105 protein-coding genes and 5 pseudogenes (2 of these 110 running past the window's edge) are annotated in these 111,796 nt (G+C 71.6%); 56 read left to right on the top strand and 54 right to left on the bottom strand.

From position 1 onward, the window contains the following. A protein-coding gene (locus ACLJQF_RS27045; RefSeq protein WP_410612664.1) for an acetyl-CoA hydrolase/transferase family protein crosses the window boundary here: on the top strand, window positions 1-366 show its 3' end. 873 nt of this gene lie to the left of the window's left edge; the window shows 366 of its 1,239 coding nt (coding positions 874-1,239); its start codon lies beyond the left edge, outside the window; it ends in the stop codon at window positions 364-366. A 170-nt stretch (window positions 367-536) separates the two neighbouring features. Here ACLJQF_RS27045 and ACLJQF_RS27040 read toward each other — a convergent pair whose 3' ends face one another. After that, the gene (locus ACLJQF_RS27040) at window positions 537-1,394 is read right to left on the bottom strand and encodes an SAM-dependent methyltransferase (protein ID WP_410612662.1); all 858 of its coding nucleotides are present in this window, start codon (window positions 1,392-1,394) and stop codon (window positions 537-539) included. A 157-nt stretch (window positions 1,395-1,551) separates the two neighbouring features. On the opposite strand from ACLJQF_RS27040, the gene ACLJQF_RS27035 reads away from it, so the two are divergent. The 3 genes from ACLJQF_RS27035 to ACLJQF_RS27025 all read left to right on the top strand — a co-directional run bounded on the left by ACLJQF_RS27035 (window position 1,552) and on the right by ACLJQF_RS27025 (window position 5,748). After that, window positions 1,552-2,883 (top strand): cytochrome P450, encoded by a 1,332-nt coding sequence (locus ACLJQF_RS27035; RefSeq protein WP_410612660.1) that lies wholly within the window; start codon window positions 1,552-1,554, stop codon window positions 2,881-2,883. A gap of 84 nt (window positions 2,884-2,967) precedes the next feature. Beyond that, window positions 2,968-3,999 carry an alpha/beta hydrolase gene (locus ACLJQF_RS27030; RefSeq protein ID WP_410612658.1) on the top strand — a complete coding sequence of 344 codons (1,032 nt, stop codon included), beginning with the start codon at window positions 2,968-2,970 and terminating at the stop codon, window positions 3,997-3,999. A gap of 297 nt (window positions 4,000-4,296) precedes the next feature. Next, on the top strand, window positions 4,297-5,748 hold the full coding sequence (locus ACLJQF_RS27025) for a non-reducing end alpha-L-arabinofuranosidase family hydrolase (RefSeq protein WP_410612656.1): 1,452 nt from the start codon (window positions 4,297-4,299) through the stop codon (window positions 5,746-5,748). Window positions 5,749-5,971: 223 nt separating this feature from the next. On the opposite strand, the gene ACLJQF_RS27020 is transcribed toward ACLJQF_RS27025, so the two are convergent. After that, window positions 5,972-6,655 carry a hypothetical protein gene (locus tag ACLJQF_RS27020; RefSeq protein WP_410612654.1) on the bottom strand — a complete coding sequence of 228 codons (684 nt, stop codon included), beginning with the start codon at window positions 6,653-6,655 and terminating at the stop codon, window positions 5,972-5,974. Further along, window positions 6,652-7,923 (bottom strand): hypothetical protein, encoded by a 1,272-nt coding sequence (locus ACLJQF_RS27015; RefSeq protein ID WP_410612652.1) that lies wholly within the window; start codon window positions 7,921-7,923, stop codon window positions 6,652-6,654. The genes ACLJQF_RS27020 and ACLJQF_RS27015 overlap by 4 nt, the downstream gene beginning before the upstream one ends. Before the next feature lie 127 nt (window positions 7,924-8,050). Between ACLJQF_RS27015 and ACLJQF_RS27010 the strand changes: the two genes are divergently transcribed. Continuing rightward, a complete protein-coding gene (locus ACLJQF_RS27010) occupies window positions 8,051-8,884 on the top strand; it encodes a leishmanolysin-related zinc metalloendopeptidase (RefSeq protein ID WP_410612650.1) in 834 nt (277 codons plus the stop codon). A 51-nt stretch (window positions 8,885-8,935) separates the two neighbouring features. Here ACLJQF_RS27010 and ACLJQF_RS27005 read toward each other — a convergent pair whose 3' ends face one another. The 4 genes from ACLJQF_RS27005 to ACLJQF_RS26990 all read right to left on the bottom strand — a co-directional run bounded on the left by ACLJQF_RS27005 (window position 8,936) and on the right by ACLJQF_RS26990 (window position 14,356). Then, window positions 8,936-9,337 carry a DUF6294 family protein gene (locus ACLJQF_RS27005; RefSeq protein WP_410612648.1) on the bottom strand — a complete coding sequence of 134 codons (402 nt, stop codon included), beginning with the start codon at window positions 9,335-9,337 and terminating at the stop codon, window positions 8,936-8,938. 69 nt (window positions 9,338-9,406) lie between these two features. Then, window positions 9,407-11,239 carry a RiPP maturation radical SAM C-methyltransferase gene (locus ACLJQF_RS27000; RefSeq protein WP_410612647.1) on the bottom strand — a complete coding sequence of 611 codons (1,833 nt, stop codon included), beginning with the start codon at window positions 11,237-11,239 and terminating at the stop codon, window positions 9,407-9,409. 37 nt (window positions 11,240-11,276) lie between these two features. Further along, the gene (locus tag ACLJQF_RS26995; RefSeq protein ID WP_410612646.1) at window positions 11,277-11,564 is read right to left on the bottom strand and encodes a hypothetical protein; all 288 of its coding nucleotides are present in this window, start codon (window positions 11,562-11,564) and stop codon (window positions 11,277-11,279) included. A gap of 20 nt (window positions 11,565-11,584) precedes the next feature. Beyond that, window positions 11,585-14,356: a BTAD domain-containing putative transcriptional regulator gene (locus tag ACLJQF_RS26990; RefSeq protein ID WP_410612645.1), complete on the bottom strand. Its 2,772-nt coding sequence runs from the start codon at window positions 14,354-14,356 to the stop codon at window positions 11,585-11,587. 135 nt (window positions 14,357-14,491) lie between these two features. Between ACLJQF_RS26990 and ACLJQF_RS26985 the strand changes: the two genes are divergently transcribed. Then, window positions 14,492-15,046, top strand: a complete 555-nt coding sequence (locus tag ACLJQF_RS26985) for an RNA polymerase sigma factor (RefSeq protein WP_410612643.1) — start codon at window positions 14,492-14,494, stop codon at window positions 15,044-15,046. A 75-nt stretch (window positions 15,047-15,121) separates the two neighbouring features. On the opposite strand, the gene ACLJQF_RS26980 is transcribed toward ACLJQF_RS26985, so the two are convergent. Together ACLJQF_RS26980 and ACLJQF_RS26975 are read right to left on the bottom strand one after the other, a co-directional pair. Further along, the gene (locus ACLJQF_RS26980) at window positions 15,122-16,003 is read right to left on the bottom strand and encodes a hypothetical protein (RefSeq protein ID WP_410612642.1); all 882 of its coding nucleotides are present in this window, start codon (window positions 16,001-16,003) and stop codon (window positions 15,122-15,124) included. Between the two features lie 4 nt (window positions 16,004-16,007). Continuing rightward, window positions 16,008-16,625 (bottom strand): hypothetical protein, encoded by a 618-nt coding sequence (locus ACLJQF_RS26975; protein WP_410612641.1) that lies wholly within the window; start codon window positions 16,623-16,625, stop codon window positions 16,008-16,010. Between the two features lie 225 nt (window positions 16,626-16,850). On the opposite strand from ACLJQF_RS26975, the gene ACLJQF_RS26970 reads away from it, so the two are divergent. Both ACLJQF_RS26970 and ACLJQF_RS26965 read left to right on the top strand, forming a co-directional pair. After that, window positions 16,851-17,729 carry a bile acid:sodium symporter family protein gene (locus ACLJQF_RS26970; protein ID WP_410612639.1) on the top strand — a complete coding sequence of 293 codons (879 nt, stop codon included), beginning with the start codon at window positions 16,851-16,853 and terminating at the stop codon, window positions 17,727-17,729. A 259-nt stretch (window positions 17,730-17,988) separates the two neighbouring features. Next, window positions 17,989-18,945, top strand: a complete 957-nt coding sequence (locus ACLJQF_RS26965) for a LuxR C-terminal-related transcriptional regulator (RefSeq protein WP_410612638.1) — start codon at window positions 17,989-17,991, stop codon at window positions 18,943-18,945. Here ACLJQF_RS26965 and ACLJQF_RS26960 read toward each other — a convergent pair. The 6 genes from ACLJQF_RS26960 to ACLJQF_RS26935 form a co-directional block, all read right to left on the bottom strand. After that, window positions 18,942-19,100 (bottom strand): hypothetical protein, encoded by a 159-nt coding sequence (locus ACLJQF_RS26960; RefSeq protein ID WP_410612636.1) that lies wholly within the window; start codon window positions 19,098-19,100, stop codon window positions 18,942-18,944. The two genes, ACLJQF_RS26965 and ACLJQF_RS26960, sit on opposite strands and share 4 nt — an antisense overlap. 95 nt (window positions 19,101-19,195) lie before the next feature. After that, window positions 19,196-19,354, bottom strand: a complete 159-nt coding sequence (locus ACLJQF_RS26955) for a hypothetical protein (RefSeq protein WP_410612634.1) — start codon at window positions 19,352-19,354, stop codon at window positions 19,196-19,198. Between the two features lie 24 nt (window positions 19,355-19,378). Continuing rightward, window positions 19,379-20,701, bottom strand: coding sequence for a tachylectin-related carbohydrate-binding protein (locus ACLJQF_RS26950; RefSeq protein WP_410612632.1), 1,323 nt, complete (start codon window positions 20,699-20,701; stop codon window positions 19,379-19,381). 69 nt (window positions 20,702-20,770) lie between these two features. Next, on the bottom strand, window positions 20,771-22,084 hold the full coding sequence (locus tag ACLJQF_RS26945; protein ID WP_410612630.1) for a tachylectin-related carbohydrate-binding protein: 1,314 nt from the start codon (window positions 22,082-22,084) through the stop codon (window positions 20,771-20,773). A gap of 139 nt (window positions 22,085-22,223) precedes the next feature. Continuing rightward, window positions 22,224-22,943 (bottom strand): hypothetical protein, encoded by a 720-nt coding sequence (locus tag ACLJQF_RS26940; protein ID WP_410612628.1) that lies wholly within the window; start codon window positions 22,941-22,943, stop codon window positions 22,224-22,226. Then, window positions 22,936-23,469, bottom strand: a complete 534-nt coding sequence (locus ACLJQF_RS26935; RefSeq protein WP_410612626.1) for an RNA polymerase sigma factor — start codon at window positions 23,467-23,469, stop codon at window positions 22,936-22,938. Before ACLJQF_RS26935 ends, ACLJQF_RS26940 begins: the two co-directional genes overlap by 8 nt. Before the next feature lie 115 nt (window positions 23,470-23,584). On the opposite strand from ACLJQF_RS26935, the gene ACLJQF_RS26930 reads away from it, so the two are divergent. Then, a complete protein-coding gene (locus ACLJQF_RS26930) occupies window positions 23,585-24,229 on the top strand; it encodes a hypothetical protein (RefSeq protein ID WP_410612624.1) in 645 nt (214 codons plus the stop codon). Window positions 24,230-24,286: 57 nt separating this feature from the next. On the opposite strand, the gene ACLJQF_RS26925 is transcribed toward ACLJQF_RS26930, so the two are convergent. After that, window positions 24,287-25,345, bottom strand: a complete 1,059-nt coding sequence (locus ACLJQF_RS26925; RefSeq protein WP_410612622.1) for a LacI family DNA-binding transcriptional regulator — start codon at window positions 25,343-25,345, stop codon at window positions 24,287-24,289. 174 nt (window positions 25,346-25,519) lie between these two features. Between ACLJQF_RS26925 and ACLJQF_RS26920 the strand changes: the two genes are divergently transcribed. The 10 genes from ACLJQF_RS26920 to ACLJQF_RS26875 all read left to right on the top strand — a co-directional run bounded on the left by ACLJQF_RS26920 (window position 25,520) and on the right by ACLJQF_RS26875 (window position 36,233). Next, a complete protein-coding gene (locus ACLJQF_RS26920; protein WP_410612621.1) occupies window positions 25,520-26,551 on the top strand; it encodes a substrate-binding domain-containing protein in 1,032 nt (343 codons plus the stop codon). Then, a complete protein-coding gene (locus ACLJQF_RS26915) occupies window positions 26,548-27,498 on the top strand; it encodes an ABC transporter permease (protein ID WP_410612619.1) in 951 nt (316 codons plus the stop codon). Before ACLJQF_RS26920 ends, ACLJQF_RS26915 begins: the two co-directional genes overlap by 4 nt. Before the next feature lie 20 nt (window positions 27,499-27,518). Further along, window positions 27,519-28,280 (top strand): ATP-binding cassette domain-containing protein, encoded by a 762-nt coding sequence (locus tag ACLJQF_RS26910; RefSeq protein ID WP_410612618.1) that lies wholly within the window; start codon window positions 27,519-27,521, stop codon window positions 28,278-28,280. Further along, entirely contained in the window at window positions 28,277-28,663 is a 387-nt protein-coding gene (gene rbsD, locus ACLJQF_RS26905; protein ID WP_410612616.1) for a D-ribose pyranase, read from the top strand. Before ACLJQF_RS26910 ends, rbsD begins: the two co-directional genes overlap by 4 nt. Beyond that, complete coding sequence (locus ACLJQF_RS26900; RefSeq protein ID WP_410612614.1) at window positions 28,660-29,556, top strand: PfkB family carbohydrate kinase; 897 nt, start codon at window positions 28,660-28,662, stop codon at window positions 29,554-29,556. The genes rbsD and ACLJQF_RS26900 overlap by 4 nt, the downstream gene beginning before the upstream one ends. 132 nt (window positions 29,557-29,688) lie before the next feature. Next, on the top strand, window positions 29,689-30,972 hold the full coding sequence (locus tag ACLJQF_RS26895) for a helix-turn-helix domain-containing protein (protein WP_410612612.1): 1,284 nt from the start codon (window positions 29,689-29,691) through the stop codon (window positions 30,970-30,972). 171 nt (window positions 30,973-31,143) lie between these two features. Next, window positions 31,144-32,403 carry an MFS transporter gene (locus tag ACLJQF_RS26890; RefSeq protein ID WP_410612610.1) on the top strand — a complete coding sequence of 420 codons (1,260 nt, stop codon included), beginning with the start codon at window positions 31,144-31,146 and terminating at the stop codon, window positions 32,401-32,403. Beyond that, the gene (locus tag ACLJQF_RS26885; protein ID WP_410612608.1) at window positions 32,400-33,725 is read left to right on the top strand and encodes an ATP-grasp domain-containing protein; all 1,326 of its coding nucleotides are present in this window, start codon (window positions 32,400-32,402) and stop codon (window positions 33,723-33,725) included. Before ACLJQF_RS26890 ends, ACLJQF_RS26885 begins: the two co-directional genes overlap by 4 nt. Further along, the gene (locus ACLJQF_RS26880) at window positions 33,722-34,987 is read left to right on the top strand and encodes an acyl-CoA dehydrogenase family protein (RefSeq protein WP_410612606.1); all 1,266 of its coding nucleotides are present in this window, start codon (window positions 33,722-33,724) and stop codon (window positions 34,985-34,987) included. The genes ACLJQF_RS26885 and ACLJQF_RS26880 overlap by 4 nt, the downstream gene beginning before the upstream one ends. Beyond that, window positions 34,980-36,233, top strand: a complete 1,254-nt coding sequence (locus tag ACLJQF_RS26875; RefSeq protein WP_410612604.1) for an ATP-grasp domain-containing protein — start codon at window positions 34,980-34,982, stop codon at window positions 36,231-36,233. The genes ACLJQF_RS26880 and ACLJQF_RS26875 overlap by 8 nt, the downstream gene beginning before the upstream one ends. Before the next feature lie 67 nt (window positions 36,234-36,300). Here ACLJQF_RS26875 and ACLJQF_RS26870 read toward each other — a convergent pair whose 3' ends face one another. From ACLJQF_RS26870 to ACLJQF_RS26855, 4 genes are read right to left on the bottom strand one after another with little or no spacing between them, the layout of a single operon-like run. Further along, on the bottom strand, window positions 36,301-37,605 hold the full coding sequence (locus ACLJQF_RS26870) for an FAD-dependent oxidoreductase (protein WP_410612602.1): 1,305 nt from the start codon (window positions 37,603-37,605) through the stop codon (window positions 36,301-36,303). Further along, the gene (locus ACLJQF_RS26865; RefSeq protein ID WP_410612600.1) at window positions 37,605-38,651 is read right to left on the bottom strand and encodes an NAD(P)/FAD-dependent oxidoreductase; all 1,047 of its coding nucleotides are present in this window, start codon (window positions 38,649-38,651) and stop codon (window positions 37,605-37,607) included. Before ACLJQF_RS26865 ends, ACLJQF_RS26870 begins: the two co-directional genes overlap by 1 nt. Further along, window positions 38,651-40,432 (bottom strand): class I tRNA ligase family protein, encoded by a 1,782-nt coding sequence (locus ACLJQF_RS26860; RefSeq protein ID WP_410612598.1) that lies wholly within the window; start codon window positions 40,430-40,432, stop codon window positions 38,651-38,653. Before ACLJQF_RS26860 ends, ACLJQF_RS26865 begins: the two co-directional genes overlap by 1 nt. Beyond that, a complete protein-coding gene (locus ACLJQF_RS26855; RefSeq protein ID WP_410612597.1) occupies window positions 40,432-41,709 on the bottom strand; it encodes a SidA/IucD/PvdA family monooxygenase in 1,278 nt (425 codons plus the stop codon). The genes ACLJQF_RS26860 and ACLJQF_RS26855 overlap by 1 nt, the downstream gene beginning before the upstream one ends. Before the next feature lie 256 nt (window positions 41,710-41,965). Here ACLJQF_RS26855 and ACLJQF_RS26850 point away from each other — a divergent pair, with 256 nt between their 5' ends. From ACLJQF_RS26850 to ACLJQF_RS26820, 7 genes are read left to right on the top strand one after another with little or no spacing between them, the layout of a single operon-like run. Continuing rightward, on the top strand, window positions 41,966-42,724 hold the full coding sequence (locus ACLJQF_RS26850) for a LuxR C-terminal-related transcriptional regulator (protein WP_410612596.1): 759 nt from the start codon (window positions 41,966-41,968) through the stop codon (window positions 42,722-42,724). 52 nt (window positions 42,725-42,776) lie between these two features. After that, window positions 42,777-43,181, top strand: coding sequence for a cupin domain-containing protein (locus tag ACLJQF_RS26845; RefSeq protein WP_410612595.1), 405 nt, complete (start codon window positions 42,777-42,779; stop codon window positions 43,179-43,181). Further along, the gene (locus ACLJQF_RS26840) at window positions 43,178-43,495 is read left to right on the top strand and encodes a hypothetical protein (RefSeq protein ID WP_410612594.1); all 318 of its coding nucleotides are present in this window, start codon (window positions 43,178-43,180) and stop codon (window positions 43,493-43,495) included. The genes ACLJQF_RS26845 and ACLJQF_RS26840 overlap by 4 nt, the downstream gene beginning before the upstream one ends. After that, complete coding sequence (locus ACLJQF_RS26835) at window positions 43,495-44,871, top strand: FAD-binding oxidoreductase (RefSeq protein WP_410612592.1); 1,377 nt, start codon at window positions 43,495-43,497, stop codon at window positions 44,869-44,871. The genes ACLJQF_RS26840 and ACLJQF_RS26835 overlap by 1 nt, the downstream gene beginning before the upstream one ends. Beyond that, a complete protein-coding gene (locus ACLJQF_RS26830) occupies window positions 44,868-45,521 on the top strand; it encodes a DUF6875 domain-containing protein (RefSeq protein ID WP_410612590.1) in 654 nt (217 codons plus the stop codon). The genes ACLJQF_RS26835 and ACLJQF_RS26830 overlap by 4 nt, the downstream gene beginning before the upstream one ends. Before the next feature lie 17 nt (window positions 45,522-45,538). After that, window positions 45,539-46,345 carry a dimethylargininase gene (ddaH, locus tag ACLJQF_RS26825; RefSeq protein ID WP_410612588.1) on the top strand — a complete coding sequence of 269 codons (807 nt, stop codon included), beginning with the start codon at window positions 45,539-45,541 and terminating at the stop codon, window positions 46,343-46,345. After that, window positions 46,342-48,048: a S8 family serine peptidase gene (locus tag ACLJQF_RS26820; RefSeq protein WP_410612586.1), complete on the top strand. Its 1,707-nt coding sequence runs from the start codon at window positions 46,342-46,344 to the stop codon at window positions 48,046-48,048. The genes ddaH and ACLJQF_RS26820 overlap by 4 nt, the downstream gene beginning before the upstream one ends. Before the next feature lie 257 nt (window positions 48,049-48,305). Here ACLJQF_RS26820 and lexA read toward each other — a convergent pair whose 3' ends face one another. After that, window positions 48,306-48,959 (bottom strand): transcriptional repressor LexA, encoded by a 654-nt coding sequence (gene lexA, locus ACLJQF_RS26815; RefSeq protein ID WP_410612584.1) that lies wholly within the window; start codon window positions 48,957-48,959, stop codon window positions 48,306-48,308. Window positions 48,960-49,233: 274 nt separating this feature from the next. On the opposite strand from lexA, the gene ACLJQF_RS26810 reads away from it, so the two are divergent. After that, entirely contained in the window at window positions 49,234-49,746 is a 513-nt protein-coding gene (locus tag ACLJQF_RS26810) for a lytic polysaccharide monooxygenase auxiliary activity family 9 protein (protein WP_410612582.1), read from the top strand. A gap of 39 nt (window positions 49,747-49,785) precedes the next feature. Here ACLJQF_RS26810 and ACLJQF_RS26805 read toward each other — a convergent pair whose 3' ends face one another. The 3 genes and pseudogenes from ACLJQF_RS26805 to ACLJQF_RS26795 all read right to left on the bottom strand — a co-directional run. Beyond that, on the bottom strand, window positions 49,786-50,073 hold the full coding sequence (locus tag ACLJQF_RS26805) for a hypothetical protein (protein WP_410612580.1): 288 nt from the start codon (window positions 50,071-50,073) through the stop codon (window positions 49,786-49,788). After that, window positions 50,073-50,387, bottom strand: a complete 315-nt coding sequence (locus tag ACLJQF_RS26800; RefSeq protein ID WP_410612578.1) for a hypothetical protein — start codon at window positions 50,385-50,387, stop codon at window positions 50,073-50,075. Before ACLJQF_RS26800 ends, ACLJQF_RS26805 begins: the two co-directional genes overlap by 1 nt. Window positions 50,388-51,120: 733 nt before the next feature. Then, a pseudogene (locus ACLJQF_RS26795) lies at window positions 51,121-51,183 on the bottom strand (hypothetical protein); the annotation flags it as partial. 219 nt (window positions 51,184-51,402) lie between these two features. Here ACLJQF_RS26795 and ACLJQF_RS26790 point away from each other — a divergent pair. Next, window positions 51,403-52,257: a helix-turn-helix domain-containing protein gene (locus ACLJQF_RS26790; protein WP_410612576.1), complete on the top strand. Its 855-nt coding sequence runs from the start codon at window positions 51,403-51,405 to the stop codon at window positions 52,255-52,257. Between the two features lie 61 nt (window positions 52,258-52,318). Then, window positions 52,319-53,254: an NADP-dependent oxidoreductase gene (locus ACLJQF_RS26785; RefSeq protein WP_410612574.1), complete on the top strand. Its 936-nt coding sequence runs from the start codon at window positions 52,319-52,321 to the stop codon at window positions 53,252-53,254. 266 nt (window positions 53,255-53,520) lie between these two features. On the opposite strand, the gene ACLJQF_RS26780 is transcribed toward ACLJQF_RS26785, so the two are convergent. The 6 genes from ACLJQF_RS26780 to ACLJQF_RS26755 form a co-directional block, all read right to left on the bottom strand. Beyond that, window positions 53,521-55,152 (bottom strand): beta-1,3-glucanase family protein, encoded by a 1,632-nt coding sequence (locus tag ACLJQF_RS26780; protein WP_410612572.1) that lies wholly within the window; start codon window positions 55,150-55,152, stop codon window positions 53,521-53,523. A 203-nt stretch (window positions 55,153-55,355) separates the two neighbouring features. Further along, a complete protein-coding gene (locus tag ACLJQF_RS26775; protein ID WP_410612570.1) occupies window positions 55,356-55,808 on the bottom strand; it encodes a hypothetical protein in 453 nt (150 codons plus the stop codon). A gap of 83 nt (window positions 55,809-55,891) precedes the next feature. Then, window positions 55,892-56,371 carry an SRPBCC family protein gene (locus ACLJQF_RS26770; RefSeq protein ID WP_410612568.1) on the bottom strand — a complete coding sequence of 160 codons (480 nt, stop codon included), beginning with the start codon at window positions 56,369-56,371 and terminating at the stop codon, window positions 55,892-55,894. An 11-nt stretch (window positions 56,372-56,382) separates the two neighbouring features. Then, window positions 56,383-57,747 (bottom strand): flavin monoamine oxidase family protein, encoded by a 1,365-nt coding sequence (locus tag ACLJQF_RS26765; RefSeq protein ID WP_410612566.1) that lies wholly within the window; start codon window positions 57,745-57,747, stop codon window positions 56,383-56,385. Then, window positions 57,734-58,687, bottom strand: a complete 954-nt coding sequence (locus tag ACLJQF_RS26760; protein WP_410612564.1) for a carbohydrate kinase family protein — start codon at window positions 58,685-58,687, stop codon at window positions 57,734-57,736. The genes ACLJQF_RS26765 and ACLJQF_RS26760 overlap by 14 nt, the downstream gene beginning before the upstream one ends. Next, entirely contained in the window at window positions 58,684-59,358 is a 675-nt protein-coding gene (locus tag ACLJQF_RS26755) for a class II aldolase/adducin family protein (RefSeq protein WP_410612562.1), read from the bottom strand. Before ACLJQF_RS26755 ends, ACLJQF_RS26760 begins: the two co-directional genes overlap by 4 nt. Before the next feature lie 130 nt (window positions 59,359-59,488). On the opposite strand from ACLJQF_RS26755, the gene ACLJQF_RS26750 reads away from it, so the two are divergent. Genes ACLJQF_RS26750 through ACLJQF_RS26740 form a run of 3 tightly spaced genes read left to right on the top strand, consistent with a single transcriptional unit; the run spans window position 59,489 to window position 60,913 of the window. Beyond that, entirely contained in the window at window positions 59,489-59,818 is a 330-nt protein-coding gene (locus ACLJQF_RS26750) for a DMT family transporter (protein ID WP_410612561.1), read from the top strand. Further along, a complete protein-coding gene (locus tag ACLJQF_RS26745) occupies window positions 59,815-60,141 on the top strand; it encodes a DMT family transporter (RefSeq protein ID WP_410612560.1) in 327 nt (108 codons plus the stop codon). Before ACLJQF_RS26750 ends, ACLJQF_RS26745 begins: the two co-directional genes overlap by 4 nt. 1 nt (window position 60,142) lies before the next feature. Continuing rightward, entirely contained in the window at window positions 60,143-60,913 is a 771-nt protein-coding gene (locus ACLJQF_RS26740) for an SDR family NAD(P)-dependent oxidoreductase (RefSeq protein WP_410612559.1), read from the top strand. A gap of 65 nt (window positions 60,914-60,978) precedes the next feature. Here ACLJQF_RS26740 and ACLJQF_RS26735 read toward each other — a convergent pair whose 3' ends face one another. Further along, complete coding sequence (locus tag ACLJQF_RS26735) at window positions 60,979-62,901, bottom strand: putative Ig domain-containing protein (RefSeq protein WP_410612557.1); 1,923 nt, start codon at window positions 62,899-62,901, stop codon at window positions 60,979-60,981. Between the two features lie 331 nt (window positions 62,902-63,232). On the opposite strand from ACLJQF_RS26735, the gene ACLJQF_RS26730 reads away from it, so the two are divergent. Continuing rightward, window positions 63,233-64,234: a permease gene (locus ACLJQF_RS26730; protein WP_410612555.1), complete on the top strand. Its 1,002-nt coding sequence runs from the start codon at window positions 63,233-63,235 to the stop codon at window positions 64,232-64,234. Next, on the top strand, window positions 64,231-64,920 hold the full coding sequence (locus tag ACLJQF_RS26725) for a TIGR03943 family putative permease subunit (protein ID WP_410612554.1): 690 nt from the start codon (window positions 64,231-64,233) through the stop codon (window positions 64,918-64,920). Before ACLJQF_RS26730 ends, ACLJQF_RS26725 begins: the two co-directional genes overlap by 4 nt. 103 nt (window positions 64,921-65,023) lie before the next feature. On the opposite strand, the gene ACLJQF_RS26720 is transcribed toward ACLJQF_RS26725, so the two are convergent. Further along, on the bottom strand, window positions 65,024-66,025 hold the full coding sequence (locus ACLJQF_RS26720) for an ABC transporter substrate-binding protein (protein WP_410612783.1): 1,002 nt from the start codon (window positions 66,023-66,025) through the stop codon (window positions 65,024-65,026). 740 nt (window positions 66,026-66,765) lie between these two features. Here ACLJQF_RS26720 and ACLJQF_RS26715 point away from each other — a divergent pair. Continuing rightward, a complete protein-coding gene (locus ACLJQF_RS26715; RefSeq protein WP_410612552.1) occupies window positions 66,766-69,597 on the top strand; it encodes a helix-turn-helix transcriptional regulator in 2,832 nt (943 codons plus the stop codon). A 391-nt stretch (window positions 69,598-69,988) separates the two neighbouring features. On the opposite strand, the gene ACLJQF_RS26710 is transcribed toward ACLJQF_RS26715, so the two are convergent. From ACLJQF_RS26710 to ACLJQF_RS26700, 3 genes are all read right to left on the bottom strand, one after another. After that, window positions 69,989-71,185: an MFS transporter gene (locus ACLJQF_RS26710; RefSeq protein WP_410612551.1), complete on the bottom strand. Its 1,197-nt coding sequence runs from the start codon at window positions 71,183-71,185 to the stop codon at window positions 69,989-69,991. 173 nt (window positions 71,186-71,358) lie between these two features. Beyond that, window positions 71,359-72,042 carry an SDR family NAD(P)-dependent oxidoreductase gene (locus ACLJQF_RS26705; RefSeq protein WP_410612550.1) on the bottom strand — a complete coding sequence of 228 codons (684 nt, stop codon included), beginning with the start codon at window positions 72,040-72,042 and terminating at the stop codon, window positions 71,359-71,361. 25 nt (window positions 72,043-72,067) lie between these two features. After that, window positions 72,068-72,985, bottom strand: a complete 918-nt coding sequence (locus ACLJQF_RS26700; protein WP_410612549.1) for an NADP-dependent oxidoreductase — start codon at window positions 72,983-72,985, stop codon at window positions 72,068-72,070. A 98-nt stretch (window positions 72,986-73,083) separates the two neighbouring features. Here ACLJQF_RS26700 and ACLJQF_RS26695 point away from each other — a divergent pair, with 98 nt between their 5' ends. The 5 genes and pseudogenes from ACLJQF_RS26695 to ACLJQF_RS26675 all read left to right on the top strand — a co-directional run. Beyond that, window positions 73,084-73,761, top strand: a complete 678-nt coding sequence (locus ACLJQF_RS26695; RefSeq protein ID WP_410612548.1) for a TetR/AcrR family transcriptional regulator — start codon at window positions 73,084-73,086, stop codon at window positions 73,759-73,761. 144 nt (window positions 73,762-73,905) lie between these two features. Further along, entirely contained in the window at window positions 73,906-74,631 is a 726-nt protein-coding gene (locus tag ACLJQF_RS26690) for a (Fe-S)-binding protein (RefSeq protein ID WP_410612546.1), read from the top strand. A gap of 17 nt (window positions 74,632-74,648) precedes the next feature. Next, entirely contained in the window at window positions 74,649-76,091 is a 1,443-nt protein-coding gene (locus ACLJQF_RS26685) for a lactate utilization protein B (RefSeq protein WP_410612781.1), read from the top strand. Then, on the top strand, window positions 76,088-76,678 hold the full coding sequence (locus tag ACLJQF_RS26680; protein ID WP_410612544.1) for a LutC/YkgG family protein: 591 nt from the start codon (window positions 76,088-76,090) through the stop codon (window positions 76,676-76,678). The genes ACLJQF_RS26685 and ACLJQF_RS26680 overlap by 4 nt, the downstream gene beginning before the upstream one ends. A 78-nt stretch (window positions 76,679-76,756) precedes the next feature. Further along, window positions 76,757-76,843: pseudogene (locus tag ACLJQF_RS26675) on the top strand (short-chain dehydrogenase); the annotation flags it as partial. 75 nt (window positions 76,844-76,918) lie between these two features. Here the strand turns inward: ACLJQF_RS26675 and ACLJQF_RS26670 are convergent. From ACLJQF_RS26670 to ACLJQF_RS26635, 8 genes are all read right to left on the bottom strand, one after another. Further along, on the bottom strand, window positions 76,919-79,498 hold the full coding sequence (locus ACLJQF_RS26670; protein WP_410612542.1) for a carbohydrate-binding protein: 2,580 nt from the start codon (window positions 79,496-79,498) through the stop codon (window positions 76,919-76,921). Window positions 79,499-79,526: 28 nt separating this feature from the next. After that, a complete protein-coding gene (locus tag ACLJQF_RS26665) occupies window positions 79,527-80,366 on the bottom strand; it encodes a carbohydrate ABC transporter permease (RefSeq protein ID WP_410612540.1) in 840 nt (279 codons plus the stop codon). After that, window positions 80,363-81,313 carry a carbohydrate ABC transporter permease gene (locus tag ACLJQF_RS26660; protein WP_410612538.1) on the bottom strand — a complete coding sequence of 317 codons (951 nt, stop codon included), beginning with the start codon at window positions 81,311-81,313 and terminating at the stop codon, window positions 80,363-80,365. Before ACLJQF_RS26660 ends, ACLJQF_RS26665 begins: the two co-directional genes overlap by 4 nt. A gap of 4 nt (window positions 81,314-81,317) precedes the next feature. After that, window positions 81,318-82,628: an ABC transporter substrate-binding protein gene (locus ACLJQF_RS26655; RefSeq protein ID WP_410612536.1), complete on the bottom strand. Its 1,311-nt coding sequence runs from the start codon at window positions 82,626-82,628 to the stop codon at window positions 81,318-81,320. Window positions 82,629-82,657: 29 nt separating this feature from the next. Then, a complete protein-coding gene (locus ACLJQF_RS26650; RefSeq protein ID WP_410612534.1) occupies window positions 82,658-84,769 on the bottom strand; it encodes a glycoside hydrolase family 36 protein in 2,112 nt (703 codons plus the stop codon). A 238-nt stretch (window positions 84,770-85,007) separates the two neighbouring features. Further along, on the bottom strand, window positions 85,008-86,033 hold the full coding sequence (locus tag ACLJQF_RS26645; protein ID WP_410612533.1) for a LacI family DNA-binding transcriptional regulator: 1,026 nt from the start codon (window positions 86,031-86,033) through the stop codon (window positions 85,008-85,010). A gap of 45 nt (window positions 86,034-86,078) precedes the next feature. Next, on the bottom strand, window positions 86,079-86,837 hold the full coding sequence (locus ACLJQF_RS26640) for a carbonic anhydrase (RefSeq protein ID WP_410612531.1): 759 nt from the start codon (window positions 86,835-86,837) through the stop codon (window positions 86,079-86,081). A gap of 122 nt (window positions 86,838-86,959) precedes the next feature. Continuing rightward, window positions 86,960-87,811 carry a 3,4-dihydroxy-2-butanone-4-phosphate synthase gene (locus ACLJQF_RS26635; protein WP_410612529.1) on the bottom strand — a complete coding sequence of 284 codons (852 nt, stop codon included), beginning with the start codon at window positions 87,809-87,811 and terminating at the stop codon, window positions 86,960-86,962. A 20-nt stretch (window positions 87,812-87,831) separates the two neighbouring features. On the opposite strand from ACLJQF_RS26635, the pseudogene ACLJQF_RS26630 reads away from it, so the two are divergent. Continuing rightward, window positions 87,832-87,972 (top strand): annotated as a pseudogene (locus ACLJQF_RS26630) (methionine adenosyltransferase domain-containing protein); the annotation flags it as partial. 2 nt (window positions 87,973-87,974) lie between these two features. Beyond that, a complete protein-coding gene (locus ACLJQF_RS26625) occupies window positions 87,975-88,967 on the top strand; it encodes a carbohydrate kinase family protein (protein WP_410612527.1) in 993 nt (330 codons plus the stop codon). 63 nt (window positions 88,968-89,030) lie between these two features. On the opposite strand, the gene ACLJQF_RS26620 is transcribed toward ACLJQF_RS26625, so the two are convergent. Further along, window positions 89,031-89,225 (bottom strand): hypothetical protein, encoded by a 195-nt coding sequence (locus tag ACLJQF_RS26620; protein WP_410612525.1) that lies wholly within the window; start codon window positions 89,223-89,225, stop codon window positions 89,031-89,033. A gap of 274 nt (window positions 89,226-89,499) precedes the next feature. Then, on the bottom strand, window positions 89,500-92,178 hold the full coding sequence (locus ACLJQF_RS26615; RefSeq protein WP_410612523.1) for a glycoside hydrolase family 9 protein: 2,679 nt from the start codon (window positions 92,176-92,178) through the stop codon (window positions 89,500-89,502). A 140-nt stretch (window positions 92,179-92,318) separates the two neighbouring features. Here ACLJQF_RS26615 and ACLJQF_RS26610 point away from each other — a divergent pair, with 140 nt between their 5' ends. The 5 genes from ACLJQF_RS26610 (at window position 92,319) to ACLJQF_RS26590 (ending at window position 98,667) form a co-directional block, all read left to right on the top strand. Beyond that, complete coding sequence (locus ACLJQF_RS26610) at window positions 92,319-92,834, top strand: VOC family protein (RefSeq protein ID WP_410612521.1); 516 nt, start codon at window positions 92,319-92,321, stop codon at window positions 92,832-92,834. A 139-nt stretch (window positions 92,835-92,973) separates the two neighbouring features. Beyond that, complete coding sequence (locus ACLJQF_RS26605) at window positions 92,974-96,000, top strand: DEAD/DEAH box helicase (RefSeq protein WP_410612519.1); 3,027 nt, start codon at window positions 92,974-92,976, stop codon at window positions 95,998-96,000. After that, window positions 95,993-96,718 (top strand): hypothetical protein, encoded by a 726-nt coding sequence (locus ACLJQF_RS26600; protein WP_410612517.1) that lies wholly within the window; start codon window positions 95,993-95,995, stop codon window positions 96,716-96,718. Before ACLJQF_RS26605 ends, ACLJQF_RS26600 begins: the two co-directional genes overlap by 8 nt. Before the next feature lie 45 nt (window positions 96,719-96,763). Continuing rightward, a complete protein-coding gene (locus ACLJQF_RS26595) occupies window positions 96,764-98,035 on the top strand; it encodes a cytochrome P450 (RefSeq protein WP_410612515.1) in 1,272 nt (423 codons plus the stop codon). After that, the gene (locus ACLJQF_RS26590; RefSeq protein ID WP_410612513.1) at window positions 98,032-98,667 is read left to right on the top strand and encodes a TetR/AcrR family transcriptional regulator; all 636 of its coding nucleotides are present in this window, start codon (window positions 98,032-98,034) and stop codon (window positions 98,665-98,667) included. Before ACLJQF_RS26595 ends, ACLJQF_RS26590 begins: the two co-directional genes overlap by 4 nt. A 2-nt stretch (window positions 98,668-98,669) precedes the next feature. Here ACLJQF_RS26590 and ACLJQF_RS26585 read toward each other — a convergent pair. Continuing rightward, window positions 98,670-98,741 (bottom strand): annotated as a pseudogene (locus tag ACLJQF_RS26585) (glyoxalase); the annotation flags it as partial. Window positions 98,742-98,915: 174 nt separating this feature from the next. Between ACLJQF_RS26585 and ACLJQF_RS26580 the strand changes: the two are divergent. The 4 genes from ACLJQF_RS26580 to ACLJQF_RS26565 all read left to right on the top strand — a co-directional run bounded on the left by ACLJQF_RS26580 (window position 98,916) and on the right by ACLJQF_RS26565 (window position 101,550). Beyond that, a complete protein-coding gene (locus ACLJQF_RS26580) occupies window positions 98,916-99,659 on the top strand; it encodes an ATP-binding protein (RefSeq protein ID WP_410612511.1) in 744 nt (247 codons plus the stop codon). A gap of 68 nt (window positions 99,660-99,727) precedes the next feature. Further along, window positions 99,728-100,096 (top strand): STAS domain-containing protein, encoded by a 369-nt coding sequence (locus tag ACLJQF_RS26575; RefSeq protein ID WP_410612509.1) that lies wholly within the window; start codon window positions 99,728-99,730, stop codon window positions 100,094-100,096. 35 nt (window positions 100,097-100,131) lie between these two features. Further along, window positions 100,132-100,521, top strand: coding sequence for a MerR family transcriptional regulator (locus tag ACLJQF_RS26570; RefSeq protein WP_410612507.1), 390 nt, complete (start codon window positions 100,132-100,134; stop codon window positions 100,519-100,521). A 105-nt stretch (window positions 100,522-100,626) separates the two neighbouring features. Next, window positions 100,627-101,550 carry a quinone oxidoreductase family protein gene (locus tag ACLJQF_RS26565; protein WP_410612505.1) on the top strand — a complete coding sequence of 308 codons (924 nt, stop codon included), beginning with the start codon at window positions 100,627-100,629 and terminating at the stop codon, window positions 101,548-101,550. 28 nt (window positions 101,551-101,578) lie between these two features. Here the strand turns inward: ACLJQF_RS26565 and ACLJQF_RS26560 are convergent, their stop codons facing one another. Continuing rightward, window positions 101,579-103,255 (bottom strand): MOSC domain-containing protein, encoded by a 1,677-nt coding sequence (locus tag ACLJQF_RS26560; RefSeq protein WP_410612503.1) that lies wholly within the window; start codon window positions 103,253-103,255, stop codon window positions 101,579-101,581. Between the two features lie 41 nt (window positions 103,256-103,296). Further along, window positions 103,297-103,902: a TMEM175 family protein gene (locus ACLJQF_RS26555; protein ID WP_410612502.1), complete on the bottom strand. Its 606-nt coding sequence runs from the start codon at window positions 103,900-103,902 to the stop codon at window positions 103,297-103,299. Window positions 103,903-104,324: 422 nt separating this feature from the next. Between ACLJQF_RS26555 and ACLJQF_RS26550 the strand changes: the two genes are divergently transcribed. Beyond that, entirely contained in the window at window positions 104,325-105,017 is a 693-nt protein-coding gene (locus tag ACLJQF_RS26550; protein WP_410612500.1) for a M15 family metallopeptidase, read from the top strand. A gap of 136 nt (window positions 105,018-105,153) precedes the next feature. Then, window positions 105,154-105,522 carry a hypothetical protein gene (locus ACLJQF_RS26545; protein WP_410612498.1) on the top strand — a complete coding sequence of 123 codons (369 nt, stop codon included), beginning with the start codon at window positions 105,154-105,156 and terminating at the stop codon, window positions 105,520-105,522. A gap of 265 nt (window positions 105,523-105,787) precedes the next feature. On the opposite strand, the gene ACLJQF_RS26540 is transcribed toward ACLJQF_RS26545, so the two are convergent. Next, window positions 105,788-105,928, bottom strand: coding sequence for a hypothetical protein (locus ACLJQF_RS26540; RefSeq protein ID WP_410612497.1), 141 nt, complete (start codon window positions 105,926-105,928; stop codon window positions 105,788-105,790). A gap of 279 nt (window positions 105,929-106,207) precedes the next feature. Further along, window positions 106,208-106,684, bottom strand: coding sequence for a hypothetical protein (locus tag ACLJQF_RS26535; protein WP_410612496.1), 477 nt, complete (start codon window positions 106,682-106,684; stop codon window positions 106,208-106,210). Window positions 106,685-107,035: 351 nt separating this feature from the next. Between ACLJQF_RS26535 and ACLJQF_RS26530 the strand changes: the two genes are divergently transcribed. Both ACLJQF_RS26530 and ACLJQF_RS26525 read left to right on the top strand, forming a co-directional pair. Further along, window positions 107,036-107,827: a class I SAM-dependent methyltransferase gene (locus ACLJQF_RS26530; RefSeq protein ID WP_410612494.1), complete on the top strand. Its 792-nt coding sequence runs from the start codon at window positions 107,036-107,038 to the stop codon at window positions 107,825-107,827. 145 nt (window positions 107,828-107,972) lie between these two features. Next, entirely contained in the window at window positions 107,973-109,070 is a 1,098-nt protein-coding gene (locus tag ACLJQF_RS26525; protein ID WP_410612493.1) for a hypothetical protein, read from the top strand. A 64-nt stretch (window positions 109,071-109,134) separates the two neighbouring features. On the opposite strand, the gene ACLJQF_RS26520 is transcribed toward ACLJQF_RS26525, so the two are convergent. The 4 genes and pseudogenes from ACLJQF_RS26520 to ACLJQF_RS26505 all read right to left on the bottom strand — a co-directional run bounded on the left by ACLJQF_RS26520 (window position 109,135) and on the right by ACLJQF_RS26505 (window position 111,582). Then, entirely contained in the window at window positions 109,135-109,977 is an 843-nt protein-coding gene (locus ACLJQF_RS26520) for an alpha/beta fold hydrolase (RefSeq protein ID WP_410612492.1), read from the bottom strand. Between the two features lie 22 nt (window positions 109,978-109,999). Continuing rightward, on the bottom strand, window positions 110,000-110,095 hold the full coding sequence (locus ACLJQF_RS26515) for a zinc-binding dehydrogenase (RefSeq protein ID WP_410612491.1): 96 nt from the start codon (window positions 110,093-110,095) through the stop codon (window positions 110,000-110,002). 497 nt (window positions 110,096-110,592) lie between these two features. Then, window positions 110,593-110,763, bottom strand: a pseudogene (locus ACLJQF_RS26510) (NADP-dependent oxidoreductase); the annotation flags it as partial. Then, window positions 110,764-111,582 carry an oxidoreductase gene (locus tag ACLJQF_RS26505; RefSeq protein WP_410612490.1) on the bottom strand — a complete coding sequence of 273 codons (819 nt, stop codon included), beginning with the start codon at window positions 111,580-111,582 and terminating at the stop codon, window positions 110,764-110,766. A 126-nt stretch (window positions 111,583-111,708) separates the two neighbouring features. Between ACLJQF_RS26505 and ACLJQF_RS26500 the strand changes: the two genes are divergently transcribed. After that, window positions 111,709-111,796: the 5' portion of a TetR/AcrR family transcriptional regulator gene (locus ACLJQF_RS26500; RefSeq protein WP_410612489.1), read on the top strand. Its footprint extends 497 nt past the window's final position; 88 of the gene's 585 nt are visible here — the first part of the coding sequence; the start codon lies at window positions 111,709-111,711; its stop codon lies off the right edge, out of view.

Here is a 111,796-nt window from a genome sequence, read left to right as displayed (position 1 = left end):
AGCGCCCTCGAGGTCGACCTGTTCGCCCAGGCCAACGCCAGCCGCGTGCGCGGGGCGATCCACTCCGGGTTCGGCGGGCAGACCGACTTCGTGGTCGGCGCGCTGCACTCGCCGGGTGGCCGGGCGATCATCGCGCTGCCGTCCTGGCACCCGAAGGCCGACGTGTCGACGGTCGTACCGCGGCTGATCGGCCCGGTCACCTCGTTCCAGCACAGCTTCCTGGTCAGCGAGCAGGGCGTCGCGACGATCTGGGGCCACGACGCGGGCGAACAGGCCCGGCAGATCGTGGACCGGGTGGCGCACCCGGACGCCCGGGAGGAACTGCGGGCACGGGGACGCGACCTCGGATTCGACCTCCGCTCCTGAGCCGCTGCCGCCTCAGCGTCGGCGCACAGTCACCCGATACCAAGGGAAATCGTATAACGCCATATACGTCGTGAATGATATCGGAGCAATTTACCGCCAGAGCGCAATGACCGAAGCCGCTTCGACGTGGGCTCGGCTGCTCGACTTCTGCCGGGCGGCCAAGGAGGTGTTCAGCGACCTTGGTGCCGAGCGACGCGGCGGCCGGCGACCTTGCCCGCCACCCCGCCGTAGAGTTGCGTGTTGGTGTGCGGGTCGTCCGAGATGTCGCCCGGCCCGCTCGGCCGCCACAGGGCGCAGCCGACCAGGCCCGGTTCGATCAGCTCGAAGTCGCCGAACATCGTCTCGACTTCCTTGTGGGTGCGGGTGGTCGCCTGGTCGTGGCCCCTGGCCAGGTTGAAGGTGCCGACCGCGCTGTTGATCCGGTCGCTGTCGCGGTCGCTGACCAGGTGGGAGATCGCCAGGTGGCTGCCGATCGGGACGCGGCGGCGGTACTCGGCGAGCAAGGTGTGCGGGTCGCTGGCGTCGGGGATCCAGTGCAGCATGGCGACCATCAGCAGGCCGATCGGTTCGCCGAAGTCCAGCCGGCGCACGTCGGGGTCGGCGAAGATGCCGTCGGGGTCGGTGAAGTCCGCGTGCGCGATCGTGGCGTGTTCGCTGGCGCGCAGGAGCATCTTGCTGTGGGCGACGGCGATCGGGTCGCGGTCGACGTAGACCACCCGGCAGCGCGGGTCGATCTCGCCGGCGATCTGGTGGACGTTGCCGACGGTGGGGATCCCCGAGCCGATGTCCAGGAACTGCCGGATGCCCAGGCCCATCAGGGTGCGCACCACCCGGCCGAGGAACGCCCGGTTGAGCCGGGCGACGTCGCGGATGCCGGGCATGATCTTTTCGGCTTGTTCCGCGGCGTCGCGATCGGCCTGGAAATTGTGCGCGCCGCCCAGCAGATAGTCGTAGGTCCGGGAACTGCTGGGTTTCGTCGTGTCGATACCCGGAGGAACCCATTCCTCTTGGTGGTGTTGTGTCGTCATCGTGCACCTCGCTCACCGTCGACGAAGAACATACTCACTCGCGTGGCGCCCTCGATTACGCCATCGGTGTGACACCGATTCAGCCGATGGGTGCTGTCGCGTGCCGCCGATCGGGCCTAAGGTGGCAGACCTCCTTCCGGACAGCCAAGGAGAGGAAATGAACGTCCCGGTCGCACCAGGCCGTCGGATCCTGCTGGGACACACGCCTTCGTTGTTGCGGCGGCGCGTCGGGTTCACGTCTTCCCTGCGTGCGCACGGCGATATCGTGCGCCTCTTCCTCGGTCCGCTGGAGACGTATTTCGTGACGAGCCCGGAGTTGGTCAATCACGTCCTCGTCACGCAGGCGACGAGCTTTTCGAAAGGGATCATCTTCGACCGTTTCCGGCCGTTCATGGGAAACGGGCTCGTCATGTCGGAAGGTGCCTTCCACCTGCGGCAGCGCCGGCTGGTGCAACCCGCGTTCCACGGTGCCCGGCTCGCCGCCTACGCGGACACGATGGTGCGGGTCACCGAGGAACTGACCGGCAGCTGGCGGGCGGGCGAGGTCCGCCGGCTGGACGCCGACATGCAGCGGCTGGCCATCACCGTCGTCGGGGAGACCCTGTTCGCCACCGAGCTCGGGCGGCGGGCCGTCGCGGAGGCACGCCGGTCGATCCCGGTGGTGCTGAAGGCGGGGATGGTCCGGGCGTTGTCCCCGAGGTTCTTGGAGCACGTCCCGGTCGTCCCCGCCAACCGGCGGTTCGACCGGGCCGTCGCGCGGCTCCGGGGCATCGTGCACGAGGTCATCGCCGGGTGGCGGGCCACCGGGGAGGACCACGGCGATCTGCTGTCCATGCTGATGCTGGCCCGGGATCCCGGGACCGGCGAGGGGATGACCGACGACCAGGTCTACGACGAGGTGATCACGCTGCTGACCGCAGGCAGCGAGACCAGCGCCGTCGCGTTGACCTGGCTCTTCCACGAGCTGGCCCGGCACCCGGAGGTCGAGCGGCGGGCGCGGGCGGAGGTGGACGAGGTGCTGGCCGGCCGCGCGGCCACCTTCGCCGATGTCGCGAAGCTGACGTACCTGCGCCGGATCGTCAGCGAGGTCCTGCGGATGTATCCGATCTGGATCCTGATGCGGCGTGCCCTGCGGGACGTCGAGCTCGGCGGGGTGCGGCTGCCCGCCGGTACGGAGGTCATGTTCAGTCCCTTTTCGCTGCACTTCGATCCGCGGTTCCACGAAGACCCGGAGCGGTTCGATCCCGATCGCTGGTTGCCCGAGCGGGCGGCGCGCATCCCGAGAGGCGCGTATGTCCCGTTCGGTGCGGGTGGCCGGCAATGCATCGGGCAGGCGTTCGCGCACACCGAGATCACGGTGGTCGCGGCCACCGTGCTGGCCGGGTGGGAACTGTTCCCGGTGCCGGGGGTGCCGGTGCGCTTGACGGTCACTTCGGCGGCTTATCCCGACCGGATGCCGATGACCGTGATCCCCCGGCGGGTGGGCTGACCGGACCGGTAAACCGATTTCTTGATCGCATCACCAAATTGATCTTTTCGGAGGTAATTTCTCGTGTCCGAATTCCGTGGTGGGATGACGCGCGCCGCCGGTCGTCGCCGGCGGGCCGTCGTGCTCGTGCTGGTGGCACTCGGCTTCCTGGTCCTGCCCGTTTCCGCCAGTGCTGACGGCGCGAGCTGCCGGGAGCTGTATTTCCCGGTGACGCTCGTGGCGCTGCCGCAGACGATGCACGGCACCCTGTGCGAGCCGGCCGGCGGGTCGCACACGGTGCAGGTGCTGATTCCCGGCGGCACGTACAACAGTTCGTACTGGGATATCGGGTACCAGCCGGAGATCCGGTCCTACCGGCTGGCGATGACCAACGCCGGGTACGCCACGCTCGCGCTCGACCGGCTCGGCACCGGGGGCAGCACCACGCCGCCGAGCGCGGTGCTGACGACGATCACCGAAGCCGCGGTGGTGCACCAGGTGATCCAGGCCGTCCGGTCCGGTACGCAGGGGCCGGGGTTCGGCAAGGTGATCCTGGCCGGGCATTCGTTCGGGTCCGGTACCGCCAGCATCGAAGCGGCCACGTTCCACGACGTCGACGCGGTGCTCGTCACCGGGCTGGCCCACCGGTTGAACCTCGCCGGGACGACGGCGGTCTTCGCCGCCACTTACCCGGCCCTGCTCGATCCCCGGTTCGCGGCCGGCGGCTACGACCCCGGTTACCTGACCACGCTGCCGGGCAGCCGGTACTCGATCTTCCACGCGCCGGGTCCGCAGGTGGGCGGGGCGATCGCGTTCGACGAGGCGACGAAGGACACCTCGGCGTACGAGCAGGCGGCCGACCTGTTCCCGCTCGGCATCATCGCGCCCTACTCGCTGCTGATCGACCGGCCGGTGATGGTCGTGCTGGGGCAGGACACGGTGTTCTGCGGGCTGCTGGCGACCAACTGCTCGTCGGCCGGCGGGATCAAGACGTCCGAGACGCCGTACTACCGCGCCGGGCTGGACCTGACGACGTATGCGCTGCAGGGCTACGGGCACGCGATCAACTACGCGCCCAACGCGCCCGACTACTTCCGGGCCGTCGTCGACTGGGCCGATCGCAAGGTCGGCCGCTGAGGAGCGCCTCGAAGCCCGCGCATTGCCGGGACCGGGAATCCCGAAAGTTTCGCATTCCGGTGCCCGTGTAAATTTCACCATTCCACTGTCCTATGTGGACTATCGACAGGCCGTTGAGGTGGGAAAGCGCCCCGGTCCGGCTTCCGGGGCGCTGCTCCCGGTGCATGCGCATTGACAATTCCGCTTCGGGAAGTCCAGTCTTGCCCGACGCATGTTAGCGATAACAGTCGTCGTCTTGCTCATGCGGATACCGATCTGGCCGTCCAACGGCGGGTAGCTGACCGGGAGAAGGTCGTCATGAACAGAAGAAGTATCAGCCGCGGGAGCCGGCACCTGATCGCCGTGCTCGCCGCCGCGGCGACGGTCGCGGTGACGGCGTTGTTCGGGGCCGGCGCGGCCCAGGCCGACGTCACCGGCGCCCTGCGCGGCGTCGGTTCGGGTCGCTGCCTGGACGTCCAGAACGCCGGCCAGACCGATGGCACCGGCGTGCAGATCTACGACTGCTCGGGCGGTGCGAGCCAGCAGTGGACCTCGACCGGCAGCGGTCAGCTGACGGTGTTCGGCGGCAAGTGCCTGGACGTCGCCGGCAGCGGCACCACGGCCGGCACCAAGGTGCAGATCTGGACCTGTCACGGCGGGGCCAACCAGCAGTGGCGGGTGAACGGCGACGGCACGGTCGTCGGCGTGCAGTCCGGGCTCTGCCTGGACGTCAACGGCGCCGGCACGGCCAACGGCACCGCGGTGGCCGTCTGGACGTGCCACGGCGGCACCAACCAGAAGTGGACGGGCCTGTCCGGCACGCCGACCACGACCACGCCGACCACGACGACGACCGGCACCGGCTGCTCCTTGCCGTCGACCTACCGCTGGTCGTCCTCCGGTGCGCTGACGCAGCCGAAGAACGGGTGGCTGTCGCTCAAGGACTTCACCAACGTCGTCTACAACGGCAAGCACCTCGTCTACGGGTCGACGGTCAACTCGTCCGGGTCGTACGGCTCGATGGCCTTCAGTCCCTTCACGAACTGGTCCGACATGGCCTCGGCCGGCCAGAACGGGATGAACTCCGGCACCGTCGCCCCGACGCTGTTCTATTTCGCGCCCAAGAACATCTGGGTGCTGGCCTACCAGTGGGGTCAGTGGCCGTTCATCTACCGCACCTCGAGCGACCCCACCAACCCCAACGGGTGGTCCGCGCCGCAGCCGCTGTTCACCGGCAGCATCTCCGGCTCCGGCACCGGCCCGATCGACCAGACCCTGATCGCCGACGGCACGAACATGTACCTGTTCTTCGCCGGCGACAACGGCAACATCTACCGGGCCAGCATGCCGATCGGGAACTTCCCGGGCAGCTTCGGGTCGAACTACACGACGATCATGAGCGACACGCAGGCCAACCTGTTCGAGGCGGTCGAGGTCTACAAGGTCCAGGGCCAGAACCAGTACCTGATGATCGTCGAGGCGATGGGTTCGGGCGGGCGCTACTTCCGGTCGTTCACGTCGAACAGCCTCAGCGGTTCGTGGACCCCGCAGGCGGCCAGCGAAAGCCGGCCCTTCGCGGGCAAGGCCAACAGCGGTGCCACCTGGACCAACGACATCAGCCACGGCGACCTCGTCCGCACCAACCCGGACCAGACCAAGACCATCGACCCCTGCAACCTCCAGCTGCTCTATCAGGGCAAGGACCCGGGGGCCGGCGGCGACTACAACCGGCTTCCCTGGCGGCCGGGCGTACTGACCCTGCAGCGCTAGCCGGGGCGGGGGCGTCTGCGCCGGCCGGGAACGCACCCAGGACCACATCGGGTGCATCCGGACCCCGCACGCCGGCCTCCCCACCCGGCCCCCGGCGGCCAACTCACCAACCGGAACGGCCAACTCACCCGCGGGAACGGCCAACTCACCCACACCACCGGTGAGTTGGCCGTTCCGGTGCGTGAATTGGCCGTTCCGGGCGGTGAGTTGGCCGACTTACCACTCACGGTCGAGGCGAGTAGGTCACGGTCGTCCCCTCGCGCACGCAGGTCGCCGCCGAAACCGGCGGTGCGACCGTCAGGGGGACGACGCCGGGACCGCACACCGGCAGCGGTGGCGGCGGGGCGTTGCCGCCCGAGGCGAATCCCACCACCGCGGCCACCGCGCCCGCCACGACGAGCACACCGGCGCCGGCCCACGCGAGGCCGCGCACCGGCCGCACCGGCCGCACCGGCCGCACCGGCGCTTCCGGCGGTGAGACCCGCGGGCGGAGCACGTGCGCGCCATCGCGGACCTCGATCGCGAACGACTCCGAACGCTCCGCCCGGAAGCCCTCCTCGTCGGCGAGGAACCGGTCGTAAACCGCAAGCGCCGTGGTCCTCGCCCGGGCCAGCGCCGCCGCGACCGTCCCGGGTTCGCCGTCCGGGCACAGGAACCCGTACAGCAGCACGAGCGGGCGGCCGTACTCGTCCCGCGGTTCGCCGTGGGCCTCCGCCTCGGTCACGGGGTGCTCGGCCCAGACGAGCACCCCGTACGGCGTCGGCGCGGCGCGCGAAGGCACGTCGTCCAGGGGCGTCGCCGTGGCTTCGAGGAAGCCGTGCTCCCGCAGGAAGCCCGGGACCACCAGCGCCGAATAGCCGCGCCGCCGGCCGCGGGCGACCAGGAACGGCCACGCCCGGCCCGTCACCAGTCACCCCAGCGGTCGCCGCCGAGGCGGGAGACGGGCAGTTTCGCCTCGAGCACCGCGACCTGCCGCTGCAGCTCCGCGACCACCCGGCGGCGGGCCTGGACGTAGTGCTCCGCCAGCCGGTCGGCCTCGCCGAGCCGGGCCTGCCGGGCGCTGCGCCCGGCTGGGTTGTCGTGCGGCAGCGTGTCGAGCAGCAACATCAGGCCGGATTCGGCGACCAGGCCCGCGCCGAGCGCCGAGGCCAGCACCCGCGCGGCGTGCGCGGTGAGGTAGGTGCCGAGGGTCCGCAGCGCCTCGGCGGGGCCCATCCGCATCCGCTGTTGCGCGGCCGCGAGCAGCTCCGCGCGGGTGGCCCGGTCGAGGGCGAGTTCGGTCTGGCGCAGGATGTCCGGCACCACCACCGACAACGCGGCTTCGACGTTCCCGGGCCGGAACCGGCCGTCGGGCTTCTTCCGGACGGTGCCGCCGGAGAAGACGGCGAAGTCGTGCCCGACCGCGGTCGCCGGGATCAGCCGCACGATCCGCCGGGCGCTGTGCACCTTGACGAGGTCGGCGAACCCCGACGTCGCCATCAGCCGGTCGCGCACGATCCGCAGCCGTTCGTTCTCGTCCGGGTGCAGGTGGTCGAGCAGGTCCCACTTGGTGATGACGAAGGCGATCGGGCTGCGCACCGGCAGCATCGCGTTGATCATCGCGTCCAGGGACGCCTCGAGCATCAGCGCGCCCCGCCGGTCGCCCTGTTCGGCCTGCAGCAGGCGGAAGCCGTCGATGATGCCGACGAGCGCGTCGGCACCGGCGATCGCCCGCAGCAGCGTCGCCTGCGCGGTCGAACCCGGCGCGTCCGGGTCGGTCAGCAGCTCGCCCGGGTATTCGAGGTAGCCGAGCTTGACGACCGGCTCGGCCGCTCCGCCGACGTCGGCCATCACGCTGAACTCGAACTCGCGCAGTTCACCGCGGGTCGTGCCGCGCGGCCACTCTTCGTGGACGTCGGCCGCCTTGCGGTACCACCGGTTCAGCTCGATCAGCTGCTCGTGCGGCACGCGCAGGTAGAAGCCGCGGTCGCCCGGGGTCTGCAGCCGCCGGTAGATCCCGGTCAGCAGCAGGGTCTTGCCTGAGCCCTGCAGCCCGAGCGTGACGATCCGGAACGCCGGGATCCCGCCGGGCGGTCCGGGCAAGGCCGCGGCAGGGTGGTGCGTGCGCTGCTGCCGGCGCACCAGCAGCAGCACGACCACCAGCACCAGCGCGAGAACGATCAGCCCGAGAATCACGGTTTCTCCCCTTCCCTCACCGAGACGGAGCCGCGAGCCGGCCCGGAAATACTCCGGATTCCGCGGTGTATCTGCCGGGCACTTCCGGACTCTGACCGGCACAGCTCCCACCGCGGAAGGAATGACCATGCCGGATCCGAAGACCTACCACGCCCGCGCCGACGCCGGACGCGCCCGGCTGCTGACGGGCACCACCTCGCCGTTCACCATCACCGTCAGGTTCGTCGGCGGGCTCACCCAGGCCCAGCAGGACGCCTTCGCCGCGGCCGCCGACCGGTGGGCCACGGTGATCGTCGGCGACCTGCCGGACGTCGTCCTCGACGGGGAACCGATCGACGACGTGCTGATCGTCGCGAAGGGCGCCGACATCGACGGCGTCGGCGGCATCCTCGGCCAGGCGCGCATCACCCACGTGCGTCCGGCGGGCCCCGAACCGTGGGCCTTGCTGCCGGCCCGCGGCGAGATGACGTTCGACAAGGCCGACCTGGCCAAGATGGAAGCCACCGGCATCCTCGGGGACGTCATCACCCACGAGATGGGCCACGTCCTCGGCGTCGGCTCGCTCTGGGGCCCCAAGGGGCTGCTGGTCGGCAAGGGCACCAGCGACCCGGCGTTCACCGGGCCGGCGGCCATGGCCGAGTACCAGAAGCTGCGCGGTGCCGGCGAGCCCCTGCGGGTGCCGGTGGAGGACACCGGCGGCCCGGGCACCCGGGACGTGCACTGGCGGGAACGCACCTTCGGCAACGAGCTGATGACCGGCTTCGTCGGCCACGCCCCGAATCCGCTCAGCCGGATCACCGCCGCCTCCCTCGGCGACCTCGGCTACCAGGTCGACGTCGATGCGGCGGACGCCTACGAGCTGCCCGCGGACCTGGCGCGGCCGGCCGCGGGCGTGGCGGTGCACGCCCTGGTGGTCACGCCGGCTCCGGTCGAGCTGTCGCGGGAGGGCCTGCGCGGCTGATCGCCCGGACTCGTGGCCGGTTCCGCGGTGGCGGAACCGGCCACGGGTGTTTCAGCAGCTCGAATGCATCTTCAGGTGGGCGAGGTCGGCCCACAGCCCGGTGTCGAAGCTCGCCCAGGCCCGGAACCGGTAGCGTTCGGCGCTGCTCGGCATGTTCTGCACGAACTTGCGCCAGTCCCCGCCGACGGGGTGCTCGGTGGCGAGCGAGCCCAGGATCGCCCGGTTGGCGTCGAGCAGGTCGACGTGCCAGATGACCCAGGCATCGTCGTCGTCCCCACTGGTCACGGTGGCGTCGAAGGTGGCCGTCCCGTCGGGGAACAGGGTCCACTTGGCGCCCTCGAACATCGTGCAGTCGCCCTTCCTGATCAGCCCCCAGGTGAATTCCCACGGCGTCCAGCCGGTGAGCCGTTTCGCTGAGGCGTTCGCCGCCTCCATGATGACCGACGGGTCCATGTCCGCCGCCTTTCCGCTCGTCTCGGTCCTACCGCCGGACAGAGGATCGGGGGAGGCGCTTGATACCGGTCACCGGCCGGGTGTCGCGGGCAGCGCGAGGGAGAGGGCGAGGTTCCCGTCGAGGAACATCAGCCCCCGTTCGCCGAACCGCCGGAAGGCGGCCTCGACCGCGGGAACCCCCACGGAGAGGCCGAGTTCGCGGTGCACGGCCGCGGCGGTGCGGGGCCGCTCCACACAGGCGAGGTAGAGCTCGGCGAGGGTGTCGCGGAAGGTGTGGGTGCCGTGGCTGCCGGGCTGCCGGCCGTCGTAGATCTGCAGGAACCCCGGAGCGCAGCGGTACACCAGCACCGGCGCCGGGTCCGCCCGCCAGGCCGCCGACCACGCCGAAACCGCGTCCCGCAGCGGCGCGTAGACCTCCGGTGGCAGCTCTTCCTCGGGTTCGTACCCGAAGAAGTAGGCGACCCGCCGGACGTCCACTGTGGACGGGTAGACCTGCCGGTAGCTGGGCTCGGGCTCGCGGGCCCGCAACGGAAACCGGCCGGGCTGGGTGAACAACGGGCTGAACCGCTCCAGCCACAGCCGGGCCGCCCCGGCCGGCGGCTGGAGGTGCGTCAGGTACGGGACGACCGCGGCCTGCGCGGCGTACGCCCCGGCCGGCTCGCCCGGGAACCCCCACAGGATGTTCCAGGCGACGGCGATGCCGTAGTACCGGGCCCAGCGCAGGAAGTTGACGTTCTGCGCGGCCCGGACGCCCTTGTCCATCAGCTCCAGCACCTCGGAGCTCAGCGACTCCAGGCCCGGCTGCAACTGGGTGACGCCGGCTTGGGCGAGCAGCTTCAGCTGAGCGCGGGTCAGGTTGGCCTTGACCTCGTAGAAGATCTGGTACTCCCGGCCCGCCTCGGCCAACGCCGGCACCAGCGTCTTGAGGTAACCCGGCTCCATGATGTTGTCGACCGCGTCGAACCGGAAGGTCCGGTAGCGTCGCGCCTGCCGGTCCAGTTCGCCGAGCACCCGGTCCGGCGACTTGGCCCGGAACCGCATGGTGGTGCCGTTGAGCCCGCAGAACGTGCAGTGGTGCTTGGCGCCCCACCAGCACCCGCGAGCCGACTCGAACGGAAGGGCGACGTGCCCGGTCGGCAGCCCGGCTCGCGCCGCCCGCTCGAAGTACTCGTCGTAGTCCGGCACCGGCAGGTCGTCGAGCCGGTCGTGCGGCGCCTCGGCGGGGGTCGCGACGACCTCGTCGCCGTCCCGCCGGGCGACGCCGGGGATCCCACCCGGGTCCGTGCCGTTCGCCAGCGCGGCCAGCAGGCGCGGGAACGCGACGTCACCTTCGCCGAGCACGGCGAAGTCGACGCAGCCGACGGACCGGACCAGCTCCAGGCCCATCTCGCCGTCGAAGTTGGCTCCGCCGAACACGGTGACCACCCCGGGATCGCGGTCCTTGAGCCGGCGGGCCAGCGCGAAGGACGCCACGTTCTGCTGGAACGTGCAGCTGAAGCAGACCACCCGCGCCCCGGCGAGCTCCTCGGCGACGGCATCGAGGAAGGCGGGCACGTCGTGCTCCCGGACGGCCGCCAGCCAGTCCTGCGCCGGGCCGCCCGCGTCGTCCAGATAGGACAGTTCGGCGCCGAGTTCGGTGAGCAGCTTGCCGTCCGGGTCGGGTGCGGCGTCGCCGAACGCTTCGACGGAGAAGAGCCAGTCGCCGAGCTGCCGGCCGCGGTGGTCGGCCAGCCGGGCGTAGCGGTCGAGCCCGATCCGCACGGCGAAGTCGAGGTTCAGGTGCAGGGTGCGCACTCCGAATCCGTGCTGTTCCCCGATCGCTTTGAGCAGCCCGAGCTGGATGGACGGGCGATCGGCGTCGAGGAACGGCATCGAGACGAGAACAGCGGGCGGCATGGTCATGGCCGGGCTCCAACCCTGCGCACGGCGGCTTCGGGCGCTACCTGATGAATGTCGCCTTGATGAACCGGGGCGCCATGTGCACATCCAGGGCGCCGGAATAGTATTTCACGAGCAACTCCGCCTGCTCCGGCTTGAACGACTCGTCGAACTCGGAGCTGAGAGACTGTTCGAACTTGTCCTTGATCGCCTCCTCTTCCGCGGTCGCGAACCAGGCGAGCCAGAGCATGGCGGACAGGAAGTCCTGCTGCTCCTTCGGGAGTGTTTTGGTGAATTCCTTGATCGTCGAACCGAAATCGGCAGATTCCGCTGATTTGTCTTCGGACATTTTTTCCTCCGGTTATGCGGCTATCCATGGTGTACTTCGGCCAGTCTCACCAGTACCTCGTCGGCTTCCGGGTGCGCGAGGTGCACGAGGATGTCGTGGGCCCGCTGCCACCCGGACCGGGCGGCCTCGACCTCGCCCAGGTCCCGGCGGAGGTTCGCGAGTTCGATGAGCACCCGTGCCTCCGTCACGAGGTTTCCGTTGCGGTGCACGATTTCCAGCGCCCGTTCGTAACAGGCGATCGCCCGGGAGTGGTCTCCGAGCTGCTTGTGGGCGTAGCCGATGCTGTGCCAGCTCTGGGTTGCGCCCATCTGGTCGCCGAGCAGCGTTTGCAGGTCGAGCGCCCGCTGACAGTGTTCGATGGCTGTGGCGTGCGCGCCGAGCAGGGTGTGGAACCAGCCGACGGCGTTGAGCGCCGTCGCCTGGCCTGCCTGGTGCCCGGCCGCGCGGAACAGCTCCAGGGCCTGTTCGGCGTGCGCGAGCGCGTTCGCGACGGCTCCTTGCTTGTCGAGCAGCCAGGCGAACTGGCGATGGGCGTAGGCCTGCCCGACGACGTCGGCGCTCGCGCCGTACAACGTCAGGGCGGCTTGGAAATCGTCGCCGGCTTCGGTATGCCTCCCGAACCGGGCGTGCGTGACGCCCAGCTGCAAATGCGCGAACGCCTGCTTCCGCTTGTCGCCGAGGCGACGCGCGGCGGCCAGCGCGGCGACCAGCACGCCGTTCTCATCGTGCCAATACCCGCGCATGTCCAGGAACCGCTGCATCGACCAGGCCAGCTCCCAGACCCGGGCATCGAACGCCACCTCCGCGCGAACGGCCTGCAGCAGCACCCGGTGCTCACCCTCGAACCACGCCAACGCCCGCCGATGGTCGGTGATCCGCTCCGGCTCGGCTCCCGCCGGCAGCGGAGTCAGCTCGGGCGGCACTTCCAGCCGCGGGTCGAGGAACCCGTCGGCCAGGTACGCGGTGTGGGCGTAGTGGCCGAGCATCCGGTGCACCGCGGCCTCCCGCCCCGCCGGAGACTCCTCCTCATGCGCCAGTTCGCCGGCGTAGGCACGCAACAGGTCGTGCAGCGTGTACCGGCCGGGGACCGGCTCGGCGATCAGGTGCGCGTGTGCCAGTTCGGTCAGCAGCGCCCGGGCGCGTCCCGCGGGCAAGCCGGCCAGGCTCGCCGCCGCGGGGGCGGCGATGTCGGGGCCGGGGTGCAGGCCGAAGAGGCGGAACAGCCGGGCCGCCGCGGGGTCCAGGCGCAGGTACGACCAGGAGAACACGGCACGGGGGTCGGTCGCCGGGTCGGCGGCGGCGAACTCGTCCAGGCCGCGTGCGTCCCGCAGCTGGCCGGCCAGTACCGCCAGCCCGAATCCGGGGTGGATCGCCGCGCGGGCCGCCACCACGGCGAGGGCCAGGGGCAGGTGGGCGCACAGGCCGATGATCTCGTCGGCCGCGGCGGGTTCGGCCGCGATCCGGTCCGTGCCGATCCGGCGGCGCAGCACCGCCCGTGCCTCCGCGGTGTCCAGGAGGTCGACGGCGAGGGGGTGCGCGCCGGCCGTCACCAGGCCGGTGAGCTGGTCGCGGCTGGTCACCAGCACCACGCTGCCCGGCGCGCCGGGCAGCAGCGGACGGACCTGGCCGGCGTCGCGGGCGTTGTCCAGCACGACCAGGGCACGCCGGTTCGCCAGCAGTGTCCGGTACAGCCCGGCCTGCGCGTCCAGGGTGCGGGGGATCCGGTCGTCCGGGACGTCCAGCGCTTCGAGGAAGCCGCGCACCGCGTCGGCCGGGGCCACCGGTGACCCGGTCGGGTCGAAGCCGCGCAGGTTCACGTACAGCTGGCCATCGGGGAAGTCGCCGGCCGCCGCGTGTGCCCAGTGCAGCGCCAGCGCGGTCTTGCCGACCCCGGCGGTGCCCGACAGGACGACGATGCGCGGTGCGGGGGACCGCTCGCTCTTGATCTCGTCGAGGCGGCGCAACGCCCGTTCCCGGCCCGCGAAACCGGGCGTGTCCGGTGGCAGCTGCGCCGGGGTGGCGGCGGGCGCGGCGCGCGGCCCGGGCGGCAGCTCGCCCCGCAGGATGTCGCCGTGCAGTGCCCGCAGTTCGGCGCCGGGGTCGGTGCCGAGTGCGTCGGCGAGCCGGGTCCGGACGGCGGCATAGCGTTCGACGGCCTCCGCGGCACGCCCCGCGGCGTGCAGCGCGCGCATGAGCAACGCTTCGAGCGGTTCGGCGAGCGGGTACTCCGCCGCCAGCTCGGGCAGCGCGGCGATGACCGCGCCGGGCCGGCCGAGCCGCAGTTCCAGCTCGCCCCAGGACACCGCCGCGTCGAGCCGGCGGTGGTGCCAGGTCGTGCGGACCCGCTCGGCCCAGTCGCCGTGGAGACCGGCCAGCGGCGCACCCCGCCAGCCGCGCAGAGCTTCCGACAGTGCCGCGGCGCGGTCGGCGTCGGTGGCGTGGTGGTCGTTCCCCTGGTCGACCAGGTGAGCGAATCGGTGCAGGTCGACGACGGCCGGGTCGATTTCCAGCACGTAACCCGCGGTTTTCCGGGTGACCCCGACCGGGGTGCCGGCCAGTTCCGTCACCCGATCGAGGAGCCGGCGTATTCGGCTCAGGTGGGAATAGACCACATTGCGGGCTTCTTCCGGCGGGTTCTCTCCCCAAACCCGGTCGATGAGCGTTTCCATCGGAACCGGGCGGGGGACATCGACCGCCAATGCCGCGAGAACGGCCTCCTGACGTGGTGTCCCGACGTCGAGCCGCTGTCCCGCGACGCGTAGCTGCACCTCCCCGAACAGCAGAAATTCCATGCGGCGGACTCCCCGTGCTCGACACGTCCGAACCGGCCACGTCGATGCTGCCCGCACCGCAAGGTCTCTGCAAGGTCGCCGAACAGGGCGTGGCGAAATCGTGAACCCGGGAACAGCCGAGTACGAGGAGGGACCATGCAGGACGAGTCGCCGGCCCGATTGCTGGAAAATGCGGCCCGGGGTGCGGAATGGGCTTGGCGTGACCTGGTCGCCCGCTATTCTTCGCTGATCCTCGCGGTGTGCCGGCACCACCGGATCGGCGACGCGGACGCTCAGGACATCACCGGCGCGGTGTGGCTGCAGCTGGTGGCGAACCTGGCGCAGATCCGCGAACCGGACGCGCTGCCCGGCTGGCTGCGCACCACCACCCGGCACGAGTGCCTGCGGCTGCTGCGCCACCGGAGCCGGCAGATTCCCACCGAGAGCACGATGTTCGCCGATGCGGCGGACCCCGCACCCGACGCCACGGTGATCGGAGCCGAACGCCTGGTCGCCGCCCGCCGCGCCTGCGCCCAGCTGTCCCGGCAGGACCGGCAGCTGCTCTCGCTGTTGTTCGACGACCCGCCGAAGTCCTACCGGGAAATCAGCGCGACGCTGGGAATCCCGGTCGGCTCGATCGGCCCGTCGAGGGCGAGGTGCCTGGCCAGGGTGCGCCGCACGCCGGCGATCGCGGCGTTGCTGGCCGGGTAGCGGCAGGATTTCCATGGGCACACTTCCCGGAGCGGGCGGGCCACCGCTTGATACCCGCGGAATGCGCGGCCGGTGTCACGGTGGCTGGTTCTGGAACTGGAACTGGACGCGCACCGAGCCGTCGAGGGGGACGATGATCGTCGAATTGCTCGCCGACCAGTTGTCGGCGACGAGGAACATCCGGTCCTTGCCGTGGATCAGCAGACGCAGGTGCCGGTACCGGTAGTGGAACGTCTGCCCTTCGGAGGGCGGCAGTTTCGTTTCCTGGATGCCGGGACTGCGCAGGAACAGGCTTTCTTTGGTGTCGAGGATGACGCTGGGCAGTTTGCCGAGGCGATTCGCCTGGTCCATCGCGAGTCCCCGGCCGGACCACTGGGCCACGGTGGCGGTCATCCAGAACGCGCTGACGGCCACGACGAGGTAGACGAGCGCGGTCGAGGTCCGGCGGAACGGCGTCGCGGGCACCGGAGGCCGCAGGAGCCGGCCGAGGGCCGACCCGGCGCCGGACAAGGTGCAGCCCGCCGCGATCAGCAGCGGCGTCACGAGCCCGTACAGCCGCCAGTCACGCAGGATCAGGTACCCGAGGAGCAGCAGGAGGCCGCCGGCCAGGCAGGCCAGCCCGGCCACCTGCCCGCCGCGGCCCAGCCGGCGCATCCGCCGGACCGTCCGGGCGGAGGCGGCGGGGTGGATCCGCCGCCGGACAGCGGAGTGCACCGCGACCGAGCCGGCCCCGGCCGCGGCGAACACCAGCAACGGCGTCAGCAGGGGCTGCGGGCTGCGCATGATGTAGTCCTGCGTGCCCAGCCCGATCGTGTCGACGTCGACGCCGAAGTACTCGTACTGCGAACGCGCCGAGACGTAGCCGAAGTAGAACAGCAGCGCGCTGAGCAGTGTCAGCGGCGGGATGACGGCCTTGCCCGCCTCGACGAGGCGTTCGAGCCGGCTGTTCTCCTCCACGGCGTCACCCGCTCGAGCTCGGCGAGGCCTCGGTCGTCGACGATTCCGGCTCGGTGGTCCCCTCCGGCCGGGACAGGCCGATCGCTCCGGGGTTCACCCGGGCCGTCAGGTCCCGGCACGAGCCTTCTCGTCCGGCCCCGCAGGTGAACCCGCCGGCGAACTTGAGCTGCGCGCCCTCGTCGGTCCCGGGTCCGGTGATCGTGACGGAGCAGCGGTCCTCGCCCGAGCGGAAGGTGAACGACGCGCAGCCGCGACGCCCGCCGCACCTTCCGCCCACCCGAAAGCCCTCCGGCGGATCGGCCCAGATCCGGGTGACCGTGACGCCGCCGTCCGGCAGGGTCTCCGGCTGCAGCCAGCTCGCGGTCGCGCACAGCGTCCCGGACCCGGCGGGGACGGCGTTCCCGCCGACCGGCAGCTCGGGGATCGAGATCGCGACCCCGTGGTCACCGGTCCGGGGGCTCTCCGGACCGGTCGGCTCGGTGCCGGGGTTCGGCGGTACGGATTCGGTGGTGGCGGTGCTCTGGCCGGTGCTGCTCGGCGCCTCGGGCACGGCCGGGGCCGAGCAGCCGGCCACGCCGAGGGCCAGCACCACGATCGCCCGGCGCGAACGGAACAGGTTCATCGTGATTCCTCCTCGGCGTGCAGAGCCGCGGGGGAGCGTCCTGATACACCGGCGTCGGTCCACCGTCACGCTGGGCTGAGCGGCCCTTCGTGCCCGGGCTCCGGGACCCCTGAACGGACGGGCGAAGGTTACAAATCGGGTATTCGAGGCGCGAACGGAGAAAGATCGCGCCCGGACGGGGGCAGGATGGCAGCCGGTTCTCGCATGGAACTCGCGGAGGTTCGGATGGGTGCGCAGATCGTCTCGATTTTTCTGCCGGCGGCGCTCGCGCTGGTGATGTTCGGCCTCGGCTTGTCGCTGACCCTGGCCGACTTCGCCAGGGTGGTGACGTATCCGAAGGCCGCCGTCGTGGCGCTGACGTGCCAGATCTTCGTGCTCCCCGCCATTTGCTACGGGCTGATCGTGCTGTTCGGGCTCAACGGCGTGCTGGCCGTCGGGATGATGCTGCTCGTCGCCTCGCCCGGCGGGACGTCGGCAAACCTGTTCAGCCATCTCGCGGGTGGTGATGTCGCGCTCAACATCACCCTGACGGCGATCAACTCCGTGCTCGCGGTGTTCACGCTCCCGCTGGTGGTCGCCTGGTCGCTGGCGCGGTTCATGGCCGACGACGCGTCGATCGGGCTGCAGCCCGCGAAACTGGTGCAGATGTTCGCGGTCGTGCTCATCCCGGTGGCGATCGGCATGGGGGTCCGGCACCGCTACCTCGGCTGGACCGAGAAGATGCAGAAGCCGGTCAAGATCGCGTCGGTCGTCGTGCTGGTGCTGGCGGTCACGTTCTCCATCGCCGGGAACTTCAAGCTGCTGCTGGACAACAGCGACACGCTCGGGCCCGTGGCGTTGCTGCTTTCCGTGCTGAGCCTGGCGGTCGGTTACGGCGTGCCGCGGCTGCTGCGGGTGGAGCGGCGGCAGGCGATCGCGTCGGCCATGGAGATCGGCATCCACAACGCCGCGCTGGCCATCACGCTCGCCATGTCGGTGCTGGGCAGCGAACCGATGGCGGTCCCGGCCGGGATCTACGGCACGGTGATGTTCGTGCCCGCGGCGATCGCCGCCTACGCGTTGTCCCGCAAGCGTTCCCGGGTCGTGAGCGTCTCGGGCGCCTAGTACTACAGGGCTAGATCGTTGCCTCGGTGCGGCCGAAGACGGCCTGCCCGGGACAGCCCCGACGCCGGCCTGCCGTGGCTGGTCGTGAGTGTTTTTTAGGGTTAGAACCCTAATTACCACTCACGACCACCCAGCCACCGCAGACGGTGACTCTACTCACCCAGGTCACTCGAAGCACGCCCCGAGGGCTGAGCCGGCGTTCGCCGGCCGTGGGCCGGATGGACTAATCTGAGCCGGGACGAGCGCCGAGGGGGCGGGGATGCTGGAAGGGCTGCTGTCGGCCGACGCGGGAGCGCTGTACGAGGCCATGGTGCGGTCCGGGCCGGTGCCGCTGGACGACCCCCGCGCCACCAGCCCCGGGATGCAGGAGCTGGTGGATCGCGGTTTCGTCCGCCGTGACTACCGCGACGACCCGGTGCTGGCACCGATGGAACCGATCCGGGCCGTCGACCACGCGATCCTCGGCGCGCAGCAGCGGCTGGTCGAGCAACAGCGTCAGATCGTCGCGGCGCGCCAGCAGCTGGACCTGCTCCAGACGGTCTACCGGGCCACCCATGGCGGCGGCAGCGACGTGGCCGTCGAGGTGCTGTCCGAGCCGCAGCGGATCGGTGCGCTGTCGCTCGAGCTGTGCCTGTCCGCGAAGGAGGAGTTCCTCACCTTCACCACGCGGCACTTCAAGCGCAAACCCGACGCGAACACCGCGATGGCGCTGCCCGACGCGGTCACCGAGCGCGGGGTGCGGCTGCGCAACGTCTACGAGCGCGCCGCGCTGGAGTTCGAGGGCGCGAAGGGCGTCGTCGAGGCCAGCATCGCCGCCGGCTGGAACATGCGGGTGGCGCCGGAGCTGCCGATGAAGATGGTGATCGCCGACCGCCACTCGGCGCTGATGCCCCTCGACCCCAGCGGGATGGAAGGCGCGGTCTTCGTGCGCAGCCCGACCATCGTGGCCGCGCTGCGGATGCTGTTCGAGCTGGTGTGGAGCCAGGCCGTGCCGATCGGCGACGCCGGCGGACAGCAGCGCCACGGGCTGACCCCGACCCAGGCCAAGGTGCTCGACCTGCTGGCCACCGGGATGACCGACGGAGCCATCGCACGGCACCTCGACGTCAGCGAGCGGACCGTGCGACGCCACGTCCAGGGCCTGCTCGACGCCCTGCAAGCGGACAACCGGGTGGCCGCGGTCCACGCGGCCACCCGGCTCGGCTGGCTGGGCTAGTCCAGCTTCTTGCAGGCGCCCCCGCCCGCCGTCCAGATCCAGACGCACTTGGTGGTGGGGTCCTGGACGGCCGCCGCCTCCGGCGCGGCCAGCGCCCCGAACGCGATCGTCGCCGCGATCCCCGCGACCAGCCCGGCCAGCATTCGCTTGATCATGTCGTCCTCCCCGCGAAAGCGATCTTTGACATGTGACAAGTTAGGCGGCGATGTCTTACGCGGGGAGAGCAACTCCGGCCACTGTCCGGATCCGGTCACGCGGCACCGTCCGGGCGGTCGTGGCCCGCTGGTTCCCCCGCCGGCTCCGGGCTCCGCACCCAGTGCAGGCTGTCCGGCTCCGGCCACCACCCCGGCGGGTCCGGACGGGGACCGCCGCCCGGTTCGCCCCACCAGCGGGCGGCCTCGTCTCCCATGGCGCGACGTCCCCAGGGCCGGGGCTAGGCGCCGAACGGCTGGGCCGACAGCAGCGTCTGCGTCCAGCCCGTGGTGTCGACCGGGTCGGTGCCGAAGCCCTGGATGTCGGAGCCGTCGAAGTCGAACGGGTTGTGGTCGTGGTAGCGGTACAGCGCGCCATCGCGGGTCTGGCCGTAGTACAGGCCGTAGCCGGGTGACACGATCTGGTCGAAGGTGCTCCAGCGGTCGGCCAGCGTCTTGCCGGTCCAGGTGTAGTCGGCGGCGATGTGGTACGAGCGCAGGACACCGGTGGTGCTGATGCCGACCAGCCAGTCGTCGCCGGTGGCGGCGATGGTGCGCATGGTGAACCCGGTACCGATCACGGCTCGCTGGCCGATCTGGTTGCTCGCCGGCTTGGGCCGCGAGACCACGTAGGACATCAGGGTGCTGCCGGCGATGCCGTAGAGGTGGCCGTGGCCGTCGTAGGTCAGCATGTCGTGGGTCCAGCCGCCGCCGAGCGAGACGGGCGTGCCGAGCTGCAGCGAGTTGTTGTTGGTGATGACGTCGACGCGGTAGAGCACGCCGGCGGGCGACGTCGCGAGCACGGTGTTGAAGTTCAGCGTGGCCAGCGCCTTGGGCGTGAACCCGAGGTTGTCGGAGGAGACGAGGGTCTTGGTGCGGTCACCGGTCTGGGAGTTGATGGTGCTGTAGGTCAGCCGTCCGTCGGACAGCGCGCCGTAGACCGACACGGTCGCCGAGGACGGGCCGCTCAGCTCGTCGACGATGCGCTGCGCGTCCGCGGCCTGCGGCTGGTAGCGCTCGGGGAAGGCAGAGCGCTGGACCCGCTGGCAGACATCGCCGATCGCAGCGGTGCGCCAGCTGCCGTTCGGGTAGAAGTCCTGCATCACGTCCAGGAACGCGTTGGTGGCCCAGGCCGGGTTGAGCCGCTGCGACTCGGTGCCCCAGGAGTCGAGCTGCTGGAACAGGCCGAGGCTGGTGTGGTCGACCTTCTCGCTGATGTTCTCGATCAGGGATTCGACGATCGTGGTGGTGACGGCGATGACGGCCGCGCGCTCGTCCAGCCCGCGCGCCTGCACGGCGTCGATGACGGCACGGGCGCAGGACACCCGGTAGGGGGTCATGTGCCCCTTCAGCGTGCCGGTCAGGACGGTGTTGAGCCGGGTGGCCGCGGCCGTGTCGGCCGCCGTCGGGCCGCCGTTGACGCAGGCCACGGTCGGGTAGGCGGCCAGCTGCTCCATCCGGGCAGCCATGGCGTCGGACTCGGTGGTGGCGCTCGCGGCCGTGGCGCCGGCGGTCAGGACGGCCAGCGCGGCGAGGCCCGCGGCGATCAATCTGGTGGTGTGCAAGGGAAACTCCAGGGTTTGTGGGACGGTGCCGCGGCCCGTGCCGCGGCACCGTGCGGGAAAGGGGGACGATCAGGCGCCGGGCGGGGAGACGTAGCCGGAGATCAGCACGTTGTCCCGGCCGGAGCGGGCCGCGTCGGGGTCGATCACCCGCCGCGTCACCTTGCTGTCGACGTTGCCGCCGACGACGGTCAGCGTGCCGTCGGGGTGCACCGCGGTGATCACGTCGACGTGACCGCCGGTGGTGCCGTCCGGCGGGCCGTAGATGACCCAGTCACCGATCTTCGGGCTGCCGTGCGAGCTGCCGGTCCGCGACTTGAACAGGTCGTGGTCGACGCCCCACTTGCCGAGGGCGCGGGCGATGAAGGTGCCGCGCGGTACGCCGGAGACGCCGGCCGCGGACCAGGTCCAGGTCGCGAACATCGCGCACCAGTCGAGCGCGCCCCGGTCGCAGGCGTCGTTGTACTTGTCGCAGCTCGCCTCGGTGGTGCCGACCTCGCCGGTGGCGAGGGTGGCGATCTTCGAGCGCAGCGGCTTGACCGGCGTGGTGCTGGTGCAGCCGGCGGGGTCGGCCGAGAGCAGGTACTGCGTCCAGCCGCGCGAGGCGACCGGGTCGTTCAGGTGGTAGGCGATGTCGGTCCCGGACCCGTCGGCCGGGTCGTCGTCCTCGTACCAGTACATGGCGCCGTCGGGGTTCTTGCCGTAGTAGAGGCCGCCGCCGGGGGAGACGAGGTTTTCGAAGCTCTGCCAGCCGGCGTCGTCGAGCTGCGCGCGGGTGTAGGTGGTGCCGGTCTGCGAAACGGTGTAGCTGATCAGCTGGCCGTCGGCCGCGGTCGCGATGAGCCGGTCGTCCCCGGACGCGGAGAGCGTCTTGAGCGCGAACCCGCCGCTGCCGATCTCCCGGCGCTGCCCGATCTGGTTCGCGCCCGGCTTGGGCGCGGAAACGAGGTACTGCAGCAGCGAACCGCCGGAAGTCGTGCCGTAGAGGTGGCCGTGGCCGTCGTAGGCCAGCAGGTTGTGGGTCCAGCCGTGCTGGACGTCGACGGGGTCGTTGAAGGTGAGGCTGCCGCTGTTGGTGAGGATGTCGACGCGGTAGAGGACACCGGCCGGGGAAGTCACCAGCAGCGTGTTGAAGTTGAGCGTGGCCAACGCCTTCGGGGTGAACCCGAGCGACTTGGAGGAGACGACGACGTGCGTGATGTTGCCGGTGTCCGGGTCGATCGTGGTGTAGCTGAGCCGGCCGTCGGGCAGCACGCCGTAGACCGAGACCCCGCCGGCACACGACGCGGCGGCGGAGGCGGGAGCGGCGGTCAGCGCGGTCGTGGTGAGGCCGCTCAGCAGCACGGAGCACGCCAGCAAAACGGCGCGCATTCTGGTTCCGAACATGGGAAATCCCCTCGTCGAATGGAAGATTGTGTCGGCCGCGGCCCCGGGAAGGCGGCTCGACGCGGCAGAGCATATGAGGGGATTTCGTGGTGGCGCATGAGCTGATCCGGCCACTGGCCGCTTGCGGACACGGCGACGTTCAGGAAACCGTCGCCGCGATCCTCATGGCTTCCTCGAAGGTGAACACGCCTTCCAGCCGGCAGGTGACCGCGCCGCGCTGCCAGACCAGCGACTGCGCGGCGAGCCGGGCCGTTTCGGTGCGCCACTCCCCGGCCCGGTCGACGTACATCAGCGCGTGCGGCCGGTCGATCCAGATCGCCGGTTCGCCGCCGACGCTCACCCGCCGTCCGCCGGACATGCCGAGGAACTTCTCGAAAACCGGCCCGAGCTGCCCGTCGAACTCGTCGACCCGGACCGCTCCGCCCTGGTACAGCAACGAAACGACCCGCGTCGGGTCGCCGGTGATCCGGACGTCGTCCGGCGGCCCGAGTGCGGCCGGGACCCCGATCGGGAACGCGGTCAAGCGGCGCGCTTCGGCGAGGTCCACCGAACGCTCGCCGGGGAGCAGGCCCTGCCCACGCACGGTGGGGCCGGGTTCGCTGCGCAGCTCGATACCGGCGAACCGCAGCAGGTCGGTCACCGTCGCGCGAACCGCGGGGGAGAGCGTGACCGCCGCGGCGAACGCCAGCAGGAGCGCCGCGGCGACGGTGGCCCAGCGCGGAATCGCCGGACGCCGGCGCGGCCGGACGGGCAGCCGGGCCAGGACGGCCGCCCGCACGTCGGGGGCCGGCGGCACGTCGAGGCGATCGCCGAGCTCACGCAGTGCGGCGGCGAGACGCTCGTCCTGAGGATCAGTCACCGACCGCCTCCCGGTCCGGTTCGGCCAGCAGCTCCCGCAGCCGGGCGAACGCGCGATGGGCCCGCGACTTCACCGAGCCTCGCGGGCACCCGAGCACCTCCGCCGTTTCTCCTTCCGTGAGATCGAGGAAGTACCGGCAGACGACGACGGCCCGGTTCTTCTCGGGCAGGGCCCGCACCGCCTCCAGCAACGCGGCACCGGCGGCGTCCGACATCGCCTGCGCCGCCGGATCGGTGTCGCGAACCGGTTCCAGGCGCGTCGCGCGCAGCTCGGTCGCGGCGCGCCGGCGGCGGGAGCGGACGAGGTTGTGCGTTTCGTTCGCGACGATCCGCAGCAGCCACGCGCGGAACGAGGCGCCACCGCGAAACGACGGCAGCGCCCGGAAAGCCTTCACGAACGCCTCCTGCACGACGTCTTCGGCCTCGAACCCGGCGCCCAGCAGGTAGGCCGTCCGGTGGGCGAGCGCGGTGTACCGGTCGACCAGCGTCCCGTAGGACGCCGGGTCGCCGCCGCGAATCCGGGCCACCACTTCGTCGTCGTCCGTCGCCCGCCCCTTCCCACCGGTGTGCCACCCTCCTCTACACCGGCCACGGCCGGAAGGTTCCCCGGAACCGGATCGCGGCCCGCGGTGTAGTGCGGGCATGAAGCTACGACTCGTTTCCCTGCTGGGTGCCATCCTGGTGGCCCTGCTGGTGTCGACGCCCGGTGCCACGGCGGGCAACTGGGCGACGACCTACCTCGACCCGCTGCCGGACACCTTCGGGACCGGACAGACCTACACCGTCGGCTATTGGGTGCTGCAGCACGGTTCCCACCCCAGCTACGGAGAACTGGGGGCGACCGCGCTCGTCTTCACGCCCGGGAAGGGCGATCCCGTGGTGTTCCCCGGTGTCGCCCTGCGCGAACCCGCGCACTACGCGGCCGCGATCGCCCTGCCCCACGACGGGATCTGGCGGGTGTCGGCGCGCCAGGGCATCTTCTCCGACTACGAAATCGGCTCGCTGACGGTGCCCGGCCGGCTGGCGGTCACCCCGCCACCGGCCCCGGTGGCCGGTGAAAAGCAGCCGTGGGGTGCGATCCGGCCGCCGGTGATCGCCCTGGACGGCGGGGGAGCGGTGCAGGCTCAGCCGGTCGCTCCGAGCGCGGTGGCGGCCGCACCGGAGTCACCGGCGCCACTGGGGGTGGTGCTGGCGGTGGCCGGCTTGGTCGTCGTCGTGGGGGCTGCGTTCCTCGTCGGCGGGCGGCGCATTCAGCGCCGGCTGCGCAGGCGTGCCCGGGAGCGGTGATCAGCGGCGTCGGAGGTCTTGAATGACTCATTCAGGACCTCCGACGCCCTGAATGAGTCATTCAAGGCATGGGGGCCGGAGGGGTTGCTCCAGCTGCGTGTTCGAGGACCGGACGAACGAGTCGGCGCAGCCGCACGAACCGCGGATGGTGAGCCGGGTGGGGAGGGTCCGCAGTCCGGTCGGCCGCGGCTCGTCGCCGAGGGCGGCCACGAGCAGTTCGGCCGCCAGCCGGCCCATCTCGAAGATCGGCTGCTCGGCGGTGGTGAGGCCGGGGCTGGTGTAGGCCGCGTACTCGATGCCGTCGAAGGAGGCGACCGCGAGATCGTCGGGGACCCGCAGGCCGCGGTCGGTGGCGGCCCGCAGGAGGCCGAGCGCGGCGAGGTCGCTGGTGACGAACAGCGCGGTCGGGGCGTGCGGGCCGGCGAGCAGTGCTTCGAGCGCCTCGTAGCCGGCCCGGCCGCCGAACGGGCGGCGCAGCACCGGCAGGGCGGTGAGCCCGGCTTCGCTCAGGGCGCGCTCGTACCCGGCCACGCGGTCGCGGGAGGTCGAGACGTCCGGCCCGCTCAGGCAGGCGATCCGCGTGTGGCCGTGGCCGATGAGGTGCGCCACGGCCTCCCGTGCCCCGTCGACCGCGTCGGCCACGACGGTGGGCAGGTCCCCGTCGCCGAACGACCGGTCGACGAACACCACCGGCGTCGGGATCTTCGCGTACTCCGCGCGCAGCAACGGGCTCGTCGTCGACGGGATCGCCAGCATGCCCTCGACCTGCCGGTCCAGGAACGCGCGCAGGTAGCCGAGCTCGCGGGTTTCGTCGTCGGCGGCGTTGCCGACCAGCAGCGGGTACCCGAACCGGTGCGCCGTCTCCTCGACCGCGCGGGCGAGCAGCGCGAAGTAGGGGTTCGCGCTGTCGGGGATGACCAGTCCGAGGGCGTGGCCGCGGGCCATCCGCAACGACCGGGCCACCGTGTTGGGCCGGTAGCCGAGCTCCTCGATCGCGGCGAGGATCCGCTCGCGGGTCTCCGGGGCGACGCGCCGGGGCCCGTCGTTGAGCACGTAGCTGACCAGCGCCGGAGACGTCCCCGCCCGCCGGGCGACGTCCGCCCGCGTCACCGCCATCCGTGCACTCCATTCCTCGGCCCGAGTCTTGACCCCGAGTCTTGACCCCCGAACCTTGACAACCAGTGTGCCAGAGCACAGGATGCCTCATCAACACGAGTTGACGGCGCCTCACTCGTGAAGTCAACCCCAGAATCAACACGAGTTGAATCGCTCCGACCAGGGAGAACGCACATGGGAAGCTGGAACCTTCGCCGCATCGTCGCGGTGACGGTCGCGGCCGTCGCGGTCACCGGACTGACCGCGGCCTGTGGCCGCGGTGGCGACGACGCCAAGCAGGCGAGCGGTCCGCGGATCGCCATCGTCACCCGCAACTTCACCAACCCGTACTGGGCCGCGCTGCGCGACGGCGCGCTGGCCGAGGGCAAGCAGCGCGGCGTCGAGGTCAACGTGCAGGCCGGCACGTCCGAGACCGACGCCGACGGCGAGAACGCGAAGATCTCCACCCTCGCCGGCCAGGGCTACGACTGCTTCGGCGTCGTCCCGGTCAACGCGAGCAACGTGATCACCCCGCTCGTGCCGGTCGCGCGGGCCAAGACCCCGATCCTCAACCTCGACTCGCAGATCGACCCCGCCGCCTCGAGCGCGGCGGGCGTCTCCTACGCGTCGTTCATCGGCTCCGACAACATCGCGGCCGGCACCCTGGCCGGGCAGAAGATGCTGACCGCACTCGGGGGCAGCGGCAAGGTCGTCATCCTGCAGGGCATCGCGGGGGAGCAGAACGGCATCAACCGCGAAAAGGGCTTCACCGAGGCGACCGGCGGCAAGCTCGACATCGTCCAGCGCGCACCCGCCGACTACGAGCAGGACAAGGCGCTGCAGGTCACCGAGGCGATCCTCAAGGCCCATCCGGACATCACCGGCATCTTCGCCGCGAACGACACCATGGGCCTCGGCGCCGTCCAGGCGATCAAGAACGCCGGGCTGGCCGGCAAGATCAAGGTGATCTCGGTCGACGGCATCAAGGACGCGCTCGCCTCGGTCAAGAACGGCGACCTCTACGGCACCATCACCCAGTACCCGTACGCCGAAGGCCAGCTCGCGGTCCAGGCGTGCATCGCGGCGCACTCCGGCAAGCAGGTCCCGCAGCGGGTCGTCGCGCCGATCGCGTTCATCGACACCTCGGTCGTCGACCAGCAGCTCGCTTCGTTCCCGAAGCCGTTCGCGCCGTTCGACAACCCGCTCGCCGCGCTGGTCGCCGGATGACGGCCACGGCGGCCCGGCCGCGTTCGTTCGACCTCGCCCGCGCGGCCGACTACGCCGCTCCCGCGGCGCTGGTCGTGGTGTGGGTCGCGTTCTTCATCGCGACGCCGCACTTCCTGACCCTGAGCAACATCGGCGACCTGCTGGTCGCCTCGTCCATCCTGGCCGTGCTGGCCCTGGGCCAGCAGTTCGCCGTCGTGGTGGCCGGCATCGACCTCTCGGTGGGCGCGAACCTGCCGTGGGCGGCCGCGCTGCTCGGCGCGACCGCGACCGCCGGTGTCCCGCTGGGCCTGGCGATCCTGATCGCGATCGCGGGCAGCGTCGTCGTCGGCCTCGTCAACGGGTTCCTCGTCGGCTACCTGAAGATGACCGACTTCATCGTCACGCTGGGCTCGCTCAGCGTGGTCAGCGGCATCACCCTCCTGCTGACCGAGGGCAACACGGTCGCGGTGTCCTCGCCGTTCCTGCAGTCGATCGCCCTCGACGGGATCGGTCCGGTGCGCTGGTTCTGGCTGATCGCGCTGGCCGCCGCGGTGCTGGTGTGGTTCACGCTGTTCCGCACCCGCGCCGGCACGCACCTGCTCGCCGTGGGCGGCGGCTCGGACGCGGCGCTGGGCTCCGGCATCCCGGTGCGGCGGGTGCGCCTGGCCGCCTACGCGGCGTCCGGCCTGCTGTGCGGCGTGGCCGGGGTGATGCTGGTGGCCCGCAACGGCGGCGCGGACCCGTCGCTGCAGACCAACTACCTGCTCAGCTCGATCGCCGCGGTGGTCCTCGGCGGGTCGTCGCTGTTCGGCGGGAAGGCCTCCGTGGTCGGCTCGGTGACCGGTGCGGTGCTGCTGACCAGCCTGGTCAACGGCTTCACGATCATCGGCATCTCCCAGTACTTCCAGACGATCGCCGTCGGCGCGGTGGTGCTGCTCGCGGCCCTGCTCGCCCGGTTCCGGAAGTGAGGCGGCACATGACTCGGCACATGAAATCGGAATCGAAGTACCTGCTCGAAGCCCGCGACCTGGTGAAGGCGTTCGACGCCGTGCGGGCGCTCGACGGCTTGACGGCGGGCTTCGCCGAGGGCGAGGTCACCGCGATCGTCGGCGACAACGGCGCCGGCAAGTCCACGCTCGTGCGCTGCCTCACCGGTGTGCACCCGCCCACCGAGGGACAGCTGCTGTTCCGCGGGGAGCCGATCCGGCTGTCCTCGCCCCAGGCGGCGCGCGACCTCGGCATCGAGACGGTCTACCAGGACCTCGGCCTCATCGACGATCTCGCCGTGTGGCAGAACCTGTTCCTCAACCGCGAATTGCTGCGGCCGGTACCCCTGCTGGGCGTGCTCGACCGGCCCCGGATGATCCGCGAAAGCCGCGACATCCTGAGCGGGCTCGACGTCGACGTGCCGTCGGTGCGCACGACGGTCCGGCGGATGTCCGGCGGGCAGCGGCAGAGCATCGCCATCGCCCGCGCGGTCACCTGGGGCAAGTCGCTGGTGATCATGGACGAGCCGACGGCGGCCCTCGGCGTGCGCGAAACGGCGGCGGTGGAAAAGCTGATCCTGTCGCTGCGCGACCGCGGCGTCACCGTGCTCCTCATCAGCCACGACCTCCAGCAGGTGATGCGGGTGGCCGACACCGTCGTGGTGCTGCGCCGCGGGCGGGCGGTCGCACGCCGCCCGGTCGCCGACGTCACGGGCGACCGGCTGGTCGGCCTGATCACCGGAACGATTTCGGAGGCCGGATGAAGCGCACGGGCCTGATCAACGGGCAGCTGACCCGCGCGGTGGCCGCCCTGCGGCACACCGACCTGTTCGCCGTCAGCGACTCGGGCCTGCCGGTGCCCGAGGGCGTCGAGGTGATCGACCTCGGCGTCGTCTACGGCACGCCGGGCTTCTTCACGGTCCTGCGTCCGCTGCTGGCCGAGGTGACGGTCGAAGCGGCATGGGCGTCCCGGAACGTGGTGGCCGCGAACCCGGACGTCCACCGGGCGCTCGGCGAACTCGTCGAGCCGCAGCTCGTGGCGCACGAGGACTTCAAGGCCCGGCTCGGGCAGTGCCGGTTCGTGGTCCGCACCGGGGACGCGACGCCGTACGCCAACGTCCTGCTGCGGGCGGGAGTGGCGTGGTGACCGGATCCGTCGTGGTGGTCGGCGCGGTGAACGTCGACCACGTCGTCGTCACCGGCCGGCTGCCGCGCGCCGGCGAGACGGTGGTCGGGCCCGCGATGGTGCGCCACGGCGGCGGCAAGGGGGCGAACGCGGCGGTGGCGGCCGCCCGCTTCGGCGCGCACGTCCGGTTGATCGGCGCGGTCGGCACCGACGACGTCGCCGCCGGCGCGCTGGCCGAGCTGGCGGAAGCCGGCGTCGGCGTCGCGTCCGTCGAGAGGCTCGCCACGGTCCCGACCGGGGCCGCGGTGATCGTCGTCGACGCCGCGGGCGAGAACCAGATCGCCGTCGGCGCCGGCGCGAACGCCCACGTCGATCCGGACCGGGTCCGGGCCGCGCTGCGGGCGCTGCTCCCGTCCACCGGGTGCGTGCTGGTCAGCACGGAGATCCCGGAGGCCGCGGTCGCCGCGGCCGTCGAGGAGGCCACCGCGGCCGGGGTGTGCTGCGTGCTGAATCCGGCCCCGGTCGTCCCCGTCGTCGCCGACCTGCTGCGGCACGGGCCGGTGCTCACCCCGAACCGGGGCGAGGCCGCCGAGCTCGCCCCCGATCTCGCCACGCTCTCCGCGCGGACCGGGGCGCCGGTGGTGGTGACGCTGGGCGGCGAGGGCGTTCGCTACGCACTGCCGGGCGAGGCACCGGTCGACGTCGCACCACACCGGACGAAGGTGGTCGACACGACCGGCGCCGGCGACACCTTCAACGGCGTGCTCGCCGCCCGCCTCGCGGCGGGCGATCCCCTGGACCGGGCGGTCCGGACGGCGAACGTCGCGGCCGCATTGTCGGTGTCCGCACCCGGCGCCCGCGCGGGCGGGCCCACGCCGGCCGAGGTGGCGGCCGCGCTCGCTCCGGTGCGGTGACCGGAAAACGACGTCGTTTCCTGCCACCCGGGTTACGCCGATCGGGCCTTCGGCGTGCGCCGGATTTGCCTTTGTATCTGTAGCAAAGCTCATTGCCCCCTTTAGCAATGAGCGCAGGCAGAGGGAGATGGCATGGGCCGGCCGGAACGCCCCCTGGACCTCACCGCCGGACCGATCGCCGCGTTCGCCCACGAGCTGCGGGTGTTGCGGAAGCAGGCTGGGAACACCAGTTACCGGGAACTCGCCAGGGCCGCGCACTTCGCGCCGTCCGTGTTGTCCAGTGCGGCCAGCGGACGGCGGCTACCGACCCTTGCCGTGACGCTGGCGTTCGTGTCCGCGTGCGGTGGTGACCGCCGGGCGTGGGAACGGCGCTGGCGGAGCGTCGCCGGCAAGAACGGCGACGAGGCACGGAGCAAAGCCGTCCGGCCGGCTCAGCTACCCCTCGGATCGAGGACCTACGTCGGCCGGGAAGCGGAACTGGCGGACGCCGCCGAGGTGATCGGGTCGCCCGGGCCGGGGAAAGCGCCGGTGCTCGTGACCGGGCCGATCGGGGTCGGCAAAACCGCCTTCGCGTTGCGGCTGGCCGAAGAAGTCGCCGCGGACTTCCCGAACGGGCAGCTCTACGCGGATCTGAGCGACAGCGGGACCGGCGGCCGCTCGATCGATGGCATCGTGCGGGGATTCCTGCGCGCACTCGACGTCCCGGCCCACCACACGCCCGACGACCCGGTGCACCGGATCGACCTGTACCGGTCGCTGCTGGCCGAACGCCGGCTGTTCGTCCTGCTGACCGGCGCCGGCACCGAGGCACCGGTCCGCCCGCTGCTCGGCCGGACGGCACACAGTCAGGTCGTGGTGACCAGCCGCGCCCGGCTGCCGGCTTTGGAGGACGCGCATCGGGTCGAGCTGACCGCCTTCGCCCGTGCGGAGTCGCTGGCGTTGCTCGGGATGGTCGCCGGCGAACACCGGATCCGCGCGGAGCACGCCGCCGCGGACGCGATCGCCGAACGGTGCGGCGATCTGCCGCTGGCCATCAGCATCATCGGCCGCAAGATCGCGGCGCGGCCGGAACGGGCGATCGCCGCCACCGCCGCCCGGCTCGCCGGCGAACGGCTCCTGGACCGCCTCAGCGTCGGGGACGTCAACGTCCGCGACCGGTTCACCGCGGCGTACGAAGGCCTTTCCGCCGCGGGGCGTGCGGCCGTTCACCACTTCGGGTCGACCGGCGCGGACTGGGCGACGCCGGCCGGCATCGCCGCGGCGATGGACATCCCGGTCGAGACCGCCGACGAACTCCTCGAGTCCTCAGTGGACGCCGGGTTGCTCCGGCGCGCCGATGTCGCGGGCCGTTACGCGATCCCCGCGCTGGTCAAGATTTTCGCCGCCGAGCGGCAAAAGCGCCGCCCGCTCCGGTGAGATTCCCGGATCGGCGGGAATAGTTCCCCTACCCACCGGGAACCGGCCGAACCTAGCCTTTGCACATCGGGCCGGCGGCGCTCACTGTCCGTTGTGGACTTCGGCGCGCCGCCGGCCGTCGCGAGTTCGTGACACGGAGGTGGCTGTGCGACCGACCAAGGAGGTGGCCGGGTGACCGGCGCTACGCGGACCGGCGTCTTCGCGGTGCTGCGGGCGACCCCGGCCCCGGTCCGGTACCTGCTGGGCGGCATGCTGGTCAACCAGCTGGGTGCGTTCGTCCAGACGTTCCTGGTGCTGTACCTGACGTTCCGGGGCAGCTCGCCCGGCTTCGCCGGGCTCTGCCTCGCCGCGTACAGCGCGGGCGCGATCTTCGGCGCCATGCTGGGCGGCGAGCTGACCCACCGCTTCGGCGGCCGGACGACGATCGTGGCGGCGATGACGTGCGCGGCGCCGCTCGTCGCGTCGATCCCGCTGGTCCGGGGCGTGCCCGCGGCGCTGCTCGCGGTGGTCGCGCTGTCCGGGCTGGCCATCCAGGCGTACCGGCCGGCGGCCGCGGTGCTGCTCGCCGAGTCCATGCCGGAAGAGCACAAGGTCATGGGCTTCTCGATGATGCGCATCGCGCTGAACATCGGTGCCGCGGTGGCGCCGCTGTGCGCGGCCGTGCTCATCCTGGTGAACTGGGACCTGCTGTTCTGGCTGGACGGGGCGACCGCGGCGGCGTGGGCGCTGCTGGCGTTCGCCCTGCTCCCGAGGCGCTCCGGCGCCCGGCACGGGACCGAGCGCGACAGCGGCCCCGCGACGGCCGCGAGCGCTCGCGCGGTGTACGGGACGATGCTCCGCGACACCCGGTTCCTCTGCTACCTGGTGGCCGGCGTGTTCGGCATGATGGTCTACGCCGGGTCGCTCGCGGTCCTGCCGCTGAACATCGTCTCCGCCGGCTACCCGGTCGGGCTGTACAGCACGGTGCTGGTGATCTCCTCGGTCGTGCTGATCACCTGCGAGCTGAAGATCACCACCTACATCGTCCGCATCCCGAAGTACGTCGCCGGACTGACCGGCAACCTGGTCAGCGGGCTCGGGTTCACCCTCTACGGGCTGATCGCGCAGCACCCGTTCTTCGTGCTCGCCGGCGCGCTGTTCGCGGTGTCCGGGCTGATGATCCACGGACCGAGCACGGCCGCGCACCCGGCCACCTTCCCGGCCGAGGTGCGCAGCCGCTACATCGCGACGAAGGAAACCCTGTCCGGCCTGGCCGCGACGATCGGCCCGGTGCTGGCGCTGGTGGTCTGGACCCGGTACGGCGGCCCGGTGTTCTGGGGCTGCTGCGCGCTGCTGTCCGTCGCCGCCGGCTCGATGCACATCTACGGGCTCCGGACGCCGCGAGCGCCGGAGCCCGTTCCCGAACCGGAAGTCGTGGGAGAGCGATCATGACCGAACCCGAAGGTGTGCTACTGGTCATCGGCAGCGGGCTGCGGACCTACCGCGAATACCTGGTCGAGTCGATCCACCGCTGCGCCCGCCGGGCCGGGCTGGGGCTGGTGCTGCTGAACAACCTCAAGCCCACCTGGCAGCGCGGCTACTTCGACGAGATCGTCCACGTCGACGTGTTCGACGCCGACGAGATGCTCGCCGCCGCCCGCGAGGTCGCCGGACGGCACCGCGTCGTCGGCCTGATGTGCTGGGACGAACCCGTCGTGCTCGCCGCGGGCGAGCTCGCCGCCGAGCTCGGCGTCCCCGGGCTGAGCGTGGCCGGGGTCCGCGGCTGCCGGGACAAGAACCGCACCCGGACCGTGCTGACCGCCGAAGGGCTGCTGCAGCCGGGGTACGCCCTGACCACCGGGCTCGACGAGGCGCGCGCCGCGGCAGCCCGGATCGGCTACCCGGTCGTGCTCAAGCCGCGGGCCATGGGCGCCAGCATCGGCGTGGTGTTCGCCGCGGACGAATCCGAGCTGGACGCCGCGTTCGCCGTCGCGATGGGCGCGGCCACGGTCGACCAGAGCCGCTACGGCGGGGCCGCCATCGTGGAAGGCTTCGTCCGCGGACCGGAGATCAGCATCGACGCCGCCGTGCACAAGGGCGAGTACCTGCCGATGTTCGTCGCCCGCAAGCAAACCGGCGACCAGCCGTACTTCGAGGAGACCGGGCACGTCGTCGAAGCCGGCGACCCGCTGCTGCACGACGCGCAGCTGCTGGACGTGCTGGCGCGGGCACACCGCGCGCTCGGCGTGGAAGACGGCATCACCCACACCGAGGTCCGGCTGACCGACCGCGGCCCGCTGATCATCGAGGTCAACGGGCGGCTCGGCGGCGACCTGATCCCGTTCCTCGGCAAGACGGCCACCGGCATCGACCCCGGCGAGGTCCTGTTCGCCGTCGCCACCGGGAACCGGCCGGTCATCACCCCGACCCGGCACGCCGTCGCCGGCATCCGGTTCGGCTACCCGGAGCACGACTGCCTGGTCCACGAGATCACCGTCCCGGCGGACCGCGAGCAGGTCCCCGGGCTGGTCCTCGCGGCGCCGATGACCGCCCCCGGCACCACCCTGCGGCTGCCACCCGGCGGCTACCTCGCCCGCCACTCGTTCGTGGTGTGCGAGGCCGACGACCCCGAAACCTGCGCCCGGCGACTGGACACGGCCACCGCCACGGTGGCCGTCGACGCCGTGCCGGTCGCCCCACCGGAACCCGGTACCGCGTTCGAAATGCCCGCCGGGCTGCTCGACGTCGACGAACACGAGGGAGTTTCCGCATGACCATGACCGAGCCCGCCCGCACCGATGTGCCGCTGACCGGCGCGCAGATCCTGGAGAACGCGAAGGCGCTCGCGCCGGTCCTGCGCGAACGGGCCGCGGAGATCGAGGCGAACCGCAGCCTGCCCGAGGACGTCGTGCAGCTGCTGCGCGACGCCGGCGTCTTCCGGATCGGGTTCAGCCGGGCCTGGGGCGGCCCCGAGATGACGTCGATGGAGCAGACCGAGGTGATCGAGGCGGTGTCCTACGGCGACGCCTCCGTGGGCTGGTGCGCCAAGCTCGGTTCGGACATCGGCCTGCACGCCAACTTCCTCGACCAGGACGAGGCCCGCCGGATGTTCACCAGCATCGACATGCACTCCGCCGGGGTGCTCCCGGTGACCGGGCACGCCGAACGCGTTCCCGGCGGCTACCGGCTCACCGGCCGGTGGGGGTTCGGCAGCGGCTCGACCCACGCCGACTGGGTGGCCTCCGGCGCCATGGTGTTCGAGAACGGCGAACCCTACGCCAGCCCGGACGGCAGCAACCCGCACGAGTCGCGCCTGTTCATGGTGCCGCAGGAGCAGATCCGCTCCGTCGACAACTGGTACACCCTCGGCCTGTGCGGCTCCGGCAGCAGCGACTACACGATCACGGACGTGTTCGTGCCGGAGAACCACACCCTGACGTTCGACAACCCGAAGGTCCCGAACGGGCCGCTGGTGCAGCCGGACGTGATCCAGCGCAGCATGTGCGGCGTCGCGCTGGGCATGACCCGGGCGGCGCTGGACTACGTCCGGGGGCTGACCGTCGAGCGGGTCGACATGCTGAAGGGCCGGCCGTGGCGGATGAGCGGCGTCGCCTGGAAGGACAACGAGCACATCCAGATCACCCTGGCCGAGTGCGAGGCCGACTACAGCACGACTCGCGCCGGGGTGTACCGGGCCCTGGAGCGGCAGTGGGAGGTCACCGCGGACGGCATCGGCACGCTGGACGACCTCACGCCCGACGAGCGGGTCGCGCCGGCGTTGACCGGCTGGCAGGCGTTCCAGATGGCCAAGCGGGTCATGCTGCGGCTGTGCGACCTGATCGGTACCGCCGCGATCCGGTCCGATGACCCGATGAACCGGTGGCTCCGGGACGCGGTGACCATGGCCATGCACCCGACGGCGCGGGACCGGGTCACCCAGACCGTCGGGGCGCACCTGGTCGGCGCCAGGCCCTCCATGCGGTTCATGCTGGGCATCGTCGACAAGCCCAAGACCGAGTCCGAGACCGATGAGTGAGCGGCCCGTCCTGGTCGTCGGGTTCGTGACGCCGGTGCTGATGGCCCGGACCGGCGCCGAACCCGACGGCTCGGTCGTCCTCGTCGAGGAGCCGGACGTCGTCCGCAAGCGGGAGCTGCGCGCGAGACTGGCCGGGGCCGCCCTGGTCCGCGAACTGATCGAGTGGGAGCACACCCGGCCCGGCTCGGCCGACGAGTTCCACGCCGCCCACCCGGACCTGGACCCGGTCGCGGTGATCCCGCTGACCGAGTACGCCACCCCGTTCGCCGCCCGGCTCGCCGAACGCTACGGCCTGCCGGGCGCGAGCCTCGGCGCCGCGCAGATCCTGCGGGACAAGGCCGTGCTGCGCCGGGTCAGCGCGGCCGCCGGGCTCGCCAACCCGGAAAGCGCCACCGTGACCGGCCCGGCGGACGTGCTGGCGTTCATGCACGCCTGCCCCGGCCCGGTGGTGCTCAAGCCCGCGAACCGGCAGGCCGCCGTGGGCACGCAGATCGTGCACGACCCGGCCGACGTCGAACAGGCGTGGGCGAACTGCGTCGAGCAGGACGAAGGCATCTTCGTCCCGGACCGGCCGATGGAACTGCGCATGCTGGCCGAGCGGTACGTGCCCGGCGCCGAATACAGCGTCGAGATGCTCGTCCGCGGCGGGCGGCAGTTGTTCGCCAACGTCACGGGCAAGCAGCTCTACCCGGGCCCGCGGCCGGTGGAGCTGGCCCACATCGTGCCCGCCGACATCCCCGCCGAGCTCACCGCGACGCTCGCGGAGGTGACCCGCCGCGTCGTCACGGCCACCGGGTTCGCCGACGGGATCGTGCACTGCGAGTGGATCGTCGGCGACGACGGTGTGCCGTACCTCGTGGAGTGCGCGGGCCGGATCGCCGGGGACGGCATCATGGAGATCATCGACCACGCCTACGCGATCACGCTGCTGCGCGCGTACTTCGCCGTGATGCGCGGCGAAACCCCGCCCGAGCTGCCTTCGCGCGCGAGGGGCGGCGCGGCCGTCCGCTTCGTCCCGATGGAGCCCGGCGTGATCGACGCCGTGGTGGGCCTGGAGCAGGCCCGCCGGGTGGAGGGCGTGTTCCTCGTCGACCTCCAGGTCGGCCCCGGACACCGGTCCACCGGCCTGCGCAGCTCCTGGGACCGCGCGGGCCTGGTCATGGCCGAAGCGGACAGCCCGGCCGAGGCGCTGCAGCGCGCCGAGAAGGCCGCGGGCCTGGTGCGGATCGAGGTTCGCCCGGAGTAAGTGTGTTCCCGCAACGAAAGAGGCCTTCGCCGATGGTCCGGCGAAGGCCTCTTTTCCTTAGGGCCGGTCAGCGGCGGAGCCGGCGACCCGCACCCACGGCGGCGGCCGAAAGGGCGGTCGCGCCGAGGACCTTCAAGAGCCGGTGCTGGCGGGTCGCCCGGTGCTGGGCCTGGACGTAGGGGATGGTGGTGTTGGTGACCATCGCGTGCAGCGGCATCCAGCGGTGGCGCAGCAGCTTTTCCAGGACGGTGTCGCAGGCTCGCTCCAGCCGGACCGCCGGGGACCGCACGGTGTCGCGGAGCTCGGCGAAGTTGCGGTGGGACATGGTGGCGAGGGCGTCGGTGTTCGGCTTGCGGCGGGCGTAGTACCGGGCCAGTGCCGCCGCCGGGTCGGTGGGGTGGCGGGCCAGGCTGCCGGTCAGCTCGAGCGCGTCCTCGAAGGCCGAGTTCATGCCCTGGGCCAGGAACGGGTAGACGGCGTGGCAGGCGTCGCCGATCAGCGCCACCTTGCCCTCGTAGGTCCACGGGGCGGTGCTGACGGTGACGAGGTTGAAGGTGGGCCGGCGCAGGAACGCTTCGCCGAGGTCGGGGACCAGCGCCAGGACGTCGGGGAATTCCCGGCGGAACAAGGACTCCACGTCCGCCGGCGTCCGCAGCGAGTCGAAGCCGGCGGGGCCGTGGAAGGGGAGGACGCAGGAACAGGTGAAGGAACCGTCGCGGTTGGGGTGGGCGAACATCATGGTGTCGCCGCGGGGCCACAGGTGGAAGACGTCGTCGGCCATCCGGTGGGTGCCGTCGGCGGCCGCCGGGATGTGCAGTTCGCGCCAGCCCCACTCGAGGTAGCTCTGCGAGAACTCCGCGCGCAGCTCGTGGTGCATGAACCGGCGGACGGCCGAGAACGCGCCGTCCGCGCCCACCACGACGTCGGGCCGCACCGTGAACGTCTGCCCGTCCGGAGCCTCGAAGGACGCCGACGGCAGATCCCGGTCCACGCCCGTGCACCGCGTGCCGAACACGAACCGCACCCCGGATTCCCCCAGGGCCGCGTCGACCAGCACCGCGCTGAGGTCCTGACGCTGGATGGCGAGGATGCCGCCGTCGCCGTAGGGCGAGAAGCGCAGGCCGGCGTCGCGGTTGTGCAGCAGCCGCCCGCGCATCGGCGCGACGAACCGCTTGACGTCCTCGGCCAGTCCCAGCTGGTCCAGGGCCGCCAGGCCGCGCCGGGACAGCCCCAGGTTCATGGACGTCGCCGCGACGGTCGTCCCGCGCGGGTCCGGCCGGCGGTCGTACACCGTCACGACGTGCCCCTGCCGGCCCAGCGAGAGCGCGAGGAACGCGCCGGCCATGCCGGCACCCACGATCGTGAACTCCACTACACACACTCCTTGTCGTTCACGCCGCCGAGGATTTCCCGGGCGACGAGCGGGGCGGCGCCGAACCCGGAGCCACCGCAGGCGGACCGCGACCACACCGACGGGTGGATCCTGGCGAGGACGGGGCCACCGGTGACGGCGTCGGTCGCGTAGTGGCAGTCCCGCACGGCCACCACGGCGTAGTCCTCGGCGCCGGCGAGGATCGGCTCGGCGAGCAGCCGGCCGGCCCACGGTTCGCGGTCGCGGTCGGGGTCGGGGTTGGTGGTCGTGACCTCCCGGCACACCGCGTCCGAACTGATCTTGAGCAGGGCCCCGCCGCCGGGCGGCAGCAGCCAGGCCCGACCGTCGGCCCCGATCCGGCCGACGCCGGGAGCCGACGCCCACCAGGCGGCCAGGTGCGGCGGCGGGCGCAGGTAGACCATCGTCTGCCGGTGCAGCACGACGGGCGGCCCGGTCAGGCCGGCGGTCCACGGCCCACCGGCGACCAGCACGGCGTCCGCACCGACGACGGCACCGTCGGCCAGGACCACCTGGTGATCGCCGATGCCGGCGACCGGGCAATCCGGGTGCAGCGTCACCGCGGGGTGCGCGGCGAGCCACCCGACGGCCGCGCGGAGGAACCGGTCGGCCAGCAGCACGGCGCCACCGGGGTCGAACACGCCACTGGTCCCGTCCGGGAACAGCACGGGCGGCAAGGTGCCCGGTACGACGGCCGTCGCGGGCACTCCGGCCTGGGCGGCGGTGTCGAAGGCGCGCTCGAGCTCGTCCGGAGTGCCGGCGGTGACCACGCCGACGGGCCGGACGAAGTCTTTTCGCAGCAGTGACTCCAGTTCTGCCCACCAGCGGCGGGCCTCGGCCATCCGCGCGGTGCCGTCGACGTCGTCCGGGCGCAGCACCCGCAGGGCCCGGTGCTGGTCAGACGAGGTCGACGCGGGGTTCGGGACGGGACCGCGCTCCAGGACGCGGACGCGGTGCCCGGCCCGCGCGCACCCGATCGCGGTCACCAGCCCGGTCACCCCGGCCCCGACGACGGCGACGGTGGCCATCAGTGAGCGGCCGGTCCGGAGCGCCCCAATGTGGCCTTGGTTGCGTCTGACGCACCCAAGGCGGCCTTCGGTGCGTCTGACGCACCGAAGGCCACATTGGGGCGCATTGGCGGGGCGCTGTCGACGTACCTCGGACGCGCGGGACCGGCTGCGCTTTCCGGCCCGGCCGGTTCCGGGGCGACGGCCTCGGTCGCGGTCCTCGCCCTTGCCACCGCCGCCGGTCCGGTCGCGCCGGCCGACTCGGCCGCCCGGACCGTCACCGACAGCCGCGGCAAGCGCTTCGGGGTCACCGTGTCCGCGTCCAAGTGACCGGGCAGCATCGTGTCCGGCAGTGCCGCCGCCGCGAGGTCGATCAGGATCGGCGCCGCACACCTCAAGAACACCTCCACCTGGTGGCAGAGGTCGCCCGCGCTCCCGAAAGTCGCCGCGGCGGCCAGCCGGTCCAGCCGGCCGAGCTGCTCGGCGAGGGTCGAGGCCGCCGCCGTCAGGCTGAACCGCGGGAGTTCGTAGGAGTCGGCGAACCGCTCGGCCATCCGCCGCGCCGTCCGCCGGGCGTCCGCGGACACCGGCAGCGGACCGCGGTCCACCCACCGGTCGACCGCCGCCGCGACCCGGTTCCACGGGCCGGTCACCCGCGTTTCGCCGACCCGCAGCAGGGCCTCGCGGGTGAAGTCCGTGCGCTGGTACTCGGGGCTGGTGGCACACAGGTGGAAGCGGATGAGGTCGCGCGGCACCTCGGCGGCCAGCTCCCGGCCGGACACCACGTGCCCGCGGCTGGTGGAGAACTTCTCGTTGGCCAGTTCGTAGAACTCGTTGGTGAGGTACTGCGACGGCAGCACGTGCTCGCCGAGCGCGGTCAGCAGCGCCGTGCCCACGATCGCGAACGGGTAGGTCGCGTCCAGGCCGAGGAAGTACACCACCGTCGTGCCGGCGCCGGTGCGCCAGAACTCGTCGTCGGCGGTCAGCACCGCGCCGCGCCGCTCGGCGCCCAATGCGGTGGTGAACATGCTCCACGGCATGCCTTCCATGTGCGCGTAGAAGACCTGGCCCGCCACTTCCGGGAACGGCGCCGGGATGCCCCACGACGCCGGCTGGGTGATCGGGAAGTCCGGCAGCGGCCTCGCCAGCGCGGACTCGATCAGCCGGGCCATGCCGGGGCGCATCGGGGCAGTGGCGAAGTACGCCTCCAGCTCCGCGCGGTACCGCTCCACCGGGAAGACGAGGATGTCCACCTCGCGAAGTTCCAGGGGCTCGTCCGGTCGCGTGGCCGAGCGCGGGTCGATCAGGTCGCCGGGGGCGATCGGCAGCCCGCAGCTCTCGCAGATCCCGGCGCACCCGTGAGCGAGGCAGAACGGGCACCCGCCGGTGACGTAGGCGTCCATCAGGTACTCGCCCGTGCTGCGCAGGTACGGGAAGGACACCGCCCGCAGTTCCAGCAGGCCGCGTCCGTGCAGGCGCTCGTAGAAGCCGGTGACCAGCGTGGTGAACCGGTCACCGAGGCAGCCGAACCCGTCGATCTCGACACCCATCGCGGCGAAGGTCCGGCGGACCTGCTCGGCCGAGCGCTCCCGCAGGTCCTCCGGGGCGACGCCGAGGCGCTCGGCCGCGGCGACGACGTAGTTCTGCGTGAAGTGCATACCGGTGCCGTACAGGGCTTCCCGGCCGGTCGCGCGGGCGTACCGGGTGCAGACGTCCGCGGCCAGGAACGGACCCGCGAGGTGGCCGAGGTGCAGGTCTCCGTTCGCCGTGGGCGCGGGCGAAATCACCACGAGCCGGTCCATCAGACGGCCTCGCGCTCGCCGCTGCGGCGGGCGAGCAGGTCGTGGACGATGTCGTGGGAGCGGTGGGCCAGCACGCTGATCAGCGAGTCGGCGATGCCGTGCGTGGCCTCGTTGACGCCCTGCAGGTACACCGCGCCCCAGGCGGACTCGCCGAGGTCGACCCGGTAGCAGCGGCTGACCGAGATCTCCGCCAGGCCGACGTGCTCGGCCAGCTCGCGGACCAGCGCGGGCATCCGGTGGTCGAAGCCGGTGCCGAGGAGCACCAGGTCGCAGTGCAACGGCTCCACCTTGCCGCTGGTGCGGTCGCGCAGGTCGAGCACGACCTCGTCGTCGGAGACCCGGGCGCCGACCACCTCGGTCAGCGTCCGCACCTCCGATCGGTGCTGCCCGATGCCGCGCTGCTGGTAGAGCGTGGTGTACATCTGGTCGAGGAACGGCGGGGCCGCCCCGGCGTAGTTGGTCAGGCGCATCTCGTCCAGCAGCTGCTGCCGGACCTCGGGCGGGCTGTCGTAGAACCGGTCGACGAACGACGGGAAGAACAGCTCGTTGACGAACTTGCTCGTCTGGTAGTTCTGCGGCCCCACCGAGCGCACGATCATCGTGCGGGTGCTGTTGGGCAGGTTGTCGTGCAGGGCCATGAACATCTCGGCCGCGCTCTGCGCCCCGCCCACGACGACGGCGCGCAGCGGTGCGTCCGCGGGCAGCTGCGCGATCCGGCGGCGGTACTGGGCGCTGTGGATGAGCCGGTCGGCCGGCAGGCCGGCGAAGACGTCCGGCACGTGGGTGTCCCGGCCGCCGCCGACGACCAGGTCGCGGCAGCGGATGGTGTCCCCGTCGTCGAGGGTGGCGATCCAGCCGACGATGGACCCGTCGGCGTCGCGCGCCGGCTCGACGCTCCGGACCTTCGCGTCGTACCGGATGCGGACCTGCTCCAGCGACTTCGCCACCCACTGCAGGTAGTCCGAGAACTCCCAGCGGAACGGGTGAAAGGTCCCCAGGTTGACGAACTCGTCGAGCCGCTCCTGGTCGTGGAGGAAGCTGAGGAACGAAAACTTGCTGCGCGGGTTGCGCAAGGTCACCAGGTCCTTGAGGAAGGAGACCTGGCTGCGCGCCCACGGCATCAGCAGGTCGCGTTGCCACTTGATGTCCGGCCCCTGCTCCAGCAGCAGCGTCTCCCGGCCCAGCTCCGGGTGCCCCGACTCCTCGATGGCCACCGCGAGCGCCAAGTTCGCCGGCCCGGCTCCGATCGCGAGCAAACCCACCTGTACTTCGGTCACAGATACACTCCGATTTCTGAGAATAGGTCAGCGTGCCGCGTGCCGCCGGACCGATCGTAAGGAGCGCTGTTTCCCGGGTGGTAGGGACGGGTTTCCCGGGCAGCGGGGAATCTTGTCGAGGTCGTTCACGCGCGGTGGTCCGATCGCTACTGTATCGACGAATTGATTGCGATCAAGAAAATTGATTGCGATCAATTCACCCTGGCAGTGAGACTCGCCTGTCGGATATGCGGCAGCGGTTCACTTTGGGGGAACGATGAGTCACGCCACCGGTTTCGGCCACACCGCCCGGCTGTGGCCGGTCGAACACCCCGAGCTAGCCCCGCTGACCGTGCTGCTCGCCGACCCCCAGCCGTCGGTCCGCCACGGGGTCCGGGCCGCGCTGGAGCACGCCGGCGGGGTGTTCGTGGTCGGCGAGGCGGCCACGGCGCACGGCGCGATCGCGGAAACCGCCCGGCACCGGCCGGACGTGCTGGTCGTCGACCCGCAGGTCGGGGGCTTCGGGCCGGCCGACGTCATCGGCCGGGTCGCGCTGGTCTCGCCGGAAACGAAGGTCCTCGTGCTGAGTGCGGCCGACGACGACACCGCCGTCCGGTCGGCGATCCACGCCGGGGCGCGCGGGTACCTGGTCAAGGGGGCCGATGCCGAGCAGATCGTGCGCGGGGTGCGGGTCGTGGCGGCGGGTGAGGCGATCGTCGGCCGGGCGATCGCCGCCCGGTTCAGCGCTTTGGTGCGATCCGCCGGTCCCGAGCCGTATCCCTTTCCGCAACTGACGGCCAGGGAACGGCAGGTGCTCGATCGCATCGCCGCGGGCCGGTCGAATGCGGTGATCGCCCGCGATCTCGGCCTCGCGTCCAAGACCATCAGCAATCGCGTATCCGCGGTATTCGCGAAACTCGGTGTAGCCGATCGGGCACAGGCGATAGTGCTGGCGCGGGACGCGGGTCTCGGGCGCGGCGAATTCACCGGCGATCGGGAACACTTCCCCTATCGCCGGGAAACTCGCCGGATCTAGCGTCGATCGGCGTCGGACGCCCGACCGGAGACGACGCTGATCGGAGTGGGATGTGACTGACCAAGACCTTGCCGTCGTGGACATCCGCAGGCTGGAGCACGAAAACCTGACGCGGGCCTACGGACTGGACATGAAGCTGCTCTACCCGTGGACCGGGATGACGGCACCCTTCCGCGGGGCCTGGTGCGTGCTGCGCCCGGGCGACGCGTCGGTGGCCCACGCCCACCACGAGCACGAAATCTTCATCGGGATGGCCGGGCGGGCCGAGGTGGTCGCCGGCGACCGGCGACACGCGTTCGCGGCCGGGGACATCGTGTTCCTGCGACCGGGCATCGAACACCACCTCGTCAACGATCCCGGCCACGGCGAAGACTTCGCCTACTACGCGATCTGGTGGGACCGGGAGATGTCGGCCGAGTTCGTCGCGCACGACACCGGTGAGGCGGAATCCCGGTGATCGACTACGACGGGCGGAAGTTCCGCAAGGCCGGCGCCGAGGCCGTGGCCGTGTACCGGCAGGAGGACGACGTCGTCTGGGCGGAGTTCGCCGGGGGAGAGGTGCGGCGCGGCGCGATCGCCGGCACCCAGCGGGAGAACGGGGTTCTCCACCTGGGCTACACGGTGGTGCTCGCCACCGGCGAGGTGATCTGCGGGCACACGGTGAACACGCCGGAGCTGGCCGAAGACGGTCACCTCCGGCTGCGTGAAGTGTGGGAGCGCTACGGCCCGCACGCCGCCACCGGCGTCTCCTACCTCGACGAGGTGAGCTAGTGTCCCGGCGCCCCTCCGACGCGGACTGGCGACGCCTCGAGCACGCGGTGACCGGCCGCGTGCGGCGCCCCGGCGATGCCGGGTTCCGCGCCGCCGGCACGCCGTTCAACAAACGGTTCGCCGGGATCACCCCGGCCGGCGTCGTGTCCGTGGCGGACGCCGCGGACGTGCGGCGCGCCATCGAGTGGGCGCGCGACAACGGCGTCGACGTCGTCGTCCGCGGCGGCGGGCACAGCTTCGCCGGGCATTCGGCCGGCACCGGCCTCGTCCTCGACCTCGGCGCGATGAACACCGTGTCCGCCGATGGCTCGACCGGGCTCGTGACGGCCGCCGGTGGCGCCCTGATGGCGGACGTCTACGCGGCCATCGAGCCCCACGAGATGGCGTTCGCGCTGGGCAACAGCGCCACGGTGGGCATCGCCGGGCTCACCCTCGGCGGCGGGTGCGGGGCGACTTCGCGCGTGCTCGGGCTCACTGCGGACGCGCTCGTCGCGACCACGATCGTGACCGCGGACGGGCAGCTGCTCCAGTGCGACGCCGACACGAACGCCGACCTGTTCTGGGCCTGCCGCGGCGGTGGCGGCGGGAACTTCGGCGTCACCGTGTCCTTCACCTTCCAGGCGCGGCCGGTGGCCGACTGCGCCACCTACGTGCTGTTGTGGGACAGCGCGGACGCGGCGAAGGTCTTTTCCGTGCTCCAGGACACCGTGCGGCGGGCCCCGGACGAGTTCGCGGCCCGGATCGGCGTCTGCAAGGCCGGCGAGGACACCGTCGTGTCGGCCATCGGGCAGCACCTCGGGTCCGCCGCGGAGCTGCGGGAGATCCTCGACCCCGTGCTGTCCGTCGCCTCGCCGGCCCGCACCTCCATCGCGGACCGGACCTTCTGGCAGGCCAAGGACGACCTGCGGCACGAGACCGCCGAGGGTGCGTTCGCGGCCCGGACGAACATCGTCACCCGGCCCCTGCCCGACGAGGCGATCGCGACGATGCTCTCGTTCGTCGAACGGCGGCCCGGCAGCGGCAACCCCGACGGTGGCGGTGCCGCTCTGTTCTCCTGGGGCGGCGCGATCAACCGGGTGGGCGCGACGGACACCGCGTTCGTCCACCGCGACGCGATGTTCCTGCTGGCCATGGACACCTCGTGGGCCGAGGACGACGAACCGGCCGTGGTCGAGGCCAACCTCCGCTGGCTGGCGGACCTGGGGGACGCGATGTCGCCGTACGTGTCCGGCGGCGCCTTCCAGAACTTCACCGATCCCGACCTCGCGGACTGGCGCACCGCGTACTACGGCGTCAACTACCCGCGCCTGAAGCAGGTCAAGGAGCAGGTCGATCCGGACCGGTTCTTCACCTTCGCGCAAAGTATCGGCTCATGATCGGCGACGACAAGGTGCACATCTGGACGGCGGCCGAGGTCGGCGCCGGCACCGCGCCGGCCGAGCACCTCCCGCACCTGCGCGAGATCCTCGCCTGGGCGTGGCGGTACCTGGTTTCCGCGCACCCGGATCTCGGCCGGAACGGCCCGGTGTGCCCGTACACCCAGCCGTCACTCCACAAAGGACTTTTCCACCTGGCCGCGCTGACCGGCGAGGTCGACGTGCACGCCGCGATCGAGAGCCTGCGCGCGTGGTACGAGCGGCTCTCGGCCGGCATCCCGCCGGAAAACCGGGAGCTGCTGACGATCCTGCTCGTGCTGCCGCACCTGGACCACCACGACGCGACCCCGCTGGACGACCTGCAGCGCGAGGCCAAGGACGGGTTCGTCGCCGACGGTCTGATGATCGGGCAGTTCCACCCGGTCTGCGACCAGCCCGGCCTGTGGAACGACGAGTTCAAGGCGCTGCGTGCGCCGGTCCCGCTGCTGGCCGTGCGCAAGCTGGTCGTGTTCGACCTGCCGTTCCTGATGGACAGCACGGTGCACGCCGAGAGCTACTTCCGGCGGTTCGCCCCGGACATCCCGCCCCGCATCCGCGACCAGCTGGTCAAGCGGCTGGTGAGCACCGAGAAGTCGTTGCAGACGGCCTGATCACCCAAGGAGAACCCGTGCGGCACTACCTCATGGTCAGACCGAGGTACTTCGACGTCGAATACTCGATCAACCCGTGGATGGATCCCGGCAAACCGACCGACACCGAGCTGGCGATCACGCAGTGGGAGTGGCTGCGTGACCTCTACCTCGACCTGGGTCACCGGGTGGACCTGCTCGACCCGGTGCCGGGGCTGCCGGACATGGTGTACGCGGCCAACGGGGCCACCGTGGTGAACGGCCGGGCCCTGGTCGCGCGCTTCCGCCACCGGCAGCGTCGTTCAGAATCCGCGGCGTACTCGGAGTGGTTCGCCGGGCACGGGTACCGCGACGTCCGGCAGGCGCGGTGGCACAACGAAGGCGAAGGCGACTTCCTGGTCGCCGGTACCCGGATCCTGGCCGGTTCGGGGTTCCGGACCGACCGCCGGGCGCACGAAGAGGCCGCGGAGTTCTTCGGCCTGCCGGTGGTGGGGCTCACGCTCACCGACCCGCGCCACTACCACCTGGACACCGCGCTGGCCGTGCTCGACGACGACGTGATCATGTACTGGCCGGAGGCGTTCACCGAAGACAGCCGGCGACGGCTCGAGCAGCTGTACCCGGACGCCGTCATCGCCTCCGCCGCCGACGCCGCGGCGTTCGGCCTGAACGCCGTCTCCGACGGGCGGCACGTCGTCCTGCCCCAGGCCGCCACCCGGCTGACGGCGCAGCTGCGGGAGCGAGGCTTCGACCCGATCGGCGCCGACCTGTCGGAACTGCTCAAAGGGGGCGGCAGCGTCAAGTGCTGCACGCTCGAACTGCGTCATTCAGGAGAAGAGCTTTGAAAAGATCACTCACACTGGCCCTCGCGGTGCCGCTGCTGGGCGCGCTCGCCGTGCCTGTCACGTCGGCGCAACCGCGGTTGTCGGGACCCACCGCCGAATTCTCCGTCCTGGCCCGTGAAGGGGCCGGCGGATACGACGTGGCGGCGGCCGAGAAGGCCATCCGCGCGGCGGGCGGCACGGTCGTCACGAGCAACGCCGAAGCCGGCCTGATCACCGCGGCCGCGCCCGCCGGCGGTTTCCTCGAACGGGTCTCGGGTGACCGCGCGGTGTTCGGCGCCGGCCGGGCGAAGTCGATCGGCACCGTGCCCAAGAGCGGCAAGGCCGTGGCGAAACCCGACGTCGCCGAGGTGGACGCCGGTCGCGGCGCGGCCCGGCCGAAGGGCTCGTCCGCCGGCCTCGACCCGCTCGACGACCGGCTGTGGGGCCTCAAGTCGGTGCGGTCGGACCTCGCGCGCACGGTCCAGCCCGGCGACAAGCGGGTCAAGGTCGGCGTCATCGACTCCGGGATCGACGGCACGCACCCGGACATCGCGCCGAACTTCGACCGCGCCGACTCGCGCAACTTCACCAAGGACATCCCGGCCGACGTCAACGGCGTGCCCGTCGACGGGCCGTGCGAGTACCGCGGCTGCGTGGACCCGGTCGACGTCGACGGCACCGGTCACGGCACGCACCTCGCCGGCACCATCGCGGCGGCCGCGAACGGCTTCGGGGTCTCCGGGGTCGCACCGAACGTGACGCTGGTGAACCTCCGCGCCGCCCAGGACTCGGGCTTCTACTTCCTGCAGCCGACCGTGGACGCATTGACCTACGCCGGTGACGCGGGCATCGACGTCGTGAACATGTCGTTCTACATCGACCCGTGGCTGTACAACTGCACGGCGAACCCGGCGGATTCACCCGCCGAGCAGGCCGAGCAGCGCACGGTCATCGAGGCGACCAAGCGCGCGCTGAACTACGCGCACCGCAAGGGTGTCACGATGGTGGTCGCGCTGGGCAACCAGCACAGCGACCTGGCCGCCCCGCAGCCGGACGCGACGAGCCCCGACTTCCCGTCGAACAGCACGCACCCGCGCACGGTGGACAACTCGACCTGCCTGACCTTGCCGCTGGAGGGACCGCACACGATCGGCGTGGCCGGTTTCGGCCCGTCCCAGGCGAAAGGGGACTACTCGAACTACGGCGTGGAGCGGATCTCGGTGTCCGCGCCGGGTGGGTTCAAACGCGACTACTTCGGGACACCGTGGTACGACAGCCGCGCCAACGAGATCTTCTCGACCTACGCCCGCAGCGTCGGCGTCGCCGCCGGCTACATCGACGCGGCCGGGGAGATCACTCCGGCCGGTGCGGCGGTGGGCATCGAGAAGCAGACGACCGCCGACGGGCGCGTCGGCTACTTCCGGTGGCTGCAGGGCACGTCGATGGCGGCCCCGCACGCGGCCGGCGTCGCCGCTCTGATCGTCTCGCAGTACGGCCGCCCGACCGGCGGCGGGGGATTCGGCCTGAACCCGGACGTGGTGCAGCGGATCCTCGAGGAAACGGCGTCGAAGATCCCGTGCCCGGTCCCGCGCACGGTCGACTACCTCGACGAAGGCCGCGACGCTTCGTACACGGCAACGTGCGTGGGTGACGCTTCCTTCAATGGCTTCTACGGCCACGGCGCGGTCGACGCCTGGTCGGCGGTCACCCACGGCCGTCCGTGACTGCGTGAAGCGGGGGTGCCGCGTTCCCGTGGCACCCCCGCTCCCCGTGGGAGCCGCTAGTACTGCAGGGACACTTGTGTGCGTGACCTGGGGAAACAAGGTCACCGTTTGCCGTGGCTGGTGGTCGTGAGTGGTAATTCGGGTTCTAACCCGAATTACCACTCACGACCAGCTGCGGCAGACCGGCAGGCCGGCGTCCAGGGTTGTCCTGGCAGGCTGTCTTCGGCCGCACCGAACAAAGATCTCGCCCTGCAGTACTAGACGCTGCGCAGCACCGACACGACCGCGCCGAGGATCACCGCGCGGTCGCCGTCGATGACGTCGTAGGCCGGGTTGCGGGGCTCGAGGTACACGTGGCCGTCGCGGCGGCGGTAGACCTTGACCGTCGCCTCTTCGTCGATCATCGCCGCGACGATCTGGCCCGAGTGGGCCTCGGACTGCTGCTTGACCACGACGATGTCGCCGTCGCAGATGGCCGCGTCGACCATCGAGTCGCCGCGGACGCGCAGGCCGAACACCGTGCCGCGGCCGGTGAGGTCGCGGGGGAGCTTGAGGACGTCGTCGGTGTGCTCGATCGCCGAGATCGGCGTGCCGGCGGCGATGTCGCCGACCACGGGCACCGGGACCGAGTCGCCGTCTTCGGCGGCGGCCGGGCCGTGCAGGAACGCGCGGACGTCCATCGGGCGCGACACCGTTGCGCCGCGGCGCAGGAAGCCCTTGTCTTCGAGGCTGGCCAGGTGCTTCGACACCGACGACGTCGACTGCAGGCCGACGGCCTCGCCGATCTCGCGTGTGCTGGGGGAGTAGCCGTGCTGGACCACCCAGTCCCGGATCACGACCAGGATCCGCTGCTGCCGCTCCGGCAGCGCCGAGGGGTCGAGGTGCTCGAACGTGTCGTCGTAGGTGGTCACCGGCGTGATCCTAGAGGCACGCGCCCCGCGCCCCGCTGCCGGTCCGGCCGTCGCGGTCCCGCTCACCGGAACACCGGGTGACGGTTGGCGCCTTACCAACACCATTCGTGACTTTGCCAGCCGTTGACCTGGGTAACGATTGTGCGTATGGTCTAGACCACAATTTTCCTTCGCTCGTAACCCTTCCCGTTGCGGCGGACCTCCAGCTAGGCCGGGGCCGCGGCTTCGCCGTGCCCGGCGGCGGGGAGGCGAGCCTGTCCCCGAAGGAGCTGGTATGAACCGCAAACTGGTGGCCGCCGCGGCGGGTGTCCTCCTGGCCCCGGTGCTGGTGGTGCTCAACCCCGCCGGGATCGCGAGCGCGCACGGCTACGTCAGCTCGCCGGCCAGCCGGCAGGCGCAGTGCGCCCAGCACGTCGTGTCGTGCGGGCAGATCCAGTACGAACCCCAGAGCGTCGAAGGACCCAAGGGCCTGCGGTCCTGCAACGGCGGCGTGTCCCAGTTCGCCGAGCTCAACGACAACGGCAAGGGCTGGCGCGCCGCGAAGGTCGGCCGCACGGTGACGTTCAACTGGACCTTCACGGCCCGCCACCGCACGTCGAACTACCAGTACTTCATCGGCGGCCAGAAGATCGCGGAGGTGAGCGGCAACAACCAGCAGCCGCCGTCGACGGTCGCGCACTCGGTGAACCTGGGCAGTCACACGGGCCGCCAGACGGTCCTGGCGGTGTGGAACATCGCCGACACGGCGAACGCGTTCTACGCCTGCATCGACCTGCAGGTGAGCTGAGCCGGCGGCGCGCTGTCCACTGTGGCCGGACGGACCGTGTCACCCCCTCGCCGACACGGTCCGGCCGGCCTGCTTCGCGGTGACGAACCGCTTGCGCAGCTCGACCACCTCCGTCAGGGCCGCCAGGGCTTCGTCCTGGCGGCCCACCGCGCAGAGCAGCACGGCGTGGTTGCCGAGACTGCTCGCCAGCGTCCGCAGCAGCGCTCCCGTCGGGATCGACGGCCCGGGGTCGTCGTTCCGGGGACGGCGGAGCTCCACGGCCTCGGCGCTGGCCTTGACCCCCTCCTCGCCGAAGCCGAGGTCGAGCAGCTGCAGGGACTTGTTCATCAGGCAATCGGCCAGCGGCCCGGCCCGGTAGAACCGCGGGTCTGCCGGTCGAGCTGCCGGTAGCCGGCCTCCGCGTCGGTGATCGCCGACAGCGCGTCGTCCGGCCACCCCAGTTCGTTGAGCTGGTGCGCCTGGCTCATCAGGCTGGAGCCCAGCTCCATCAGTTCGACGTCCGGGTGGTACTCGCCCAGGACGGCGGCGAGGCCGGACGTCCGGTCGTGCGACGTCGGGGACGCCGCCGCCAGCTCGCGGAGTTCTTCGGTCAGCGCGCGCAGGTCGCGCTCGGGGTGCGCGGCCGCGCGCGGCAACGGCACCGAGCACCAGGGGCTGCCCGCAGCAGAAGTCCAGGAGCTCGTCCGCGCCGTCGCCGGTTGCCCGGCGCGCCCCGATCGAGGCGGCGAGGATCTGCCGCGCTTCGGTGTCCGGCATCGGCGCGAGCGTGACGCTCTTCGCGCCGGACCCGACGACCAGGCCGTTGAGCCGGTGCCGGCTGGTGACCAGGACGGCGCCGGTTCCCGGCAGCAGGGGCCGCACCTGGTTGAAGACCCGGGCGTCGTCGAGCACCACGAGCAGCCGCTTGCCCGCCACCACGTCCCGGCAGAGCGCGGCCCGTTCTTCGCCGCCGCCGGGGATCTCGCCGGGCGTGACACCCAGTGCGAGCAGGAACTCGCGCAGCACGTCGGACGGTGCCTGCGCACCGACGCCGGCGCTGAATCCCCGCAGGTCGGCGTACAGCCGGCCGTCCGGGAACCGCGCACTGTGTTCCGCGGCCCAGCGAAGCGCCACGAACGTCTTGCCGATGCCGCGGGGACCGTCCACCACGACGATGTTCCGGCCCCGGGGCCCGGTCAGGTTCGCCGTCAAGGCGTCGAGTTCCGCCGCCCGGCCGACGAACAGGCCGGGGTTGAACGGACGCAGCTGAGGCGGTGCAACGGTGCGGCCGGAGGTCGGGTCCGGTTCGTCCGCCGGCGCGAGCAGCCGGTCGCATTCCCCGGACGTGAGTTCCAGGACCTGCGCCACGCGCCGTACGGACGGCCCGTGCGGGTGTCCCGGGTCGCCGGTTTCCCACCGGCGGAGGGTCCGGATCGACACCCCGGCGGCTTCGGCCAGGTGTTCCTGCGTGAGCCCCGCCCGGATCCGGTGCCGGCGGAGCAGCGCCCCAATGCTCGGTCACTCGCCCTCCCGTTCGGCCGGCAGCTCCCCTGCGCCGATGCGGTGAGTCACGGCCGGTTCGTCTGCCCGCCCGCCGCCCGCGGCCGGAGGCACTGACCCACACTGTCCACAAAGGAGCGAGAGCGGCCCGGAACGGTTCCTGGATACCCTGGTGCCATGGCTTTGCACGATCTCGGCGCGGCGGTGCGCCGGCTGCGCGAAAACACCGACCCGGCCGCGGCCGGGCTGCCGGCCGGGCGGCGGCGGACGCGCGGGTTGCGGCGGGAGGAGCTCGCCGAGCTGGCCGGGGTGTCGGCGGACTACGTGCGGCGGCTGGAGCAGGGGCGCCGCCACCCGTCGGCCGGGGTGGTGACCGCCATCGCCGGTGCCTTGAAGCTCGGGCGGGCGGACTACGAGCGGCTCTGCGCACTGGCCGGGTACGCCGCGGTCGACGGGCAGGTGCCGCGTGAGGCCGGGGCGGCGGCCGTGCGGCTGCTGGAGCGGTTCGACGACACTCCCGCGTTCCTGGCCGATGCGGCCTGGAACGTGCTCGCCGTCAACGGTGCGTGGCTCGCGCTGCAGGCCGGCGGCCCGACTGGGCACGACCGGGACTGGAACGTCGCCTGGCGCACGTTCTGCAACGCACCGCGCGGGATCAGCCGGACCGACGACCGCGCGGCCGGGTTCCGGGCGATGCTCGCCGCCCGGCTGCGGGACACGTCCTTGCGCTACCCCGCGGACGCGTCGCTCGCCGGGCTCGTCGACGAACTGCGGAGCACCAGCCGGTCGTTCGACACCTTGTGGCGGACGCCGGGAACGGTCGCCGCGTACGAGAACCGGGCCGTGTTCCGGCATCCGGACGGCGGTGACCTCACCCTCGACGGCAACCTGCTCGAGGTGCCGGGAGACGACCTGATGGCGGTGGTCCTCACCGCGGCACCGGGCTCGGCCGACGCGGCCCGGCTCGGCGAGGTCGTTGGTGCCGCGGGGCAGCCGTCCGTCGTCAGGGTGGGCCAAACCGGCCCAGGCTGATCCGGCTCGTGGCCGCGATCCTGGGGGGCGAAGTGGATCACGGACGAAAGCGAGCAACCCGATGAAGGCAGTGCGGTTCCACGAGTACGGCGATCCCGGCGTCCTGCGCTACGAGGACGTGGACCGGCCCGTCCCCGCGGCCGGGCAGGTCCGGATCCGGGTCGCGGCGACGTCGTTCAACCCCGTCGACGGAAACATCCGCGCCGGCTTCATGCAAGGCCCGATCCCGGTCGTGCTGCCGCACACGCCCGGCATCGACGTCGCCGGCACCGTCGACGCGCTGGGCGAGGGCGTGGCCGGCCTCGAGGCCGGTGCCGAGGTCATCGGCTTCCTGCCGATGGACCGTGCCGGCGCCGCCGCGGAGTACGTTCTCGCCCCGGCCGAGGTGCTGACCCCGGCGCCCAAGAGCGTCCCGCTGGCCGACGCCGCCGCGCTGCCGCTGGTGGGGCTCACCGCGCACCAGGCCCTGTTCGACCACGGAAAGCTGACGGCCGGGCAGCGCGTGCTGATCAACGGCGCCGGGGGCGCGGTCGGCGGCTACGCCGTGCAGCTGGCCAAGAACGCCGGCGCCCACGTGATCGCCACGGCTGGCCCGCGCAGCGCCGACGCGGTCGCCACCGCCGACGAGGTCGTCGACCACACCACCACCGACGTGACCACGGCGGTGACCGAGCCGGTCGACGTCGTGCTCAACTTCGCCCCGGTCACCCCGGAGCAGCTGGCGGCGCTGGTCACGGTGGTCCGCCCGGGCGGGGTCCTGGTCAACACGACGGTGTGGATGCCCGCGCCGGCCGACGAGGAGCGCGGCGTAAGCGGCATCGACCTGTTCGTCCGCAGCGACGTCGGACAGCTGTCGCAACTGGTGGCGCAGGTCGACCGCGGCGAACTGCGCGTCGACGTCGCCGAGCGGGTGCCCTTGGCCGAGTTGCCCGCGCTGCACGCCCGGGCCGCCGCGGGCGCGGTGCACGGCAAGTTCATCGTCGTCCCGGCGGCCTGAGCCGGGTTCGCCCGGCCGGCTGGTGTCGCGCGTGGCGAGGTCCGTTGACACCGGCGCGCGAGGATGCGCCCCAGTGGCATTGGGTGGTCTGCCGCGGCTTGTCGTGAGTGGTATTTAGGGTTCTAACCCTAAATACCACTCACGACAAGCCGCGGCAGGACGGTAAGCCGGACCCTGGCCCGACTTCGCCAACAGCACCGCCACATGCTCCCAACCGCCACCTTGGGCCGCTTGGGCCGAACGCAACCGACCTGCGATGCGCGAGACTAGCGCGTGAAGGTGAACCAGTTGACGTTGACGAAGTCCGCCGCGCTGCCGGAGAAGGTCAGGTAGAGGTCGTGCACGCCGGTCGCCGGGGCGACGATGTTGGCCGGCACCGTCTGCCACTGCTGCCAGCCGCCGTTGTTCGCGAAGTCGATCTCGGCGATCACCGGGCCCGTCACGCTGTCCAGGCGGGCCCGGATCGCGCCGCTGACCCCGGCGGCCGCGCCCGAGGCGAGGCGGGCGACGAACTGGTTCGGCGAGCCGGAGCCGAAGTCGACGCGGGCGTACTTCAGCCAGTCGCCGTCGGCGATCCAGCCGACGTCCACCCCGCCGCCCGTGTCGGCGCACGACTCGTTCTGGGTGCCGCTCTGGGCGTTGTAGGCCTCCGCCTGGATGGTCGAGTACGCGCTCGTGCCGCCCGAGCCGGGCGGGGTCGTGCCGCCGCCCGCACCCGGTCCGAGCGCGACGGTCCAGGACGTCGGAGCCGGGTCCTGGAGGTGGCCGTCGACGGGCTGGGCGCCGGTCGGGCCGACGTCGTCGTACGGGAAGGCGTAGCCGATCGACGCGTACTGGTGCACCAGCCGGGCGTAGTGGTTGGTGGTGGCGTCGCGGTAGTACTGCGCCGGCGCGACGCCGTCGGGCTGGTTGTTCCCGCCCGCCACCAGCAGGCTGCTGCGGTTCAGCGCGGCGGCCAGCCGGGCGGCGACCGCGCCGCGGGCGTCGCTGCCGGAGTTGTACAGCGGCCCGCTCGCGCAGCCGAAGATGTCGGCCGCGCTCGGCTTGGTGAACGGCACGCCGTTGGTGTTCAGGCCGGCGAACACGAGCGCGTCCCCGCTGACCGTGCCGGTGTAGGAGCCGATGCCGCCCTGCCCGTTGATGGTCAGCGGCGTCGTGCGGTAGTGGTCCCAGACGGCGTTGAGGTGGTTCGTCCAGTAGCCGCCGAAGTCGACCGGGGAGTGGCCGGGCGCGAGCACCCGCACCACCTGGCCGGCGCCGTCGGTGACGATCAGCCGGTCCCACGGCGCGCCGTCGGTGTTGTGCTGTGCGCGCAGCCCGTCGGCGATGCTGCCGAGGGCGCCGTCCGGCAGCGGGCTGACCGACTGGGCGCCCGCCGCGCCGGTGGTGGCCATCGACACCGGCAGGGCCACCATGTCGACGTAGCTGATGTTCGCGTAGAGGTTCGCGCTGTTGTAGGTGAACTCGCAGAACGTCCAGTTCGTCTGCCAGTTCGGATCCGCACTGGCGAACCCGGGCTGGACCAGGCCGGGGCCGGGGTTGACGAAGAACTGGATCTTCTTGCCGACCGAGAACCACACCCGGCCGCCGATGAGGTAGTCGGTCAGCGTCACGGTGACCTGCGCACCCGCGCCGTCGAGCGGGATCGCGTAGTCCGGGATCGGCGTCACCGGCGCCGAGGGGTTGGCCAACGGCCGGAACCGGCCGTCGGCGGTGACGAAGCCGGGACGGCCCGCGGTGTCCGCGCCGCTGATGTAGGCGTACACGGTGCCGCTGCCGGAATTGTTCTTCAGCGTCAACGGCAGGGCCGCGGCGGCCCGTGCGTTCGGCGGGGACCACAGCGGCGTGCTCGCCGCGGCGGCGACCAGGCCGGCGACGAAGGTCCGCCTCGACAGCATGGCACCTCCTCGAAAGCGGCGGTGTCCACGCGGCCGGCCGGCCCCGCGTCCACCGGAAACGGTGACCGGACGGTAGGTACGCGTTCCGGCGGGGTCAACACACGGCGGGCCGAGTCGGGTACGGACGGCCCTCGATGGTGCCCTTTCGTAGCCCGGACCAGTGTTCGCGGTGGTCCGGTGTCTGTCCGTTGTGGACGGTCCGATCAGCGGCCCCGCGGCGCGGGGAGCCCGGCGGCGGCCAGTGCGGCCCAGAGCGGCTTCGCGTCGTACCGCCGGGTCCCCAGCCCTTCGACGAACTGGCAGCTGTACGCGGCGGCGGTGAGGGTCGTCGTCCGGCCCTGGACGTCGAGGAACCGGAGTTCGAAACTGGGGCCCATGTCGGCGGTGCAGGCCAGGTCCGGCGGCGGTTCCGGCAGGTCGCACGCCGTGGCGGCGATCTTCCTGATGGCGGTCACGTCCGTGGTGCGGCTTCCGGCGGGCGCGCCTTCCGGGGCGGTGGGCAACGGCGGGTACAGCGGTCCGCTCATGACGAGTTCGCGGGGTTCGTAGGAGGCGGAGCACAGCGCCGACGTCGACCCGGGCCGGGCGTTGGTGCCGCAGGCCACGGCACTCAGGGCGACGAGCAGCGCGCCGGAGAGAGCGGACAGCCTTCGCATGGGGATGCCTCCTTTGTTCCGTCGATGCGTGGACGGAACGGCCCGGCCCTCCGGTTGCACGGGAAGCGGTACTGAGCGGCGGGCTACGGGTGGACTCCCTCGGCGAGGATGACGTCGGCGAGGTTGTCCATCGCCCGGGTCATGTCCGCGCGCAGCCCCGCCGCGACGACGCGGTGCACCAGCGGACCGAGCGGCCCGAGGCCGAGACGGTACTGGACGGCGTAGGTCATGAGCGTGCTTTCCGAGCCGTCGCCGCGGGTGATCGGCTCGAACTCGAACACGTTGGTCAGGTCCTGCAGCGGCGCGAAGCCGACGCCCGTGTCGACGCGGCGGGCGAGCGGCTCGATTTCGCGGACCGTCCAGACGGACCGGGTGGTCAGCGGGCCGAGCGACTTGTTGTGCTCGCGGTAGGTCTTGCCGATCTCGGCGGTGCCGTGGTGGTCGGTCACCTCCAGGACGGTCGGGACCCATTCGGCGTAGCGGTGGGTCGAGGAGATCACGTCCCAGACCCGCTGCACCGGGTGCGGGATGATCGCCTGCTCGGAAACGGTGTAGTCGCGCACGATCGTCCCCTTCACTCCTGGCCGAGGACGGCGCGGGCGGCGGTTTCGCCGGAGCGGACCGCGCCGTCCATGTATCCGTTCCAATGGTCCGAGTGCTCGGCACCCGCCCAGTGCACCCGGCCGAACGGCCGGTCGCGCCAGGGGCCGAGCTCGGTCAGCACGCCGGTCCCGGGCACGGACGTCGGCCCGCCGCGGGTCCATTCCTCGCCGACCCAGTCCTGTTCGAAGTACTCCACCGGCTGCAACGCGGGTTTCCCGACGGCGGCGGCGAAGGCGCGCAGGACGGCGGCGCGTCGTTCGCGGGGCGGCCGCGCCGCCCACGCGTGCCACTGCGGGCCGCCGAGGAAGCCCATCAGGACACCCGGCTTGCCGTCGGGCGGGGAGTTGTCGAACATGGAACAGATCGGGGAGCCGTGCCGGAACACGGCTTGGCCGTTGAGCCCGTCGGCGCGCCAGAACGGTTCGGGGTAGACGGCTTCGCACTTCATCAGCGCGCCGAAGGCCATCCGGGAGAACAGCGCGTCCTGCTGCGCCGGCAGCAGCGGGCGCCAGGAGATCCGGGCGGCCAGCGCGGGCGGGACGGCGACGACGACCTGCCGCGCGCTCCACGTGTCCACATCGGACTTGACGGTGACGCGGCCGGCGTCCTGCTCGATCGCCCGCACCGGGGAGCCGAGCACCACGCGTCCGTCGAGCTCGTCGCCGATGCGTTGCGAGATCAGCTGGGAGCCGCCGGCGAACCGGGATTCCTGGGCTCCGCCGGTGACGCCGATGCCGCGTTCCACGGTGCCGGGGGTGGTTTCGTTGCCGAAACCGGCGATGTACCAGAGGCTGTAGAGCAGGGACGCGTCGGCGGCGCTGCCGCCGTAGGCCGAGCCGAGCAGCACGTTGACCAGGTCGAGCGCGCCGGTGCCGGCGGTGGTGTGCCGGATCCAGCTTTCGAACGTCACGCTGTCCCACGCCCGCGCCTTGGGAGCGCGCCACGGCGCGTCCAGGGGGATCTTCCGCGCGAGCTGGTTGATCCGCCGCATGGCGATGCCGAGGTCGGGCAGCGCCAGCGGGTCGGGCGGGATGTCGCCGCGGTAGCGGCGGGCCCGGTCGCCGTTGACGTAGACCGACGCACCGTGGGTGTAGGCCGGGAACGTCTCGACGCCGACCTGCTTCGCCAGCGCGAGGATGTGGTCCTGGGTGGGGCCGACGAACTGCCCGCCCGCTTCCACCACCTTGCCGTCGCCGAGGTCGTGGTTCACGGTGCGGCCGCCGACCCGGTCGCGTGCTTCCAGGACGACGACGTCCCGGCCGGCCGCGGTGAGCTCGCGGGCCGTGGTGAGTCCGGCCAGGCCCGCGCCGACCACGACGATGTCAGTTCGGCGCATCGGCGTTCTCCAGCGTGGGCGTGGCCGCGGCGAAGGCGTCGGCGGCCGCCAGGTCGAACTCGCCGTGGTCGCTGCCCAGTCCCTGGGCGACCAGGGCCGCGGCGGCGGAGCCGAGCACGGCGGCGTCCCGCGGGGACCGGCTGAGGCCGATGCCGCGGAGGAAGCCGGCGGAGAACGCGTCGCCGCAGCCGGTGGTGTCGACGACGTCGACCGCGAACGCGGGCACGGCGAGCACCTCGTCCGCGGTGATCACCAGGGCGCCGCGGGCCTCGCGGGTGACGGCGACACAGCCGACACCCTGTTCGAGCAACGTGCGGGCGCCGTCTTCGAGCGTCTCGGCGCCGGTGAGCCCGAGGACCTGCTGTTCGTTGGGCAGCAGGTAGTCCAGGTGGGACAGTGCGGGCGCGATCCAGGCCAGGATGCCGGGATCGCCGGGGGCGAGCAGGTCGGCGGAGGTGACCACGCCGGCCGCCCGCGCGGGGGAGAGGATCTTCGCCGCGTTGTCCCCGCCCATCAGCTCGGGCGCGCCGAGGTGCAGGTGGGTGGCCTGGGCGACGTCGGTCTCGGAGATGTCGCCGGGCCCGTAGGTGAGGTTGGCGCCGGGGACGTGGAAGGCGGGCCGGCTGCCGTCCGGGCGGATCGGCAGCACCGACGCCGAGGTCTGCACGTCCGCGCGGCGGACCACCAGCGAGGTGTCGATGCCGAACCGGGTCAGCATGGCCAGCAGCAGGTCGCCGATGGGGTCGTCGCCGATGGCGCCGGCGGTGCGGACCGTCGCGCCGAGCTTGGCCAGCGTCAGCGCGGTGCCGGCCGCGGTTCCGGCCGGGCCGAACCGGATCTGCTCGACCAGGGCCGCGCCCTGCCCGTCCGGGATGGCCTCGACCGGCCGGACCTGCACGTCGAACACGTGCGCGCCGAGCGTGATCACCGTTTGCGTCACAGATCCTCCTCGATCCGTTTGGTGCTGCCGTAGCCGCGCCGCAGCGCGGCTTCGATCACCGCGGTCTGCTGGGCGGTGTCCAGGGTCCGGGGGGTGCCGATCGAGGCGGCGTGCCGGTAGAGCTCGCAGGCCCACTCGAGCAGCAGGGCGTTGTCCACCGCCGCGGGGAGCGTGGGGCCGTGCACGACGGCGCCGTGGTTGGCCATCAGCGCCGCCGACTTGCCGTCCAGTGCGGCCCACACGTACTCGGCGAGCTCGTCGCTGCCGAAGACGGCGAACGGCGCGACCCGGACGGCCCCGCCGAGCAGGAGCTGCTGGTAGTGCACGCACGGGAGTTCGTCGAGTACCAGGGACACCGCGGTCGCCTGCGGCGAGTGCGTGTGCACGACCGCGCCGGCGCCGGAGCGGCGGTAGATTCCGAGGTGCAGCTCCAGTTCCGAGGTCGGCGCGAGTTCCCCGGCGACGACGGTCCCGGCCAGGTCGACGACCGTCACCTGCTCCGGTGCAGCCTTCCCGAGCACGACCCCGGTCGCGGTCACCGCGACGTACTCGCCGGCGCGCACGCTCACGTTGCCGGCGGTGCCGATCAGCAGCCCGGCGGCGGCCAGGTCGTGGCAAGCCGCGACGACGGCCTGCCGCTCGGCCTGCAGGAGCACTGTCCCCTGAGTCATCGGCTCAGCGTAGGCTAAACATGAAACAAAGTCACGTTCAGGTTCAGTGGATGCGATTCGGCGGTGCGTAGGCTCGCCGGCGAAGCACCGGTGCGGCCCGACGGCGGGGCCCGAGCGGCGAGGAGTCACGATGAAGAACTGGGCGATCCTGGTCGCCGCGATCGTGCTGGAGGTGGCGGCGACGCTGGCCCTGCGGGCGGCGATCGACAACCCCTGGTGGGCGGGACTGACCGTCGCGGGGTACGCCGGTGCGTTCGTGGCGCTGTCCGCGCTGCTGCGGCGGGGCGCCCCGATCGGTGTCGTCTACGGCATCTGGGCGGCCGCCGGGGTCGCGTTGACCGCGGTCCTGGGCACCGTGCTGTTCGCCGAGCCGTTCACGCCGCTGATCGGGATCGGGATCGCGGCGGTCATCGCGGGAGTCGTGCTCGTGGAGACCGGCCACTCCGCCGAGCGCTCATGACGTGGCTGGTGCTGGCCGGGGCGATCCTGGCGGAGGTGGCGGCGACGCTGTCGCTACGGGCTTCGGAAGGCTTGAAGAAGAAGCGCTGGATCGCGCCCGTCGCGGCCGGCTACCTCGGCGCCTTCGGGTTGCTGACCGTCGCGCTGGCGCAGGGCATGCCGGTCGGCATCGCCTACGGCGTCTGGGCGGCCTGCGGTGTCGCGCTGACGGCGCTCGGGGCGCGGGTGTTCTTCAAGGACGCGCTCACCCGGCGGATGGCCGCCGGCCTCGGGCTGATCGCGGCGGGCGTGCTGCTCATCGAACTCGGCGCGGCGGCACACTGAGATGGCCACCCTGGTGGATCGGACGATCCTGATCGTCGGGGCGTCTTCGGGGATCGGCGCCCAGGTGGCCCGCGACCTCGCCGGCCACGGCAACCGGCTGGTGATCGTGGCCCGGCGGGCGCCGGAGCTCGCGGCCGTGGCGGCCGACGTCCGCGCGGCGGGGAGTGCCTGCCTCGACCTCGTGGCGGACGCGCTCGACCCCGATGCCGCGGCCGCGGTGGTGGCGCGCACGGTGGCCGAGTTCGGTGCGGTGGACGTCGCGCTGCTCAACGTGGGCCAGGGGCCGGACATGGCGATGGCCGAGGTCGGGGTCGGGGACATCGCCCGGATGATGGCGCTGAACTACGACGTCACGGTGAACTACCTCGTCCCGCTGATCGCGCAGCTGCGCCGGCAGGGTGGAGGGTTGATCGCGCAGACCAATTCCCTGGCGGGACTCATGGGGATCCCGCGCCAGGGCCCGTATTCGGCCGCGAAGGCCGCGGTCCGGATCCTGATCGACGCGGCCCGGGTCGAGCTCGCTCCGGAGGGGATCCGGTTCACCTCGCTGTATCCGGGCTTCGTGGCCACCGCGCGGGTCAAAGCCGACGGGCTGCCGAAACCGTTTCAGATCAGCGAAAAGCAGGCCGCGCGGCACGTGGTCCGGGCTTTGCGGCGGGAGCCGGCCGACGCGGCCTTCCCGTGGACGACGTCCGCGCTGGTCCGGCTGCTGCGGGCGTTGCCGGTGTCCGTTTCCGGGCCTCTGCTGCGGAAGCTGGCCCACGATGGCTGAGTTCGCCGCGTCCGCCAGGCCGAGGGGGCGGGAAGGCCAACCGAGGGGCCTTCCCGCCACCTTGATCAGCTCAAGGTCACCGCGGTGTCATCGAGGCAGAAGGACGTCTGCAGCGACGAGTCCTCGACGCCGGTGAACGTCAGCGTCACGGTCTGCCCGGCGAACGCCGAGACGTCGACCGTGCGCTGCTGGTAGCCGGTGCCCTTGTCGAGATTGGAGTACGTCGCCAGCGTCGTCGAGCCCGCCTTGACCGTCAGCTTGTCGTACTGCGTCGACGTGGTGGTCTCGGCCGTGTCGACATGCAGGTAATAGCTGAGCGACGCGTGGCAGCCCGCCGGGATCGTCACCGATTGGGACAGCGTGTCCGTGTGCGCGCTGCCGTAGCCGTCGAGGTAGGCGAGGTACGTCCCGGCGTGCGGCGTCTCGCTGCCGGTGGCCGTGGTGATCACGCCGCTGGACGCGGTCCACGCCGTCGCGCCGCTCTCGAAGCCGGGGTTGGCCAGCTTCTGGCCCGAACAGCCGCTGCCGCCCGCGGTCGTCACGGTCCACGAGAACGCCGCGCTGCCGGTGGCGCCCGAGGAGTCCTTCGCGGTCGCGGTCACCGAGTACGTCCCCGCCGTGCTCGGCGTGCCGGAGATCAGGCCGGAGGCGCTGATCGACAGGCCGGCGGGCAGGCCGGTGGCGGTCCAGGTGTAGCCGCCGCTGCCGCCGGACGCGGACAGCTGGAGGCTCGCCGCCGTCCCGGTGACGCCGCTCTGGCCGCCCGGGTTCGCCACCGTGACGCCGCCCGAGGTCGTGCCGGCCGTGAACGCGGCGGTGCCGTTCGGGGTGCCGAGCCCGGTGGGGCCGTCCCAGCCCGCGCCCGCCTTGCACTGCACCGCCGTCGAGCAGCTGCCGTTGCTGCCGGAGGTGACGTCGTTGAGGTTGCCGGCGTGGGCGTAGGGGTAGGCCGCGGGCGTGTCGGACGCGCCGGGCGTGCCGGCGAGCGCGTAGACCGAGGCGATGATCGGCGACGACGCGCTGGTCCCGCCGTAGACGGCCCAGCCGCTGCCGCCGTAGGTCTGGTAGACCGCGACGCCGGTCTGCGGGTCGGCGACCGCGGAGACGTCGGCGTTGGCGCGCTTGGCGCAGCCCGTCGTCACGTTCTGGAACGCCGGCTTCGCCACGCTGGTCGAACAGCCGCTGCCCGCGCCGCTCCAGGCGGTTTCGGTCCAGCCGCGGGTGCCGCCGCCCTGGGTGAGCGACGTGCCGCCGACCGCGGTGACGTACTGCGACGACGCCGGGTAGCTGATGCCGTAGCCGTTGTCGCCGGTGCTCGCGGTGATCGCGACGCCGGGGTGGTGGAAGTAGCTGGAGTCGGAACTGACCTCGCTGCCGTCCTCACCGCCGCCGTAGCTGTTGGAGACGTACTTCGCACCCAGCGAAACCGCGGTGTTCACCGCGGTGCCGAGGTCGGCCATGCTCGCCTGGTTCGCCTCGACGAGCAGGATGTGGCAGTTCGGGCAGATCGCCGAAACCATGTCGACGTCGAGGGAGATCTCGCCGGCCCAGCCGCTGTCCGCGGCCGGGAGCGGACTCGCCTGCCCGTTTTCGTTGACCTTCTTGAAGCAGCCGTTCGCCGTGGTGCAGGCGGGCAGGCCGTAGGTCGACCGGTAGGTGGCGAGGTCCGACTCGGCGTTGGGGTCGTCGTTGGAGTCCACAATGGCCACCGTCGCCGAGGCGCTGCCGCTCGCGGTGAGGTTGTACGCGGAGCGCAGCCCGGACGGCCCGAAGCCGCTCGGCAGGGCGTCCGGGGTCAACGCGGCGCGCATGGTGTCGGTCTGGCGCTCGGCGAAACACGTTGCCATGCCCGGCTTCACGGCCTGGGCGCAGACACGTGCGGTCGGGTGGACCGCGGCCGCGGTCGCGGGAAGAGCGGTGGCAGGGACGGCGGGAACGGTCAAAGCCAGTGCCGCGAAACCGGCTACGGCGAGGACTCTTCGGCGCATGAATCACTCCTGGAGAAAGCTGCTGCGAAGTGGCGGGGGCCCATGGGTGTCCTGTTTATACAGTCGGCCGGCCGGTTTCGAAGGGGGCGAAAGGATTGGTGCCGGGCGCCCCGGCGGCGATTGCGCCGAATGGCCCGCGGACCAACCGGCCAGGTCGGCCCGTTCGGTCCCGATCGGGACGAATCGGCGGACGGGCCGGTCCGACTTTCGTCGTGAACCGCCCGCGACTTTCGTCGGGCCGGGGGCACTGACCCCCCACCGCGGTGAACCGGATGGGCCCGCGGCTCGTGTAGACGGACGGGTGTGGAGCGGAAGTACGGGAGATCATCTGGTGACTGCCATCGAGGAAAGCCGGCGCCGCCGGGATCAGGACGAACAGCCGGGCTGGAACGTCGATCCCGTCCTCGTCCTGACATTGGTCCTGTTGGCCGGATTCCTGGCGCAGGGCCCGGTTCGGCGCCTGTTGTCCACTCCGGTCATGCAGAGCTGGATGACGGTGTTCGTGGCGGTGGTCGTCCAGGCGCTGCCGTTCCTTGTCCTGGGCGTCTTGCTCTCGGCCGGGCTCGCCGTCTTCGTGCCGCCGTCGTGGTTCACCCGCGTGCTGCCGAAACGGCCGGCGCTGGCGGTGCCGGTCGCCGGGCTGGCCGGCGCGGTCCTGCCTGGCTGCGAGTGCGCGTCGGTGCCGGTGGCCGGTGCGCTGGTGCGCGGCGGCGTGACCCCCTCGGCCGCGGTGGCGTTCCTGTTGTCGGCACCGGCGATCAACCCGGTGGTGCTGACGGCGACGGCGGTCGCCTTCCCCGGCCAGCCGCGGATGGTCGTCGCCCGGTTCGCCGCGAGCCTCGCGGCGTCGTGCGTGATGGGCTGGCTGTGGCAGCGGCTCGGCCGTCCGGACTGGCTGCGTCCCCGCGCGCACGACCACGGCGAGGGCGGGACCAGGGGAGAGGCGTTCTGGGGATCGGTGCGCCACGACGTCATGCACGCGGGCGGGTTCCTCGTCGGCGGCGCGATGGCCGCCGCGACGCTCAAGGCCGTGGTACCCGCGACCTGGCTGCACGCCGCGGCCGGGAACCCGGTCGTGGCGGTCCTGGCCCTGTCGGCGCTCGCGGTGCTGCTCTCGATCTGCTCGGAGGCCGACGCGTTCGTCGCTTCGTCGCTGACGCAGTTCTCGCCGACGGCGCGGCTGGCGTTCCTGGTCGTCGGCCCGATGATCGACCTGAAGCTGTTCGGCATGCAGGCCGCCACGTTCGGCCGCGGGTTCGCGCTGCGGTTCGCGCCGGTGACCTTCGTCGTGGCCGTGCTGGCCGCGGTCCTGACCGGGGCGGTGCTGCTGTGAACCGGACCGTGCAGGCGATCCTGCTGTTCCTCGTCGGTGGCGTCCTGCTCCACGCCGGCGTCACCGGTCTGTACCTCCGCTACGTCAAGGCGGGCCTGCGCCCGCTGGTGCTGGCCGCGGGCGTGGTGCTGGTGATCGCGGCCGTCGCGACCGTCTGGTACGCGCGGCGCCGCCCGGCCGGGCACGCGGCGCCCCGTGTCTCGTGGCTGCTGGTGCTGCCGGTGTTCGCGTTGATCCTCGCCGCACCACCGGCGTTGGGTTCCTACAGCGCGATGCGCGCCGGCACGGCGGTGACGGCGCCGCGGATCGTCACCCCGCTCCCGGACGGCAACCCCGTCCACCTGACGATGATCGACTACGCGGACCGCGCGGTCTACGACCACGGCCGGTCGCTGTCCGGCCGGACCGTCACGATCACCGGATTCGTCGCCTTCGACCACAGCGGTGCGCCCTACCTGGTCCGCATGCTCCTGAACTGCTGCGCGGCGGACGCCCAGCCCGTGAAGGTCGGCCTGACCGGCCGAGTTCCGCCGGTGCTCCAACCCGATTCGTGGCTGGAGGTCACCGGCGGATACACCGCGCAGCAGGCCGCGGACCCGGTCAACGGCGGCACCATCCCGTTCGTCGACGTCGGCCAGGCCCGGCCCGTCGCGCCACCGGCCGATCCCTACGAAAGCCTCGGCTAGCGCCCCAAGCGCCCCAATGTGGCCTTCGGTGCGTCAGACGCACCGAAGGCCGCCTTGGGTGCGTCTGACGCAACCAAGGCCACATTGGGGCGCTTGAGCTCGGTCATCTTCCCGATTGCGGGCCGATCATCGAGTTCACGTCGATCGGCGACGGGATGGCGCCGAGCTGCAGCAGCAGGTCGGGAACCCGTTGCAGGCGCCGGGTGTCCAGGATCGAGCCGTAGCCCGGCAGGGTGAGCAGCTTGGCGGTGTCCTCGTCGATCTTGGCGAACCGCACCAGCAGCGGCTCGACCTTGGCGCGGTCGAACAGGGCGTCGTGGGTCGCCTTTTGCATGGCCCGCTGGAACGCGGCCAGGGTCTTCGGGTTCTCCTTCACCCACTTCCGCGTCGCGCCGTAGCCGGTCAGCGGGAAGTCCTGGGTGGCGCCGGTGTTGATGTCGGTCACCGGGATCGCGCCGGCCGTCTTGGCGGCCTGCGTGATGTACGGCTCCGGCAGGTACGCGGCGTCGGCCTGGCCCTGCTGCAGCGCCGCGGCGATGCCGGGCAGCGGGACCAGCACCCATTTCACCTTGCTGAAATCGACGTTGTGGTCCTGCATGACCGAACGGGTGAGAAGATCCGAAGCGGTGTTCTTGGCCGTGATGGCGATCTTCGCGGTCGCCAGGTCGAAGATGGTTTTCACCGGCGAATTCGGGACCGTGACGATCGCATTGGACTTCGCGTTGACCGACGTCGCATCGGCGACCAGTTGCATATCGGCGGCGCCGGTGCTCCGCGCCGTGAAGAACGGCGGGTAGGTCGAGAACGCGATGTCGACGTCACCCGAGATCGATTTCGTCAGCGAGGCCTGGCCGCTGGCGGCGATCACCGACTCGACCGTCAGGCCCTCGGCCCGGAAGTAGCCCTCGTCCTGGGCCAGCCAGAACGGTGCGAGGTCGGTGGTGGGCAGGATGGAAACCTTCAGCGTCGTCTTCTCCGGCCCGCCGCCGCTCGGCGAGGCGCCCGTTCCGGTGGCGCCGAGTGCGCCGCAACCGGTTACGACCGTGACGACCGCGAGGACGAGTGCGGCACGAAAACGGCCAGTGTTCCTGACTATTCCGAACAAGGTCTGCTCCTCGAAGGAGATGACAGTTGATGTACCGGCTCCAAGGAAGGTGCGTGATTCACTCCCCGGCGTCAGGCGGGCCACTGTAGGGACCCCAGCCGTCCTTGACAATGCGTGATGGCGCCGGATCCGGGAATTCACCAGAATGGCGGCACGAATACTTGATCGACGATCTTGCGCTGCCGTCGGTCGCCGGGCCGGTCGGCGCGTGCCTCGGCGAAGACGTGGACGGAGTGCGAAAAACGTGGTCGGAGGGCGCCCGGCAAAGCGGAAAACAACGGATCGGCCGACCCGTCCCACGACGGCGAACGCCGGGTAGTCGCGGCCGGAAAAGCGAACTCGGCCGCCGGTATTCGCGCCGATTGTCTGCGGCGGCAGGCAATCGGCGCGCGGTGTCGAAATCGTCGATGGACCCGGCCGTGCTGACGCAGCGTAGTCGCGACCGAGCGGTCCTTCCGGCCACGGATGCGCGGCCGGGAGCCCGGTGGCGCAACGGGTTTCGCGGCAGCCGAGGCGATCGTGCCCGTGCTTGTCCGGACCGGCCGTACCGACGGCGGCGTGGATGCGGCCGGCCGAAGATCCACGAATGCCGGTCGAGTGAATCACGTCCGGATCACGAATCGGTGCATTTATCGAATGGGAGGTTTCCCGGCGGAGAACTCCGTGCCTCCGGACGGCGTTCCGCGCTGGCCAAGTGGGCCTCTTGTTGGGGAACTGGTTTTACTTCTAAAATCCCCCGTGTGCGACCGCTTACGGACGGTACCGAGCTGATGGTCGGCCGGGACAGCGAGCTGTCCCGGCTGGTCGCTTGGATCCGTGACGTCGCCGCGGGCCGCGGCCGCGCCGTGCTGGTGGACGGCGAGCCCGGGATCGGCAAGTCGGCACTGGTCCGGACCGCCTGCGCGGCCGCCTCCGACGCGGGCTGCCAGGTGTACTGGGGCGCCGGCGACGAGCTCGGCCAGGCGCTGCCGCTGCTGCCGCTCCTGGACGCCCTGGAGATCACGCCGGCCACGCGGGATCCCCGCCGTGACGCCGTTTACGAGCTGCTGGGCGGCGGGACCGTCGCGGGCAAGGGTGCCGACCTCGCCGCCGCGGCCGCCGAGCAGCTGATCGCGCTGGTCGACCAGCTCTGCCAGGACGGCCCGGCCGTGCTGGTCGTCGACGAGCTGCAGTGGGCCGACAGCACCACCGTGGCGGTGTGGAGCCGGCTCGCCCGCTTGGTCCGGCAGCTCCCGCTGCTGCTGATCGGCGTGTTGCGGCCGGTGCCGCGCCGCGACGACCTGCGGTCGCTCTTCCGGATCGTCCGGCCGGCCGAGCGGCTGCGGCTGGGCCGGCTCGCGGAACCGGCGGTGCTCGAGCTGGTGGCCGCGCTGGCCGGCGGCAAACCGGGCGCCCGGCTGGAGGAGCTGGCTGCCGGCGCCGCCGGGAATCCGTTGTACCTCACCGAACTGGTCGACGCGCTGACCAGGAGCTCGTGCCTGGAGGTCGACCCCGCGGGCATCGCGGAACTGACCGGCGCGGCCACGCCGGACTCGCTGCCGGAGGCGATCGCGGACCGGCTGGGCTTCCTCACGGAGCCGGCGCGCGAGGTCCTGCGGACGGCCGCGCTGCTCGGCGTCGGCTTCTCGGTCGCGGACCTGATGACCGTGACGAACTCCTCGCTCGCCGAGCTGCTGCCCGCCCTCGACGAGGCCCGCGCCGCCGGCGTGCTGGTGGCGGCCGGCGACGACCTGGAGTTCCGGCACCCGTTGATCCGCACGGCGTTGTACGACGAGATGCCGACCGCGGTCCGGGTCGCCTGGCACCAGTCCGCAGCGTGGGCGCTGGCCGAGGCGAGCGCCCCGGTCGAGCGGGTGGCGCGGCAGCTGCTGCCGATGGTGTCCACAACGGACACGCGCGTGCCGGTCCCGGACTGGGCCGTGCGGTGGTTGCTGAAGGTGGCCATGCCCTTGATCGGCCAGGCGCCGGTGGTCGCCGTCGCGCTGCTGAGACGGGCGGTGCGGGACGCGCCGCTCGACGACGCGGTGACCGGCGCGCTGGCCTGCCGGCTGGCCGACGCGTACTACCGGGTGGGCAACGTGGCCCAGGCCGAGCGGATCGCTTGTCGCGCCTTGGATCGCGTCCGCGACCCCGACGTGCGCGTCGACCTGCACACGACGGTCGTCCAGAGCCGCGGGACGGACGGCCGCGCCGCCGAGTCGCTCCCCGCGCTCAACGAAGCCCTGAACCAGCCGGGGCTGCAGGCCCGGCACCGGGCCAGGTTGCTGGTGCTCATCGCGCGGATCCGGCGCGTCCTCGGCGAGATCGACTCCGCGGGCCGGGCCGCTTCCGCGGCACTGGCGGAGCTCGGCCCGGCCGAAGACCGCTGGGCGACGGGGTGGGCGTTGCACGTGCTGAGCCAGTGCGCGATGATGCGGGGCGAGTGGGCCGCCGCTTTGCCGCTGTTCGAGCGGGCGATGGCCGTCGTGCGGGGCGACCCCACGCTGATCGAGCTCACCCTGCTGCTGCGCATCAACCAGTCGGTCACCTTCGGCGCGCTCGACCGCTACGCCGACGCGCTCACCGCGGCCGGGCAGGCGCGCGAGCTGGCCGACCGCACCGGCAGCGTGGCACGGCTGACCCAGGTCCAGAGCGCGATCGGGCAGCTGATGCTGGGCGCCGGCCGGTGGGACGACGCGCTGGCCGAGGTGGACGTCGTCCCGGACGACCGCAAGGACCCGGGGGTGGTGTGCTGCGACCACGGCGTCGCCGCGATCATCCACTTGCACCGCGACGAGACGGCCGCGGCCCGCCGCCACCTCGATGTCGCGGCGCTGCATTCGGAACGCGCCGGCGACGAGGTGGTGGAATCCTTGGTCCGCGCGCGCAGTCTCGCCTTCGAGCACGCGGGCGCGCCGGAGCGGGCGCTCGCCGTGCTGACGGCCGTACCGGCCGGCGAAGACGCGGGGGAGGAGCGCCTGGGCGACGCCGCCCGGCTGGCGATGGCGCTCGGCGACGTGCAGACCGCGGCGGAGATCGAGGCCCGGGCCCGCGGAATCGCCGCCGAGTCGGCGGTCCCGCACCGCCGGGCGCTGGCCCTGTACTGCCGCGGCCTGATCGAGCGGGACGGCACGATGCTGTTGCGAGCCGCGGACGGCTACGCCGACGCGGGCCGCCCGCTCTCCCAGGCCAAAGCCCTGGAGGCGGCCGCGTTCGCCTTCGCCGAAGCCCGGACCGAAGACCGCGGTTCGGCGCGGGCCGCCTTCACCCACGCCATCGACCTGTACTCGGAGCTGGACGCACACTGGGACGTGGCGAGGCTGCGTGCCCTGTTCCGGGCCCTGGGCATCCGCCGCGGCCCGAAGGTCAAGCACCGCCAGGCCACGCACGGCTGGGACAGCCTCACCCCCACCGAAGGCCGGATCGCCGCGCTGGTGGTGGAAGGCCTGTCGAACCCGCAGATCGCGGCCCGGCTCTACCTGTCCCCGCGCACGGTCGGCACGCACGTCTCGCACATCCTGACGAAGCTGGGGGTGCATTCGCGCATCGACATCGCGCGAGAAGCGGCCCGCCACCAGTCCGCTTCCGGCTGAGCCCTGCCCCGGCCCCTCGCAATTTGCCAAGGCGGTTAGAGCCGACCGTCGCTTGACTACCTACGGCGCGGGGGCGTCTGCGCCGGCCGGAAACGCACCCAGGACCACATCGGGTGCATCCGGCCCCCCCACCCCGGCCCCCCGGAACGACCAACTCACCCGCGGGAACGGCCAACTCGCCAACCGGAACGGCCAACTCACCCACACCACCGGCGAGTTGGCCGTTCCGGTGCGTGAATTGGCCGTTCCGGGCGGTGAGTTGGCCGGTCCGGCACCGTCGCGAACGCAGGTTGCCAACAGACCGTTCGCCAGAACCCTCATTGCCACTCACGAGAAGCCGCGGCAGACCACACTGGCCGGCTGGCCTCGGGACACGGGAGCCCCCGGCGGATCATGCGGCCTCCGGCGCGCCTTCCTGCGGACGCACGGTGGCCTCCGGCGCACCTTCCTGTGGACGCACGGCGAGCGCCGGTGGCGCCGCCCGTGGCGCCGGTATCGTCGGCGCCGGAGCCCGGCGGAACACCGCGATGTGCCCGCTGACCATCTGCCCGAGCAGCACCGCCAGGACCAGCAGCAGGGGCATCCGCCAGGTTCCCGTTCCGGTGTGCAGCCAGCCGCAGACCAGCACGCCGAAGCCGGCGATGACGTACCCCACGCCCTGGACCACGGCGGACAGTGCCACCGAGCTGTCCTTGCTGCGCAGCGAAATCGTCGTCAGTACGAACGCGAGCGCCCCCATGCCCGTGCCGGTGGCCATGGCCCACAGCCAGGGCGCGGCCGCGGGCGCCAGGAGCAGCCCGGTCACCCCGATGACGTTGGGCGTGGCCAAGGCGACGACGAGCAGGGTCTGGTTGCGCCAGCGGCGCGTCCAGCCCGGCACCAGGCACATCATCGGCAACCCCATCGCCATCGACAACGCCAGGCACGCGCCGGCCGTCGTCGAGGGGACCCCGGCGCTGCGCAGGATGCCGGGCAGCCAGCCCATGACCAGGAACGTCACCGTCGAAATGAGTCCGAAGTGGATGGTCAGCGGCCAGGCCCGCACCGCGCCCGGTGCGGACCGCGGTGACCCGAACTCCCCGGGGGTGCGCTGCCAGACCTGCTGGGCCAGCAGCGCCGCGGTCGCCCACACGCCGAGGGCGACCCGCCACGACGACGACATCACCGCCGTGGGCGTGACCAGCGCGCCGGCCGTGCTGCCGACCCCGAGTCCCAAGGTGAAGGCGGCGGAACCCTGGGCCAGCATCGGCAGCATGGTGCCGAGCACGGCGATGGACAGGCACGCCAGTGCCGTGCCGACCAGGAGCTCCACCGAGCCTCCGAGCACCCGCCCGGCCAGTGACAGCACCAGCCCGACGAGTGCCACGGTGACGGTCCGGTGGGTCCCCACCCGGCCGCACAGCCACGGCGTCGCCCAGCCGCCGAGGCCGATCGCCCACAGCGGCAGGGCGACGAGGACCGCGGCGACGAGACCGCCGGCGATGGAGATGTCCGGCAGCGCCGCGCCGAGGCTCGTCACGGCCGGCCGCAGGTTCAGTGCGAGAACGAAGATGACCAGAGTGGAGACGGTGGTGGTAGCACGCGACATCGCTCCTCCTCGGTTTCGAGGCCGGAGCGTCATACTCCGTAGAGCTATGTTTCGCTGTACGCGCATTTCAGACATCCGTCACCTGACGGATGAACGAACTATCGTTGTCTCTCAACGGTTATCGCCGCCTCTACGGCCCTGCGAATGGGCGTGCATCGGCACGTCCGGACGCCTCAGGCGCGGAAGATGCGCTCGCTCTGGTCACGGTCCGTGGTGTGCAACTCCCAATAGAGGGGCGAAATCTGCTCGGCCGGAGCAGTGGCGAAGCCGGGGATGGCGGCGTCGTCACTCCCGATCACCGCGTCGATGCCGACGTGTGCGGCCTGGACGCCCGTGCCGTCGAGCTCGCGGTGGAGGTTGAGCACCCAGTTGCGCAGGGCCGCCGCGGCGGCGTTGACGTTCCCGAGTTGCGGAACGGGGGCGATCGACCCGGCGCCGGTGGTGTAGAGCAGCGTGCCGGCACCGGCCTCCCGCATGGCGGGCAGCACGGCCCGGGTGGCGGCGATGGCGCCGTAGAGCTGGAACTCCAGCTCGTGCTGTACGTGCGCCGGTTCGGTTTCGGAGGGGACGGTCAGCGCGGTCGAGCCGAACGTCCCCGCGGGGGAGTATTCGAGGACGTCGATGCCGCCGAAGCGGGCGGCGGCCTCCCCGAGCGCCCGGACCAGTGCGGCACGGTCGAGGACGTCGGCGGGGAACGCGGCGGCTTCGATGCCCTCGGCGGTGAGCTTGCCGGCGAGGTCGCCGAGCTTGGCGCGGTCGCGGGCGAGGAGGGCGACGCCGAAGCCGTGGGAGCCGAAGGTCCGGGCGATGGCCTGCCCCAGTCCGGGGCCGGCGCCGATGATGGCGATGGTGGGCATGGTGACCTTTCCGGGTGGCGGGTGGTCAGGGGTGGGTGATGGCGACCTTGCCGAGCGTGCCCGCGCCGAACGCGGCGAACGCCTCGCCGACGCGGTCCAGCGGGTAGGTGGCGGTGACCGGGACCCGCAACGCGCCCGACGCGGCCTCGGCGGCGAGGTGGGCCAGGGTCCGCGGGTTCGGGTCGGCCAGCACTGAGACGGCGGTGACGCCTTCGGGCGTGACCCCGAGGGTGGAGGCGAACCGGCCGCCCGGCCGCAGCAGGCGCGCCAGCTGGTCGCCGTCGCCGGCCAGGTGCAGCACCGCGTCCACGCCCTCCGGCACGAGCGCCCGCACCTGGGCCGGGAGGTCACCGGCGAAGTCGGCGACCTCGACGTCGGCGAGGCCGGTGACGAAGCCGATTTCCGCGCCGGGGCGGGCGGTGGCGATGACCCGGGCGCCCCGCGCGGCCGCGAGCTGCACCGCCAGCGCGCCGACACCGCCGGTGGCGCCGGAGATCAGGACCGTGTCTTCCTTGGCGAGGTCCACGGCGTCGAGCACGTCGAGCGCGGCCGTGCCCGCCAGGCCCAGCGCGCCGGCTTCGCGCACCCCGAGCCCGGAGGGGATGGGGGCCACGCCGTAGGCCGCCGGCACGGTGACGTACTCGGCGAGTGAGCCCGTGCCCAGGAACGGCTTCATCACCACGCCGAAGACCGCGTCCCCGACGGCGAAACCTTCGGCACCTTCGCCGAGGGCTTCGACCGTCCCGGCGAAGTCCTTGCCCGGCACCAGCGGGAACCGGTGCTCCAGCATTCCCTGCAGGTAGCCGGCGGCGGTGGCGGCGTCGAAGCCGTTGATCGAGGACGCGGCCACCCGCACCAGCAGTTCACCCGCTTCCGGGCGCGGCCGCCCGATTTCGCGCACGGCCGGGGTGGCGGGGACGGATTCCAGGGTCGCTGCGCGCATGACGGTCACCTTCGAGATAAGTGGAACGGCCTTCCCAGTTCCTGGTTTCACCGTAGCAGAGAAGTGGGCAGCGTGTTCCACTTGATAGGGTGGTGGGCATGACACCCGCCGAAGTGCCAGGTCAGCAGTGCGAAACCGCGTTGCGCGCGGACGCCGAGCGCAACCGCGAACGGATCATGGCCGCGGCCCGCCGGCTCTACGCGACCGAGGGGCTCGGGGTTTCCATGGCGTCGGTGGCCCGCGAGGCCGGTGTCGGGAAGGCGACGTTGTCCCGGCGCTTCGCCACCCGCGAGGACCTGATCAACGCCGTGTTCGCCGACCGTATGGACGACTACGCCGCCGCGATCGCCGAGGCGCTGGCCGACCCGGACCCCTGGCACGGCTTCACCCGCTACCTCGAGTCCATCTGCGCGATGCAGGCCGCCGACCGCGGCTTCGCCGCCGTGCTCGCGATGAGCTTCCCGGCCGCCAAGGACCTCGAAGCCCGCCGCACCGAGTCGTACCGGGGCTTCCTGAAGCTCATCCGCCGCGCCAAGGGAACCGGTCACCTCCGGGCGGACTTCACCTCCGAGGACCTCGTGGTCCTGCTGATGGCCAACGCCGGCGTCATCGCGGCCACGGGTGACGACGCGCCCGGGACCTGGCGGCGGCTCGTCGGGCAGATGCTGCGCGCGTTCGCCGTCCCCGGAGCCCCGGTTCCCGCGCTGCCTGCCTCGCCGGACTCGGCCGACCTCTTCCGCGCGATGACTCGCTTCGGGCGGCTTTCCGAACCGTGACCGGCACCGGTGCGGTCCGTTTGGCCCGCGCTTGGCGGTGCGACTGCGGTCTTGAAACGTAACAACGGGTCGTAGTAGCGTCGGCGGGCACAAACTTTGAAACGTTTCGATCCGGAGGCACGCGATGGGACGGCAGGTGTGCAGATGAAGGTCGCCGTGCTCGTCACCTGCATCAACGACGCGCTGTTCCCCGACACCGGCAAAGCCGTGTTCCGGCTGCTGCGCCGACTGGGCGTGGACGCGGACTTCCCGCAGGCGCAGACCTGCTGCGGCCAGCCGATGGTCAACACCGGCTACCTCGACGAGGCCGTGCCGGTCGTCCGCGCGTTCACGGAGGCGTTCGCCGGGTACGACCACATCGTCACGCCGTCGGGTTCGTGCGCGGGCTCGGCCCGGCACCAGCACGGCCTCGTCGCGCGCCGCGCGGGGGAGCCGCGGCTGGCCGACACCGGGCCGAAGGTCCACGAGCTGAGCGAATTCCTCGTCGACGTGCTCGGCGTGACCGACGTCGGCGCCTACTTCCCGCACCGCGCCACGTTCCACCCGACCTGCCATTCGCTGCGCATGCTCGGCGTCGGCGACAAGCCGCTGCGGCTGCTGCGGGCGGTGCGGGGCCTCGACCTCGTCGAGCTGCCCGCCGCGCAGGAGTGCTGCGGGTTCGGCGGCACCTTCGCCCTCAAGAACGCCGAGACGTCGACGGCCATGGGCGCGGACAAGGCCCGGCACGTCCGCGGTACCGGGGCGGAAGTGCTCGTCGCGGGCGACAACTCCTGCCTGCTGCACATCGGCGGCCTGCTGTCACGGCAGCGGTCCGGCGTCCGGGTGCTGCACCTGGCCGACGTGCTCGCTTCGACCGAGGGGGACGCGTGAGCGCCACGTTCGTCGGCATGCCCGCTTTCCCCGCGGCGGCACGGGAAGCGCTCGCCGACACGCAGCTGCGCCGCAACCTCGCCCACGCCACCGGCACCATCCGCGCCAAGCGCGCGGCCGTCGTCGGCGAGGTGGCCGAGTGGGAGGAACTGCGGCTGGCGGGCGCGGCCATCAAGGACAACACCCTGCGCCGCCTCGACGAGCACCTGCTGGCCCTCGAAGCGGCGTTGCAGGCGCGCGGCGCGACCGTGCACTGGGCGCGTGACGCGCGCGATGCCTGCGACGTCGTCGCCCGCATCGCACGGGAGCACGGCGTCGACGAGGTCGTCAAGGTCAAGTCGATGGCGACCCAGGAGATCGGCCTCAACGAGGCGCTCGCCGAGCACGGCGTCACCGCCTGGGAGACCGACCTCGCCGAGCTCATCGTGCAGCTCGGCGACGACCTGCCGAGTCACCTCCTGGTGCCGGCGATCCACCGCAACCGCGCGGAGATCCGGGAGATCTTCCGCCGCGAGATGGCCGGTGCGGGCCGTCCGGCGCCCGAGGGCCTGACCGACGACCCCGCCGAGCTGGCCGGTGCCGCCCGGCTGCACCTGCGCGAGAAGTTCCTGCGCGCGAAGATGGCCGTTTCCGGCGCGAACTTCGCCGTCGCCGAGAGCGGCACCCTGGTCGTCGTCGAGTCCGAGGGCAACGGCCGGATGTGCCTGACCCTGCCCGAGGTGCTCGTTTCGGTGGTGGGCATCGAAAAGGTCGTCCCGACGTGGGCCGACCTCGACGTGTTCCTCCAGCTCCTGCCGCGGTCGAGCACGGGGGAGCGGATGAATCCCTACACCTCGACGTGGTCGGGCGTGACCCCGGGCGACGGGCCGCAGGAGGTGCACGTGGTGCTGCTGGACAACGGCCGCACTCGCGCGCTCGCCGACGAGATCGGCCGGCAGGCGCTGCGCTGCATCCGCTGCTCGGCGTGCCTGAACGTGTGCCCGGTCTACGAGCGGACCGGCGGGCACGCCTACGGCTCGGTCTACCCGGGACCGATCGGCGCGATCCTCAACCCGCTGCTCAAGGGCGTCGGCGTCGACGAGCAGACCGACTCGCTGCCGTACGCGTCCAGCCTGTGCGGGGCCTGCTTCGAGGCGTGCCCGGTCCGCATCGACATCCCGGAAGTCCTGGTGCACCTGCGTTCCCGGGTGGTCGACGCGCACCGCGGCGGGCCGCCGAAGCCCGAGGCGGTGGCGATGAAGACGGCGTCCTGGGTGCTCTCGGACGCCCGGCGGCTCGGGTTCGCCGAACTTGGGCTGGGGCTTGCGAACCGGGCCGTGACCCGCTTCGGCCGCCGGCTGCTCCCGGGCGGCCGCCGTGCCCTGTCCCGCCTGCCGTGGCCGGGTTCACTGTGGACGAACAGCCGCGACCTGCCCGCGCCGCCGCGCGAGTCGTTCCGGTCCTGGTGGCGGAAGCGATGACCGCGCGCGAAGAGATCCTGGCGGCGGTCCGTGGCGCACTGCGGGACGCGGACCGGACCGAAGCCGTGGTGCCCCGCGGATACCGTTCGGCGGTCGCGGACGTCGAGCTGTTCGCCGAGCGCGTGGTCGACTACCGCGCCACCCTCACCCGGTGCACCGCCGCCGAACTGCCGGACGCCATCCGGTCCGCCCTGGCGCCGGCGCGGAAAGTGTTGGTACCGCACGGTTTTCCGGTCGACCTGGCCGGCACCGGTGGCTCGCCGCCGCCCGGGACCACCGCTGAGCTGGCGGGGTTCGACGCCGTCGTCACGACGGCGGCGCTGGGCATCGCGACCACCGGCACCATCGTCCTCGACCACGGCCCGGGCCAGGGGCGGCGGGCGCTGAGCCTCGTACCGGACGTGCACGTCTGCGTGCTTCGGGCGGAGCAGATCGTGCCGGGCGTCCCGGAGGCGGTGGCCGCGCTGGACCCCGCCCGCCCGCAGACCTGGATCAGCGGGCCGAGCGCCACCAGTGACATCGAGCTGACCCGGGTGGAAGGCGTGCACGGGCCGCGGAGCCTGCACGTCATCGTCGTCACGGGGTGAACGAAGGCGTCCGAGCGTCTTGAATGACTCATTCAGGACCTGGGAGGTCCTGAATGAGTCATTCAAGACGCTGGGGGGCCCACGGGAGTCCGGGTCAACGCGGTCTGCCCGGGCTTCGCGGACACGGCCATGGTCGAGCGCCTGGTCCCGGACTTCGAAGCGGCGGGCTGACCGCGTCCCTGGTGTGACGGGCCGAGGCCCGGCCGGTTCGGAGCGAACCGGCCGGGCCTCGGGTGAGCGTCAGCGCCGCGGCGTCACCGTGTTCGCCACGACGAGCGGGGCGAGCTGCACCCAGTCGACGTTCGGACCCCACGCCGCCGGATTTCCGAAGGTGAGCGCGCCACCCTTCGTCGTCAGGTCGATCGGCGACGTCTCGGGCCAGAACCCGTCCCAGGTGTAGTTGTGGCGGTACGGCGCCGGCGTCACCGTGCCGCCCGCCTCGGTCGCCACCAGGGTGCGGGTGACCGTGTCCGTGTTGTACGGGTGCCCGGTGTTCTTCTCCGCCTGCGCGTAGGCGACCGTGAGGTCGTACTGACCGGGACCGCCGGTACGCGGGATGGTCAGCGTGCCGCCGTTGCCCAGGTAGCCGACGTAGGAGCCGCCGGAGGCCCAGGGACCGGTCGCCGTGGCCGCTCCGCCCGCGAGCTTGCCCGACTCGGCCTCGACGCGGACCGCGCGCTGGTCGGCCGCCGCGTCGCGCACCTGCGTGACCGTGCCCGCCACCAGCGGGATGCGGCCCTCGTTCGAGAAGACGGCTTCGGTGACGCCCGCCTTGAGGAACACCGTCGTGCTGCCCGACCAGACGCCGATGCCGGTGGCGGTCAGGTCGCCGCCCGCCACCCGGCGGCCGGACAGCGTGAGCCCCAGCGTGCTGCGGCCGACCCCGGCCCAGGACGTCGAGAGGCGGTAGTAGCCGTCTTCGGCGGCTGACAGATACGTGGTGACCTTCTGCCCCGGCGAGAGGACGACCGCGCCGGGTGCGACGACCTGGAGCGCGCCCGTGCCGTGGTCGATCGAGCCACCGGACCGGCGACCGTCGGCGAGCGGGTACTCCGCCCGCTCCGGGCCGGTGACCTCGGTCAGGTCGAAGCGGTCCAAGGTGACGTCGGACGAGCCGCCGAGGAACCCGCCCGGATCGGTGGTGCGCAGGGAAACGCGGTGCTTGCCCGCCGTCAGCGTGAGCGGCGTGTCCAGCCGGCCCCGGTAGGTCCAGCTCAGCGTGGCCGGCAGCGTCAGGGTGCGGACGTAGGTGTCGTCGACGTACAGCGCCAGCCTGCCGACGAAGGCGTTGGTGCCGTAGAACACGCCCAGCCGGTACGCGCCGGCCCGCGGCACGTCCACGTCCACCGTGTCGCGGGAGGCGGGGGTGTTCATGGACCCGACGTCCTTGCCGCCCGATGTCGTGTAGCGCATGGCCATGTCCCACGAACCGGATCCGTCGTCCTGGACGTAGACCCGGGCGTTCTCCACGGTGCCCGACTCGGCTTCGTAGCTCGCCTGCCACGGCGGGGTCGCCACCGGCGGGGCGCCGAGGCCCGCGGGCGTGACGACCACCTGGTACGCGGCCAGCCGGTCGCCGCCCGGCACGGAGATCGTCGCCTTGCCGTCCTGCACGCGGACCCGCGACGCCGCCACGGTCTGCGGCTGCTGGGCGTCGCCCTCGTAGCCCGACCAGGTCGTCTTCGCGATCCGCACGTCGACCCGGTCGCCGAAGACCCGCCGGTCCAGGCCGGTCAGCGCGACGTCGACCGCGTCCGCCGTGCCGCCGAGCAGGACGGTCGCCTTGCTGTCCTTGCGATCCAGGGTCGCCAGGCCCTGGAGCGAGTCCCGGGTGTCCGGCCGCGGCGGCGTCACGCGCACCGTGTCACCGGCGAGGTCGGCGTACCACTTGGTCAGCCACCAGCCGCCGTTGGCGCGTCCGGCGCGCACGGCGTTGTCGCTGAGGTTGCCCGCCAGCGACCAGAAGGCCAGCTGACCGTCCACTTTGGTGTCTTCGAGCATGGTGATCCACTGGATCAGGTTCCCGGGCACCGAGGTGTCCCGCCGGTCGGTGTACTCGTTGATGGTGATCGGCAGCGGCGGGATGCCGAGCGAGCGCTCGATGGCTCGGTAGTCCGCGAAGTGCCCGCGGTAGGTGGCCGGTGAGTCCGGGCTGAGCTCGTGCCAGGTGGCGATGTCGGGCAGCACGTTGTTGGCCTTGGCGTAGGTCAGGAACTCGCGCAGGTGGTCGGCGCGGTACTGCGTTTCGCCGATCCCGGCGATCCGCGCCGTCGGCAGGACTGACCGCACCGCGCGGTAGACCTTCGTCCAGTCGGCGAAGAACTTCTCCTTCTTGGTCGCCCAGTCCTGGTACCAGATCCCGTCCGGCTCGTTGAAGATCGTCCACACGAACCGGTCGCGGTCCGGCCGCTGGGCCACCTTGTCCAGCTGGGGCTTGAGCCGCGCGAGGTAGTCGTCGATGCCGAGGTCCTGGTACGGCCAGCGGCTGTAGCCGTCCTGGGCGTAGATGTGCACGTCGGTGCCGCCGGCGGCGAAGAAGCCGTCGGCCACTTTCAGCGCGTCGCCGTTGGGGTGCTGCTCGCCGTCGGGCGCCTTCTGGGAGATCGTGCGCGGGCGCATCCCGGCGATCAGGTCCTGCGACGGCACCCCGGGGTCGCCGAGGCCGTAGAGGATGCCCGTGGCGCCGCCGTGGAAGGCGCCCGTGGACGCGCCGAGGTCGACGCGCAGCGTCTCGGCCGCGGCGCCCTGGGCGGTGGCGGGGGACAGCGTGGTGAACGCGAGCACGGCGACCGCCGCACCTGCCAGGAATCTTTGTCGCATCAGCACTCCGCTTCGACGGGGAGGGGGTTCACTTGACGGCGCCGCTGGTGATGCCCGAGATGATCTTCCGCTGGGCGACGGCGAGGACGACGACGAGCGGCAGGCTCATCAGCACCACGTAGGCGAAGATGAGGTGCCAGTTGTTGAGGTAGAGCCCCGCACTGGCCACGCGGAACAGGTTGAGCGGCAGGGTGTCGAGCCGGCCGCCGACGACGAAGAAGGCGTAGAAGACGTCGTTCCACACGTAGAGGCAGATCAGGATGGTGGCGGTGGCCAGCGCCGGTCGCAGCAGCGGCAGCACGATCCGCCGGAACACCGTGAACGGACTGGCGCCGTCGATTTGGGCGGCTTCTTCGAGCGACACCGGGATGGTCCGGACGAACCCCGTGACGAAGAAGATCACCGTGGACAGGTAGATTCCCATGTAGACACCGATCATCCCGATCGCGCTGCCCGCGAGGCCGAGCTGCCGGAGCAGGAGCACCACGGTGACGACGGCCGGGGGCAGCACGATGCCGCTGATGCCCAGCGCGTACAGGGCGGCGTTGAGCCGGGTCGCGCGGCGGGCCAGCACCCAGGCAGCCATCGACCCGAAGGTCAGGACGCCGGCGACCGTGGGCACGACGATCAACAGGCTGCCGAAGAACGCCGCCGGCACCTCGCCCTGGACCCAGACCTCCCGCAGGTTCCCGAAGAGCTGCCAGTGACCGGGCAACGACAGGTCCGGGTCGAGCGCCTCGCCCTGGGACTTCCCGGCGGTCACCACGACGAGCCAGAGCGGGATCCCGATGAGGACGAGGACGAGCACGGTCGTGACGACCGGCTGCAGCTTCGTCCAGAAGCGCGCGTCGGAGAGGCGGGAAGTCACAGGATCTCCTCTCGCTTGCGCAGGGTGCGGATCACCGGGAAGGCCAGGAACGCGACGAGCAGGAACAGCACCAGGCTCATCGCGGTGGCCTGGGCGAACAGGCCCTGGCCGAAGGTGCGGTAGATGAAGATGTTGAGGATCTCCGTGGTGCGGGCCGGGCCGCCGCCGGTGGTGGCCTGGACGACGTCGAAGCCGTTCATCGACCCCAGCAGCGCGGTGGCGACGTTGAACGTGACCGCCGGCGCCAGCAGCGGCGACTTGACGACCCAGAACGTGCGCCAGCGCGAAGCACCGTCGATGCAGGCGGCTTCGAGGATGTCCTCCGGGACGGTCTTGAGCCCCGCCAGGTAGATGAGCATCGACAGGCCCATCCACTTCCACGCGTGGATCAGCGCGACCACCACGATCGACCAGGTGGTGTCCCCGAGCCAGGCGTAGTCGAACGTCCGCCCGAGCACCGCGCCGATCAGCTCGTTGAGACTGCCGTGCGGCTTCAGCAGCGCCTGGAAGATGTACCCGACCGCGAGCGCCGACATCAGCACCGGGATCAGGAAGAAGATCCGCGCCAGGCGGTTGAGCCGGTTGTCGCGTTCGAGCAGGACGGCGAGGGCGAACCCGAAGAGGTTCTGGAAGACCGCGACCAGCACCGCGTAGACGAGCGTGATCCGCACCGCCCGCAGCAGCGTGCCGTCCGAAGCCAGCTCGGTGAAGTTGTCGAGGCCCACTGGCTTGATCGAGCTCTTGAACCCGGACCAGTCGGTGAATGCGTAGACGAAGTTGAACAGCGTCGGCAGGAAGAAGAAGACGAGCAGGATGGCGAAGGCGGGCGCCAGGAACCACATCGGGTGCGTCCGCTTGCCGTGGGTGCTCGTGGGCCGGGCGCCCGGCCGTGGAGCGGGCCGGGTGGCCGGCCGCTCCACGACGAGCGTGCGTTCTGCGGTGGACATCCGGTCAGAAACCCGGGGCGCCGGCCGCCTTGGCCAGCTGGGCGAACTGGTCCTGGGTGGCCTTGGCCACCTGGTCCGGCGTCATGGTGCCGGCGATCATGTCCGCGAGGTTGAGGTAGAGGTCCGGGTTGGCGACGGCGAGCGCCTGCATGGAACCGACCGCGGTGGGCAGGGCCCTGTGCACGTCGAGCAGGGCCTGCGGTACGCCCGCGGGGTTGGCGACCGACGGCTCGAGCGAGATGGTCTTGCGGTCGGCGACGAACCCGGCGTACCCGGGGCCCATCCAGTACGCCAGCAGCTGCCGGGCCGCGGCCTCACGCTTGGCGTCACCGGTGCGGAAGGCGACCAGGGCGTTCGTCTGGTCCGGGATGAAGGTCCCGACCTGGCCCGACGGCGCGATCGGGAAGAAGCCGATCTTCTTGTCCAGCGTGGCGGTGTCGGCCTTGGCCTGCAGCTGGCTGAAGAACGAGTTGACCTGCACGGCCATCGCGGCCTTGCCGTCGAGCAGCGCGGCGCCTTGGTCCTCCAGCTTGGCGGTCTTGATGTCGGCGTTGAACAGGCCTTCGTTGATCAGCGCCTGGTACTTCTTGATCGTGTCGAGCACGACCGGGCTGGTGAAGGTCTCCTGCTTGCTGTTGATCTTGTCCCAGAGGCCGTTCTTGGCGGCGTCGGCGAGCTGGACCTGCACCCACCACTGGGTCGCCCACCGGTCGCCGCCCATTTCGAAGAACGGGGTGACGCCCTTGCCCTTGAGCGCGCGGGCCGCGGTGACCATGGCGTCGAACGTCTTCGGCGTGTCGGTGATGCCGTTGGCGGCGAAGACTTCCTTGTTGTAATAGACGCCTTCGACGGCCGGGCTGGTGACCAGGGCGGCGTAGCGCTTGCCGTCGAGCAGACCGGTGATGTCCTTCAGTTCGGGCGCCAGCTTGGCCAGCCACGGCGCGTCGTCGAGGGGCTGCAGGTTGGTCTTCGCGTTGATGGCGGTCAGCATCGACGAAGTGGGCTGCCAGAAGGCGAGGTCCGGCTTGTCGCCGGTGGCCACCTTGGTCTGGATGCTCTGCTCGTACGGGTCGGGGATCGTCACGACCTCGACGGACGCGCCGGTGGCCTTCTCGAAGGCTTCGACGACCTGCTTGGGCACGGTGTTGCTGTTCTGCGCCGCCCAGAGGGTCAGCTTGACCCCGTCGAGCTTCGCGCCTGCGTCGGCCCAGGTGGCGGGCGCGGCGTCGGCGGGGGCGTTCGCGGACGGGTCGCTGCACGCGGCGAGGCCGAGGGTGAGCGCAGCGGCGGCGACGACGCTGATCCATTTCTTCATCGGGGTGATCCTTCGGTGCGGTGAGGGGGTTAGCCGGCGACGATGCGGAAGAGCCGCGCGGAGGCGGTGGCGTGCGGGGTGGGCGTCAGGGTCAGGGAACCGGTTTCGGTGTCCCATTCGACGGTCCAGGCGGGCAGGTCCCGCGGGTAGCGGGCCTCGATGTGGACGTTCTGGGAGCGCAGGTGTGGCAAGGACAACGTCACGGGCCCGGCGTCGTCCCCGCGCCGCCACACGGCGAGGTGGGTGACGTCGCCGGAGCGCAGGGCCAGGCTGAGCCACGGATCGCTCCACCCGGGCAGGCCCAGTGGCCACAGTGGAACCGCGCTCGTCAGTCCGTTCCGGATTTCGTGGTACACCTCCACGGCCGCGCGGACGGAGGCCTGCTGCTCCGGGGACATGAGGTCGAGCCGGCCGGACAGGTAGAGGCGGCCGAGCAGGCCGGTGCACACGGTGTAGGCGAAGTCCTCGTCCGGCATGTCCGGCTGCGGGTAGGCCCAGCTGGCCGCCTGCTCCGGCAGCACCGACAGCGGGGCCGCCACGGCGATCGGCGGGTACCGCAGGTAGTCCTGCTGGTCGCTGGTGGACTGCAGCTGCATCCGGCTGAGCATCGCGTAGTCCATCCGCATGGCGCCCGACGCGCAGTTTTCCAGGATCAGCTCCGGATGCCGGTCCAGAACGCCGTCCAGCCAGGCCAGGTGCGCGCGGTTGTGGGCGAGCAGACCGGCGCCGACACTGCCGGCGGCCAGGTCGGTGCCCGCGCCGGGGTCCACATTGTAGTCGAGCTTGAAGTAGCCGACGCCGAGGTCCTCGACCAGCCGGTCGACCACGCCGTCGAGGTGCGCGACGGCGCTCGGGTGGCGCAGGTCCAGGACGTACCTGTCGTGCTCGACGAGCCGGACGCCGCCGCGCTGGAGGAAGGCCGCGTCGGGCAGCTTCTCCGCCATCGGGCTGCGCACGCCGATCACTTCCGGTTCCAGCCACAGGCCGGGCACCATGCCGCGCCTGCGGATGCGGGTGAGGACTTCCTGGATCCCTTGGGGGAACCGGGTTTCCGACGGCTGCCACTCGCCGACGCTGTCCCACCAGCTGGTGCCGTTGTCGTACCAGCCGGCGTCGATGCAGAACACCTCCGCGCCGACGGCCGCGGCGGCGTCGACGAGCGGGAGCAGTTTCTCCGTGGTGGGGTCGCCCATCAGCGTGTTCATGTAGTCGTTGAAGACGACCGGCAAGGTGGACTGGTCGGGGTGCGGGCGGAGCAGCGCGCGCCGGTGCGCGGTGAGCGCGGCGACCGCACCGTCCACACCGGACTCGGAGACGGCCACCGAGACCGGCACCGTGGTGAAGGATTCGCCGGGCCGCAGGGTCTGGTGCCACTGGTGGTCGACGTCGGTCGGCCCGAGCAGGGCGAGGTAGGGACCGTCCCGGCGTTCGCCGACCTCCCACCGCCAGGCGCCGTTGTGCTCGACCTGCCACAGCCACGTCCGCCCGGTTCGCCGGTCGGTGATCCCGCCGGTCGGCAGGTGGCTGCCGGTGGACCAGGTGCCGGTGCTGACGGCGGCGAACCGGCCGCGGCCGTCCTGGCCGTGCAGCCCGAGGTTGAGGTCGGGCAGGACGTCGTCGCGCAGCGGGCGGAGGCTCCACCGGCCCTCGCCGAGCCATTCGCTGTCGGCCCGGAGGAGGTCGACGTCTTCGACGCGCGCCCCGGCGAACCCCGCGGCGAAGGAGGTGACGCCCTGCAGCAGGACCGGCGCCGGGCCGTGGTTGGTGACGGTGGTGGTGATCTGGCAGGCGGAAGCCCCGTCGGCCGACCGGAACGACGTCCGCGCGGTGAGCCCGGTCCGCTCGTCGCTCAGGTCGACGTGCAGTTCGTGCCACTTCCCGTCCTGGCCGCGGGTGGAGCCGGTGTAGCGGAGCCGCCGGCCGACGGCGGTCTCGGAGAACCGGTGCGACGCCCGCGCCCGCCCTTCGCCGGCGACCAGCAGTTCCACCAGTGGCTGTGCCGTCCGCGGGAGGTCGTGGACGCCGCCGGTGCGGCTCTGGAGGCTCCGGACCGCGACCGGGCCCTCGGGGGACACGTCCACGACGAGTTCCAACGCCGGGTGGCCCCAGACCACGGTCGTGGCCGACTCCGTCGAGATCACCGCTGCTCCCTCATGTCTTCGCCGTTTCTGCTGGCCACGGCTTGTGTGACCGGTCACAATGGCAGGCCAGCAGTGTGCCGGGTCACCGGGCCGGTTGAGAAGCCCGCGTTACCCTGTTGTTACGAACACTGGGCCCCGGGCAAGCGCCCCAAGGCGGCCTTGGTTGCGTCACACGCACCCAAGGCGGCCTTCGGTGCGTCTGACGCACCGAAGGCCACCTTGGGGCGCTTTGGGAGAGTCAGCCGGCGGCGCGCGGGGGCGCCGTGGATTCGCGGATCACGAGCGACGGCGCCGCGAGATCGAGCGCCGGTTGCGGAGTTCCGGCCAGCTCGGCCGCGAGCGCGGCCAGGCACGCGTGCCCGAGCGCCACGAAGTCCATCCGGACGGTGGTGAGCGCGGGCGTCCAGTACGCGGCCCCGGGAACGTCGTCGAACCCGACGATGCTGACGTCGCCGGGGACGTCCCGTCCGGCTTCGTGCAACGCCCGGCGAACGGCCAGCGCCGTGTCGTCGTTGCCGCACAGGATCGCGGTCACGGCCGGATCCGCCGCCAGTTCCCGCCCGGACAGGTAGGCCGAGCGCACGTCCCACCCCGCCGGCACGACCGACGGCACCGGCGCCCCCGCCGCTTCGAGCGCGCCACGCCACCCCGTCTGGCGGGCGCTTCTGCCGGTCTCCGAAGGGATCGCGACGTGGTGCACCGTGCGATGCCCCAGTCCGAGCAGGTGCCGCGTCGCGTCGGCGGCGGCCTGCCGCTCGTCCAGGAAGATCATCGGCCGGGCGACGTCGTCGAGGCCGCCCGCTTCCGTCGCGGCCACCACCGGGACCTCCGGCGGCAGCGCCCGCAGCACGCCGGCGCCGGCGGCGTCGAAGGCGACCACCACGATGCCGCCCGCGTTGGGGTCGTTCACGTACTCGACCGCGTGCCGGACGTCGCCGGGCCGGTCCGACTCCACGACCCGGACCCCGACCGCGAACCCGCGCAGACGGGCGGCCTCCTCGATCCCGCGCAACGTCGAGGCGTAGCCGTACAGCGTGGTCTCGGCGATCACCACCGTCACCGCGCGCGAGCGCCCCGAGCCGAGGGCCCGCGCCGCCCGGTTCGGGCGGTAGCCCAGCCGGTCGATGACCTCCAGGACGTGCCGGCGGGTGCCGGCGTTGACGTTGGGCGACTCGTTCAACACCCGCGACACGGTCTGGTAGGAGACACCCGCCGCGGCGGCGACGTCACGAATGCTGAGCGAGGCGGAGGAACGTCGGGTCACGGTGCCATCGTTGTCGGTACCGATCGCGTCGTCAAAGCCGCTGGATCAGTACATCGTGACCGCGCCGGTCGCCAAGTCGTACGACGCACCCACCACGCGCAGCTTCCCCTGCGCGATCGGCCCGGTGAGCGACGGCGTCTTCTGCAGTGTCGCGACGACGCTCCGGACGTGGGCCTCCAGCGCGGCCGGGTAGATGTCCGCGCCCCGGTCCTTCGCCTCCCGCGCGGCCGGCAGCAACGCGGAAACCAGGCCGCCCAGCGGGCCGGACGGCAGCTTGGCCGGGTCCTTCATCGCGTCCACCGCGGCCTTCACCGCGCCGCAGCTCTGGTGCCCGAGCACCAGGATCAGCGGCGTGTTCAGCGCCAGCACCCCGTACTCGATGGTGCCGACAGTGGCGTCCGACAGCACGTTTCCGGCCGTGCGGGTGACGAAGAGGTCGCCGAAGTCCTCGTCGAAGACCACTTCGACCGGCACGCGGGAGTCCGCGCAGCCGAACACCTGGGCGTAGGGCGCCTGGCCGGCCGCGTGCTTGCGGATGTCGTCGAGCGTCTGCGGGTGCAAGGTCCGGTTGGCGAGCAGGCGCTTGTTGCCGTCCAGGAGGCGTTGCAACGCACCGTCGGGCGTCTTGGGCGCTTCGGGATTCGGCAGCACGGGCACCGCCGAACCCGGTGTGCCGTCCGCGGCCTTGCTCGCGGCGGCCGCGCACGCGCTCAACGCCAGCGAAACCCCGCCGAGCGCGAGCCCGCGCAGCACTGTCCGCCGGGCGGGCGCGCCGTCCCCGTTCTTCGTCGCAAAACTGGGCATTCCCCGGTCTCCTGTCCGTGCCGATGTCGAATCAGCGGATGCTAGGGCGCGGAGAGGCCGGTCAGGCGGGGGAGGGAACGGTTTTCCGCGAACGCCGGGAACGGTTTCCGGCGTCGGCGGAATCAGTGGGGGTTGCGCAGTACCGCGCGGTTCCCCGATCGTTCGCGCGCAAGGCCGCGAAGCCGGAACGCGGACCGGTGCGGTTCCTGATCGGCCGGCAACCGGACCGATCGCACGTCCAGGTCCTGCACGATGTTCGCCGCGACGGCGGACAGGAACTGTTCTTCGGCGAACCCGCTCTTCGGCTTCAGGTACACGACGATGCCGCACCCCTCGGCCGCGATGGTCGTCAAGGCGGTGTCGAGCCGGTGGCCGCACTCGCAGCGCAGCCAGCCGGGCAGGTCCCCGGCCGGGCACTCGCGGTGGACGTACACCGGGACGTCGTCGGCTCCGGCAGGGGCGCCGGCGACCAGGGCGAGGTGTTCCGCTCCGTCGAGCGCGCCGGCGTAACCGATCGCGCGCATCGTGTCCGGGCGCACGGGAAACCGGGTCGTGGCGTGCCGCGTGACGAGCGGGTCGAGGCTCAGCCGGTGGGTGATCAGGTCACCGGTCGACACCGCCGCGAGGCCGTGGTCCCGGGCGAACTCGGTGAGCTCCGCCGGGCCGGCGAGTTCGGTGGGCCGGCCGAGACCGACCAGGGCGGCGAAGAGCGCGGCCGGGCGCCGTCCGGCCGCGCGGGCCGGATCTGCCGCCGCCTCCGCCGCACCCGGGCGCCGGAGCACGCCGCCGGCGGCGTGGCGCACCGGGATCACGTGGCCGGGACGGGTGAAATCGCGTCCGGACGAGTCCGTGCCCGCGAGCAACGCCACGGTGCGGGCTCGGTCGTGCGCCGAAATCCCGGTGGTGATGCCGGCGGCCGCGTCCACCGTGACGCACGCTTCGAACCGGTCCGGCGAGTGCGCGGCGCCGGCCATCGGGGGCAGTCCCAGGCGATCGTCCCGCGGCGATCATCCGCGAGCTGGACCTGCTGCGGCCGCTGTATGCCCCCACCGCCGCCTACGGCCACTTCGGCCGCCCCGACCTCGACCTGCCCTGGGAACGCACCGAGCACCTGCGTCAGGCGACGGGACTGTGACCATGCGCATCGCCGTGACCGGCTCCATCGCCCCCGACCACCTGATGGTGTTCCCCGGCCGCTTCACCGACCAGCTCGTCCCGGAGCGGCTCGACCGGGTGTCCCTGTCGTTCCTGGTCGACGACCTGTACATCCACCGCGGTGGGGTTGCCGCGAACATCGCCTTCGGTCTCGCCCAGCTCGACCTGAGCCCGATCCTGGTGGGCGCGGTCGGCCCCGACTTCGGTGACTACCGCGCCTGGCTGGAGAGCCACGGCGTCGACACCGCCTCGGTGCACGTGTCGGCGACCCGGCACACCGCGCGGTTCCTCTGCACGACCGACGAGTCCCAGAACCAGATCGCCTCGTTCTACGCCGGGGCGATGAGCGAAGCCCGCGACATCGACCTCACTCGCGTCGCCGCCCATCACGGCGGCCTCGACCTGGTCCTGATCGCCCCCAACGATCCCGACGCCATGCTCCGGCACACCCGCGACTGCCTCACGCACGGCTACCGCTTCGCCGCCGACCCGTCCCAGCAGCTGGCCCGCCTGACCGGTCCCCAGATCCGGTCCCTCGTCGAGGGCGCCGAGTTGCTGTTCACCAACGAATACGAACACGACCTGCTGCTGTCGGCCACCGGCTGGACCCGCCGCGACGTGTTGTCCCGGGTCGGGCGCTGGATCACCACCCTGGGCGAGAACGGCGTCCGGATCGAGTCGGCGACGGAACCGCTGCTGGCGATCCCGGCCGTGCCGGCCGACGGCGTCGTCGACCCGACGGGCGTCGGCGACGCCTTCCGCGCCGGGTTCCTGGCCGGGCTGAGCCGCCGCACCGGCATCGAGCAGGCGGCCCGGATCGGCGCCACCCTGGCCTGTATCGCCCTGGAATCGGTCGGCGGGCAGGAATACCTGGTTGCCCCCGAAGAGTTCCTCGACCGCCTGCGTGCGACGTACGGCACCGCCGCGGCCGCCGAAATCGAGCACCGGGTGCTCACCGGACGAGTGAGCCCATGACCCTGAGCCGGCGTGCCGCAGGTGCACTGCAAGTGCCAGGCCCGGCCCGGAGCGGTGCCGACGTCAGCGGGTGTGGCGTCCGGACCGGTCGTGGGCCCGGGTGCTCGCCGGGGCCACCGGCTGGAGGAACAGGTTCCCGTACCGGTTCTCCTGGGGCGCGGTGACCGCCTCGGGACGGGGTTCCTCGGCGACGGGGTGGCTGAACAGCGAACTGTCCGATGTGGAGGTACTGATCAGGGTTCCTTTCGTGGACGCCACCGGAGGCGGCGCGGTTCAGGCGTGCGTGACCGGAATTCCCCGAGCCGGGCGACGCCGCCGCTTTCGAGCGGGAGCCGGCTACTCGAGAAGGTGGTGGATCCCACCGGGTTGACAACCGAGGATGGCGCAGATTCGACCACTCGCGCAGAAATACTCTCGGCCGACACCCAGCCTACACGACGGCTGCGCCGAGCGTGTCGAGACCCAGTTCGTGAAGGCCACCTTGAGGAACTTCAAGTTCCTCAAGGTGGCCTTCACGAACAACGAGCGTCGGTCAGGGCTCGGTGCCCCAGTCGAGGGTTCCGGACCGGTAGGCGGTGACGGTGGCGAGGTCGGTGAACGACGCCGCCGCGCGGTAGCTGTAGTCGTCGGCCTGGTCGAAGCCGGACCAGTCGGCTTTGGCGACCCGGATCTGCAGCTCGCCGGTGTTCGCGCCGGCGGCGAGGGTGCCACCGCTGAAGGCGACCTCGACGTAGGCGTCGGCTCCCGGGCGTGGCGTGCCGAGCTTCACGACCCGCAGGGTGACCGCGGCGCAGCCGAGAACCGCGTAGTCGCACCAGATCTGGTAGCCCGGGTTGGTGGCGTCGCCGGTGAACCAGTAGCGCGCGGTGACGCCGGTCAGCGCGACGGGCGTGCTGCCCCGGTTGACGATCTGGAGGCTGGTGCGGATCTGGTTGCCGGTGGCCCCGCTGCCCGAGCGTTGCTGCACGGCGAGTGCGCCGGTGCCGGTGTTGCCGCCGGTCGTGGTGGTGACCGACACCGGGCCGCCGGCCGCGGACTGGTTGCCGGCGGCGTCCCGGGCGCGTACCGAGAAGGTGTACGCGGTGCCAGGGCTGAGGCCGGTGACCTGGTAGCCGGTGCTCGTGGTGCTGCCGACCGTCGCGCCGGCCGCGTTCAGCACGTCGTACCCGGCGACGCCGACGTCGTCGGTGGCCGCGGTCCAGCTGAGGCCGACGCTGGTGCTGCCGGGGGTGGCGGTGAGGCCGGTCGGCGCGGACGGCGGCGTGGTGTCTCCTGTGGACTGTCCCGGTGCGCTGCCCCACAACACCGTGGCGCCTTGCGCCAGCACCAGCTGCGGGTTGTCGGCCGGCGCGGTCCCGCTGGGGGCGAGGCCGGTGTGCGACCAGTCGTTGCCGGGGTTCCAGGTGCCGGTGCTGGTGATCCGGAACTGCACCTCCTTGCGGTAGCGGGACTGACCGCCGGGGGCGACGCCGCCGGAGCACGGCACTTCGACGTAGTAGACCGGGCCGGAGAACTGGTGCAGGGTGGGCGCGTCGCACTGGTTGTACGCGGAGCTCACCGAGATCTGGCCGGGCGTGGTGGCGCCGTCGAGGGTGAAGTAGTAGCGCAGCGAGCCGGTGAACGTGCGCGCCGGCCAGGCCGACTTGTTGAGCACGTACGCCTTGACCTCGGTGAACGTGCCGCCGTCGGGCTGGTTGAGCGCACCCTGCGCCACCAGCTCCGGGCCGTCCGGAGTTTCCTTGGGCGGGAAGGAAGCCAGAGGTGCACCGCCGTACTCGCCGTAGAGGCGGGCCAACGCGCCGGTGAAGCCGGCGTTGTAGTCGAGGGCCACCTCGTTCATGGTGTAGTTGCTGCGGTCGTCGGTGTACGAGTCGTTGGCCGAGCTGGGGCCGCCGACGAGCGCGCCGTAGAGGGTGTGCCGGCTCAAAGCCGGTTCGGTGATGCTGTCGGCCCACGAGCCGTGCGCGGTGCGGTGGTGCGGATTGCGGGGCGGGCTGGTGCCGAACCCGACTTCGAAGCTCGCGCCGCGCGGGTTGTCACCGAGCGCGTAGTTGATCTGGCGCACGCCGAAGTCGTGGTAGGTGGTGGCCCGGGCGGGATCGGTGGTGCGCAACCAGTCCGAGTAGGTGAGCGCCACGAACGCGGTGTTCGCCGCGTACCGCAGCGACCCCCACTGGTCGAGCACGGCCTGCCCGCCGGGGGAGTAGGGCACGCGCTGGCCGTTGACGCCGGTGGTCCACCAGTCCAGCCAGCGGTTGGCGTCCGCGACGTACTCGGGGGCGCCGGTGAGCTGGGCGAGCAGGACGTAGGCGCCGTAGGACTTGTCGTCCCAGGCCAGCGTCCAGCGGTAGGAGCGGGTGGTGGTCTGCGGCTCGGTGCCCAGCTTGGCGTACTCGGCGCGCGCCTTGGTCAGGTAGCCGCTGTCGCCGGTGGCCTTGTAGAGCCAGATCGCGCCCCACACCAGCTCGTCCTGGTAGCCGCTCCAGGACTTGTAGAAGTTCTTGGCGTCGGTGATGCAGTCGGAGTAGACGCCCCGGTGGCCGTCGGCGAACGAGTACAGCTGCTTGGCGTGGGTGAGCAGGGTGGCCGCGTAGGCCGGGTCGCCGCTCTGGAACACCATCGAGCCGGCAGCCAGTTGTGCGGCGGCCTCGCCGGCGAGGTCCGAGCCGGGGCAGGAGTCGTCGATGCGGTAGGCGGGCCGCGCCATGGTCATCGTCTCGGCGGGACCCCACCACTTGTGGTCGTCGTCGCCCTTGCCGACCTGGCCGTAGAGCACGTCGGGCTGTGGGTGCGCCTTGATCAGCCAGTCGGCGCCCCAGCGCAGGTTCGAGAGCAGGTACGGCCACTGGCCGGAATCCTGGTAGGCGGCCCGGTTTTCCAGCGCGCCCCAGGCGAGCATGGTCATGCTGGACTCGAACGGCAACCCGAACTTGACGTGGTCGCCGGCGTCGTAGAAGCCACCGGTGAGATCCAGGCCGGCGTCCTTGCCGTCGCCGAGGGCGGACGGGCCCCGCCAGGAGACGCGGTTGCCGGCGGGCAGCGCACCGGAACGCTGGGCGTCGTAGAACCAGACGGCCTTCTGCAGCGCCTCGCCGTAGTTGAACTTCCCGGCGGGGGCGCCCGCGGCCCGCCCCGGGAGTGCCAGGGTCAGGCCGAGCACGAGCAGTGCCACGACCGCTTGGGACATCGCCTTCGTCGTCGAAGTGCGCACGCCGCCTCCTGGATCTGGGAGCGCTTCCAGAATGGAGGGTAAAGAGCCGGAACGGCGGTGTAAAGGACGCCATCCATCAGGACAGTTTCTGTCCTATATCGCCGTTAGCGTGAATCCATCAACTCGCGAAGGGACTCACGATGACTGCCACCCCCGCCGGCTACACCACGGTTGCCCCCTGGGTCGTCACCAAGGACACCGGAGCGCTGCTGGACTTCGTCACGGCAGCCTTCGGCGGCGTCGAGCTGGGCCGGGTGCCGCTGGCGGACGGCAGCATCGGCCACGCCGAGATCCGGATCGGCGACACGGTCGTGCTCGCGTTCGACCAGCACGACGACTGGCCCGACCTGCCGTCGCTGCTGCGCGTCTTCGTGCCCGACGCCGACATCGCGTTCGCCGCCGCCCTGGAGGCGGGCGCCCGCGAGGTGACCGCCTTGTCGGACAACGCGTTCGGCCAGCGCGGCGGTCGGATCCGCGACCCGTTCGGCAACATCTGGTGGATCACCGCCGCCGTCGAAACGGTGGCGCCGGACGAGGGCATGCGCCGGTTGGCCGAGCCCCGCTACCAGGAGCAGATGCGGTTCGCGCAGGAAACCCTCGACGCCGAGCTCAGCGGCCGGGCCCGGGGACGCGCGAGCGCGGTGAGCACGCCGTAGCGGCGGCATCGGCGGGATTTCGTGAAGGCCACCTTGAGGAAGTTTAAGTTCCTGAAGGTGGCCTTCACGGCTTTCGGCCGGCCGCGGCGTGCGACCATCTGCGGGAACCCGGATCGGACGAAGAAGGAGGCCCCGGACCTTGCCCGTGGTGCACGCTCTGTGGTCTCCGGGCCGAGGTCTGCTGCTCTGGGCGGAGCACGACCGGCGTCCGGCCGGTACGTCGAGCCGGTCGGCGCGGATCGCGCTTCCGCATCCGTTCGCGGTCTCCAGCGCGCAGCTGACCGCGCTGCACCCCGGAAAGCCCACGTCGGCGACGGTGCTGCTGCCGTCGCGGGCGAGCCGGCCACTCGCCTCCACCGAGGCGGCGGCGGGAAACAAGCGGAGTGTGCCGTCGCTGCGGCCGTGGTCGGTGCCCGCGCTGGTCGTGGACGCGACCGAGCTGGACGACCTCGACGACTCGGCCACCTACGGCGCTTCGGTCACCCACCTGCGGGCGGTGGGCCGCCTGGCCGCGGATCTGGTGCGGCGCGGGCGGGTGCTGCCGACCCTGGTCCGCCGGGGTGACGTGGCCGAGGCCCGGTGGCGCCCGGTGCTGCAGGGGGTGGATTTCGTCGCGTTCGACACGCTGGTCGCGGCCATGCCGCCGGTCGGGCGGGCCGAGCAGATCGCGCCGCTCATCGGGGCCTCGTCGCGCGCGCTCGTCACCGATGCCCTCCACGTCCTGGTCGACACGGCGGTCCGGGACCGGCTGGCGCGGGCGGATCCGCCCGTCGACCTGCGCGGGGGCGAGGGCTCGGCCGGGGTGTGGCTGTCCGCGTTGCAGGGCGGCGTTGCCCGCGTCGAGCTGCCGCTGGGTGAGCTCGGCGTGCTGGCCGAGGCCGTCGCGAAGTGGGACGAGGTCGCCGACACCGACGTCGTCGACGGCCGGGCGTGTTTCCGGCTGGCCGAAGTCGGCACCCTGCGCCGGCCGACCGAAGACGACGCCGACGATCCCGACGACCAGACCGGCGACGGCACCAAGTGGCAGCTGCAGTTCCTCCTGCGGGCGACGGCCGATCCGAGCTTGCTGCTGTCGGCGGGGCAGATCTGGTCGGGCGAGGCGAACGGGCTGGTCCGGGACCCGAAGGGGCTGTTCGTCGCCGAGCTGGGCCGGGCGGCGCTGGTGGAGCCGATGCTGGCGCCTGCGCTGCGCCGGACTCGGCCCTCCGAGTACGACCTGACCGTCGAGGAAGCCGAACAGTTCCTCACCGCGGGCGCGACCCGGCTGATCGAGGCCGGGTTCGAGGTGCAGCTGCCGGCCACCTGGGACGGCAGGCGCCGGCTCGCGCTGCGGCTGTCGGTCCGCAGCACGCCGTCCGAGCAGGTCGTGGCCCGCAGCCGGGTGGGCCGCGACGAACTGGCGACGTTCCGCTGGTCGATCGCGGTCGGCGACGACGAAATCGGCGAAGAAGAACTGGCCAAGCTCGTCGCGGCGAAGACACCGTTGGTGCGGTTGCGGGGGAGGTGGATCAGCGTCGACGCCGACCGGCTCCGCGCCGGTCTCGAGTTCCTGCGCCGCGACCCGCACCGGCACACCCCGGCCCCCACCGCGGCCGAGCTGCTGGAGCTGGTCCATCTCGGGCCGGAAGCGCCGCTCCCGGTCACCGACGTCAGGGCCGACGGCTGGGTCGGGGACGTCCTGGCCGAGCGGGTCCCGCGGACGCTGCCGCCGGTCGAGCTGCCGCCGTCGTTCCGGGCCACCCTGCGCCCCTACCAGCAGCAGGGGGTCGCCTGGCTGGCGTTCATGGCGGCGCTGGGGCTCGGTGCCTGCCTGGCCGACGACATGGGCCTCGGCAAAACCGTCCAGACGCTGGCGCTCGAAGCCGTCGAGCGAGCAGAGCGCGAGCGAGCGCCGACGTTGGTGCTGTGCCCGATGTCGCTGGTCGGCATGTGGCAGCGGGAGGCGGCGAACTTCGCCCCCGGCCTGCGGGTGCACGCCCACCACGGCAGCGCCCGCGCGCACGGGGACGCGCTCGCCGGGCAGGTCGCCGCGGCCGACCTCGTCATCACCACCTACGCCACCGCCGCCCGGGACGCCGGCGAACTCGCGTCGTTCACCTGGCGGCGCCTGGTGCTCGACGAAGCGCACGCCATCAAGAACGCCGACACGGCGACGGCCAAGGCGGCGCGGCGGTTCACCGCCGACCACCGGCTCGCGCTGACCGGTACCCCGGTGGAAAACCGGCTGGCGGACCTGTGGTCGGTGCTGGACCTGCTCAACCCCGGGCTGCTCGGCAGCAGGTTCGAGTTCCGGCAACGGTTCGCGGCCCCGATCGAGCGCAACGGTGACACCGCCACGGCCGCCGCGCTGCGCCGGCTCACGCAGCCGTACCTGCTGCGCCGGGTGAAGACGGACCCCGCGATCGTTCCGGAGCTCCCGGAAAAGCTCGAGATCCGGCAGGAATACCGGCTCACCCGCGAACAGGGCACGCTGTACCGCGCGATCGTCGACGAGATGATGAAGAAGATCGAGAACAGCCAGGGCATCAAGCGCCGCGGCAACGTCCTCGCCGCGATCACGAAGCTCAAGCAGGTCTGCAACCACCCCGCACACCTGCTGCACGACGGCTCGCCGATCGGGCAGCGTTCCGGCAAGGTCATCCGCCTCGAAGAGATCCTGGCGGAAATCCTGGCGTCGGGCGATCGGGCGCTGTGTTTCACGCAGTACGCCGAATTCGGCCGGATGCTCGTGCCCCACCTGTCGGACCGGCTTGGCACCGAGGTCGCGTTTTTGCACGGGAGCCTGGCAAAAGGGGCGCGAGACGCGATCGTGGAACGCTTCCAGGCCGACGACGGGCCGCGGATCCTCCTGCTTTCGCTCAAGGCAGGTGGCTCCGGGCTGACGCTGACCGCCGCCGGCCAGGTCCTGCACCTGGACCGCTGGTGGAACCCGGCGGTGGAGAACCAGGCCACCGACCGGGCGTTCCGGATCGGGCAGCGGCGTAACGTCCAGGTCCGGAAGTTCGTCTGCCCGGGCACCATCGAGGACCGCATCGACAGCGTGATCACCAGGAAACGCGCGCTGGCGGGAATGGTCGTCGGCGAGGACGAAAGCCGGCTCACCGAACTGTCCGCGGACGCGCTGCGCGGGGTACTGACCCTGGGGGAGGACGCGGTCGATGACTGAGCCGCTCCCGTGGTGGCCGACCCGGTTCATCCGGGCGTCGACGGCGATCGGCGTCCTCCTGCCCGCCCCCGGCCAGGGGCGCGTGGTGTCCTTGGCGGTCGGCGCCGGGCGCGTCGACGCCGAGGTGCAGGACGGCCGCCCGCACCAGGTGCGGATCGGGCTGACCGCGTTCGGGAAAACGGACTGGGCGGCGATCACCCACGCCCTCGCCGCCAAGGCGTCGCTCACCGTCCAGTTGCTCGGTGGCGAGCTGCCCCGCGACGTCGAACAGATCTTCAAGGCGGTCCGGCTGCCCTTGTTCCCGTCGTCGGCGCGGGAGGTGTCGTTGGACTGCACCTGCCCGGCCGCCGAGGTGCCGTGCGGCCACCTGAACGCCGTGTTCACCGAGCTCGTGGCCCGGGTCGCCGACGATCCGTTCACCGTCCTCGCGCTGCGCGGCCGGGACCGCGAGGCGCTGCTGGAGGAACTGAAGAACCGGCTCATTTCCGCCGAGCCGCTCGATCCCGACGACCGGTCTCCGGCCCTGACCGGCGTCATGGACTCGTACTTCGACTGCGGTCCGGCCCCCGGCCTGGGCGGCGCGGCGCCGTTGCACGGGCCGCGAACGGCGTTCGACGCGTTACTGGACCAGGTTCCGCCGTTCGCGATCACGGCGGACGGCGACGACGTCGCCGAGTTGCTGCGGCCGGTGTACCGGGCCCTTGCCGGCCAAGATTAAGACAGGTGTCTTGATTAAGGCAGATGCCTTATCTAGGCTGCGGACATGCCCGACGACAGCGCGCAGGACAGTGTCGGCACCGAGACGACGTCGGTGCCGGCGGGATTGCCCCCGTACCCGTTCTCCAACCCCAGCGCGCTGGAGCCGCCACCGGAGTGGGCGCGGCTGCGGTCGCGGTGCCCGGTCGCGCGCATCGAACTGGCCAGTGGCGACGAGGCCTTGCTGCTGACCCGGTACGAGGACGTCCGGGCGATGCTGTCGGATCCCCGGTTCAGCCGCCAGCTCGACGCCGAGGACGCCTCCCGGGTCTCCGACAGCGAAGACGGCGGAGTGTTCAGCAGGCCCTCTGCGGCGGCGGACGAGGCGGCAGACACGGGCGAGCCGGCCGCGTCGATGCTCGGCGGTCCCGGGCACCGACGGTGGAGGCGGCTGGTCGGGAAAGCGTTCACCGTCAAGCGGGTGCAGGCGTTGCGGCCGGGGATGGTGGAGCTGGCCGAGCAGCTGATCACCGATCTGGTCGGGTCCGGCGCGCCCGCCGACATCGGCCCCGCGCTGGGGTTCCCGCTGCCGGTGTTCGTGATCTGCGACCTGCTCGGCGTGCCCCGCGCCGACCGCGGCCGGTTCGCGCGCTGGTCGGACACGATGCTCAACATGACCCGGTTCACCCAGGACGAGATCGACCGGTCGGGCCGCGAGTTCTCCGAGTACATGACGGAACTGGTCGCCGCCAAACGGGCCGAGCCCGGTGACGACCTGCTGAGCGACCTCGCCGCCGACATGAGCGCGACCGAGCTGGTCATGACCGGGCAGGGCCTGCTCATCGCCGGCCACGAGACCACCGCCAATATGATCGGCAAGATGGTCGCCATGCTGCTGGCGGACCGCGGGCACCGGTGGGAGCGGCTGCTGGCCGACCCGTCCCTGGTGCCCTCCGCCGTCGAGGAGGCACTGCGGTTCGACGCCAATCCCGGATTCGGGATGCCGCGCTACATCTCGGAAGAGACCGTGGCCGGGGGCGTCACCCTGCCACGCGGCACGACCGTGGTGTGCAGCATGGCGTCGGGCAACCGCGACACCGACGCGTTCGAGGGCGCCGACGACATGGACGTCGCCCGCCGGCCCAACCCGCATCTGGCCTTCGGCGTCGGCCCGCATTCGTGCGTCGGCCAGCAACTCGCGCGGGTGGAGCTGCAGACCGTCCTCGAAGTGCTCCTGCGCCGCCTGCCCACCCTGGCACTGGTCGAGGACCCCACGGACCTGCGGGCCCGGCAAGGGCTGATCGTCGGCGGCATCGACCGGGTGCTGGTGCGGTGGTGACCGCACCAGGCGGGAGGTCGGCGGCCACCCGGGCCCGGCTGCTGGCGACGGCGGAACGGCTGATCGCCGAGGACGGCGTCGCCCAGGTGTCGAGCCGCCGGGTCGCCCAGGAAGCCGGGCAGGCCAACAACTCCGCGGTCGCCTACCACGTCGGCACGATGGAGGAGGTGATCCTCGCCGTGCTGCGCGAGCACGGCGAGGCGATGGACCGCATCCGGGCCACGATGGTGGACGCCGCCGAAGGCTCGACGCGGCTGCGCGACCACGTGGCCGCACTCGTGCTGCCCACGACCCGGCACCTCGCGGAACTCGGCGTCCCCAGCCACTACGCCCGCTTCGCCGCCCACGTCGTCAGCGACCCGGTCCTGCGCGCGCCGGCGCTGTCGGTCACCACCTCGACGCCGGTGATGCAGCGGGCGATGCGGGCGGTGGCCGCCCACGCCGGCGATCCCGCCGACCCCGCGATCCTCACGCGTTCGACGATGGCCCGGCACGCCATCGTCCACACCTGTGCCGAGCGGGAAGCCGAGCTGGCCGAGGCCGGGGACCGGTCCGGTATCCCCGGCTGGGCCGAGACCGGCGACATCCTGGTCGACGGGATCACGGCCCTGCTGACCACCCCGCCGCGGTGAGTTCAGGCGGCGAAGACCTGCGAGTCGTCGGCGAAGGCCTTGAACTCCAGGGCGTTGCCCGCCGGGTCCAGCACGGACGCCGCCGGCCGGCGGCGAAGCCGTGCTCACCCCGCCCGCGCTGAAACCTCCGGCCTTGGCCGGAAGTGGTCCGTCGACTACCGTCGTTTTCGTGGGGCGATGGCGCCGGCCGGCGTGGACAGCTGCCCCTGCGTCTCCGTCGGGCGGGCCTGCGGGGAGACGGAGGCGAAGTGGAGATCGGGGTCGCGCTCGAGGTGAGCAAGCGGCCGGAGAGCGCATTGGTGACGGTTTCCGGTGCACTCGACCTCGCCGGCTACGGATTCCTCCGCGACGGGTTGCTCAAGGTCGCGGCGGACGGCCCGCCGCGGCTCATCGCCGATCTCGAGGGCCTGGCGATCGGTGAGTTGTCGCCGTCGACGGTGTTCCCGTTCGTGGCGAAGCGGCTCGCGGAGTGGCCGGGCATCCCGTTCGCCGTGGTCACCCGGCAGCCGCGGCACCTCAGCGCCTTTCACCGCCACGGAATCGACCGGTTCGTCGCCGTTCGCCCGAGCGTCGTCGAGGCGGAGACCGCTCAGGCCACCCCGGTTCGGCGCACCGCGCGCCGGGTCCTTCCCCGCAACGACGACGCGACCACGCTGGCGCGGGCCTTCGTGCGGGACCACGCGGTGCAGTGGCAGGTTCCGGGATTCATCGACGGTGGCACGCTGGTGGTCGGCGAGCTGGTGCGCAACGTCCTCGAACACACCGCGTCCGAGCCCGATGTCCGGCTCGACCTGCGCCGGCAGCTGCTGACCGTGGCCGTGGCCGACAACAACGACCGGCCGGCGGTGCTGCTCGAGCCGGCCGACGTCCGGGATCCGGGGCTGGGGCTGCGGATCGTGGCCGACGCCGCGCGGGCGTGGGGGAGCAGCCGCCGGTGGTCCGGCGGGAAGATCGTGTGGGCGGTGGTGAAGCCTGAGCGCACGGAGTCCTGACCGCGCGGTACCGGCCGGCACCGCGACCCCACCGCGGAATCGCCTTCCGCCGGGCGTGGGGATCTCGCGTGGCTGACGACGGCGGAGGCGTGCTGGTCGAGGTCGTGTCGACGTCGACCGGCGACGCGCTGATCCTGCGGCTGGCCGGCGTCGTCGATCCGTTCGGCCGGGACCGGATCGACTACCTGATGCTGGCCGCCACCGAGGCACTTCGGCCGCTGTCCTTGGCGGTGCTGGACCTGTCGGCGCTCGAACTGCTGGGAGCTGCCGGAGCGCGGGCGCTCGCCCGCTGGATGATCGCCTGCGCCGAACGTGGCATCACGGTTCGCCTGGTCGTCGCGCCCAGGAGCACAGCGCGCCGGGTGGTCGTCGTCGCCGGGCTCGACCGGCGGGCGACCGTCTTCGACGACCTCGAGCCGGCTCTGCACCGCGGCTGAGCAAGCCGATCTGCGTGCGGCGTAGGCTTTCGGGTATGCGGATCGGCGAGCTGTCCAGGCGCACGGGCGTGAGTTCGCGTTCCCTGCGGTACTACGAAGAGCAGGGCTTGCTGACCAGCTCACGCTCCGACGCCGGGCAGCGGCACTACTCCGACACCGAGGTCGAGCGCGTGTCGCTCATCCGGCAGCTGTTCGACGCCGGACTGTCGAGCCGGGTGATCGCGTCGGTGCTGCCGTGCGTGGAAACCCCCGGTGACTCCGACGTCGTCGACGAGGCGTTCGCGACGATGACCCGCGAGCGCGACCGGATCGGCACCGAGATCGCGCGCTTGATCGAGACCCGGGACGCGCTCGACGTGGTGATCGAGGCCAACCAGCGGCACCGGGCGGCGCTGGCCGCGGAGCCGGTGGCCCGGTCGGCCTGACGTTGTGACCCGCGCCTCAGCCGGTTGCCCCTGACACCGGTGTGAACGGCGAGGATGGCCGCAGCGCCCGGAACCGCCGGGCGGTCATCCGGAAGGCGGCGGAAAATGGGGCAGGCATGGGGTTTCAGCAGGTTCGGCGGGCCGGAGGTGCAGGAGTTCTTCGAGCGTTCCGATCCCGCACCCGGATCCGGTGAGGTGCTGATCCGGGTCGACGTCGCCGGTGTCAACCCGCTCGATCACCTCTTGCGCGCGGGCCTGGTCCCCGGGCTCGACGGCGGGCGCCCGTTCCCGCGCGTGCTGGGCATGGAAGCGGCCGGGACCGTGCTCGCACTGGGGGAGGACGTCGACGGGCTCGCGGTGGGGGACGCGGTCTTCGGCTTCGCGCTCACCGGCGGAGGCACCTACGCCGAGACGACGGTGCTGTCCGCGGCGAACACCGCGCGCGTCCCCGACGGCTTGTCCGCCACCGTGGCGGCGACGCTGCCGGTGGCGGGGACCACCGCAGTGGACGCGCTGGATCAGCTCGGTCTCCCGGCCGGTGCCACGGTCCTGGTCAACGGGGTGGGCGGCGGGGTCGGCCTCGCGGTCGCGCGGCTGGCCGCGGCTCGCGGGCTGCGGGTGATCGGTACCGGCAGTGCCGCCAAGCGCGAGCAGGCCGAAGCGATCGGGGTGCGGTTCGTCGACTACACCGCGGAGGACGTCGTCGCCGTGGCCCGCGAGCTGCTCCCGGATGGCGCCGACGGGATCGTCGACCTGGTCGGCGGGCCTTCGCTGCGGGCGGTCGCGTCGCTGGCTCGCGAGCCGCGCACCGTCATCGCCGTCGGCGACCAGTCGGTGTCCGAGCTGGGTGGCCGGTTCGTCGAGCGCCGCATCGACCGCGAGAACCTGGCGCGTTCCGCCCGGCTGGCGCTCGACGGAGTCCTTGCGCCGGTGATCACCGCGGTCCACCCGCTGTCCGACGCCCCGGCCGCGCTGGCCACCGTCGAGAACGGGCATGCCGCGGGCAAGGTGGTCATCAAGGTGACTTGAGTTCGCGGCACCGGCGATCACCGAAGCCTCAGAGGTCCAGGACGACCTCCTCTTGCGGCCGGGCGCAGCAGACGAGGGCCTCGCCCGCCGCCGGGGGCTCGAGCGGATCCGGGTCGTACGTCACCCGGCCCGAGAGCACCGGCGTCGCGCACGTGTGGCAGACCCCGGTCCGGCACGACCAGCGCGTCGGCACGTCACACGCCTCGGCGAACTCCAGGAGGCTCGGGCATCCCTCGCTCCACGGCACCGTCAGCCCGCTGCGCGCGAACGTCACGGCCGGCCCGGTACCGACGGCGCCGGCCGGGGGGTGCGGGGTCCTGCGGACGGCGTCGGTCAGCCCGGGGTTGATCGCGGACACCCCGCCGAAGAGTTCACTGTGGACGCGCGCCGCGTCGAAGCCCAGCGAGACGAACGCTTCCCGCATCGCCTTCATGAAGGCGTCCGGGCCGCACAGGTAGACCACCGCGTCGGTCGGCAACTCCAATGTGGACAGCGTGGCCGATGTCGGCCGTCCGGTGTCCGCGGTGTGGTACACGTGCTCGCGGCCGTGGGGGAGGCTCGTCACCAGTGCGTGGGCCTCGGCCGCGAACGCCTGCTCGGTGGCCGTCCGGGTGGTGTGTATCCACCGGACGTCCCGCGCGGTCCCGCGGGCGGCGAGTGCGTGCAGCATCGCCAGGACCGGGGTGACGCCGATGCCCGCGGAGACCAGCACCACCGGGCGGTCGTCGTCGGCCAGGACGAAGTCGCCGCGGGGCGCCGCGACGTCCACAGTGGCGCCAGGCGCCAGCTGCGTGGTGAGGTAGCTGCTGACGACGCCGTCGCGCTTGACGCTGATGCGGTATTCCCGCTCGGACGGTGCCGCGGACAGCGAGTAGCTGCGGACCGGCGCCGGATCGCCCGCCCCGGGGAGCCGCAGGGTCAGGTACTGGCCGGGCTCGGGCCGGGGGAGCGGCGCGCCGTCGCCGCCGGCGAGGTGGATCGAGGTCACGGTCGCGCTCTCGGGCACGACGCGGGTGACGCGCAGGGGCCGGAAGCCGCTCCAGCCGTGGGGTGCCGGCGGCTCACCGGCGGCCAGCAGGTCCCGGAACGACCCCTGCCAGCCGGGGCTGAGCGCCGGGATGTCGGCAGCCTTGCGCAGCGCGTCCCGGTCGCGATCCGGCAGGTAGAGGAGCGCGTCGACGGCCGCGACGCTCATCCCGTGGCGGCCGGTCGACGTGCGCACGATCTCGTCGCCGGCCTGGACGTGGCCCTCGGTGATGACGCGCAGGTAGAACCCCGGCCGGTGGTGCGCCACGAGCAGCGACGGCATCCTCGGCTCGCCCAGGCGCATCCCGACGCGGAAACAGGTGACCCGCGGCTGGGTGACCTCGAACTCGGCCTCGCCGATCCGGAACCGGTCGCCGATGTGCACCTCGTCGTCGGGCAGGCCGTCGACGGTGAAGTTCTCGCCGAACCGGCCGTCCTCGAGGTCGTCGCGGCCGAGGAAACGCCGCCAGTGCTCGTAGGACTGGCGCTGGTACACCAGCACCGCCCGGTTCTCGCCGCCGTGGCCGCCGAGGTCACCCTGGCCGTCGCCGTCGACGTTGAGCCGGCGCACCATCCGCCTGCCGTCGACGGGGTACTTGAAGATGCCGGTGTGGACGGTCCGGTCCCGCCAGGCCACGTTCTTCGGCAGGCCGACGTTGAGTGACACCAACCGCGCCATGCTCGTCTCCTTCGCTCCGCCGACGTGCGCGTACCCGACGGTCAAAGCCGTCGGCGCAGGACCCGGCGGCTGATGATCGACGGGAAGAACAGCAACAGCAGTGCGTAGTAGCCGAGGCCGGGCTTGATGAGCGCCACGACCACCGCGAGTACGAAGACGCCCGTGCTCAGCACGAAGTTGCCCAGCGTCTCGTCGGAAACCGGCTCGGCGTCCCCGCGGATCTGCGGGTCGCGGCGGACGAGGAAGACCAGGACCGTGTGGCACAGGCTGCCGGCCAGGAGGGTGCCCAGGTAGAACACCACGGTGAAGCGGTCCGGCGGGTAGGCGCCGATGAGCTGGGTGGGGAACGGCAGCAGGGCGATGGTCAGCAGCCAGCAGAAGTTGGCGGCGACGAGCGGGCCGCTGTAGGCGCGGACGTGCTCGAAGGTGCGGTGGTGGGTGAACCAGGACCGGCCGATGACGGCGAAGCTGAGCACGAAGCTGAAGATCTTCGCCCAGTTGTGGGTGATCGCCTCGCTCGCGGGCGCGTGTTCGGCGACCAGTTCCGGCACCAGCTCCGTCAGGGGGAGGACCAGCAACGTCAGCGCGATCGCGACGACGGCGTCGGTGAAGAACATCAGCCGCTCGGATGATCTCTCGGACTTCACACCGACATCCAACCACCAGGCCGGCCCGGCACCGGCTGTGGCCACGATCCGGCGAATCCGGCGTGCACCGCACAATCCGGTCTTTTCGGATGCTGCACCGTCAACTGTCGGTACGGCCCCGTATCGCCGCGGCGCAGGAGGCCGATTCCGCGCGTTGCGGCACGACTCGCAGAGGTTCCCGGTTTTCGCGACCCTTCGGGCAGGGAGAAAACGTTTTCGGGCCGGTTGACGCCGTTCGGCCACGGCTGGCACGGTCGGCCTGGCAAGAGTGTCTCGCTCGGCTGGGGTGGCAGAGGCGACGATCGGCACTCTCGGTGACTGGGGGCGGCCCCGATGCCGCGGCGGAAAAGCGGGCTTTGTCGTGCTGCCGGTCGGCGGAAACGGGCCGGTATGGGGAAATCGAAAGAAAGTGAACCTTCGTAGTGAATTTGAGAACCAGAGTTCTTGCCGTCATCACATTCACGCTGTCCGCGGTCGTGGCCGTGGCCGCGCCGGCTCCGGCGGCCACCGGCACGCAGACCGTGGAGCTCGCCGCGCCGGCCGGCAGTGGCCTGGTGCCCTACACGGCCGTCATCAAGCCGGTGACCGCCGAGCGGCTCGGCAACAGCTGGCGCGCGGGCTGCCCGGTCGGTCCTGACCAGCTGCGGCTGATCAACCTGAGCTTCCTCGGCTTCGACGGTGCCGTGCACCGGGGGGAGCTGGTCGTCAACGCCGACCGGGCGTTCGAGGTCGCGCGCACCTTCGGTGACCTGTACTTCGGGCGGTTCCCGATCGAGCGGATGGAGACCGTCGAGAAGTACGACTCCGACGACGACGCTTCGATGGCGGCGAACAACACCTCGGCGTTCAACTGCCGGGCGATCACCGGGGGGACCGCGTGGTCGAACCACTCCTACGGGCGTGCCATCGACATCAACACCGTGCAGAACCCGTACATCTCCGGTAGCGGCGCGGTCTACCCGCCCAACGGGGCGCCCTACGTCGACCGGACGCAGCACCTGCCGGGCATGATCCACACCGGCGACGTCACCGAGCGGGCGTTCACCTCCCGTGGCTGGACCTGGGGTGGCTCCTGGGACACCCCGATCGACTACCAGCACTTCGAGAAGCCCTGACCCCGAACGGGAAAGTCTGCAAATCAAATACAGCTCGCACAGTTTCCTGTGCGAGTGTGAGAATGGGAGTCGGGTAATGCGCAACAAGATAGCGGCCTTGGTCGCGACCACTGCTTTCGTTGCCGGTGGGTCACTCATGACCGCGACGTCGGCGTCGGCGACCGTGGACCCTCCCGGCGGCAGCTGGGACCACACGTGGACCACCACGGACGCCAACAAGGGCGGCACCGTCTACGTCGAAGAGAACGGCGACGTCGTGTCCGTCTGCGACACGGCGGCCGACGGACTCTCTGCCCGGGCCAGTATCTCCGTCCAGGACGGTTCGGGCGCCTACCCCGAACGTTACCTGCTCGTCGCCTCCGGTGGATTGGGATCTTGCGCCACAGCCAGGGCTTCTGACGGCGGCACGCACGACCTTCCGGAGCACTGGAACATCGGCGTCGCGGTCTACCTGGGTCCGAACGGCCAGCACTCGAGCCAGCACTTCTACCTCAACGATCACTGAGTTTCCTCATCCTGGTTCGGACGGCCCGGTCGGTGGATCCCGGCCGGGCCGTCCGGCTGGGCTGTTCGGGGGATCCTGCGGTCGTCGGGGCGATACCCGTAACCACCGAAGTCCGCCGTGCGACTCGGGCACGAGCCGTGCGGACAGGACGAGGGGTAGTGGATGGTGCGCACCACGTGGTGGCGGGTAGGGCTGGTGTGCTGCTTGTCGCGGCGTTGGCGTCGTGGCTGGTGGGCTACGGCCTGCCGGACTGGCTGCTGGCGAGTCAGCACCCGGTGCGCAACGTGCTCGAAGCGTTGAGCTGGCCGGCGAGCGTCCTGGCCTTCCTGTGGATCGCCGTGCCCTCGGTCGTCAAGTGGACGCGCCCGGCAGGCGGCGAGCCGGCGGAGCCCGCGGTCACGTCCATGACGTCGCACCGCGGCTCCGGTACGACCGTTCTGGCGGGCCGGGACATCCGGGGCCTCCGGCTTCCGCATGGTCCTGGTGCGCCCGGATCCGCAAAGCCTTACCCAGCAGGTGTTCTCGGAGGTCAACGGCACGCGCGCCAAGGTTTCGGACGAGGTACTGGCGGTGGCCGTCCCCGGCTGACCCGGTTTCGGTCCGGTGGGTGGCGCCCGCCGGAATCGTGACGGGTGATTCCGCTGTCCGGGCCGATTGCGCACGACCGGCCCGGACAGCGGTGGAGTCAGCGGGTGGGAATCCCGGTGTTGCCCGAGGCGAGCCGGGCGCCGGTGTGACTGCTGTGCTGGTCGGCCGACGCGACGAAGGTGTACCTGGTCGCGTCCCCGTTGAGGTTCGGCGTCCAGCACCGGCGCTGGCCCGGCAGCACCTTCCCGTTGCCGCCGGAGCTGTCGCAGGTCACGGTGCCGACCGGCGTACCGTGGTCGTAGCGCACGAGGTAGGCCTGCCCGTACTGGCTTGCCGTCATGGCCTGGCCGAAGAGCACGAACGCGAAATACAGGCTGCCCTGGCGGCACAGCTGGACCTCGCCGACGATGGCGTTGTTGGTGGCGATCACGGCGGCTCGCGGCGTCACGAGAGTCTGGTATCCGGCGCTGTTCTGGCAGTCCGGACTCGAGCGGACGTCCGCCGAAGCCGGCAGCGTGAGCCCCAGTACGGCCGCGCTCGCGATCGCGAACACCGCCATGGCTTTCTTGAACATGTGTTCCTCCCCGTTTCGAGGTGGCCGGCGGTCCGGCGGCGACGCTGCCGGCGCGATCCACATCGCCGACACGCGTGACCGGTGCGGTGGGTTTAGGGAACGCGGACTCGATTCACCCGGCGAAGCGCGGTCGAATCCGTTCCGCGCTACCGCGCCGGCATGGCGGCCGGCGTACTGACGACCTTCCAGCAGCTCGGTTACGCGATCGCCGAGCGTTCCCGCAACCGGAGTACTCAGTCCGTTCCTGAGAGAACGCTGAGTGGGCACCGAGGTTTTCATGGTCGTTTGCTGCGACACGCATTCGCCGATGCCTTACACTCCGCAGCCTCCGACGAGAGGAATCCTGCTGCGATGCGTGCGTCCTGGCGGCACCGACTGCTGCAACCGATCCGGGTGCGGCTCAGAGACACTGTGTCCGAAGCCGTCACACCCCTGCTGGCACAGCAGGAACAGCAGCTCGCCGAACTGCGGGCCGAGAACCGGCGGCTCTACGACCGGCTCATCGAGTTCGAGATCCGGACGCGGCGCGACGTCGTCTATGCGGCCGACCGGCAAGCCGCCCTCGAATCGGCCGAGTTCGTTCGTGCGCACATGCCCGACGCCCCGCGGTTCGACGATCCGCACCGGACCCTCGAACACGCTCTCTCACTGGCCCCGACCGGTGGCCTGGCGCTCGAGTTCGGCGTCTACACCGGGTCGACGTTGAAGATCATCGCCGCCGCGCGAACCTCCGGCGGTGTCTTCGGCTTCGACTCCTTCCAGGGGCTGCCCGAAGACTGGCGCATCGATTTCCCGGCGGGCACCTTCGGCGTGGAGGGCCGGCCCGAGGTCGCCGGCGCCGAACTGGTCGTGGGCTGGTTCGCCGACACCCTGCCCGGCTTCCTGGCCGATCACCCGGAGCCGGTGGACTTCCTCCACGTCGACGCGGATCTCTACAGTTCCACGAAGACCGTGCTGGACCTGGTCGGCCCGCGCCTGCGGCCGGGCTCGGTGCTCGTGTTCGACGAGTTCTTCAACTTCCCGGGCTGGCAGGAGCACGAGTACCGGGCGTGGCGGGAGCACCTCGAACGCACCGGGTTGTCCGTGAGCTACGAGGGATACTCCTACGCCGACGAACAGGTCGTGGTCCGGATCACCGAGTAGAGCCCACGGGCGCTTCCGCGATCGGTAACGTTTCTTGATCATGGGGATATATCCGGTATGGCTGGGGAGCACCGGGTTGTCGTCTGGGTGGGGTTCCCCGTGCTCGACCGCACCGGCGAGCAGAACTAAACTGACAACCGCACACATGAAAACTGTGGGAAACGCAAAAATGCGCGGCCTGGTGACGTCCTCCGTCGCCGTTCTCGCCGCACTGACCGTGCTGACCGGCGTCCTCGCCCCGGTGGCGAGCGCCGCTTCGGCCGGGTCCCCGGCAGTGGTGGTGCAGACGCCGGACGAGGTGCGCATCAACGCCGCCGGCGTCGTCGGGCTCACCATCACTCCGGAATTGCTGCGGATCAGCGAAAGCACCTTCGTCTACGAGATCTACCGGGCCGCGACGCGGCAGGGTGAAATCGCGCAGGAGGTGCAGTTCGAGGCGCTTGACGCCTACAGCTACGGGCGGACGTCGTATTTCCTCACGACCGGGATTTACGCGGCACATCAGCGGGATCTGGACCGTGAGGCGCTCTACCAGGTGCGGCGTACGGAGCGGCAACCCGCGGCCACACTGCTCGGCTTCGAGCTGACCTCGATCCTGCTGGCCAAGGACGACAAGAACTTCGTCTTCGCCTTGTGGGAGCGGGCCGCCAGGGGTTCGTTCGTGAAGTCCGCCGCGGGTGCCGTTTACAGCGGAACGCCGGCGGAGCAGAAGGAGTTCATCCTTCGCGGCATCTTCGTCGAGCATCAGCGTGACCTGGACGCGGCGAAGGAAGCGGCCGAGAAGGAAGCCGCCGAGAAGAAGCTTCGTGACGCACGGGTGAAGGCTGGTGCCGTCGTCGGCATGGACCCGGCACTGGCCGCGCAGTTGACGGACAAGGACTTCGTGGAGGCCATCTGGTTCCATGACCTGGCACCGCGGGATTCCGAGGTGTACTACCAGGCGTACGTCAGCCGGACGCCGGAGCAGTGGCGCGCGTTCATCGACACCGGCATCTTCGAGGCCGCGGCCAAGGACAAGGTGGACAACATCAAGGTCCGTGCCGCCGCCGTCGTCGGGATCGACCCCGGGTACGCCAGGTACCTCCAGGAAGGCCCCCTGGTCCGCGAGATCTGGACCAGGGCGAAGTCCGGCACGCACGTCCAGGCCGCCGCATATCGTGCCCTGCAGAGTGCGTCGCCCGCCCAGTGGCGAACCTTCCTCGAAACCGACATCCTCACCGCCGAGGCCGCAGACAAGCCCTGAGGCTCCCGCTAAGGGAGGCCCGTTCGCAGAAAGCGCGAGCGGGCCTCCTTTTCGTCGCCGAGCGTCACGACTCCAGGAAGGTCAAGGCTTCGGCGACGAATTCGTCGTGATGTTGGAAGATGCCGCCGTGTCCGGCATCGGGGTAGAGCGTGAGCCGGGCGTGGGGCATGCGCCGGGCCAGGTCTGCGGAGTTCCTGCTGGGCACCATCCGGTCCTGGTCACCGTTGGCGACCAGGACCGGCTGCTGGATGCCGCCGAGGTCGGCCGGTTTCCGGATTCCCCAGTCGTGGATGGCTTTCAGCTGGTTGCGGAACGCGGTGACGGAGATCGGCTCGTCCCGGTTGTCCGTGCGTTCCTTCAGCCGGTTCACGAACTGCCGGGCCGCGGCTTTGCCGTCGGCGGTGCGGGTGAAGAAGAGGTACTCCTTCGGGTCTTTGCGGGTCAGCGTTGCTTTGAAGGTGTCGAGCAGGGTGACCGCGGTGACCCGGTCGATGCCTTCGCCGCCGGCCGGACCGGTGCCCGCGAGGATCAGCTTGCGGACCAGCCGCGGTTCCTCTTCGGCGATCACCTGGGCGACGAAGCCGCCGAGTGAGAATCCGAGAAGATCGACCCGGTCGTGGCCCAGCGCCCGGATGAAGGCGACGGCGTCGCGAGCCATCGCCGTCACCGAGCGCGGCGTGGTGCCTTGCGAGGCGCCGACTCCCCGGTTGTCGAAGGTGATCACGTGGTGTCGCGCGGCGATGCCGTCGACGACCCGGGGGTCCCAGTTGTCCAGGACCGCGGCCAGGTGGTTGAGGAAGACCACCGGGGTGCCGGTGTCCGGCCCCAGTTCCCGGTAGGCGAACGCCGTTCCGGCGACGTCGGCGGTTTTGGTCGGGGCGTCTTGGTGAGTGGTGCGCACGGTCATGGTCGGGCTCCTGGCTGACGGGTCATTTCACCTTGATGACGACTTTGCCCTTGGCGCGTCCCTTGTGGACATACGCGATGGCTTCGTTGGTTGCTTCGAACGGGAAGACGCGGTCCATGACCGGCCGGATGATGACTCAGGATCCGCGTCGCCGGCCGCAGGATCCACGGCTTGCCGAGCTCCCTGGCGAAGGCGGGGTCCGACGGGCCGGAGATCGAGATGAGCTTTCCGCCGGGTTTGAGCACTCGCAGGGACTTCATGAGCGTCGCCTCGTCGAGGCTGTGCACCACGACGTCGACCAGGTCGTGGTTGGCCGCGCCGGCCGTCGTGGCCACGGTCGCGCCGAGGTGCTTCGCCAGCTGGATCGCGAAGGTCCCCACACCACCGGAACCGGCCTGGATGAAGACCTTCTGGCCCTTCCGGAGACCCGCGATTTCGATCAACGCCTGCCAGGAGGGCAGGCCGACCAGCGGGATGGCGGCCGCTTCGACCATGGTGAGGCTCTTCGGCTTCGCGGCGAGATCGTCTTCGTGGATGGCGATGAACTCGGCGAAGGTGCCCGGTCCGGACGACGACGCCGGCCACGTCGTTGCCCAGGATCAGCGGCAGGCGGTAGGGCAGGATCAGCTTGAACTCGCCATCCCGGATCTTGGCGTCCAGCGCGTTGACGCCCGCGGCGTGCACCTGGACCAGCACGTCGTCTTCGCGCACCTCGGGCTCGGGTACGTCGGTGGCCCGCAGGTCGTTGCCGGTCTTTCCGTAGCGATCGACGGTGAACGCCCGCATTCAGCGCCCCATCCGGTTGAGTTTGCGGACGCTCTTGTCGAAGGCCCGCGCGGGGGCGATGCGGCGCAGCGCGCTGACGCGCCCGGCCGTCGAACCGGCGGTGTAGCGCAGCTTCGGTTTCGGATCGGTGGCCGCCGCGGCGATCACCCTGGCGACGACGGCCGGGTCGGCGCCGCCGCGCATCGACTCCCGCATGACGTCATCGAAGACGCGCCGCCGGTGCGCGTAGACCGCCAGCGGGGTGTCGGCCTGCACCTGGTTGGCGTCGAACGGCGTGTTGACCGGGCCGGGCTGGACCCGCAGCACCCGCACGCCGTATTCGCGGACCTCGTGGTCCAGCGACTCGGAGTACCCCTCGACCGCGTGCTTGGTCGCGACGTAGGTGGCCATGAAGGGGTTGGGCACGAAGCCGGCGACGGACGAGACGTTGATGATGCGCCCGCTGCCGCGGGTGCGCATGTGCGGCAGGACGGCCTTCGTCATGCGGACGAGGCCGAAGACGTTGACGTCGAACACGTTCCGGGTCTGGGCGATCGAGAACTCCTCGGCGGCGCCGTTGGCGCCGATCCCGGCGTTGTTGACCAGCACGTCGAGTCGTCCGAAGCGGTCGAGCACCTGCTCGACGACGCCGGCGACCGACTCGTCGCTCGTCACGTCGAGGTCCAGGAACGTCACGCCGTCACCGGGGGTGCCGCGCGAGGTGTCGCGGCTCGTCCCGATCACCGTGAAGCCGGCGTCCGCGAGGGTGCGCGTGGTGGCCTTGCCGATGCCGGATGACGCGCCCGTCACCAGCGCCACCTGCGGAGATGTTGTCGTCATGGTTCCCGTCCTTTGAATTACGATCGTACTACCACAGGCACGGCGAGACCCGGAGTGCAAGGGTTGGGGCGGATTTGAATTATGACCGTACTAACATGGGTGACAGGCTGAGCGGAGGAGCGCGTGGTGCGGTACGGGAAAGAGCACAAGCTGGAGACGAGGCAGCGGATCATCGAGTCGGCCGGTCGCCGGTTCAAGCGCGACGGCATCGACG

It is taken from the genome of Amycolatopsis sp. lyj-109, assembly GCF_046548995.1.
Taxonomy (GTDB): domain Bacteria; phylum Actinomycetota; class Actinomycetes; order Mycobacteriales; family Pseudonocardiaceae; genus Amycolatopsis.
This window is presented reverse-complemented; position numbering and strand designations above follow the sequence as displayed.

Coding starts and splice junctions, on each gene's coding strand:
- ACLJQF_RS27040 (WP_410612662.1), bottom strand. CDS start 1,394: ATGACGACACAACACCACCAAGAGGAATGGGTTCCTCCGGGTATCGAC.
- ACLJQF_RS27035 (WP_410612660.1), top strand. CDS start 1,552: ATGAACGTCCCGGTCGCACCAGGCCGTCGGATCCTGCTGGGACACACG.
- ACLJQF_RS27030 (WP_410612658.1), top strand. CDS start 2,968: ATGACGCGCGCCGCCGGTCGTCGCCGGCGGGCCGTCGTGCTCGTGCTG.
- ACLJQF_RS27025 (WP_410612656.1), top strand. CDS start 4,297: ATGAACAGAAGAAGTATCAGCCGCGGGAGCCGGCACCTGATCGCCGTG.
- ACLJQF_RS27010 (WP_410612650.1), top strand. CDS start 8,051: ATGCCGGATCCGAAGACCTACCACGCCCGCGCCGACGCCGGACGCGCC.
- ACLJQF_RS27005 (WP_410612648.1), bottom strand. CDS start 9,337: ATGGACCCGTCGGTCATCATGGAGGCGGCGAACGCCTCAGCGAAACGG.
- ACLJQF_RS27000 (WP_410612647.1), bottom strand. CDS start 11,239: ATGACCATGCCGCCCGCTGTTCTCGTCTCGATGCCGTTCCTCGACGCC.
- ACLJQF_RS26995 (WP_410612646.1), bottom strand. CDS start 11,564: ATGTCCGAAGACAAATCAGCGGAATCTGCCGATTTCGGTTCGACGATC.
- ACLJQF_RS26990 (WP_410612645.1), bottom strand. CDS start 14,356: ATGGAATTTCTGCTGTTCGGGGAGGTGCAGCTACGCGTCGCGGGACAG.
- ACLJQF_RS26985 (WP_410612643.1), top strand. CDS start 14,492: ATGCAGGACGAGTCGCCGGCCCGATTGCTGGAAAATGCGGCCCGGGGT.
- ACLJQF_RS26975 (WP_410612641.1), bottom strand. CDS start 16,625: ATGAACCTGTTCCGTTCGCGCCGGGCGATCGTGGTGCTGGCCCTCGGC.
- ACLJQF_RS26970 (WP_410612639.1), top strand. CDS start 16,851: ATGGGTGCGCAGATCGTCTCGATTTTTCTGCCGGCGGCGCTCGCGCTG.
- ACLJQF_RS26965 (WP_410612638.1), top strand. CDS start 17,989: ATGCTGGAAGGGCTGCTGTCGGCCGACGCGGGAGCGCTGTACGAGGCC.
- ACLJQF_RS26960 (WP_410612636.1), bottom strand. CDS start 19,100: ATGATCAAGCGAATGCTGGCCGGGCTGGTCGCGGGGATCGCGGCGACG.
- ACLJQF_RS26955 (WP_410612634.1), bottom strand. CDS start 19,354: ATGGGAGACGAGGCCGCCCGCTGGTGGGGCGAACCGGGCGGCGGTCCC.
- ACLJQF_RS26945 (WP_410612630.1), bottom strand. CDS start 22,084: ATGTTCGGAACCAGAATGCGCGCCGTTTTGCTGGCGTGCTCCGTGCTG.
- ACLJQF_RS26930 (WP_410612624.1), top strand. CDS start 23,585: ATGAAGCTACGACTCGTTTCCCTGCTGGGTGCCATCCTGGTGGCCCTG.
- ACLJQF_RS26925 (WP_410612622.1), bottom strand. CDS start 25,345: ATGGCGGTGACGCGGGCGGACGTCGCCCGGCGGGCGGGGACGTCTCCG.
- ACLJQF_RS26920 (WP_410612621.1), top strand. CDS start 25,520: ATGGGAAGCTGGAACCTTCGCCGCATCGTCGCGGTGACGGTCGCGGCC.
- ACLJQF_RS26915 (WP_410612619.1), top strand. CDS start 26,548: ATGACGGCCACGGCGGCCCGGCCGCGTTCGTTCGACCTCGCCCGCGCG.
- ACLJQF_RS26910 (WP_410612618.1), top strand. CDS start 27,519: ATGAAATCGGAATCGAAGTACCTGCTCGAAGCCCGCGACCTGGTGAAG.
- rbsD (WP_410612616.1), top strand. CDS start 28,277: ATGAAGCGCACGGGCCTGATCAACGGGCAGCTGACCCGCGCGGTGGCC.
- ACLJQF_RS26895 (WP_410612612.1), top strand. CDS start 29,689: ATGGGCCGGCCGGAACGCCCCCTGGACCTCACCGCCGGACCGATCGCC.
- ACLJQF_RS26885 (WP_410612608.1), top strand. CDS start 32,400: ATGACCGAACCCGAAGGTGTGCTACTGGTCATCGGCAGCGGGCTGCGG.
- ACLJQF_RS26880 (WP_410612606.1), top strand. CDS start 33,722: ATGACCATGACCGAGCCCGCCCGCACCGATGTGCCGCTGACCGGCGCG.
- ACLJQF_RS26875 (WP_410612604.1), top strand. CDS start 34,980: ATGAGTGAGCGGCCCGTCCTGGTCGTCGGGTTCGTGACGCCGGTGCTG.
- ACLJQF_RS26865 (WP_410612600.1), bottom strand. CDS start 38,651: ATGGCCACCGTCGCCGTCGTCGGGGCCGGGGTGACCGGGCTGGTGACC.
- ACLJQF_RS26860 (WP_410612598.1), bottom strand. CDS start 40,432: ATGGACCGGCTCGTGGTGATTTCGCCCGCGCCCACGGCGAACGGAGAC.
- ACLJQF_RS26850 (WP_410612596.1), top strand. CDS start 41,966: ATGAGTCACGCCACCGGTTTCGGCCACACCGCCCGGCTGTGGCCGGTC.
- ACLJQF_RS26830 (WP_410612590.1), top strand. CDS start 44,868: ATGATCGGCGACGACAAGGTGCACATCTGGACGGCGGCCGAGGTCGGC.
- ACLJQF_RS26810 (WP_410612582.1), top strand. CDS start 49,234: ATGAACCGCAAACTGGTGGCCGCCGCGGCGGGTGTCCTCCTGGCCCCG.
- ACLJQF_RS26805 (WP_410612580.1), bottom strand. CDS start 50,073: ATGAACAAGTCCCTGCAGCTGCTCGACCTCGGCTTCGGCGAGGAGGGG.
- ACLJQF_RS26790 (WP_410612576.1), top strand. CDS start 51,403: ATGGCTTTGCACGATCTCGGCGCGGCGGTGCGCCGGCTGCGCGAAAAC.
- ACLJQF_RS26785 (WP_410612574.1), top strand. CDS start 52,319: ATGAAGGCAGTGCGGTTCCACGAGTACGGCGATCCCGGCGTCCTGCGC.
- ACLJQF_RS26780 (WP_410612572.1), bottom strand. CDS start 55,152: ATGCTGTCGAGGCGGACCTTCGTCGCCGGCCTGGTCGCCGCCGCGGCG.
- ACLJQF_RS26775 (WP_410612570.1), bottom strand. CDS start 55,808: ATGCGAAGGCTGTCCGCTCTCTCCGGCGCGCTGCTCGTCGCCCTGAGT.
- ACLJQF_RS26765 (WP_410612566.1), bottom strand. CDS start 57,747: ATGCGCCGAACTGACATCGTCGTGGTCGGCGCGGGCCTGGCCGGACTC.
- ACLJQF_RS26755 (WP_410612562.1), bottom strand. CDS start 59,358: ATGACTCAGGGGACAGTGCTCCTGCAGGCCGAGCGGCAGGCCGTCGTC.
- ACLJQF_RS26750 (WP_410612561.1), top strand. CDS start 59,489: ATGAAGAACTGGGCGATCCTGGTCGCCGCGATCGTGCTGGAGGTGGCG.
- ACLJQF_RS26745 (WP_410612560.1), top strand. CDS start 59,815: ATGACGTGGCTGGTGCTGGCCGGGGCGATCCTGGCGGAGGTGGCGGCG.
- ACLJQF_RS26740 (WP_410612559.1), top strand. CDS start 60,143: ATGGCCACCCTGGTGGATCGGACGATCCTGATCGTCGGGGCGTCTTCG.
- ACLJQF_RS26735 (WP_410612557.1), bottom strand. CDS start 62,901: ATGCGCCGAAGAGTCCTCGCCGTAGCCGGTTTCGCGGCACTGGCTTTG.
- ACLJQF_RS26710 (WP_410612551.1), bottom strand. CDS start 71,185: ATGTCGCGTGCTACCACCACCGTCTCCACTCTGGTCATCTTCGTTCTC.
- ACLJQF_RS26705 (WP_410612550.1), bottom strand. CDS start 72,042: ATGCCCACCATCGCCATCATCGGCGCCGGCCCCGGACTGGGGCAGGCC.
- ACLJQF_RS26700 (WP_410612549.1), bottom strand. CDS start 72,985: ATGCGCGCAGCGACCCTGGAATCCGTCCCCGCCACCCCGGCCGTGCGC.
- ACLJQF_RS26695 (WP_410612548.1), top strand. CDS start 73,084: ATGACACCCGCCGAAGTGCCAGGTCAGCAGTGCGAAACCGCGTTGCGC.
- ACLJQF_RS26690 (WP_410612546.1), top strand. CDS start 73,906: ATGAAGGTCGCCGTGCTCGTCACCTGCATCAACGACGCGCTGTTCCCC.
- ACLJQF_RS26685 (WP_410612781.1), top strand. CDS start 74,649: ATGCCCGCTTTCCCCGCGGCGGCACGGGAAGCGCTCGCCGACACGCAG.
- ACLJQF_RS26680 (WP_410612544.1), top strand. CDS start 76,088: ATGACCGCGCGCGAAGAGATCCTGGCGGCGGTCCGTGGCGCACTGCGG.
- ACLJQF_RS26670 (WP_410612542.1), bottom strand. CDS start 79,498: ATGCGACAAAGATTCCTGGCAGGTGCGGCGGTCGCCGTGCTCGCGTTC.
- ACLJQF_RS26660 (WP_410612538.1), bottom strand. CDS start 81,313: ATGTCCACCGCAGAACGCACGCTCGTCGTGGAGCGGCCGGCCACCCGG.
- ACLJQF_RS26655 (WP_410612536.1), bottom strand. CDS start 82,628: ATGAAGAAATGGATCAGCGTCGTCGCCGCCGCTGCGCTCACCCTCGGC.
- ACLJQF_RS26640 (WP_410612531.1), bottom strand. CDS start 86,837: ATGCCCAGTTTTGCGACGAAGAACGGGGACGGCGCGCCCGCCCGGCGG.
- ACLJQF_RS26635 (WP_410612529.1), bottom strand. CDS start 87,811: ATGGCCGGCGCCGCGCACTCGCCGGACCGGTTCGAAGCGTGCGTCACG.
- ACLJQF_RS26625 (WP_410612527.1), top strand. CDS start 87,975: ATGCGCATCGCCGTGACCGGCTCCATCGCCCCCGACCACCTGATGGTG.
- ACLJQF_RS26610 (WP_410612521.1), top strand. CDS start 92,319: ATGACTGCCACCCCCGCCGGCTACACCACGGTTGCCCCCTGGGTCGTC.
- ACLJQF_RS26600 (WP_410612517.1), top strand. CDS start 95,993: ATGACTGAGCCGCTCCCGTGGTGGCCGACCCGGTTCATCCGGGCGTCG.
- ACLJQF_RS26595 (WP_410612515.1), top strand. CDS start 96,764: ATGCCCGACGACAGCGCGCAGGACAGTGTCGGCACCGAGACGACGTCG.
- ACLJQF_RS26570 (WP_410612507.1), top strand. CDS start 100,132: ATGCGGATCGGCGAGCTGTCCAGGCGCACGGGCGTGAGTTCGCGTTCC.
- ACLJQF_RS26565 (WP_410612505.1), top strand. CDS start 100,627: ATGGGGCAGGCATGGGGTTTCAGCAGGTTCGGCGGGCCGGAGGTGCAG.
- ACLJQF_RS26560 (WP_410612503.1), bottom strand. CDS start 103,255: ATGGCGCGGTTGGTGTCACTCAACGTCGGCCTGCCGAAGAACGTGGCC.
- ACLJQF_RS26545 (WP_410612498.1), top strand. CDS start 105,154: ATGACCGCGACGTCGGCGTCGGCGACCGTGGACCCTCCCGGCGGCAGC.
- ACLJQF_RS26540 (WP_410612497.1), bottom strand. CDS start 105,928: ATGGACGTGACCGCGGGCTCCGCCGGCTCGCCGCCTGCCGGGCGCGTC.
- ACLJQF_RS26535 (WP_410612496.1), bottom strand. CDS start 106,684: ATGTTCAAGAAAGCCATGGCGGTGTTCGCGATCGCGAGCGCGGCCGTA.
- ACLJQF_RS26530 (WP_410612494.1), top strand. CDS start 107,036: ATGCGTGCGTCCTGGCGGCACCGACTGCTGCAACCGATCCGGGTGCGG.
- ACLJQF_RS26525 (WP_410612493.1), top strand. CDS start 107,973: ATGAAAACTGTGGGAAACGCAAAAATGCGCGGCCTGGTGACGTCCTCC.
- ACLJQF_RS26520 (WP_410612492.1), bottom strand. CDS start 109,977: ATGACCGTGCGCACCACTCACCAAGACGCCCCGACCAAAACCGCCGAC.
- ACLJQF_RS26515 (WP_410612491.1), bottom strand. CDS start 110,095: ATGGACCGCGTCTTCCCGTTCGAAGCAACCAACGAAGCCATCGCGTAT.
- ACLJQF_RS26505 (WP_410612490.1), bottom strand. CDS start 111,582: ATGACGACAACATCTCCGCAGGTGGCGCTGGTGACGGGCGCGTCATCC.